General features: G+C 53.7%; 108 protein-coding genes (2 of these 108 running past the window's edge). 54 read left to right on the top strand and 54 right to left on the bottom strand.

What is annotated here, in order from left to right; translation table 11 throughout:
* From BN8_RS08915 to BN8_RS08865, 11 genes are all read right to left on the bottom strand, one after another.
* Positions 1-350: the 5' portion of a mandelate racemase/muconate lactonizing enzyme family protein gene (locus tag BN8_RS08915; RefSeq protein WP_009281511.1), read on the bottom strand. 880 nt of this gene lie to the left of the window's left edge; only the first 350 of its 1,230 coding nucleotides appear in the window; its start codon is at positions 348-350; its stop codon lies beyond the left edge, outside the window.
* Positions 351-742: 392 nt separating this feature from the next.
* Positions 743-1,258, bottom strand: a complete 516-nt coding sequence (locus BN8_RS08910) for a putative immunity protein (RefSeq protein ID WP_009281510.1) — start codon at positions 1,256-1,258, stop codon at positions 743-745.
* 125 nt (positions 1,259-1,383) lie between these two features.
* Positions 1,384-1,749 (bottom strand): TfoX/Sxy family protein, encoded by a 366-nt coding sequence (locus BN8_RS08905; protein WP_009281509.1) that lies wholly within the window; start codon positions 1,747-1,749, stop codon positions 1,384-1,386.
* A gap of 8 nt (positions 1,750-1,757) precedes the next feature.
* Positions 1,758-2,159 (bottom strand): VOC family protein, encoded by a 402-nt coding sequence (locus tag BN8_RS08900; protein ID WP_202806387.1) that lies wholly within the window; start codon positions 2,157-2,159, stop codon positions 1,758-1,760.
* 58 nt (positions 2,160-2,217) lie between these two features.
* Positions 2,218-3,033 carry a helix-turn-helix transcriptional regulator gene (locus BN8_RS08895; protein ID WP_009281508.1) on the bottom strand — a complete coding sequence of 272 codons (816 nt, stop codon included), beginning with the start codon at positions 3,031-3,033 and terminating at the stop codon, positions 2,218-2,220.
* 165 nt (positions 3,034-3,198) lie between these two features.
* Positions 3,199-3,639 carry a DUF5990 family protein gene (locus BN8_RS08890; RefSeq protein WP_009281507.1) on the bottom strand — a complete coding sequence of 147 codons (441 nt, stop codon included), beginning with the start codon at positions 3,637-3,639 and terminating at the stop codon, positions 3,199-3,201.
* Positions 3,640-3,660: 21 nt separating this feature from the next.
* Complete coding sequence (locus BN8_RS08885) at positions 3,661-4,071, bottom strand: DUF6559 family protein (RefSeq protein ID WP_040005661.1); 411 nt, start codon at positions 4,069-4,071, stop codon at positions 3,661-3,663.
* A gap of 401 nt (positions 4,072-4,472) precedes the next feature.
* Positions 4,473-4,688, bottom strand: coding sequence for a DUF5990 family protein (locus BN8_RS08880; RefSeq protein ID WP_009281506.1), 216 nt, complete (start codon positions 4,686-4,688; stop codon positions 4,473-4,475).
* Between the two features lie 258 nt (positions 4,689-4,946).
* Positions 4,947-5,933, bottom strand: a complete 987-nt coding sequence (locus BN8_RS08875) for a hypothetical protein (RefSeq protein ID WP_040005660.1) — start codon at positions 5,931-5,933, stop codon at positions 4,947-4,949.
* Positions 5,934-6,145: 212 nt separating this feature from the next.
* Entirely contained in the window at positions 6,146-9,979 is a 3,834-nt protein-coding gene (locus BN8_RS08870) for a PVC-type heme-binding CxxCH protein (RefSeq protein ID WP_009281504.1), read from the bottom strand.
* A gap of 187 nt (positions 9,980-10,166) precedes the next feature.
* Positions 10,167-11,720 carry a DUF5597 domain-containing protein gene (locus tag BN8_RS08865; protein ID WP_009281503.1) on the bottom strand — a complete coding sequence of 518 codons (1,554 nt, stop codon included), beginning with the start codon at positions 11,718-11,720 and terminating at the stop codon, positions 10,167-10,169.
* Positions 11,721-11,816: 96 nt separating this feature from the next.
* On the opposite strand from BN8_RS08865, the gene BN8_RS08860 reads away from it, so the two are divergent.
* Genes BN8_RS08860 through BN8_RS08850 form a run of 3 tightly spaced genes read left to right on the top strand, consistent with a single transcriptional unit; the run spans position 11,817 to position 14,456 of the window.
* Entirely contained in the window at positions 11,817-13,769 is a 1,953-nt protein-coding gene (locus tag BN8_RS08860; RefSeq protein ID WP_009281502.1) for a glycoside hydrolase family 127 protein, read from the top strand.
* A gap of 55 nt (positions 13,770-13,824) precedes the next feature.
* A complete protein-coding gene (locus tag BN8_RS08855) occupies positions 13,825-14,034 on the top strand; it encodes a DUF8507 family protein (RefSeq protein ID WP_009281501.1) in 210 nt (69 codons plus the stop codon).
* 5 nt (positions 14,035-14,039) lie between these two features.
* Positions 14,040-14,456: a putative toxin-antitoxin system toxin component, PIN family gene (locus BN8_RS08850; RefSeq protein ID WP_040005908.1), complete on the top strand. Its 417-nt coding sequence runs from the start codon at positions 14,040-14,042 to the stop codon at positions 14,454-14,456.
* 111 nt (positions 14,457-14,567) lie between these two features.
* Here BN8_RS08850 and BN8_RS08845 read toward each other — a convergent pair whose 3' ends face one another.
* Positions 14,568-14,990 carry a hypothetical protein gene (locus BN8_RS08845; protein ID WP_009281500.1) on the bottom strand — a complete coding sequence of 141 codons (423 nt, stop codon included), beginning with the start codon at positions 14,988-14,990 and terminating at the stop codon, positions 14,568-14,570.
* Positions 14,991-15,355: 365 nt separating this feature from the next.
* Positions 15,356-15,919: a DUF4136 domain-containing protein gene (locus BN8_RS08840; protein ID WP_009281499.1), complete on the bottom strand. Its 564-nt coding sequence runs from the start codon at positions 15,917-15,919 to the stop codon at positions 15,356-15,358.
* A gap of 148 nt (positions 15,920-16,067) precedes the next feature.
* Here BN8_RS08840 and BN8_RS08835 point away from each other — a divergent pair, with 148 nt between their 5' ends.
* The gene (locus tag BN8_RS08835; RefSeq protein ID WP_009281498.1) at positions 16,068-16,940 is read left to right on the top strand and encodes a helix-turn-helix domain-containing protein; all 873 of its coding nucleotides are present in this window, start codon (positions 16,068-16,070) and stop codon (positions 16,938-16,940) included.
* A 44-nt stretch (positions 16,941-16,984) separates the two neighbouring features.
* Positions 16,985-17,509, top strand: coding sequence for a dihydrofolate reductase family protein (locus BN8_RS08830; RefSeq protein ID WP_009281497.1), 525 nt, complete (start codon positions 16,985-16,987; stop codon positions 17,507-17,509).
* A gap of 102 nt (positions 17,510-17,611) precedes the next feature.
* Here the strand turns inward: BN8_RS08830 and BN8_RS08825 are convergent, their stop codons facing one another.
* The 3 genes from BN8_RS08825 to BN8_RS08815 are packed head-to-tail and all read right to left on the bottom strand — an operon-like array spanning position 17,612 to position 20,018.
* A complete protein-coding gene (locus tag BN8_RS08825) occupies positions 17,612-18,115 on the bottom strand; it encodes a hypothetical protein (protein WP_009281495.1) in 504 nt (167 codons plus the stop codon).
* Positions 18,116-18,172: 57 nt separating this feature from the next.
* Positions 18,173-19,210 carry a vWA domain-containing protein gene (locus BN8_RS08820; RefSeq protein ID WP_009281494.1) on the bottom strand — a complete coding sequence of 346 codons (1,038 nt, stop codon included), beginning with the start codon at positions 19,208-19,210 and terminating at the stop codon, positions 18,173-18,175.
* A 13-nt stretch (positions 19,211-19,223) separates the two neighbouring features.
* Positions 19,224-20,018: an outer membrane beta-barrel protein gene (locus BN8_RS08815; RefSeq protein WP_009281493.1), complete on the bottom strand. Its 795-nt coding sequence runs from the start codon at positions 20,016-20,018 to the stop codon at positions 19,224-19,226.
* Positions 20,019-20,714: 696 nt separating this feature from the next.
* Between BN8_RS08815 and BN8_RS08810 the strand changes: the two genes are divergently transcribed.
* On the top strand, positions 20,715-22,373 hold the full coding sequence (locus BN8_RS08810) for a sensor histidine kinase (RefSeq protein ID WP_040005658.1): 1,659 nt from the start codon (positions 20,715-20,717) through the stop codon (positions 22,371-22,373).
* 9 nt (positions 22,374-22,382) lie between these two features.
* Positions 22,383-23,117 (top strand): response regulator, encoded by a 735-nt coding sequence (locus BN8_RS08805; protein ID WP_009281491.1) that lies wholly within the window; start codon positions 22,383-22,385, stop codon positions 23,115-23,117.
* A 3-nt stretch (positions 23,118-23,120) separates the two neighbouring features.
* On the opposite strand, the gene BN8_RS08800 is transcribed toward BN8_RS08805, so the two are convergent.
* A complete protein-coding gene (locus BN8_RS08800) occupies positions 23,121-23,351 on the bottom strand; it encodes a heavy-metal-associated domain-containing protein (RefSeq protein ID WP_009281490.1) in 231 nt (76 codons plus the stop codon).
* A 33-nt stretch (positions 23,352-23,384) separates the two neighbouring features.
* On the bottom strand, positions 23,385-25,151 hold the full coding sequence (locus tag BN8_RS08795; RefSeq protein WP_009281489.1) for an alpha-amylase family protein: 1,767 nt from the start codon (positions 25,149-25,151) through the stop codon (positions 23,385-23,387).
* 147 nt (positions 25,152-25,298) lie between these two features.
* Between BN8_RS08795 and BN8_RS08790 the strand changes: the two genes are divergently transcribed.
* Complete coding sequence (locus tag BN8_RS08790; RefSeq protein WP_009281488.1) at positions 25,299-26,549, top strand: Gfo/Idh/MocA family protein; 1,251 nt, start codon at positions 25,299-25,301, stop codon at positions 26,547-26,549.
* A 63-nt stretch (positions 26,550-26,612) separates the two neighbouring features.
* On the opposite strand, the gene BN8_RS08785 is transcribed toward BN8_RS08790, so the two are convergent.
* Genes BN8_RS08785 through BN8_RS08775 form a run of 3 tightly spaced genes read right to left on the bottom strand, consistent with a single transcriptional unit; the run spans position 26,613 to position 28,300 of the window.
* The gene (locus tag BN8_RS08785; RefSeq protein ID WP_009281487.1) at positions 26,613-26,861 is read right to left on the bottom strand and encodes a hypothetical protein; all 249 of its coding nucleotides are present in this window, start codon (positions 26,859-26,861) and stop codon (positions 26,613-26,615) included.
* 42 nt (positions 26,862-26,903) lie between these two features.
* Positions 26,904-27,593 carry a DUF421 domain-containing protein gene (locus tag BN8_RS08780; protein WP_009281486.1) on the bottom strand — a complete coding sequence of 230 codons (690 nt, stop codon included), beginning with the start codon at positions 27,591-27,593 and terminating at the stop codon, positions 26,904-26,906.
* Entirely contained in the window at positions 27,590-28,300 is a 711-nt protein-coding gene (locus BN8_RS08775; protein ID WP_009281485.1) for a DUF421 domain-containing protein, read from the bottom strand. The genes BN8_RS08780 and BN8_RS08775 overlap by 4 nt, the downstream gene beginning before the upstream one ends.
* A 253-nt stretch (positions 28,301-28,553) precedes the next feature.
* On the opposite strand from BN8_RS08775, the gene BN8_RS08770 reads away from it, so the two are divergent.
* Positions 28,554-29,648: a lactonase family protein gene (locus BN8_RS08770; RefSeq protein WP_009281484.1), complete on the top strand. Its 1,095-nt coding sequence runs from the start codon at positions 28,554-28,556 to the stop codon at positions 29,646-29,648.
* Between the two features lie 187 nt (positions 29,649-29,835).
* On the opposite strand, the gene BN8_RS08765 is transcribed toward BN8_RS08770, so the two are convergent.
* A complete protein-coding gene (locus tag BN8_RS08765) occupies positions 29,836-30,204 on the bottom strand; it encodes a winged helix-turn-helix transcriptional regulator (RefSeq protein WP_009281483.1) in 369 nt (122 codons plus the stop codon).
* A gap of 112 nt (positions 30,205-30,316) precedes the next feature.
* Between BN8_RS08765 and BN8_RS08760 the strand changes: the two genes are divergently transcribed.
* The gene (locus BN8_RS08760) at positions 30,317-30,931 is read left to right on the top strand and encodes an FMN-dependent NADH-azoreductase (RefSeq protein ID WP_009281482.1); all 615 of its coding nucleotides are present in this window, start codon (positions 30,317-30,319) and stop codon (positions 30,929-30,931) included.
* Positions 30,932-31,105: 174 nt separating this feature from the next.
* On the opposite strand, the gene BN8_RS08755 is transcribed toward BN8_RS08760, so the two are convergent.
* Entirely contained in the window at positions 31,106-31,903 is a 798-nt protein-coding gene (locus BN8_RS08755) for an SDR family oxidoreductase (protein WP_009281481.1), read from the bottom strand.
* Positions 31,904-32,164: 261 nt separating this feature from the next.
* Between BN8_RS08755 and BN8_RS08750 the strand changes: the two genes are divergently transcribed.
* Both BN8_RS08750 and BN8_RS08745 read left to right on the top strand, forming a co-directional pair.
* Complete coding sequence (locus BN8_RS08750; RefSeq protein WP_009281480.1) at positions 32,165-32,761, top strand: 3-keto-disaccharide hydrolase; 597 nt, start codon at positions 32,165-32,167, stop codon at positions 32,759-32,761.
* Positions 32,762-32,999: 238 nt separating this feature from the next.
* Positions 33,000-33,515 (top strand): DinB family protein, encoded by a 516-nt coding sequence (locus tag BN8_RS08745; RefSeq protein ID WP_009281479.1) that lies wholly within the window; start codon positions 33,000-33,002, stop codon positions 33,513-33,515.
* Between the two features lie 60 nt (positions 33,516-33,575).
* Here BN8_RS08745 and BN8_RS08740 read toward each other — a convergent pair whose 3' ends face one another.
* On the bottom strand, positions 33,576-33,974 hold the full coding sequence (locus tag BN8_RS08740; RefSeq protein WP_009281478.1) for a hypothetical protein: 399 nt from the start codon (positions 33,972-33,974) through the stop codon (positions 33,576-33,578).
* A 236-nt stretch (positions 33,975-34,210) separates the two neighbouring features.
* Entirely contained in the window at positions 34,211-34,714 is a 504-nt protein-coding gene (locus tag BN8_RS08735) for a hypothetical protein (RefSeq protein WP_009281477.1), read from the bottom strand.
* A gap of 253 nt (positions 34,715-34,967) precedes the next feature.
* Here BN8_RS08735 and pdxR point away from each other — a divergent pair, with 253 nt between their 5' ends.
* On the top strand, positions 34,968-36,473 hold the full coding sequence (gene pdxR / locus BN8_RS08730) for a MocR-like pyridoxine biosynthesis transcription factor PdxR (protein WP_040005656.1): 1,506 nt from the start codon (positions 34,968-34,970) through the stop codon (positions 36,471-36,473).
* Between the two features lie 76 nt (positions 36,474-36,549).
* Positions 36,550-37,275, top strand: coding sequence for a DUF72 domain-containing protein (locus tag BN8_RS08725; protein WP_009281475.1), 726 nt, complete (start codon positions 36,550-36,552; stop codon positions 37,273-37,275).
* A 60-nt stretch (positions 37,276-37,335) separates the two neighbouring features.
* On the opposite strand, the gene BN8_RS08720 is transcribed toward BN8_RS08725, so the two are convergent.
* A complete protein-coding gene (locus BN8_RS08720) occupies positions 37,336-37,725 on the bottom strand; it encodes an SPW repeat domain-containing protein (RefSeq protein ID WP_009281474.1) in 390 nt (129 codons plus the stop codon).
* Positions 37,726-37,836: 111 nt separating this feature from the next.
* Positions 37,837-38,514: an alpha/beta hydrolase gene (locus BN8_RS08715; RefSeq protein ID WP_009281473.1), complete on the bottom strand. Its 678-nt coding sequence runs from the start codon at positions 38,512-38,514 to the stop codon at positions 37,837-37,839.
* Positions 38,515-38,672: 158 nt separating this feature from the next.
* Between BN8_RS08715 and BN8_RS08710 the strand changes: the two genes are divergently transcribed.
* Positions 38,673-39,857 carry an Nramp family divalent metal transporter gene (locus BN8_RS08710; RefSeq protein WP_040005654.1) on the top strand — a complete coding sequence of 395 codons (1,185 nt, stop codon included), beginning with the start codon at positions 38,673-38,675 and terminating at the stop codon, positions 39,855-39,857.
* On the opposite strand, the gene BN8_RS08705 is transcribed toward BN8_RS08710, so the two are convergent.
* The gene (locus BN8_RS08705; RefSeq protein ID WP_229367847.1) at positions 39,849-40,772 is read right to left on the bottom strand and encodes an N-acetylmuramoyl-L-alanine amidase family protein; all 924 of its coding nucleotides are present in this window, start codon (positions 40,770-40,772) and stop codon (positions 39,849-39,851) included. The genes BN8_RS08710 and BN8_RS08705 overlap by 9 nt on opposite strands.
* A gap of 318 nt (positions 40,773-41,090) precedes the next feature.
* Positions 41,091-41,507: an OsmC family protein gene (locus tag BN8_RS08700; RefSeq protein WP_009281468.1), complete on the bottom strand. Its 417-nt coding sequence runs from the start codon at positions 41,505-41,507 to the stop codon at positions 41,091-41,093.
* 153 nt (positions 41,508-41,660) lie between these two features.
* On the opposite strand from BN8_RS08700, the gene BN8_RS08695 reads away from it, so the two are divergent.
* The gene (locus BN8_RS08695) at positions 41,661-42,257 is read left to right on the top strand and encodes a Crp/Fnr family transcriptional regulator (protein ID WP_009281467.1); all 597 of its coding nucleotides are present in this window, start codon (positions 41,661-41,663) and stop codon (positions 42,255-42,257) included.
* 8 nt (positions 42,258-42,265) lie between these two features.
* Here the strand turns inward: BN8_RS08695 and BN8_RS08690 are convergent, their stop codons facing one another.
* Both BN8_RS08690 and BN8_RS08685 read right to left on the bottom strand, forming a co-directional pair.
* Entirely contained in the window at positions 42,266-42,586 is a 321-nt protein-coding gene (locus BN8_RS08690) for a hypothetical protein (protein ID WP_009281466.1), read from the bottom strand.
* A gap of 60 nt (positions 42,587-42,646) precedes the next feature.
* The gene (locus BN8_RS08685; protein WP_009281465.1) at positions 42,647-43,096 is read right to left on the bottom strand and encodes a GNAT family N-acetyltransferase; all 450 of its coding nucleotides are present in this window, start codon (positions 43,094-43,096) and stop codon (positions 42,647-42,649) included.
* A 142-nt stretch (positions 43,097-43,238) separates the two neighbouring features.
* Between BN8_RS08685 and BN8_RS08680 the strand changes: the two genes are divergently transcribed.
* Entirely contained in the window at positions 43,239-44,048 is an 810-nt protein-coding gene (locus BN8_RS08680; RefSeq protein WP_009281464.1) for a hypothetical protein, read from the top strand.
* Here the strand turns inward: BN8_RS08680 and BN8_RS08675 are convergent, their stop codons facing one another.
* The gene (locus BN8_RS08675; RefSeq protein WP_009281463.1) at positions 44,049-44,378 is read right to left on the bottom strand and encodes a tetratricopeptide repeat protein; all 330 of its coding nucleotides are present in this window, start codon (positions 44,376-44,378) and stop codon (positions 44,049-44,051) included.
* 189 nt (positions 44,379-44,567) lie between these two features.
* On the opposite strand from BN8_RS08675, the gene BN8_RS08670 reads away from it, so the two are divergent.
* The 4 genes from BN8_RS08670 (at position 44,568) to BN8_RS08655 (ending at position 48,175) form a co-directional block, all read left to right on the top strand.
* Positions 44,568-45,305 carry an electron transfer flavoprotein subunit beta/FixA family protein gene (locus BN8_RS08670; protein WP_040005906.1) on the top strand — a complete coding sequence of 246 codons (738 nt, stop codon included), beginning with the start codon at positions 44,568-44,570 and terminating at the stop codon, positions 45,303-45,305.
* 84 nt (positions 45,306-45,389) lie between these two features.
* Positions 45,390-46,352: an electron transfer flavoprotein subunit alpha/FixB family protein gene (locus BN8_RS08665; RefSeq protein WP_009281461.1), complete on the top strand. Its 963-nt coding sequence runs from the start codon at positions 45,390-45,392 to the stop codon at positions 46,350-46,352.
* Between the two features lie 106 nt (positions 46,353-46,458).
* On the top strand, positions 46,459-47,055 hold the full coding sequence (locus tag BN8_RS08660; RefSeq protein ID WP_009281460.1) for a bifunctional nuclease family protein: 597 nt from the start codon (positions 46,459-46,461) through the stop codon (positions 47,053-47,055).
* Positions 47,056-47,200: 145 nt separating this feature from the next.
* Entirely contained in the window at positions 47,201-48,175 is a 975-nt protein-coding gene (locus BN8_RS08655; RefSeq protein ID WP_009281459.1) for a threonine ammonia-lyase, read from the top strand.
* 65 nt (positions 48,176-48,240) lie between these two features.
* On the opposite strand, the gene BN8_RS08650 is transcribed toward BN8_RS08655, so the two are convergent.
* The 3 genes from BN8_RS08650 to BN8_RS33210 all read right to left on the bottom strand — a co-directional run bounded on the left by BN8_RS08650 (position 48,241) and on the right by BN8_RS33210 (position 49,418).
* A complete protein-coding gene (locus tag BN8_RS08650; RefSeq protein WP_009281458.1) occupies positions 48,241-48,651 on the bottom strand; it encodes a response regulator in 411 nt (136 codons plus the stop codon).
* Between the two features lie 60 nt (positions 48,652-48,711).
* Positions 48,712-49,074, bottom strand: a complete 363-nt coding sequence (locus tag BN8_RS08645; protein ID WP_040005653.1) for a hypothetical protein — start codon at positions 49,072-49,074, stop codon at positions 48,712-48,714.
* A 173-nt stretch (positions 49,075-49,247) separates the two neighbouring features.
* Positions 49,248-49,418: a hypothetical protein gene (locus tag BN8_RS33210; RefSeq protein WP_192579036.1), complete on the bottom strand. Its 171-nt coding sequence runs from the start codon at positions 49,416-49,418 to the stop codon at positions 49,248-49,250.
* Positions 49,419-49,909: 491 nt separating this feature from the next.
* Here BN8_RS33210 and BN8_RS08640 point away from each other — a divergent pair, with 491 nt between their 5' ends.
* The 7 genes from BN8_RS08640 to BN8_RS08610 all read left to right on the top strand — a co-directional run bounded on the left by BN8_RS08640 (position 49,910) and on the right by BN8_RS08610 (position 55,781).
* A complete protein-coding gene (locus BN8_RS08640; protein ID WP_009281456.1) occupies positions 49,910-50,479 on the top strand; it encodes a dihydrofolate reductase family protein in 570 nt (189 codons plus the stop codon).
* Positions 50,480-50,734: 255 nt separating this feature from the next.
* Entirely contained in the window at positions 50,735-51,523 is a 789-nt protein-coding gene (locus tag BN8_RS08635) for an alpha/beta fold hydrolase (protein WP_009281455.1), read from the top strand.
* 77 nt (positions 51,524-51,600) lie between these two features.
* On the top strand, positions 51,601-52,410 hold the full coding sequence (locus BN8_RS08630) for an AraC family transcriptional regulator (protein ID WP_009281454.1): 810 nt from the start codon (positions 51,601-51,603) through the stop codon (positions 52,408-52,410).
* A 146-nt stretch (positions 52,411-52,556) separates the two neighbouring features.
* Positions 52,557-53,408 carry an NAD(P)H-binding protein gene (locus tag BN8_RS08625; protein ID WP_009281453.1) on the top strand — a complete coding sequence of 284 codons (852 nt, stop codon included), beginning with the start codon at positions 52,557-52,559 and terminating at the stop codon, positions 53,406-53,408.
* Positions 53,409-53,545: 137 nt separating this feature from the next.
* A complete protein-coding gene (locus BN8_RS08620) occupies positions 53,546-54,079 on the top strand; it encodes an anthrone oxygenase family protein (RefSeq protein WP_009281452.1) in 534 nt (177 codons plus the stop codon).
* 64 nt (positions 54,080-54,143) lie between these two features.
* The gene (locus BN8_RS08615) at positions 54,144-54,839 is read left to right on the top strand and encodes a helix-turn-helix transcriptional regulator (protein ID WP_040005904.1); all 696 of its coding nucleotides are present in this window, start codon (positions 54,144-54,146) and stop codon (positions 54,837-54,839) included.
* 72 nt (positions 54,840-54,911) lie between these two features.
* A complete protein-coding gene (locus tag BN8_RS08610; protein WP_009281450.1) occupies positions 54,912-55,781 on the top strand; it encodes an NmrA family NAD(P)-binding protein in 870 nt (289 codons plus the stop codon).
* A gap of 103 nt (positions 55,782-55,884) precedes the next feature.
* Here BN8_RS08610 and BN8_RS08605 read toward each other — a convergent pair whose 3' ends face one another.
* From BN8_RS08605 to BN8_RS31600, 3 genes are all read right to left on the bottom strand, one after another.
* Positions 55,885-57,030: an epoxide hydrolase family protein gene (locus tag BN8_RS08605; protein ID WP_009281449.1), complete on the bottom strand. Its 1,146-nt coding sequence runs from the start codon at positions 57,028-57,030 to the stop codon at positions 55,885-55,887.
* 105 nt (positions 57,031-57,135) lie between these two features.
* On the bottom strand, positions 57,136-58,344 hold the full coding sequence (locus tag BN8_RS08600; protein WP_009281448.1) for an epoxide hydrolase family protein: 1,209 nt from the start codon (positions 58,342-58,344) through the stop codon (positions 57,136-57,138).
* Positions 58,345-58,484: 140 nt separating this feature from the next.
* Positions 58,485-59,351 carry a helix-turn-helix domain-containing protein gene (locus BN8_RS31600; RefSeq protein ID WP_009281447.1) on the bottom strand — a complete coding sequence of 289 codons (867 nt, stop codon included), beginning with the start codon at positions 59,349-59,351 and terminating at the stop codon, positions 58,485-58,487.
* 359 nt (positions 59,352-59,710) lie between these two features.
* On the opposite strand from BN8_RS31600, the gene BN8_RS08590 reads away from it, so the two are divergent.
* Positions 59,711-60,289 (top strand): hypothetical protein, encoded by a 579-nt coding sequence (locus BN8_RS08590; protein ID WP_009281446.1) that lies wholly within the window; start codon positions 59,711-59,713, stop codon positions 60,287-60,289.
* Between the two features lie 27 nt (positions 60,290-60,316).
* Here BN8_RS08590 and BN8_RS08585 read toward each other — a convergent pair whose 3' ends face one another.
* The 3 genes from BN8_RS08585 to BN8_RS08575 form a co-directional block, all read right to left on the bottom strand.
* Positions 60,317-61,699 carry an efflux transporter outer membrane subunit gene (locus BN8_RS08585; protein WP_009281445.1) on the bottom strand — a complete coding sequence of 461 codons (1,383 nt, stop codon included), beginning with the start codon at positions 61,697-61,699 and terminating at the stop codon, positions 60,317-60,319.
* Between the two features lie 188 nt (positions 61,700-61,887).
* Positions 61,888-65,061: an efflux RND transporter permease subunit gene (locus BN8_RS08580; protein ID WP_009281444.1), complete on the bottom strand. Its 3,174-nt coding sequence runs from the start codon at positions 65,059-65,061 to the stop codon at positions 61,888-61,890.
* Between the two features lie 63 nt (positions 65,062-65,124).
* Entirely contained in the window at positions 65,125-66,309 is a 1,185-nt protein-coding gene (locus tag BN8_RS08575) for an efflux RND transporter periplasmic adaptor subunit (protein WP_040005651.1), read from the bottom strand.
* A gap of 334 nt (positions 66,310-66,643) precedes the next feature.
* Between BN8_RS08575 and BN8_RS08570 the strand changes: the two genes are divergently transcribed.
* Positions 66,644-67,477 (top strand): SDR family NAD(P)-dependent oxidoreductase, encoded by an 834-nt coding sequence (locus BN8_RS08570; protein ID WP_009281442.1) that lies wholly within the window; start codon positions 66,644-66,646, stop codon positions 67,475-67,477.
* Positions 67,478-67,532: 55 nt separating this feature from the next.
* A complete protein-coding gene (locus BN8_RS08565; protein ID WP_009281441.1) occupies positions 67,533-68,459 on the top strand; it encodes a helix-turn-helix domain-containing protein in 927 nt (308 codons plus the stop codon).
* Positions 68,460-68,506: 47 nt separating this feature from the next.
* On the opposite strand, the gene BN8_RS08560 is transcribed toward BN8_RS08565, so the two are convergent.
* From BN8_RS08560 to BN8_RS31595, 6 genes are all read right to left on the bottom strand, one after another.
* Positions 68,507-72,142, bottom strand: a complete 3,636-nt coding sequence (locus tag BN8_RS08560; RefSeq protein WP_009281440.1) for an ABC transporter permease/M1 family aminopeptidase — start codon at positions 72,140-72,142, stop codon at positions 68,507-68,509.
* Positions 72,143-72,208: 66 nt separating this feature from the next.
* Positions 72,209-72,565 (bottom strand): diacylglycerol kinase family protein, encoded by a 357-nt coding sequence (locus BN8_RS08555; RefSeq protein ID WP_040005650.1) that lies wholly within the window; start codon positions 72,563-72,565, stop codon positions 72,209-72,211.
* Positions 72,566-73,082: 517 nt separating this feature from the next.
* Positions 73,083-73,589 (bottom strand): class I SAM-dependent methyltransferase, encoded by a 507-nt coding sequence (locus tag BN8_RS08545; protein ID WP_202806386.1) that lies wholly within the window; start codon positions 73,587-73,589, stop codon positions 73,083-73,085.
* 106 nt (positions 73,590-73,695) lie between these two features.
* Positions 73,696-77,286 (bottom strand): ABC transporter permease/M1 family aminopeptidase, encoded by a 3,591-nt coding sequence (locus BN8_RS08540; protein WP_009281437.1) that lies wholly within the window; start codon positions 77,284-77,286, stop codon positions 73,696-73,698.
* Positions 77,283-78,185, bottom strand: coding sequence for an ABC transporter ATP-binding protein (locus BN8_RS08535; protein ID WP_009281436.1), 903 nt, complete (start codon positions 78,183-78,185; stop codon positions 77,283-77,285). Before BN8_RS08535 ends, BN8_RS08540 begins: the two co-directional genes overlap by 4 nt.
* 492 nt (positions 78,186-78,677) lie before the next feature.
* Entirely contained in the window at positions 78,678-79,712 is a 1,035-nt protein-coding gene (locus tag BN8_RS31595) for an OmpA family protein (RefSeq protein WP_192579035.1), read from the bottom strand.
* A gap of 638 nt (positions 79,713-80,350) precedes the next feature.
* Between BN8_RS31595 and BN8_RS08525 the strand changes: the two genes are divergently transcribed.
* The 5 genes from BN8_RS08525 (at position 80,351) to BN8_RS08505 (ending at position 84,070) form a co-directional block, all read left to right on the top strand.
* Complete coding sequence (locus BN8_RS08525) at positions 80,351-81,421, top strand: sensor histidine kinase (RefSeq protein WP_009281434.1); 1,071 nt, start codon at positions 80,351-80,353, stop codon at positions 81,419-81,421.
* A gap of 128 nt (positions 81,422-81,549) precedes the next feature.
* On the top strand, positions 81,550-82,269 hold the full coding sequence (locus tag BN8_RS08520) for a LytR/AlgR family response regulator transcription factor (protein WP_009281433.1): 720 nt from the start codon (positions 81,550-81,552) through the stop codon (positions 82,267-82,269).
* The gene (locus BN8_RS08515) at positions 82,266-83,126 is read left to right on the top strand and encodes a helix-turn-helix domain-containing protein (protein ID WP_229367844.1); all 861 of its coding nucleotides are present in this window, start codon (positions 82,266-82,268) and stop codon (positions 83,124-83,126) included. The genes BN8_RS08520 and BN8_RS08515 overlap by 4 nt, the downstream gene beginning before the upstream one ends.
* A 190-nt stretch (positions 83,127-83,316) precedes the next feature.
* On the top strand, positions 83,317-83,700 hold the full coding sequence (locus BN8_RS08510) for a VOC family protein (RefSeq protein ID WP_040005649.1): 384 nt from the start codon (positions 83,317-83,319) through the stop codon (positions 83,698-83,700).
* 55 nt (positions 83,701-83,755) lie between these two features.
* Positions 83,756-84,070, top strand: coding sequence for a hypothetical protein (locus tag BN8_RS08505; protein ID WP_009281431.1), 315 nt, complete (start codon positions 83,756-83,758; stop codon positions 84,068-84,070).
* Positions 84,071-84,096: 26 nt separating this feature from the next.
* Here BN8_RS08505 and BN8_RS08500 read toward each other — a convergent pair whose 3' ends face one another.
* Entirely contained in the window at positions 84,097-85,032 is a 936-nt protein-coding gene (locus tag BN8_RS08500; protein ID WP_009281430.1) for an SDR family oxidoreductase, read from the bottom strand.
* Positions 85,033-85,043: 11 nt separating this feature from the next.
* On the bottom strand, positions 85,044-86,129 hold the full coding sequence (locus tag BN8_RS08495) for a winged helix DNA-binding domain-containing protein (RefSeq protein WP_051041015.1): 1,086 nt from the start codon (positions 86,127-86,129) through the stop codon (positions 85,044-85,046).
* Positions 86,130-86,289: 160 nt separating this feature from the next.
* Here BN8_RS08495 and BN8_RS08490 point away from each other — a divergent pair, with 160 nt between their 5' ends.
* Complete coding sequence (locus BN8_RS08490) at positions 86,290-86,679, top strand: GNAT family N-acetyltransferase (protein ID WP_229368046.1); 390 nt, start codon at positions 86,290-86,292, stop codon at positions 86,677-86,679.
* Between the two features lie 6 nt (positions 86,680-86,685).
* Here BN8_RS08490 and BN8_RS33565 read toward each other — a convergent pair whose 3' ends face one another.
* The 4 genes from BN8_RS33565 to BN8_RS08470 are packed head-to-tail and all read right to left on the bottom strand — an operon-like array spanning position 86,686 to position 92,823.
* Positions 86,686-87,792, bottom strand: coding sequence for an efflux RND transporter periplasmic adaptor subunit (locus BN8_RS33565; protein WP_040005898.1), 1,107 nt, complete (start codon positions 87,790-87,792; stop codon positions 86,686-86,688).
* Positions 87,793-87,826: 34 nt separating this feature from the next.
* Complete coding sequence (locus BN8_RS08480; protein WP_009281425.1) at positions 87,827-91,009, bottom strand: efflux RND transporter permease subunit; 3,183 nt, start codon at positions 91,007-91,009, stop codon at positions 87,827-87,829.
* Positions 91,010-91,036: 27 nt separating this feature from the next.
* A complete protein-coding gene (locus BN8_RS08475; protein WP_009281424.1) occupies positions 91,037-92,410 on the bottom strand; it encodes a TolC family protein in 1,374 nt (457 codons plus the stop codon).
* Positions 92,407-92,823 (bottom strand): response regulator, encoded by a 417-nt coding sequence (locus BN8_RS08470; protein ID WP_040005648.1) that lies wholly within the window; start codon positions 92,821-92,823, stop codon positions 92,407-92,409. Before BN8_RS08470 ends, BN8_RS08475 begins: the two co-directional genes overlap by 4 nt.
* Before the next feature lie 153 nt (positions 92,824-92,976).
* Here BN8_RS08470 and BN8_RS08465 point away from each other — a divergent pair, with 153 nt between their 5' ends.
* Positions 92,977-93,654, top strand: a complete 678-nt coding sequence (locus tag BN8_RS08465; protein WP_009281422.1) for a response regulator transcription factor — start codon at positions 92,977-92,979, stop codon at positions 93,652-93,654.
* On the top strand, positions 93,651-95,018 hold the full coding sequence (locus BN8_RS08460; RefSeq protein ID WP_009281421.1) for a sensor histidine kinase: 1,368 nt from the start codon (positions 93,651-93,653) through the stop codon (positions 95,016-95,018). The genes BN8_RS08465 and BN8_RS08460 overlap by 4 nt, the downstream gene beginning before the upstream one ends.
* A gap of 43 nt (positions 95,019-95,061) precedes the next feature.
* Here BN8_RS08460 and BN8_RS08455 read toward each other — a convergent pair whose 3' ends face one another.
* Positions 95,062-95,508 (bottom strand): RrF2 family transcriptional regulator, encoded by a 447-nt coding sequence (locus tag BN8_RS08455; protein ID WP_009281420.1) that lies wholly within the window; start codon positions 95,506-95,508, stop codon positions 95,062-95,064.
* A 226-nt stretch (positions 95,509-95,734) separates the two neighbouring features.
* Here BN8_RS08455 and BN8_RS33890 point away from each other — a divergent pair, with 226 nt between their 5' ends.
* The 15 genes from BN8_RS33890 to BN8_RS08380 all read left to right on the top strand — a co-directional run.
* Positions 95,735-96,010, top strand: a complete 276-nt coding sequence (locus BN8_RS33890; RefSeq protein WP_144051627.1) for an ACT domain-containing protein — start codon at positions 95,735-95,737, stop codon at positions 96,008-96,010.
* Positions 96,011-96,015: 5 nt separating this feature from the next.
* Complete coding sequence (locus BN8_RS08445) at positions 96,016-96,951, top strand: DUF1684 domain-containing protein (RefSeq protein WP_009281418.1); 936 nt, start codon at positions 96,016-96,018, stop codon at positions 96,949-96,951.
* Positions 96,952-97,184: 233 nt separating this feature from the next.
* Positions 97,185-97,631 carry a DUF4395 domain-containing protein gene (locus tag BN8_RS08440; RefSeq protein WP_009281417.1) on the top strand — a complete coding sequence of 149 codons (447 nt, stop codon included), beginning with the start codon at positions 97,185-97,187 and terminating at the stop codon, positions 97,629-97,631.
* 137 nt (positions 97,632-97,768) lie between these two features.
* The gene (locus BN8_RS08435; protein ID WP_009281416.1) at positions 97,769-100,783 is read left to right on the top strand and encodes a SusC/RagA family TonB-linked outer membrane protein; all 3,015 of its coding nucleotides are present in this window, start codon (positions 97,769-97,771) and stop codon (positions 100,781-100,783) included.
* Positions 100,784-100,858: 75 nt separating this feature from the next.
* Entirely contained in the window at positions 100,859-102,220 is a 1,362-nt protein-coding gene (locus BN8_RS08430; RefSeq protein WP_009281415.1) for a RagB/SusD family nutrient uptake outer membrane protein, read from the top strand.
* Positions 102,221-102,242: 22 nt separating this feature from the next.
* Positions 102,243-103,139, top strand: coding sequence for a cyanophycinase (locus BN8_RS08425; RefSeq protein WP_009281414.1), 897 nt, complete (start codon positions 102,243-102,245; stop codon positions 103,137-103,139).
* 42 nt (positions 103,140-103,181) lie between these two features.
* The gene (locus BN8_RS08420) at positions 103,182-104,603 is read left to right on the top strand and encodes a hypothetical protein (protein WP_009281413.1); all 1,422 of its coding nucleotides are present in this window, start codon (positions 103,182-103,184) and stop codon (positions 104,601-104,603) included.
* 7 nt (positions 104,604-104,610) lie between these two features.
* Positions 104,611-106,371 carry a hypothetical protein gene (locus tag BN8_RS08415; protein ID WP_009281412.1) on the top strand — a complete coding sequence of 587 codons (1,761 nt, stop codon included), beginning with the start codon at positions 104,611-104,613 and terminating at the stop codon, positions 106,369-106,371.
* A gap of 86 nt (positions 106,372-106,457) precedes the next feature.
* On the top strand, positions 106,458-107,804 hold the full coding sequence (locus BN8_RS08410; protein WP_040005647.1) for an APC family permease: 1,347 nt from the start codon (positions 106,458-106,460) through the stop codon (positions 107,802-107,804).
* Positions 107,805-107,906: 102 nt separating this feature from the next.
* Positions 107,907-109,364 (top strand): phytoene desaturase family protein, encoded by a 1,458-nt coding sequence (locus tag BN8_RS08405; RefSeq protein WP_040005646.1) that lies wholly within the window; start codon positions 107,907-107,909, stop codon positions 109,362-109,364.
* 102 nt (positions 109,365-109,466) lie between these two features.
* Entirely contained in the window at positions 109,467-110,756 is a 1,290-nt protein-coding gene (locus BN8_RS08400; protein WP_009281409.1) for a YeiH family protein, read from the top strand.
* A gap of 129 nt (positions 110,757-110,885) precedes the next feature.
* On the top strand, positions 110,886-111,956 hold the full coding sequence (locus BN8_RS08395; protein WP_009281408.1) for a hypothetical protein: 1,071 nt from the start codon (positions 110,886-110,888) through the stop codon (positions 111,954-111,956).
* Positions 111,957-112,029: 73 nt separating this feature from the next.
* Complete coding sequence (locus BN8_RS08390) at positions 112,030-112,758, top strand: LemA family protein (RefSeq protein ID WP_009281407.1); 729 nt, start codon at positions 112,030-112,032, stop codon at positions 112,756-112,758.
* Between the two features lie 267 nt (positions 112,759-113,025).
* A complete protein-coding gene (locus BN8_RS08385) occupies positions 113,026-114,201 on the top strand; it encodes a baeRF3 domain-containing protein (RefSeq protein ID WP_009281406.1) in 1,176 nt (391 codons plus the stop codon).
* A 168-nt stretch (positions 114,202-114,369) separates the two neighbouring features.
* Positions 114,370-115,343, top strand: the 5' portion of a protein-coding gene (locus BN8_RS08380; protein WP_040005892.1) for an alkaline phosphatase D family protein. It continues 49 nt past the right edge of the window; only the first 974 of its 1,023 coding nucleotides appear in the window; it begins with the start codon at positions 114,370-114,372; the stop codon falls past the right edge of the window.

Below are 115,343 nucleotides of genomic sequence, written 5' to 3'. Positions count from 1 at the left end.
CTGATAGCCCGCGTTTCGGCCCCGCCCGCTATTTCGTAGTCAGCACGCTGATAGAGTTGCCGCCAAATACTCTCAATATCGCGTGGGTCGCGACCAAGCAGCATCGGGGCAATGTAGCTGTGAATAGCCTCGGCTTCAATGGCGTTGCGGGGATAGGTTTCGCCAAGGCCTACCAGCCCGGTATCGGTATGAACCCGTACCCAGGTCCAGTGTGGCCACCAGGGGGCATCGGTGCGGCTTTTCCAGTAGAACGTCTCTACTTTGGTGACTTTCATGGCGGGAGCCGCCGACAGCAGCGAACCCGGGAAGGCGAAGGCAGGTAACAGGCTTAGGAAATGTCGTCGGTTCATGGGTGAACGTTTGGTTTATAGGCACAAAAGCCGCCAATAACAGAAATGCGAATCAGCTACAATGGGCTTCAGCTGCCTTGCTTTTATCAGCAACGTTTACCCACCACTAAGACTTATTTGCACCCTGACACCCTACCTGACTTACCCACATTTTTATAAAGCCCGAATGCAAGCCACTGCTAATTTGTCGATAAAATAAATACCAACGGTTGTAGCCTTTCCGTTCAGACAAATCACGAACACAGCGCTTCTATCTGCTGACCGGGTTTAATGCGAGTAGGACGTTCTACGTCCGCACCGTAACGGCAGACGGAATCGGCCCCGTTGACCCAAAACTCCTGTTAGCTGCCATTGTCTTTTATCAGTCACGGACATCATCGCGTAGCGGCATGTCAGCAGTCGAATACAAACCAGCAGAGGTGATTTCGTAGTCGCTGGTCATCCAGAACCAGGTCCCGAATGGCATCCGGAAGCTGCTCCCGCTGCCATTGGCACTCGTTTCGTCCAATGGTATCCTTCTCGGTTTCGGGGACCGACGCCCTTACCGCCCGGATGGCATAGGCAGCCGCGCCGAGTTCATGGGCCGCTACGTGAGCCACCGCCACGGCCTGCCCGGCTGCCAGGGCGGCAAACTTGGCCGCTTCGGGCATTCCCTTGGCCGCAGCATTGGCCGCAAAAGCCGCCTGGTGCGCCTGTTTCATGGGTATCTCCCCGTTTACCCACGCTCGTGTCAATTCGATGGCCTGTCGGGGTCGTTTGTCGTCGGCATTGGCCTGCTCAAACAGGTGCAGTACGTGTTCGGCGCACGTAGCAGCCCACAAGGCCAGCAACTGGTGATTGGCATCGGTTAATGTACCACCACGCCGTATGGTTATGAATCGCGGGTCTCTTTCCTTTGGTAAGATCATGGATGTTTTTTAAGGAGCAGCGAACGGTTCGGAGCGTTGTGATGGCAGGCCCTTTAAGCAAAAAAAGCTTACTCGAACCAAAAGTTCAAGTAAGCCCTATTACTCCATCGATGGAAAATCGTCTGTCAACGGTTTGTTGCTTTCTTTTTCGCTTTAGTTGATGCTTTAGATTCGTTGTTATAGGCAAGGCATACGTTCATGAAGTATTCAAAGTCGCTTCTTCTCCTAAACCCTTCTGGTTTTATGTAGCAGTACCCTTTATACGCCTTGCCTTTCATCAGCATCGTTTCATACCCTTCTTTTTCTGCAAGTTCTTCCTGCAAGGCTGGGTCAAATCGTAGCATTAAATCTTCGCCACGTACACAAATGCACGTTTTACCGTTTACCATAAAATTCAGCACAGCAAACATTTCTTTTTCCTCAATTTCTATCCCGGGAATTTCGGCAAGATATGCTCTAACTTTGTTAGCAAGGTTGATATCGTAAGACATACGTAAACCTACTTTTGCGAGTGGAGCCCAATCGTATTCCCTTCCGTATCAGTAAGTAATGAAATAAATCCAAACTCTCCGATTGCCGTTTTAGGCTTAATAATTTTCCCGCCTGCTTTTTCCACTCTGGATTCTTCCGTGATACAATCGTCGGAAGCAAAATAAACTATTGTATTGTTGCCATCTGCGAGCTTATTTTCATTTTCAACCAATGCACCTGAAATATTCACGCTTTCATGGTTGAATGGAAAAAATGATTGCTTCCCCCATTCATTTGGCAAGTCAACAAGCTGTGTGTTGAATACAGCTTCATAAAATGCTTTTGCCCGTTCTAAGTCAGCTACATAAATATCAAACCAACCAACTGGATTTACGCTGTTCATTTTTTGGCTATTTTGAACCTGTTGCACTATTGCAATGCAAAGATGCAACAGGTTCAAAGCCTAAAATTGTAAAAATGGGACAAGGCTACTCATCTGTCTCAAAGATCAAAGACATTTTCAGGTGTTCTCCGTAAAATTCTTTGGGCGTTATTCCAGTAAATTCTTTGAAGTCTTTTATGAAATGCGCCTGGTCAAAGTAGTCGTTTTCGTAAGCCAGATCGGTAAGGCTCGTGGTATTTTTAGTAAGCAACGTTTTAAGTGCAGCCTGTAACCGTATCGTTTTTGACAGTTGTTTCGGGCTTAGGCCAATGGCGGACGAAAATTTACGGACTAATTGTCTTCGGTTGATCTTATGTTGACTGGAAAGTTCATGAACCGATAGCTGTCCGTTAGCGGTTAAAATAGTTTCAACAGTTGATGTTACAATGTAGTCAACGGCTTCTGTCTTCGTTAATCGATTAACTAAAAAGGTTTCGATATGATGTATCCTCTCCGCAGTAGAACCGGCGTTTAAAATGCTCTGTTCGATTTCCTGTGCATCTTTCCCAAATAGTTTTTCTAATGCCACGGCCGTATTTTCCATTTCTTTTATAGGAATGGTTGTAAAGGGTAAAAAACCGTTTGGGTGAAAGCAAACAAAAAATGTCCCTGTTTCACCTGTCGGCTCTACTTCGTATGGTCGTGTCAATTGTCCAATTAAGAAACATCTCGGCAAGTTTACAGAATTTCCATCCTCAGGGTGATACTTATATAAATCGCCGTAGTGAAAAATCAATTTCATACAACCGTCTGGTACGATGGTGTTTCTCGACGGTGTTTTTTCCCGCGGGCTTTCTAAGGTCCAATAACATTTGACGAATGGCGACAAGCTGCTATCTGGCTTAAAAATTTCAGGTATCATCCGGATGTTATTTGTGTAGGGTAACCGTTGTCAATGACCGTTACCGTTTTTCAACTAGGCGAAGGTGGGGCAGTTGAAGACTGTCCTGTAATTGATGTAGATAGCCGAAGATTTGCACAACAAACCGCTCGGTACAAAACCCATGTCAGGCGCTCTGCGGTACGTTCACGCCTTCATCAGTGACCATCCGCCGAATGGCTTCACGGTTCCCGTAGTGGGACTTCCGTCCTTGTCTTTCGTACCGGCGATGGTAGTCAACAGCACGCTCCCGTCGCGAACGGTTTGCGCTACCTGGTCCGTAATTTCCGGAAGCGGGATTTTCAGCCGACCGCTGGCCGGTGCGTTGGTCTGTCCGGCATAGCTGCCCATATCCAGGTAAAGAAACCGGTCCGTTGACGATCCCTGAACGATTGGTCCATGCAACACCAGTCGGCCGTCTTTGTTCGCTTTGACGGAAAGCGACAGGTCGAACACCAGATCACCTGAATCAGCTAGTTGCTTGTGCAGGGTTTCATAGCTGTTGCCACTTCCTTTCTGCACACCGTACAGCAGACCAACGGCTGGCTTTTCGAGAATGATTCTGATGGTAAGGGTGTATTCTGACATTGGGGTTTAATTCTTCATCCATTAATCCACATCACATATGCCACTAATTAATCCGCATATCCCTTCAACTATACTCCCAAATACGTCCCCGAAGTCCAACCAGGAAGCATCAATATCAAAGTCGGCGGAATCAAATATGTCGGAACCTGTCGACAACGATAGTCCGTGCAACATTTCGGCTTTCATGTCAACATAATCGCATAGCTCACCTGTTCGTTGGTGATACTGGTCAAAATCTGCATGTGAAGAAAAGGTACTCATACCCCAACACGAAAAATCCAGCCCATCATACCACTTACTTTTATTGTGGGCGTCCTTTACTTCTTCAGGCTGGTAGTACTCTTTCTTACCATACTCCTTGACCAGTATCCTCCCGATGTCGGTGATATACTCCTTTTTGTTCTCTGGCGCAGGTGTGCAACTTGTACTCATATCGTATCATCAACCGTACAATGTGCGGGAAAACTTACCGCTAACGTCGAACGTGTCGCTGTCGGTGGTGGCATTCATCGCACTCCAGCTTCACGCGTGCACTAATGTAATGTAGAATTGCCTGCTGATGTTCAAAACTTGTTCGTCTGCCACCATTGCTGCAAAACGCGGTTGTGTACTGTAGATCATTTCCGGCAAGCTATCGCTTCTAAATTCCAGTAGTAAGCCAGTTTGCGAAATCCGTAATTGTGTAAACCAGTTCGTCCGGTTAACGTTCGTTCAGCTTTTCGGCTATTACGTTAAGCCACCGCCACGACCTGCCGAGCTCTCAACTCACTTCCCCTTCGGCTTGCTTCTCCGGCCCGGCAGTACGTTGGTACGCGACCAGATCAGTGATTTTGCTATTGGTCAGGGTATCGAATAGGCGAAACGATAGCATCGATACCGTTCGGTTGACGATCCTGAACGAGTGGCCCATGCAAGACCAGTCGACCATCTTTGTTCGCTTTGACGGGAAGTGACAGGTCGAACACCAGATCACCCGAATCAGCCAGTTGTTTGTGCAGGGTTTCGTAGCTGCTACCACTTCCTTTCTGCACACCGTACAGCAGACCCACGGCTGGCTTTTTGAGAATGAGTCTGATGGCAAGGGTGTGCTAGTGTTTTTGGTGTACAACGTTGGACTGCTTAACGTTATGGCAATAATCTGTCGTTACGTCTACTAATAACTGAAGCCGAATGATTTAATTAGTGTACAAGTTTTATTCTACTGCACAATAGCGTTCCGTCACGTTGAAACTGCTGACGAATAGTGAACCAAAACTGATGTGCATTGGGTCAGTCACCATAAGCTAAACCGCATTTTATGTGCAGCTTTATTTATGTTTAACAAGTTTAAATTCTTTGTTGTTAATAATCAAAATAGTGTCTCCACCAGTATGGGTAAGTCCGCCCCGTATTTCACCCTCCTCGTAAACTAATACAATTGGATCAATGAATGTGTACGAGATGGCATCATAGTTATCATTATAAAGGCCATCCCTACTAATAGGGTAACTATTGAATAACTCCTTGTTGTAAGACGGACGTATGGCTTTAATTAAAGCCTTCTCTGCATCAATAAATATTTTTTCTTGGTCTGGGTAATTATCTCCAAGTAACGAAGCGACCATATCTTTTGTATCTGCTTCCTCTCCAAATGATTGAATTTGCAAATTATCTTGAAACTCGAATGGAAGAATCACAATTTCGTTTGCTGGCAATTGTTTTTCAGTTACTGGAGCTTCCAAAGACAGAATATCTTGAAATGTTGAATGTCCAGTTAAGCGTTTCAATATGCTTTGCTTAGTTGCTTTACCAACATAATGCACCTTATACTTTATATATGATTTCCAATCACCCTGAATTTCACAATCAATAAATCCTTTCCACCAATTCTGAAGAAGCTTTTCTGGAGAAAACCAAATGATAAACTCCTTTCCATTTTCTGTATGCCTAACTAATGAAAAACCATGAATATTTTGAAATGGGCACTTTTCTTGCTTAATAGGTCTGTCGAGATAATTAAACGCCACGTCAACAACATTGTCCTGCATTAAACCAAATATTTCTTGGTCGAACGGAAGTTTGCACTTTAATATATTCGGATTGCCTCTTTGATGAATTTCAAAGTTCAATTGATATACGGTCGTATCTGGAATTACATTTTCGAAGGTGCTAACCGGTCTTTGACCAATTAAATAAAGACTTGCTTTCTCAAGTGCTCTTTCAATCAATTTGTCGTCCTTGACTATTGCAAATTCGTACGCTGTTAATGGCGCATAAGCTAATTCAAGTTGATTTAACAGGCTTTTTCGATTCATAAAATTGCTCACAACTCCTAAATATAGGCATATTTTGCGCCTTTTATTCAACAAATCCAATGTGTCAAATAACTTACCCTACCACCTACTAAGTGGCTATCTAATAAATAGTTATTTACCAAAAGCTCCTCAGCCTCCAACATAAATCATACAAAATCCGCCGTTTACTAAAAACGGCGCATCTCGCAAACTGACAACCCCAACCCTTTAACTCACTTCCCTTTCCTCGCCTGCTTCTCCGGCTCGGCGGTACGTAGGTAGGCAACCAGATCGGTGATTTCGCTGTCGGTCAGGGCGTCGAACAGGCCGGAGGGCATCATCGACACCGGCGTCACTTCCCGCGACTGGATGTTCGATTTGTTGAGCACAACGGCGTCCTGTCCAACCACCCGCAAGGTCAACTGCCGGTCGTTCTCGCCCGTTAGGTTGCCGGAGTACGTTCGGCCGTCGCGGGTCGTCACGACCACCATCTTGTAATCATCCTGGATTTCGCCACTCGGGTTCAGGACGTTGAACAGCAGGTAATCCAGGTTGGCGCGGTTGGAGCCGGTGAGGTCCGGGCCAATGATGCCGCCCTCGCCGAACATCTTGTGGCAGGGGCCGCAGGTACGCTGGAAAACAATACGTCCCTTGCCGGGGCTGGCTTCGGCCACGGCTTTGTCGGTCAGCAGGCGCTGGTATTTCTTGTACGCTTTTTCGTCCATGCCGCTTTGCTCAATCGGTCCCCACACCTCCACGAACCCGCTACCCACTACCCGCAACAGTTGCCGGGCTGCGTAGGTCGGTACGTCCCGCTTCGGAATGCGGTCGTCCTTCAGCGCCTGGGTCAGCAGCCAGCCGTATTTTGGCCGGGAGGCCATCGTCTGCACGGCCAGCAGCTTTTCGGCGGAGGTAAAGGTTGGGTACCGCGTAATGAGCAGTTTACCCAGCGCGTCGCTGTCGTAGCCCGCAATGGCCCGAATGGCGTCGCTGCGCAGATTTGGTTCATTGACCAGATTAAGGAGTTCCGTAGCCAGTTCGGGCCGCTTCCGGTTGGCGATCGTTTGCAGGGCCTGCCGACGCTGCTCAACCGGCGCGTTTCTATTTTTCAACGTAGCGAGCAGCTTCTGACTGACCTCCGTATCACCAAATTGCTGGGCGATGTCGGTGCTGATTTTCGCTACGTCTGGGCCTCCCTGCTTCAACTTGGCGTAAACGGCCGGCCAGTTCGCTGGGGCGGTCAGGTCATAGCGGCCTTCCAGCCCGTCGCGCAGGCCTTCGAGCATAGCAACCGAGGGCCGGGCCGTCTTCCCGATGGCCGTTACCAGCAGCTTCACCTGGTCAGCATCCACCGTCCGACGGGCGATGAATTTCGCCACCATCGGAATCTTGCTGTTCGTGGCCAGCGCCAACGCCCGATCCGGGTTTTCCTTCACCAGCGGCTCCACCCCGAACCAGATCATTTTAGGCAGGTTATGGTCCTCCGTGTCTTCGCCGTGGGCCAGCAGTCCTTCGGCAATTTTCCAGCGCGTTTCGCTCTGAATCCGTTGCAGGGCCGACGCCAGGTACAACCGCACGACCGGCGAACTATCTTCGCGGGCCATCCGGCCAAATGCCGCCAGCGCGTCGGCCGAGGGCGACCGATCTTCGCACAAGAGCTGAACGGCCCACGCCCGAACGTACGGGTCGGCATCGGCCAGGGATTGCTGCAGCGCGGCCGGTTCCAGCCCGTTCGTTACGTGCAAGGCCCACATCGCCCGCAGCCGCCAGTCGGGGTTGGTGGCCGTCTGGAACAATGTACGTAGCTGTTCATGCGTCTGTTTGTCCAGTTTCCCCTTAGCCGCGCGGGCTTGCAGAATCACACGGGCGCGTCGGGCGTGCCAGTCGCTTTTACTCGTTTGCAGATCGACCAGTTGGCGGTCCGTCATTTTAGTAAGGTCAGCGTACCGACCTTCCCAGTTTTGCGCCAGCGACTGCGTCGGCATGATCCGGAAAATCCGACCGGTCTCGCCGTTCAGCACTTCCTTCCCGCAAATGTCAGCGTCGTGCCAGTCCAGTACGTACAAACCGCCGTCCGGCCCGATTTCCATGCTGAAACCGACCCACTGCGCGTTGTTGGCCTGCAAAAAATCGTCGCCGTGATGCCCCACGTAGCCCGAGCCTTTGGGTTCCAGAATGTCCGACAGCACGGCGTGTTCGTGGATATTGGCCATGAACACACGGCCGTGGTGTTCGGCCGGAAACGCGTCTGACTGGTACACCCGCGCCCCGCCGTGGGCCGACCGGTGACTATGATCGGCAATGGTCTTAATGTCGCTGTACACGTACGGGTTGAAATGCTGACCGCCCTGCCGGTGATAAATACCGCCCGGAATCACGTGCCAGAGATGCGGAATCACGCAGGCGCTGATCACGAGCTGGCCTTTGGCGTTGTAGTCGATGCCCCAGGGATTGCTGAAGCCGTGCGCCACCACCTCAAACCGGTCCTTGATCGGATGATACCGCCAGACTCCGCCGTTGATATCGACGCCTTCGCCCTGTAAAATATCCTCGGGGAAAGGCTCTTTGTGTTTGTAGAGTTTGCCCTTACCCTCGGGCTTCCGGACTTTCGACGGTGTGGCAAAGCCCTGGAGCCCGTAGAGCCAGCCGTCGGGTCCCCAATGAAAACTGTTCAGGGTTTCGTGGCGGTCGCGAATGCCCCAGCCGGTCAGCCGTACTTCAATGTCGTTCTTATCCGCTACGTCGTCGCCGTTCCGGTCGGGCACAAAGAGCAGGTTGGGTGGTGCCCCCAGGAACAGGCCGTCGAAGCCGACAGCCAGAGCCGCCGGAAACGGTATGCTGTCCAGAAACACCTTTTTGCTGTCGGCCACGCCATCGTGGTTCGTATCTTCCAGAATGAGGATGCGGCTGTTACCGGCGTTGGAGAAGCCATGCCCCCGCGATTCGTAATCGCGGTTTTCGGCCACCCAGAGTCGCCCGCGATCATCCCAGCAGAAGGCCATCGGTTGCGTCATCATCGGCTCCGACGCCCAGACGTTTGCTTTGAACCCGCTCGGCAGGGTCATGCTGGCCACGGCGTCTTCCGGCGTCAGGAATTTGGCCTGCAACGCTTCCTGCTGGGCGATTCCCCACAGAACGGCGGTTGAATAAGTCGAATTGTTACCGGTAAACTCACCCCAGGTTTTGGTAAGCTCTACGTCATTGAGGGTGCCGGTGTACACCACAAGCTGGTGGCGAATCACTTCCGTCTCACCGGCCTTGATGGTCCAGTTCTCCTTGCGGGCGCGGGCGGGTCCAATGCCTAACTGACTGTCGACCCGCCAGTAGTTCGGGTACCCTTTGTTTTCGGGATGATCAAAAATGGCGATATGCGCGAGGTCGTTACGTCCGTCCACCTGCATACCCACATCGACCCACATGGCCCGCTGCCCCTCCGCCTTTTCGTTACGTTGGCGGGCGGCATTGATCACCTCGCCCTTGATGCCTTCGCGCCAGGGCATCCGCAGAAACAGCCCGCCGTAGTCGTATTTGCCAATTGTTACGTCGGTTTTGGCTTCGCCGTTCCATTCCAGATCGAGCAGGTATTTCCCCTGCTGCTCGCGCATCGACCAGGTCTGGGTTTCGGTCAGTACCGCCTTACCGGTAGAGTCTAGCAGGTCGTAGACGGTCTGCCACTTCACCTCCGGCCCGCTGCCTTTGATGATCTTCGCCGACACCCGACGCCAGTAATCACCCTGTGGATGGTGGAAATAATCACGGCCGTTGACCCGGGTGAATCCCCAGTACAGCCCGGTCTGGTGCTTGTGGTGGCCGGGACTGTATTCGGTCAGCAGCCCTTTGCCGTCGGGCGCTACGATGGGATGCAGATACGGCCGAAAGTCAGCCTTGGCGTTCTGGGTGACGATGGGTGCCTTTCCGCCTGCGCGGAATACCGAAATGGTACCCGCTTTTTCGTCCTGAACCAGCCGTAAGGCAGGCTTGGGACCGGGTTTGGGCGCCGTTGTTTGTTGAGAGATCCACCCGAGGCTGACAATCACCACGGACAGAACGAACAGAATGGGTTTCATACGTAAGGCGGTTCAGGTAAGGTTTTAGGGATGGACGTGGTGGTACGCCCGTGGTGTCAGGTGCTGCATCTGACACCACGGGCGTACCACCACGTCCATCCCCACCATGTTCCTTGTGAGGAACGAAATGTCTACCACACTAAAGCCGCACTACGTTCTTTTCTAACCCTGTTCGCGCCGTGGCTGCCTACTTCCGCTGCAACCGCACGCGAAGCACGGAGCCGGTGGCAGGCAGCTCGAAAAAGTAGATTTCGTCGCCGTTGTACAGCCGTGTCCGCCGGAACGTCCCCGCGTCGTCAAATGTCCCTTCTTCCACGGTCAGGATAAATTCGTACTTGCTCATCCGGGCCGACGGCGGCAGCGATCGAGGCCGTACCTGAAAGCGGGCGTTGAAACCAATCAGGTAAAATTCGTCGGGGTTCATCTCGCCCAGCAGCACCCTTCCCTGCGGTCCCTCGGCCCCCGGTGGCGACACAAACTGCACCAGAAAATCGTAGCCGTCGAACCGCACCAGCTTTTCGTTCATGCCGTGCTCCTGCACCGCGGCCTGGAGCTTACCGGTCTGCTGCATCTGCGTCAGCACCGGAATGGCCGGCCGGAGCAGGGTATAGTTTGGCGTTACGGCCGCGTACTCCTTAGCCAGCGTACCGGTCGCGTTATCGAAGCCAAAAGGCGCAAACCCAATCGCTCCGTAGTCAGCGAGGGCGTAGAACAACGTTCGGGGCATGGCCGCGCCCCCCGACTCCGGAATCAGCAGCGGATTGTCGGGCCGGGTGTACGCCCGCATGACGCCCTGAATTTCGGGGTAGCTGCCCAGGTAAATATCGGGCGCCAGGATGTCGATAGCCGGGGCCGCTGCTTTCCAGACATCCAGTACGTTGGACGTTGGTCCGCCCGTTGGGTACCCACCCGGCTGCTGAAACCCATTTTCCTTAAGCCAGGCGTTGGCCGTCAGCGGCAGGGCGTACTCCCGCCGACCCGCTTCGGCCACCCGGTTGATGTAACTCGCTACGGTCCAGGCCGAAAATAACTCCGGCGCATCCGACCCAAATACCTGCTCCCACGTACCGGCCGACTTGTTGAGCCGTTTGAGGAGTGCATCGGGTACGGGGCTGTTGAACACCTTGTTGGCTTCCGGCGAGTAGTCGCGGTCGGCGGAGTGCAGGCCGGCTTCGTTCTCCACCTGCACCATAATCACGGTCCGGTCGCGCTCGTCGGTTTGCTTCAGGTGCCGCATCAGGGCCGCAAACGCCCGGGCGTCGGCCTGCCAGTTCGTAGCGGCCACTGGCGACAGGTGGAACATCCGTTCGCCGTGGGCGTTGATCACCCGTGGGTACATTTGCGGAGCCGTTTTTATCCACTCCGGTGTGTAGCTCATTTCGCCGTTTTTCCAACTGGCAAACCATAGTAATGCCAGCCGCAGGTTCCGCTTCCGGGCTTCGGTCACGAGGTAATCGACGGTGCTGAAATCAAATTTGCCGGGCTGCGGCTCCACGGCCTCCCAGTAAATCGGCACTTCGAGCGTATTGACACCAAGCTGCTCAGCCTGCGCCCAGACCGACGGCATGGCAGCGGGCCAGGCACTGGAGTTATGAACCTGCCCGCCCAGTATCAGAAATGGCTTTCCATCCACGAGGAAGGCGTAGCGTCCGTTCTGGTTTTTTAGCTGCGGTATGGGCCTGGTTTGGGCAAAAACGGATAAGGTGTGAACAAGTAGGAAAAGCGAAAAAAGTCGTTTCATACGGGAACAGGTCGTTGCTGTTATAAAGCCGGATGGCTAGCTTTATACTGTTTAGCCACCGTCCGGCGACCCAATGACCCTCGACGCAAAACCACGATGACGCTACGTACCCTGCTTTTCAGCCTAAGTTGCCTGGCGGTTCCTTTATCCGCCACCGCCCAGGATTACCCCATTGTTCCGGTTGCGTTCACCAACGTAAAAATCAACGGCGGTTTCTGGCAGCCGCGCCTGGAAACGAACCGGACCGTCACGATTCCATTCGACTTCAAAAAATGTGAGGAAACCGGCCGCATCGACAACTTTGCCGTAGCCGGTGGTAAAAAACCGGGAACATTCCGCGGCATTCGCTACGACGACTCCGACGTGTTCAAGGTAGTCGAAGGGGCCGCCTATTCCCTGCAAACCCACTACGATCCGAAGCTTGATAAGTACCTTGATACGCTGATTTCGTACTTCGCGGCTGCGCAGGAGCCCGATGGCTACCTCTATACCATACGAACCATCCTGAAAGACAGCACGGCCAAAAAAGACCGTGACGCCGGAGCGACGCGCTTTTCGTTCATGGCTGGCAGTCATGAACTCTACAACGTCGGCCACATGTACGAAGCGGCCGTCGCGCATTTTCAGGCCACCGGCAAACGAACGTTCCTGAACGTAGCGCTGAAGAACGCGGATTACCTGATGCGAACCATCGGCCCTGATAAACTGATTGTGGTGCCGGGCCATCAGGAGATTGAGATTGGTCTGGTGAAGCTGTACCGCGTCACAAACGACAAACGCTACCTGGACTTTGCCCGCTTTCTGCTCGACATGCGTGGCCGATCCGACAAACGTGAACTCTTCCCCGACCCCTCGCGTACGGGCAACGGCTCGCAGTATTTACAGGATCATCAGCCCGTTACGCAGCAGCGCGAGGCCGTGGGCCATGCAGTGCGGGCGGGCTATATGTACGCGGCCATGACCGACATTGCGGCCATTCAGCAGGACAAAGCGTATCTCGATGCGCTGATGGCCATCTGGAACGACGTCGTGGAGCGCAAACAATACCTCACTGGTGGGCTCGGTGCCCGCGAACACGGTGAAGCCTTCGGCAACGCCTACGAACTGCCCAACGACGTAGCCTACGCCGAAACCTGCGCGGCCGTGGCGAACCTGCTCTGGAACCATCGCATGTTTCTGCTGACCGGTCAGTCGAAGTACATGGACGTGTTTGAGCGGGTGCTGTACAACGGGTTTCTGGCGGGCGTATCACTGGAAGGCGACAAGTTTTTCTACGTCAACCCGCTGGCGTCGGACGGCAAGCGCAAGTTCAATGTGGGCGTCGCGGCTGAGCGGGCACCGTGGTTTGGTACGTCCTGTTGCCCGACCAACGTCGTGCGGTTTCTGCCCTCGCTGCCGGGCTACGTTTATGCGGTGAAGAACAACGACGTATTTGTTAACCTGTTTCTGACGAACTCATCTGAACTGACCGTCGGCAAAACGCCCGTGCAGGTTCAACAGCAAACCAATTACCCCTGGGACGGTGCCGTAACGATGACCGTTTCGCCCCGGAACGCCCAGGCGTTTGACCTGCTGGTCCGTATTCCGGGCTGGACACTCGGCAAACCCATGCCGGGTAATCTGTATAGCTACAGACGGAACATCGGCGCTACTCCCTCGTTAAAGGTCAACGGCAAGGCAGTACCAGTCAAAATGGACAACGGCTATGCCCGCATAAGCCGCACCTGGAAACCCGGCGACCGCGTTGAACTACGGATGGAGATGCCGGTGCGCGAGGTCATCGCGAATCAGCAGGTAAAAGACGATGCCGGGCGGGTAGCGATTGAGCGCGGCCCCATCGTGTACTGCGCCGAAGCCGCTGACAACGGCGGCAACGCCCTCAACCTGACCGTTGCGCCCGAGCAGACGTTTTCGCCCGTCGTGGAAAAAGATAAACTCGGTGGCATTACGGCCCTTAAGTCCGGCAACCTGACGCTTATCCCCTACTATGCCTGGGCGCACCGGGGCCCGAACGAAATGGCCGTCTGGTTCGGGCAGACGAAGCGGTGAAGCGTTTATGACAAAAAACGCTAAATTTGAGTAGCGAGTAAACAGATAGTGCGCAATGACAGCCACAGGGAAATTGACCAATTTGCAGCAAGAGTTGCTGAAGTTATACGCTCAGCAGGTAAGTGACACAGACCTTGAAAATATTCGTATTCTCATTGGACAGTATTTTGCTGATCGGCTTTCGACGCTGGCAGATAAAGCCTGGGATGAAAAGGGTTGGTCTGCACAAACCATGCAGGACTGGCTCAACGAGGAAGATCAGTGACTGGCATGACCGTAGTACTGGACACTAACGTGTTGCTGGTTTCATTACCCAGCCGCTCACCTTTTCATGTAATCTATCGGGCAATCATTGATAGACGCCTTAGCATATGTGTTACCAATGAAACGCTAAGTGAATACGAAGAACAGATAAGTAGCCGCATAGGCATCCACCGATCGGAGGTTCAACTTCGCGAGCTATTAAATCTTCCAAACGTATTATTGATTGACGTTTACTACAACTGGCAACTCATTGAGGCTGATAAAGATGATAACAAATTTGTTGATTGTGCTATTGCAGGTGGTGCTGACTATTTAGTGACAAACGATCGGCATTACGACATACTGAAAACTATTGACTTTCCTAAAATAGCCGTCATTAAAGCAGAAGAATTTGTCAGGTTGTTATCAGAGAATAGTGAATAGATGACCTTCCATTTCTTGACGCATTACGTACCGCAACCCGAACGAAATGGCCGTCTGGTTCGGGCAAGCGAAGCGGTAAGGCGTTTGATAGGTAAAAACTAACAGTAAGGTTTAGTCAGTCGATCGCCAGACAAATTTCCGATCAACGTCGGGTCGCCAGTTGGTCAGCTTGATGCCAAGGCGGTTCACGGCGGCTGCTTCGCATACCAGCGTAAACGTAGAGCGATAACTTCGGACATCGTCGTCTTTCACCTGAGCCGCGACGTTGATGGCTACCTGCCCGTTCGGGTCGAAGCAAAACACCTGTACGTTCAGATAACCTGACCAGTCGCCTTTGTCCTGTCCTTCCTGAAAAACAACTACGTCCTTGACGCTACGGGGGAAGTCGATCAGGCGATGCCCGAATGTCTTCAGATTATCGATGGAGAACAGGGGGACCATTACTTCGTAGATGCCGTTCGTTAGTGACACTTCAAAGAAATCCAGATCCTCTTTGTTCCAGCTAAGGTTGGTAATGATCAGTTCCGATTTCACAACGCTACAAGCTACGCTTTACCTGGTCGCGGCACCCAGAAGAAATATACCCCGGTATCTAACCTCTGCAACGAGTTTACTTTTCACCATAATCCAGTACCTCCGCCAGCCTGTAGCCTGCTGTCTGGCTGGTGCATACCTGATCCGGTCGCGTATGTTGTGTTGCCGAGAGTCGGCTGAGTTGTTGTGTACTCTTTTTTTCATAGGTGCAACTGTCCAAAATCACTGTATTTCCCCTAGTAACAAACAAAATTCAACAATGGCCTGCCACATACGGTAATAAATTGCTAAAGCCCGACATAAACCAAAAGCCGGAGCCCACTTTGCAGCAGACTCCGGCTTTCTATTTCACTCGTATTAACTAATTACCGTTTACTGATTCCATCAGCGCGGGTGTTGTATTTGTCAAAAATCAGGGTGACAGCCTCCCGGATCTTGTCCTCGTTGCGGTTGAAAACATTACCATCCATCAGGCCGGATGCAAACCCCTGCCAGACAACCTGCCCGGTCTTCATATCCAGTAAGCTCAGCAGCAACGTACCCGCTTTCACGTCGTACGTAGTAGCGCTCTCCGGATCACGATATTCCTCATTTGACCAGTACCGCTGTCCATAACCCGTAAAGCCTTTGATGGTTGCCGGTTTATCAAACACCCGGAAATTAACCAGCAGGTCGGGCTTGGTTCGGGTATATTTGTAGCCGCGGCCATCCATCGCGAACGTAACGGCATCCCGAATCCGTTTCTTCAGCACCAGGTCGTTCAGAAAGTAAAAACCTTCGTCCAGCTTACTGTCTACTTGCGAAGCATACGCGTACGTTTTGTACTTCGTAAAATCGGTGTTCAGTTTCTTGTCTGCGTTGACAGTAATATTCTGCGCCATCGCAAACTGTACCGGTAGTAAAGCCAGGACCCACATTAACTTTTTCATAACGTTAGTTGGTTTTGATTAAAACTGGTTTGTTTTTACAAAGCCCCGGATAACTGAGTAGTTGCTCAGATCCGCGACTGACCTTATTATCTTTAAAACCAGCCGGTTGCTTAGAGAAACCTTAGAAACCATTTAGAATTTTCTTAAAATGAAGCCGCCCAAGGAAGAGTCGGTCCAGATGTTGAGTCGCCAACCGACAGGAGCGCTTTCCCTATTTGTCGATAAAATCTGGTCTGTTCAGGCCGACAGTCTGTCGCTGAGTGGTACGAATCTACCGATGCTGCACAGTGAACTGATGTTTAACTTTTCCGAGTTTTTCTCCATTCAGTCCGCAGGGGCACAACCGGCCAATACGGGCCACGGCTGTTGGTTAAGTACGTTACAAACGGCCCCGAGCCAGTCACGAACGATTGGATACCATGAAACCCTGGGCGTCCTGCTCAAACCCTGGGGACTGTATCCGCTGACCAACGTACCAGCTCATGAATTTGGCCGGCTGTTCGTGTCGGGCGAGGCTGTATTTAGCGCAGCCATCACTCCGCTGACCGATGCGATGCAGCAGGCTCAGTCTGCGGCCGAGAAGCTGATCGTGCTGGAAAAATTCCTGAACGCCCGTTACGCTCATAAAGACGTGCCGGCGTATCTGTACTACGCCGACGCCTACCTCCGCCGACAACCGTTCCGCGACGGCATCGTGACCGAGCTTTGCCGTCACCTGCGCATCAGCCGGAAGTCGCTGACCGAAACGTTCCGGAAATACCTTGGCCTGTCGCCGGGGCAATACGTACGGCTGCTACGTTTCCGGGCCGCAGCCGATGCCATTGCAACTCAGCCGGATCTAAGCCTCACCGACCTTACTTACCGGCACGATTTCTTTGATCAATCTCATTTTATCCATCTGTTCAGGGCGTTTGCCGACATGACCCCGGGTGCCTACCGATCCTACTTTCGTACCCAACGCCGGGCGTCATTTGGCCTCCCGGAAACGACTTCACCTGCCTTCATTCCCAGCGGAGGGTAACATCTGTACAATTTTTTGGGGCGGCTATTCCGGAGTTTTGCAGCATGAAAACAATTAAACTGCTCATTGCTACCAGCCTCGACGGCTACATTGCCGGTCCCGACGGCGACATCAGCTGGCTAACTCCGTTTGAAGAAGTTGACTACGGCTACACTGACTTCATCGCGACCATCGACACGACGCTGATGGGTAATACGACCTACCAACACGTGCTGACATTCGGTGATTTTCCGTACAAGGACAAAACCAACTACGTGTTCACCCGGCAGGCCACTACACCCGAACCCGGCGCGCCCTACGTTCAGTTTGTATCGACCGACGTAGCGGAATTTGTAAGTAGGTTAAAGCAACAGAACGGCCTTGGCATCTGGCTGGTTGGGGGCAGTCAACTGAACGCAGCCCTGCTTGAAGCCAGTCTGATCGACGAGATTCTCCTCTTCCTGATTCCGGTGACTATTGGTCGGGGCATTCCGCTCTTTGCACCGTCTGCCAACCAACAGAACTGGCAATTAACCGGCTGCCAGTCGCTGGATAAAGGCATGGTTCAGCTCAATTACCGTCGAAGCTGACCTGTCCGTTCGTAAACGCACCGACCCGGCCAAATCGGCCGGGTCGGTGCATGAATAAAGCGTAAAGTATTGTCAATAAGAAAGCTTGAGAGTAAGGGAGCGTTAACGTAAATCTATTTTGAACTTACCATCCGTTACTTGTAATCGCTGCCCCGTGTCGCTCACCCCAGTGAATGAGAATGTCCCTTCAGCAAACCCTTTGGTATCGTGCTGACTCAGCGTAATGCTACCGCTTCCGTTCGTGGGCAATTCATATTCCTGAATCTTTGGGTTAGCAATCGTTCCCTTCAGGCTGGCAATTGATACCCGCAGGTAATTTTTAGCCGGGGTAAAAGTCCCTACTTTTGGCTCGTCTAATTCGATCTGTAGCGAGTACCCATCGTTATCATTGATAGAAGCCACACACCAGATGTAGAAGTAGTCAGCATCCCCAAGGGATGTTGCTCCCCCCGAATACGTTTTTCCATTGACTTTAAATGAAACCACCCCATCGCTGTCCGTCGGCGTTACCTCTTCCTCTTCTGCTGAGCAGCCCGCTAAGCCCGTCCAGACACCAATGAATAGAATAGCAATTATTGACCTATAAATCAAACGGTTAATTTTCATAATTTGAAGCAAGTAGGATTGTTTTTTGATCGTAAAAGCGGTTCATAGTCAAGCCACTTAGGGAACCCTGACATAAAAAGGCACGTCGATAACCTCCCCATTGGGAATCGTGACTTTGATCGTTTCGGCAATCTCATTGCCCGACGCCCAGCGCCCTGTCCGACGGGTGGCCATCCAGGTGGTACGATACAACTGGGCTGTTCCCCGTAACAGATTCCCCAAGGTCCCGAACGAAGTGACGAGCTGCTCAGCGTCTTTGGCGTAGAAGAACGCCCCCCCAGTTTCGTTAGCCATCTGCGAGAGCACCTGCACGTTCACGCCCGTGCTTAGACCAACCGTGAACAACGGAATGCTGCGTTGCTTGGCGATAGTAATGGTATTACTGAGCGTACCGCTTTGGTTATTCTGCCCATCGGTGAAAACGATGACCGCTTTGTTGTTCGTTTTAGCGTTTCGAGACGTATAATTAACCGCTTCGACGGTAGCGTAATACAATGGTGTCCCTCCCGTTTCAGTGGTCGACAGCGAATCTAGCGACGCTTTCATACCGGTAACGTTATTCGTAAAATTGCTGTGGTAAAGGATAAAATTTCGATAACCGGCCGAAAAGCTTGACAGCGCGGCATAGTCTTCTTTACCTAAATAATCGAGGAAAATTTTCCCAGCCGCAATCCGCAGATCGTTTGGGTCGGTGGGCGGTTCGTTAACCTGCTGGTAGGCAATGCTAGCCGACTGGTCCATCAGCATCATAGCGGAATAGCCGCCTGCTTTCGCCGTCTGGCCAACTACGTCCAGCTTCGTCAGCGCGTATGTAAAACTCGATGGGTTAGTGGCCGTGATCGCAAAGTTCCCTTGTTTCAGCCCTTGCACATAGCGTCCACTCCGGTCCACGACGTACAGATCAACCCGGAACTCAACCTTATCGGTACCCGCCTGGCCTGTAACAGTTCCGCCTAGCGAGGCTGCCGACGGTTTACCCTGAATTTTTGGTACGGCTGGCAGCGGCACTTCTACCTCCCGGCGGCAGCTCCAGATCATCAGGAACGTACCAATCAGTACCAGCAATGGCAATCGTAACGATGTATATGTCTTCATGGTAAGGATAGATTTACTTTTTGAGGGTGTTCAGACCGATGCCAATCCGGAATCCGGCAACATTCACGGATTCATTCAGCCGCTGCCCAAACGCTGAATAGTTAAAATTGCTGACGTTCAGTATCTGATAGCGAATGCTTAAATCGATCAGTAGGGCGTTTGACCGGATTTCATAGCCCAAACTGGCACCGTACGTAACCGGCGTAGCGCTGACTGATTCATCGGCCGGGGTTGGATGGGTATCGGTTGTTTTGACGGAGCCTGACAGCAAGTTCACCCCGCCTTCAGGCATGATGTAGAAGCTACCCACCGGATAGATCTTGATCCCCAGCTGCAGCGGAATCTGGGTAAGGCGCTTAGTTTCATTATATTCTGACACGCCATCGCGGGTGTATTTGCGGACGAGTTCCCAGCCAAAATAGCCGGCCGTGGCCGAAACCCCAATCCAGGAAAGAAATTGATAATCGAATCGAAGGCTGGCCCCGATATTCTGCTTCATGCCGAACCCAGTCGAATCATCGAGCCAGTCCCGATCTTTATTTAGACCACCAGGATAATACGAAAACTCCGGTCCAACGGTCAGGTGGATACGGCCGAACGAGGATTTTTCACCCGGCGTTGTTGTGGCAGCTATCGGTGCACTACTCTCAGCTACCAGCACCTGGTTCTGCTGGTCAAATGCATCAGCTAACTCAATAAAGTGCCCAATTGGTTGCAGATTGGGAAGACTCCCGTCTTGGGCTAGGGGCAAGGAGGCCAGGGCTGCACTGCCAATGAGCATGAGCCCCGCAATCAACGCGATTTTCATAAAGAAGATATGGGAAAGTATGGATAGATAATGCGTAATCAGGGATCGTTCCGGATGAAACGAACTAAAACGAGCGAGCCGACAATGAAAAAGGAGTTAGCGGAATGAATTTTCGTCAGCCAATCACTGCTCTACGGAAAAAGAAACAGGTAGCGAGTTCGTCATAAATGTTTGAGTAATGATGTGGATAGAGAAGCGGAAAGCCAGACAAATAGAATTGATAGCTTTATGAGTTAATGCCGCCGATCGCAAGAAAGTAACAGAAGTTTTCTGTTTTTGTAAGCCTAGGGTGATTCGAACCAGGCTTCGCTTGCTGGTTTTTGCTGTATAGAATAAACCGCATTAAACATTAAAATGATGTGGATAGAAGCGGAAACGCCTGGTTAAAGGAAAAACACGCATTATCATACGTCGTTTTTATCTAACTTAATTCAAACCTGCTCAATTCTATTGGCTTTACAAATGATGGCTTTACCAATCAGCCGGTTTTTCTTCTAAAACATTACTTTTTACTTGCGAAATCTGAACAATTCCGATAAAGACTAGTTGCTTTCCTTACATTTGATTCAGGACATTCTTTCCTGCCCATTGAACACACCATTTCACGTTTACTACAGGCTGGCAATTAGCACGTTACTAACCTTTTGGTTAGGCCAGTTATCCCTAAGTTCAGCCTATGGCCGCAACCCGCTGAACGTGCATCCAGAACGGCTGCAAAAGGCCCGTGACCTGGAACAACAGGCCCTTGCCTCGAAGAACACCAAACAACTGGCTGAAGCGTATTATCAGTACGGCCGTACGTATGTGTTCGCCGGGAACTATCTTGCCTCGCAGGGTTATTTCCTGAAATCCCTTCGACTGCTCGAACCCTTTGGTGATTCTTTTGAACTCAGTCGAATTTACGTTCGGCTCGGCGAAAACGAAAGCCGGTCGGGCCGGCTTCCGGATGCGTTTCGCTACGCCCGTCGGTCGGTTGCCGTGGCGCACAGGGCTCGTTCGCTGCGCGGGCTAGGGCTTGGTTATGGGTTGCTGTCCAGTCTCCATCAAAGCAAATCGGATAGCTGGATGCACGGCGACCGCGTGGCTTACGACAGCATAATGTACTATCAGCGAAAAAAAGGGGCTATTTATCGATCGCTCAATGATACGCTGGGCATTGCGGAATGTAGTCTCGAACTCGGCACCCTCTACACCAAAGTCAAAGACGATCGGGCCATTCCGCTCATCCGGGAAGCCTATGACCTGATGATCCTCGTGCACCGGGACCGGCTGCTGGCCAATGTGCTCCTGCGCCTGGCAGAAGCGTACCTGGCGTTCGACAGGTTTCAACTGGCCCACCAGGCTCTTCTTGAAGCCGAGCAACGCTATCTGGCTAATGAAATGGACGATTACGACGTTGTTATGGGGCTGGAGCAGGCCTTCGTTCTATACTACCAGGCAACCGGTCAGTGGGAAGACGCCTTTGTACACCAGCAGAAAGCCAACAAACTGGCAATAGATCAATTGCTTTCGGATCGCAACGGCACCATCGCCCGACTCAATGTCGAATACGAAACAAGGAAGAAGGAAGCGCTGCTTGATGCACAGAAGCGGGAATTGGCGCTGCGTACGCAAACTCTCGAAACGCAGCGGTGGCTGACCATCGCGATCACGGTGCTGCTTGTGCTGGCAGTCGGTGCCGGCTTTACGTTTTTCAGGCTGAACCGCCGAAACCAGCGCATCAGCCGGCGCAACGAGCAGTTGGTAAAAGAACAGAACCATCGGGTCAAGAACAACTTACAGGTGATTTCGAGCCTGCTTAACTTACAGGCCAAACGGTTGGCTGACGAGGCAGCCCGGACAGCGGTTGAAGAAAGCCAGCTACGTGTGCAGTCGATGGCGATTCTGCACCGAAGGCTCTACGACGGTGACCGCCTGGCCGAAGCGAATCTGGACGAGTTCATCCGCGAACTGGTAGAGGGTGTGCTGCGTACCTACGGCTCTCCACCTGTGCAACCTGACTACAACATCGATCCGATCTACCTGTCCGCCGATCAGGCCGTTCCGGTTGGGCTGATTCTGAATGAGCTGACAACCAATGCCTGTAAATACGCATTTCCCGGAAACGACCATCCCACTTTTCAGGTCGACTGTTACCTCCGCAGCAACAGAATTCATATACGGGTGACCGACAACGGCCCGGGTTTTGACCAGGGGTCTGAAGTTGGCCGGACTAGACCTGGGTCGGTGGTGCTGAAAAAAGAATCGTTCGGCATGACGCTGATCAAAGCTCAGGTCAATCAGCTACGTGGCACGTACCAATTCGATCCGAACCAGCCAACAGGGACGCTGTTCACGATGGAGTTTAAAATTTAACGAGGCCTAATGGACCGGTTGAAAATTTTACTTGTTGAAGATAACACACTCACGGCCCTTGATCTGCAGGAAATCCTGGAAGAAGCCGGCCACACCGTTACGGCAGTTGCCCGTACGTTCAACGAAGCGCTGAAAGCCGTTAAGACACAGCCACCGGACATGGCGCTGGTTGATATAACGCTGGATGGTTCGACCGAAAACGGTATCGAAACCGCCCGCGAGATGCTGCTGGTACACCGAATGCCGATAATCTACCTGACCGCCGACTCCGACCACGGTACGTTCCAGGCCGCTAAGGAAACCATGCCAGCCGCCTACCTGCTGAAACCGTTCCGGGCCGACGAACTGAAACTTCAGATTGAACTGGCGTACCACTATTTTCAACTAAATCAGTTGGTCGATACGCCCTCAGCCGCACACCTGTTTTTGCCGGTTGATAAAGGGTACGAGAAAATCGCGCTCAGAGATGTCCTGTACCTTAAAGCCGACGGTGCCTACGTCAAGATTTTCCTGACCACCCGCGAACAGCCGTATCATATCAGCATGAACCTGCGCCACCTGGCTCAGTATTTTTCAGCGTCGAACTTTTTTCGGCTCTCCCGGTCGCTGCTCCTTAACCTCGACTATCTGGAGCGGCTGGAACGCAACTACCTGTACATCGTCGGGCATAAGACTGCCATCCCGATTCCGGCCGCGAGCCGCAAGGAACTGATGAAACGGCTCACGGTCGTCCGTACGAAATAAGCGTCAGTCTTCCGATCCTTCGAAAACAAATTCGGCCTGATAACCGGCCCGCGCAACAGCCTGTTCAACCTGATCCGCAATGCGGTTGTCGATGGTTTGTACCGTCAGCAGATTGTCGGGGGCTTCGGTATCAATAACCCAACCGTCAATAGGCTCAATGGCGTTCAGATTTTTCGTTACGGCCGCAATGGCCTCGCTGTCTGTCAGGTTGGTTTTAAAATGAAGCGTTTTCATACCATTCTGGGGTTAGCTTTATATAAGGCTGTATCAGTTAATTTTCACAATTGGGGTGGTTCCATTCATACCGTACCACGCGTAGCCATAGCCAGCGAGCCGAATCTTACCCTGGTCGCCCGATGCCTTTGCTGAGGTTTCCAGCAGATTAACCATCGGCTTCCGGGCCAGGTCGGGCGGCAGTTGCATCTCCTGCGCGTCGTTACTGAAATTATGCACCATCATCAGCGAACGGCCCTTCCAGTCGTAGCGAATCACCAGCAGATTTGGAGAATCCGTTTCCATCAGCGACCAGCTTCCCCACCCGATCTCCGGATGCGCTTTCCGAACCCGAATGAACCGCGTAATCTGATTCAGGAGGGACGTCGAATCCCGTTGCTGATCCGCTACGTTCACCTGCTTGTAGGCATAGGGCCCTTTGTCAATGACCGGTCGCACGGTTTTGTCGGCGGTTGAAAAACCGGCGTTCGGCTCCGCCGACCATTGCATGGGTGTCCGGATAGCCAGTCGTTCTTTTAGCCGCAGGTCATCGCCCATACCAATTTCCTCCCCGTAGCGAATGACCGGCGCTCCCGGCAGCGAGTACAACAGGCTGTAGGCCATCGACAGCATCGCCGGGTTGTTGAGCATAGGGGCCAGCCGCCGACGAATCCCCCGGTCGTACAACTGCATATTGTTCGCCGGTCCGAACTTTTCGTACACCAGCGACCGGTCTTTGTCACTAAGCCGCCCCAAATCAATCTCGTCGTGGTTGCGCAGAAAATGCGCCCACTGGGCCGTTGCCGGAATATCTTTGGTCGACGTGAGCGCTTCCCGTAACGGCTTTACCTCGCCACTGGCCAGTGCGTAGAACAGATACTGGTTTGCGTAGAAGTTAAACATCATGTGAATGCCCCCGCCCTCTTTCCCAAAATACTGCTTGTTTTCTTCAGGCTCTACGTTGATTTCGCCCAACAGTGTCACGTCCCGCTTGTGCCATTGCGTAAACTGACGGAGCTGCGGGATCATTTCGTACTGATGTTCCGGACTGGTCATGCCCGTTTCGGGCAGTTCAATGTAAAACGGCACGCCATCGAGCCGAAACCCGGCAATGCCCTGATTGAGCCAATGTCGGATTACATTCCGGATTTCGGTCTGCACGGCCGGGTTCTGCGCATTCAGGTCTGGCTGGAAGCGGTAGAAACGGTGCAGAAAATATTCGCCCGCTACGGAATCATAACTCCAGGTTTCTGTCTGCACACCCGGAAACACCATGCCTTTGTCCCAATCCTTCGGCTGCTGCTTCGACCAGACGTACCACGACCGATACGGTGAATTTTTATCCTGCCGGGCAGCTTTGAACCACGGATGCTGATCGGAGGTATGGTTGATCACCAGGTCCATGATGACTCGTATGTCCCGCTGGCTGGCCTGCTGCATAAAGTCGCTGAAGTCGTCCTGGGTTCCGAGCCGTTTGTCGATGGCATAATAATCGGCTACGTCGTAGCCATCGTCCTGGTTGGGTGTGGGCTGAAACGGAGCCAGCCAGATGGCATCGACGCCCAGGTTTTTAAGGTAATCCAGTTGCTGAGTTAGCCCCTTGAAATCGCCTACCCCGTTGCCATCAGAATCCTTGAACACTTCTACATCAAGGTTATAGATAATCCGATTCTTATACCAAAGCTCTTCTATAAAATCCGTTGGCACCGGAATGGGTTTGGCGGCATCGTCTTTCTGCGTACTGGGTTTTGTGATTACATACGTAGCGACTGAACCAAGTACCAACGCAAGCAGGCCAACAAGAAAAATTGTTCTGTTCATTCGTATATGGAAGGGCTATGTTCTAATAAACCCATCTTACCCGATAAGGTTAGGGTATATTATTTTGTAACAAGCGGACCGCAGCTAAACATTTTAATACCCATCAAGTTGGTTGACAATATAGTTTAGTCAAAAACTGCTATTGTTATGAATCGACCTTCGTTGTGGATACCCAATAACCATCTCATCCGTCGCGACTTTATCCGTCACCTCGGAGCCGCTGCCTTTGCCGTTCCGGGTCTGGCTTCTTTGATGAGCCTTCAGGCCTGCGGCAGTAAGAACGAGTCGCCGGGCGAAACGGCAGGAACCGATGCTGCAGGCTCTGGCCGCACCGAATCCGGCCGAAAACTGGGCGTTGCGCTGGTTGGCCTGGGTAATTATAGCGAAGGGCAGCTAGGACCGGCCCTGAAAGAAACAAAGAACTGCCGGCTGGCGGGCATCGTGACAGGTACGCCCGATAAGATCGACAAGTGGAAACGGGAGTATGATATCCCGGACAAAAACGTCTACAATTACGATACGTTCGACCAGATCGCCGACAATCCGGATATTGACATTGTGTATGTCGTGCTACCCGATGCCATGCATGCCGACTACACGGTCCGGGCCGCTCAGGCTGGCAAGCACGTTATCTGCGAGAAACCAATGGCGCTCAACTCAACCGACTGCCAGCGGATGATCGATGCCTGTAACAAAGCAGGGAAGAAACTCTCCATCGGCTACCGGCTGCACTTTGAGCCCCACAACCAGGAGATGATGCGGCTCGGACAAAAAGAAGTGTTTGGAAACGTCAATCAGATCATTGCCGAGAACGGTCAGGATCAAAGCGAAAAAGATTCACCCTGGCGGTTGGGAAAAGGTACGCTGAACGGTAAACCGATGCCCGGAGGTGGTCCGCTGCACGACGTCGGTGTGTACTGCATACAGGGGGTTGTTTATACAAAAGGAGAAATCCCGGTTTCGGTTACGGCTAAATATCATCCGATAACGGATAAGGATAAGTTTTCGGAAGTGGAGCAGGGCGTCGACTTTCAGATGCAGTTTGCCGATGGTTCCGTAGCGAACTGCCGCACCAGCTTCAACGAAAAATACAATAAGCTCCGGGCCGAAGCGGCCAACGGCTGGTTTGAACTCCAACCGGCCTATGCCTACGATGGGCTGAAGGGCCAAACCAGCAACGGGAGCATGGACATCGAAAACGTGAACCAGCAGGCCCGGCAGATGGATGCCTTTGCCGACTGCATCCTGAACGACAAGCCAAGCAGCGTGCCGGGCGAGATGGGTATGCGCGACGTGCAGCTCATCGAAGCGATTGAACGCGCGGCTAAAACCGGTAATAAAGTGTCGACACAGGAGGTTCGAAAGGTGCTGGATTCAACGGCCGTGGCCCGCGCGTAAAGGCATCGGGATGGTGGTGTCAGGGGCTACACCTGACACCACCAATCAGCCTGGAACCCCGCGTTATACTTTTCCCTTGTAATCCCAGTGATCCTTGATGACGACCCCGTTGCCATCTTTGACCAGCCGACGCGAAAAGTGATCTCCCTTGATCATCCCCTCGTCGCCGGCCTGCCCGATAAACAGCAGGATTGGGTTACCCTCTTCGTCGGTTTTAAACGCTACGTCGTAACGACCAAATGTAGCATTAACCATCGTCGACGGCTCGTATTTCCGGTTTAGCTGCTTCAGCAATTTTTCTCCTATTTTCATACCGTTGTGCGTCTACGTGGCCGTAACGACCTGTTTTATAGATTATTCAATGGCGTAGGTCCAGGTACGGTTGAGGCAGTTGGGGCATTCTTCCTCCTCGTCGGGCGGGTTCACTTTCCGGTTGCCGCACCGCGTACAGACACACGTATCGACCGATCTTTTCTGCTGTTCGCAAAATTCCTTATCCCAGGGCGGGAGTACGGACAGGCCCGGCTGTGACTTCTGCTGCGGAATCAGCGTAAACGCTCCGTTGGCCTCCAGGTATAGTCGTTTCACCGTACCGAGATGGTATTGGCCCAGCGCCCGAAGCTGAGCAAACAGCCGCTCCGATGTAACACGCGTCTGCTGCATATCATCGAGCTGCATCACCGAATCCTCTATCAAAATGGTAAAATCGTCATTAATCGACGTTTCAACTCGACTATTGTGAGCGGCCCATTTGGATATAATCCACTGGCCACATACAATTACGACGGCCGTGATGATGGCGGGTAGAATACCCCGGTCCGGTGCGATGATCGGAATACCGATGGCAGCCGCCAGCGACACCATCGAAACCATTTCGGTCCGACTCAGTTGCGACGACATTCGCTTACCCATCAGCCGCATGGATACCATCAGGATCAGGTAGATGACGGAAACTCGAATTACGATTTCGATGTAAAATTCGGCGGTTACCTGACCAAACAGTATGCGTTGCCACTCGCTCAGGTGGATTTCTTCTGATTTCATGCCTGTATATTACTGCCCCGGTTCACAACGGCTTTTTCCCACACCTTCTGTCCGCACACGGTGCAGACCTCATCCTTTTTAGCAGCCGGGACGGCGTTTCCGCAGTTGTTGCACACAATCTCCTCGTCGACCGATTCGAGAATCGACGTAACTGCCCTGTCGCTTTTAGGCAGCGTAGACAGTCCGGGCTCATCTTGCTCTTTTTGATAAATAGTGAAAAGGCCATACGCTTCCAGGTAGAGCCGCTTTACCTGGCCGACGTTGTATATGCCATTGCTGCGTAAAACAGCATCCACTTGCTGGCGGGAGATTCGGGCGGCTGCCATTTGATCCAGTTGCAGTATGCCATCTTTGACCAGGGCTGCTTCCTTACCGAATATAGTCTGTTCTACCTTGCGGTACTTGAAACCTAACAGGCCAAGCCCCCGCTGAAACAGAAGCGTACAGAACAGCGCGAGAATACTTTGCAAAATGCCCCGCTCAGGCAACTGCATGGCCGGCGAAATAATAGCCCCAAGCGTCAGCATCACAGCCAGTTCGGTAATGGTCAGTTGTCCATTCATCCGCTTGCCAAGGTAGCGGGCCGTCACCACGAACGCCATGTAGATGACGACCGACCTAATGAACACTTCAAGCATAAATTCCGGGGGAGCCTCCCCGAACAGAATCCGCTGCCAGTCGACCAAATGAATGTTTTCCTTTTTCATAGGTGATGAGTACCACAAGTTGCGCCAGTGGCTACCAATACGGTTGGGTCTAACGCTCCATTACTATATTTAATTTATATATCTGATTCACTATTTCTTGGTTTAGGATAAAGACTGAATTCGGTTTTAAGTTTTTTGATCTTATGCTGTGGTCCGTCTGCTTATAATACATCTTTGTTTAATCGTATCCTGAAACCGCCTGCCCCGGAAACCAGTTGGCATAGCATTGTGTGTCATCCTCTTACTCAATGTAATGAACCAGCAGACAGCTTTAACCGATATTCTCTACGTCGGTACGTACTCGGTGCGGGGCAGCCGGGGCCTTTATGTATACGCATTTGACCGGGCAACCGGAACCGTCGAACTTGTGCAGGCCGTCGATAATCCGAACAGTCCGTCGTTTCTTGCCCTGCACCCCAGCGGCCATTTTCTCTACGCGGTCAACGAACGCGACGAGCAGGGCGATGAGCATTTCGGTACGGTCTACGCCTACGCCATCGACCCGCAGTCCGGCCACCTGACGTTCATTAATCAGCAGGTATCGTTGGGAAAGGCCCCCTGCCACATCAGCATTCACCAAAGCGGCAAACTGGCGTTCGTATCTAACTACGGGAGTGGTAGCCTGGCAGTCCTGCCCATTCGGGAAGACGGATCGCTTGCTGAGGCTACCCAGTTATTGACCCATACCGGTAGTAGTGTAGATGAAGAGCGGCAGGACGCTCCGCATGTTCATTCGGCCACGCTATCGCCGGACGGTCGGTGGCTATACGCATCGGACCTCGGCACAGACAAGGTTCACGCGTACCGGGTTGATGCCGACCAGCATACGCTTAGCCCCCACGAAACGCCCTACGTAGCTGTCTCGCCAGGTTCCGGACCGCGCATCACGGCCGTTCATCCGGATGGTCGGCACGTCTATGGCATCAAAGAGATGAGTTCGACCGTAGCTGTTTTCACCCGCCACCCCGAAACCGACGCGTTTGCGTTGTTGCAGGATGACGTACCGTTTTTACCGGAACAGTACGAGGGCGAACGCTCCGGCGGGGATATTCACGTCGATGCCGCAGGGCGTTATCTGTATACGACCAACCGGGGGAACAATACCCTGGCTATCTTCCGGATCGGCGACAATGGGGCGCTGTCGCCGGTTGGACTACATTATACCGGTGGGGATCAGCCGCGCAATTTCTGGATCGACCCCAACGGTGACTACGTACTGGTGGCCCATGAGGAAACCGACAACATCACCGTGTTCAAACGCGACAAGCAAACCGGCGACGTAGCAGCGACGGGCTACGAAATCAGTGTACCTTCGCCGGTCTGCCTGGTAATGCTGGCGCGGCCGTAGTGGCGGTTTTCAGCGATAGGGCCACGGAATCCCTATCGCTATGCTTTACATGTTTTTCTGAGAGCCGCCCGGTTAGCTCTGCACCGGCGTAGAGAATTCGTTGGCCGTAGTTTTTCGCTGATGAAACGGCTTTCATAACCGTTTCAACATACGGTCGAAACCAGCGCAAGACTACGTTCCAACGAAATTAGAGAGACCGTACGCGGGCCTGGTGCTGTATGCCCCAATCCCGCAGCGCAGCAAAAATTCCCTGGAGGGAGGTGGCATATTCCGTCAGTTCATACTCAATCAGGACCGGCGTTGTCGGCTGCACCCGACGCGTAACAAAGCCATTCATCTCCAGCTCCTTAAGCTCTTTCGATAAAAGCTTGGGGGTAATGCCTTCAATCTGTCGCTGTACTTCGGTGAAGCGCTGAGGACCATATTCCAGCACCACAAGAATGGGCAACTTCCATTTACCACCCAGCACGTAGAGGGCGTCACGCACGGCGTTCACGCTACGTCGGCATTCCGTTTTGTTGTGTTCCGGCGACAATCGTTCGCTCAACTTTTCCATAGCTGCATTACAAGACTACTATCCTTGACGATAGCGCTATCCTTAAGGAAACTGCTATCTTTTCAATAGCGAACATAGGTAGTTTTGTCGAAACAAACAACCTGACCAGTTTATGAATATTCTTCATGTAGTTTCCAGCCCCCGTGGCGATGCATCGTACAGCATCAAGCTAGGCAATGGCCTGATCGAAAAAATACAGGCTGCTTATCCGGACAGCATCGTGCGGGTGCGTGATTTAGCCAACCAGCCGCTTCCACATATGGGAGAGAACCTTCTAGAGGCTTTTTTTACACCGTCGGAAGTGCATTCGCCCGCTCAGCAGGCAGCCGTACGACATTCCGATGAAGCAATCCGGGAATTACTGGAAGCCGACGTTCTTATCATTGGCGTCCCAATGTACAACTTCAATATCCCGTCTACGCTCAAAGCCTGGATTGACCACATCACCCGTGCGCGAGTTACCTTTCGTTACACCCCGAGCGGCCCGGAGGGTCTTGTGCAAGGGAAAAAAGTGTACTTAGCTATTGCCAGTGGGGGAGTTTATTCGGAAGGACCGGGAGTTGCTAATGATTTTGCGGCTCCCTACCTGAAAACAGTACTGAGCTTTCTGGGCATGACGGATGTGACCCTCGTGCGGGCCGAGGGCATCAAAATACCTGATTTGCAGGAGAGCGCCCTGGAAAAGGCCCTGAATAGCGTGCAGCTTGAGTTATTACAGCCCGTTTGAGATTATCCATTACGGACAACCTATACGCTTACAAAGGCTGTCCTGGCTTTCTACGAGCCCCAGTAACAAACAAAGTGATTCGCGCGAATCGCCCTGTCTGTTGCTGGGGATTTTTAATGATCACACACGGGTTCTCAACGCAGGGCGAAGTACCGTTTGTCGCTTCGCGGCAGGCTATCCCATCAGCAAAGACTCGGCTCCATCGATCCACACCGGCGTTCCGGTGATATGGCTCGACCGATCCGACGCCAGAAACAGGGCCAGATCGGCTACCTGATCGCTTTTGCCGGGTTTGCCGTCGGTGAGTGGAATCTTGCCTTCCGGAAATTCCACGGGTTCTTTTGCCTGCTCGATGTCACGCTTTTCGGTGCTTTCTTCGATGGCCGTTTCGATGGCGCCGGGGCAGATTACGTTTACCCGAATGCGATGCTTGGCCAATTCCAGAGCAGCCATTTTAGTAAAAGCGACCTGAGCTGCTTTGGTGCTCGAATAGGCCGTAGCGCCGGTGTTGCTGAAGATCCGTGTTCCGTTCACAGACGATGTAACGATGACCGAACCACCCTGCCGTTTCAGCAGCGGAATGGCGTATTTCACCGTCAGGAACGTGCCGCGCAGGTTGACATTGATCGTCTTGTCCCACTCGTCGGGTTCAAGTTCTTCGATGGGTGCCCAGACCCCGTTGATCCCGGCATTGGCAAAAACGATGTCCAGGCGTCCCCATTGGCTTTCGATGCGCTGAAAGGCCTGCTGCATATCCGCTACCTGCGATACATCGGCCACCAGGGCTATAGCTTCGCCCCCGCTCTGCTGAATCTGACTAACGGTTTCCTGCACCTCGTCTTCAGTACGGCTTAATGCCGCTACTTTAGCGCCTTCCTGCCCGAACAAAAGGGCGGCCGCCTTGCCAATTCCCGAACCAGCGCCGGTAATCAGCGCTACTTTGCCGGCTAATTCCTGTGCCTGCTGTGCCATTGTTGAGTGAATGTTGTGTTTTAAACGCAGAGGTAGCCGAGGCTGCGCAGAGATCGCAGATGAATTGCGGAAATAAGTCTCGAATGTCTTCGCCTTTGCGTTTTCTGCGTTCCTTTTTAGCTACCTCTGCGTTTAAGCACATTTACCGCTTTTTTGTTGGCTGCTCAGCCAATTACATAGCCTGTGGTTAGATCAGGTTTAGGATTTTTGCCTTTCTCCTACCAATTTAGCTCCCTCATTCTTGATTAATTTCCCGACCTTATGAAACGCTTTATTGCGCTAGCCTCCGTCGTTGCGACCCTGGCCTTCACGGCCCCGACCAAAACGGTTAAATTGTTCAACGGCAAAGACCTGACCGGCTGGAAGATTTACGGCACCGAAAAATGGTACGTCGATAACGGTGAACTTATCTGCGAAAGCGGCCCCGACAAAGGCTACGGCTACCTGGCTACCGATAAGCCCTACAAAAATTTCGATCTGTCGCTGCAATTCAAGCAGGAAGCCAACGGCAACAGCGGGGTCTTTTTCCGGTCGAGCATCGAAGGTACCAAAATCAGTGGCTGGCAGGTGGAAGTGGCCCCGCCCAACCACGACACCGGCGGCATTTACGAATCGTACGGTCGCGGCTGGCTGGTGCAAATTCCCGACGAGAAAGAAAACATCCTGAAACCAAGCGAGTGGAACACCCTCCGCATCCGCGTAGAAGGCGACCATGTGCAGACGTACCTGAACGGCCAGCAGATGGTCGACATGCACGATGAAAAAATCGGCCAGGCCAACGGTTCGGTTGCCCTCCAGATTCACGACGGGGGCGGTATCAAAGTACGCTGGCGGAAACTGATGCTGAAAGAGCTGTAAGTAGTGGTTCAGACATCCGAATGGCGTCGGTCGGGTTAATAGCCTGTCGACGCCATTCGCTTTTTCAACGTAGCTCCGGTGCCGTAGTGAGCCTACAATATTCCTCCCATTAAATTTTTACAAATCCGGCCTTCGACTTCACTATTCGGGTTCCAAACGTGTTACGCTTGTGTAGATACCAGCATTCGGGAACCCGTTACGAAACCGATTCGGCTTCCGACGCTGTTGTTGAGTAACTATGGAACAGACCACTTTGCCGGAAGTCTGGCTGCGCGGGGCGCTTCCCGATATTCCGCCCGTATTACAGCCGGTTGCACACGCCCTGCTACAGGCCCGCGAGGAAGTGAACGCCCTCATGAGCGACTTCCCCGACGTTTTGTTATGGAACCGCCCGGCCGGTGTGGCTTCGGTTGGTTTTCATCTGCAACACCTCACCGGCGTTCTTGACCGGCTCTTCACCTATGCCCGGGGCAAATCACTGACCACCGATCAGTTGGCCCGGCTGTCGGAAGAAGGGCACCCCAAAGGCAACACATTAACCGTCGACGTACTGGTCAATCGATTCAACCGGCAGATTGATACGGCGCTCAACCAGTTGCGCACCACCGACGAGTCGACTCTGACCGAACCACGGGGTGTCGGCCGGGCACAATTACCGTCGACCGTACTGGGCTTGCTGTTCCATGCCGCCGAACATACGCAGCGGCACGTTGGCCAACTGTTGGTAACGGCCCGAGTCCTGCGAGGGTATTAGCTTTTTTGACGAGACCAACCATGAGCCAGCTACGCATGACTTGTGGCTATGGTCTCGTTATCAGTCACTAACAGGCTGGCGTTCGCGGGTTGCTTCGACCAGTTCAACCCTGGCCGATTCAGTGCCGGGTTTGACATTCCCTCCGCTCAGGCCTTTTACCCGGTAGGCTCCATGAGGCCTGACCGGATGGGTTATTTTCGACAGTTGCTCATGTAACAGCCGGTGCTGCTTGTCAAAGTAACTGAGTCTGACTATAATTCGATTGTACGTAAAGGTATCCGAAGCGTTCCTGATGGTAAAATCGTGTTCACTGACTTCAATTTCATCGTATATGTGTTGAGGATCTGACCTGGTCCATACGGGATTAACAATGGTCAGATCCGCTGGGAGACGGTGGGTAGCATCGGTAGAAGGCTGACAGGCGGCTACAAGCAGGAGGGCAAAAAGGCTATTGTTCATGATCAGTTAGAACCCGCTTTCGTTAATGGTGTAGTGAGATGAGTCGTAAATAAGAGTTTATTCAGAGGATTGAATAAACAGACGGCGTTTCATGATTTCGCAAGGTGACAGCTTCTTAAGCCAGGGCAATAAAGCAGAAATTATAACAGTGATAAATAACGACTTACGAAACGGCTCTTTTATCGCCTTTTCCGCCACTCATTAAAAAAGCCGAGATGTATGTCTCGGCTTTTTGATTAAAACAGAATCTTCGGTCCCAGCGGTGGCCCCACCGGTCGGGGTGTACCAATCACAAACTCCCGAATGACCCGGTGTGGTCCGGCCTGTACCTTCAACGTATAGCGACCTTCGGGCATATCTTCCATGTTGAGCAGTCGCCAGGCCCAGTCAGCCCCCAGCTTTTCGAAGTAGAGCGATTCGTGCTGATTCGTTTCCAGCCTCATTGTCAACTTGTAACCCGTCCGGTTACCAATCAGGAGTTTAAGCCGGAGCGGGTTTTTGTCGGGATACAAACTGATGTGCAGATCGGACTGATCGAGCAGCACGAGCGGCACAGCAGCCTTTGGGGCGTAGTCTGGATTCGTACGGGCGGGGAGTTCAGTATTTACCGCCACGAACCCCTCCGTATCGGCCGCCTGGGCATGCACAGATGCTACTGGTTTAGCCAGCAGGAGCAGCCACCCCAGCACAAGCGACAGGTAATGCAAACCGGTTGTAAAACATGTAGAAAATTGGTTCATACGTATTGTTGTTTAGTGAAACTGGTTGGTTGAATCAGGACTGTAAATCAATACAAAAGTACCGCAGCCGGACTGGGTCCCCGACCCGATTGTTGCGGAGTTTAGCGGGTACAATCATCTTCTCTTCGCCATGATTTCTGAACAAATGTACCCGAACATTGGCCACCCTGAAAGAGCCATTATTTCACAAGTTGACAGGGCCATTTTGTCTGAAATTTGTACCTTGTCCTGCCTTAACAGCAAACTGTCAGCCATGAGTAAGAGTACCCCACAAATCGACCTGCCCGGCTTGCAACTGGACCGCAGCAGCCCCACACCTTTGCACCAGCAGATCTACACATTCATCCGCGAAGCCATCGGCGACGGTCGGCTCAAAGCGAACTACCGGCTACCGGCCACGCGCGTGCTGGCGGGCGACTGGGGTATCTCGCGAAACGTAGTGCTGCTGGCCTTTGAGCAGTTGATTCTGGAGGGGTATCTGTGCTCAAAAACCGGCGCAGGCACCTACGTAGCCGCCTGCCGGTCGGACGATTTGCCGATTCGCCCGGCCGCGAAAGCCAGCCGCCCGCAATCAAAACGAGCCGAACTGACAACCTACAGTTTGCTCCGGCGGGCCTCGGATGAGCTGATTTCAGGGTGTAGTGTTGATCGGGAAGCCATCCAGCCCTTTCAGGTATCGGTACCGTCGTACCGCGATTTTCCGTTTTCGATCTGGAGTAACCTCGCCATGCAGGTTTACCGCGGGCTGCACATCCAGCACCTGGGCTACGACGATGCCGGTGGTTACTGGCCCCTGCGCGAAGCCATTGCCGAACACGTGCAGGTGAACCGGGCCGTGCGGTGTACGGCCGAACAGGTGGTGATTGTGCAGGGTACCCAACAGGCGCTCTACCTGGCCGGGTCGCTGCTGCTGCAACCGGGCGATCCGTTCTGGATGGAAGACCCGGGCTACCAGGGTGCTGTAGCCTGCCTGCGGGCGGCAGGTGGGATACCCTGCCCCGTACCGACGGGTCCGGCCGGCTTCGATCTCGATTACGCCCTCCAACATCACCCTAATGCCCGGGTCGTTTACCTGACGCCCTCGCATCAGTATCCGTTGGGAGGCACCCTACCCTACCCCACCCGTAAACGACTGCTCGACTGGGCTGCTCAGCACGAAGGCTGGATCATTGAGGATGATTACGACAGCGAGCTGCGGTATTCGGGCCGACCGCTGCCGTCGCTGCAGGGGCTGGATCAGGCCGGTCGGGTAGTATACATCGGTACGTTCAGCAAAACGCTGTTCCCGGCTCTTCGGATTGGCTACATTATTCTGCCCGATGCGTCGACGGCCCGGCTGTTTATCCGCGCCAAAGCGCTGCTGGATCGGCAAAACCCAGTCGTCGAACAGATGATCCTGGCGAGATTTATTCAGGAAGGTCATTTTCAACGCCATATCCGGCGTATGCGGCAACTGTACAAAACCAAACAGACGTGGCTGCTGGAAGCTTTGCAGACCGTACCGGATCAGTGCCACACGTCGGCGTCCGATGCGGGTATGCACCTAGTAGCCTGGCTCCCAACCCACCTCGACGATCGTACCGTATCCAGCGAGCTGGCAACGCGGGGCGTAACGGCTCCGCCCTTAGCCAACTACACCCTTGCCCACCGGCAACCACCTGCTTTGCTACTTGGCTACTCGGCGTTCACAAAAGACCAGTTGGAAACAGCCGTGGCAACGCTGACCGCCGTACTTCGGACACAGGATTCGATCAGATGACGTAGCCGTTCAGAAGGCGCTACAACCGAATGCCGGCCGAGGTAGTTAACCTCAACGAAGCTAACGACGTATTCCGATGAGCGTTCATATCGGCACCTCCGGCTGGAGCTACGACCACTGGCAGGGGGTTCTGTATCCCGCACCAACCCCTGTTTCCCGGCGGCTGGACTATTACCTGCACCAGTTCCGAACGGTCGAACTAAACTACAGCTACTACCGCTGGCCTAACTCAACGGTTTTTGCCGGTTGGCAGGCCCGGCTACCCGAAGGGTTTCTCATGTGCGCCAAAGCGCCCCGGTGGCTGACGCACTACGGTAACCTGAGCAAACCGGAGCGGTGGATCGAACGCATCAAGGATGGCTGGCACGCCCTGAGCGATAAGCGGGCCGTTCTGCTGGTGCAGTTGTCGCCCCGCTTTACGATCAACTACGATCGGCTGGCGTATTTTCTGCAACAGATGCCGCCCTGGATTCAAACCGCCGTCGAGTTCCGGCATCCGAGTTGGCACGACGATGCTATTTTTTCCTTGCTCGAACAGCACCAGGTCGCCTATTGCGTCATGAGTGGAGCCAATCTGCCCTGCGTGCTACGGGCCACCGCTTCTTTCGTGTACGTCCGGATGCATGGACCCGACACTCACTATCTGTACGGCGGCTCCTACTCCGACAACGATCTTCGCTGGTGGGCCGACCGCATCCGGGAGTGGCAGGCAAGCGGCAAAGACGTGTACGTCTATTTCAACAACGACGGTGGCGGCAATGCCGTCCGGAATGCACTCACGCTACGGTCGTTTCTGGCATAAAAAAGGCCGGGACGCAGACGCTAGTCCTGATCCCGGCCACGATTACCCATTAGTTATGCGTTAGTGAGCTCCGCGTATTTCGCCCCGCTGATGCTCACCCCGTTGGTACGGCACCCGCTCGGTAAACAGGCCGGCTCCAATTTCCAGTATTCCAAAGATTACATGAGGTAGGTAAACCAGCTCGTCAAAATCAAAAATCCAGGGCGAAGCCGCCAGCACAACACCAGCCAGTACGTCCATCGTCAAGTGCGCTGGCATCGGAATAGCTTTAACCATCCCGGCTTCGTAGTTGGTCATGATTGACATCAGCAGTATCATGGCCCCCACAATGACAGGTACCCACTGCGCCGGGCCACCCGTTGCAAAACCAAAAATCCAGGGCGAACCCAGAATGAGCAGCCCGCTCAGATAGTCGAGGACACCGTGTGCCCGGGTTGAAATGAATCTCATTACGTTGCGTTGTTTACTATTCGTCGTGTCTTTACTCGTACCGGCAGTCCGGTAAACTTATGAATAATTAAGGGGCCTGTTTTACCCCAATTAAGCAGCCTGAGCCTCAGGCTACCCTTCCGAAGCGCCTAAACGATCAATCAGCCAGTGCGACAGATCGGCATCGACCTGCTGCCGGCACTCGTCCAGCCCATGCCGGCAACCCGGATATAATCGGATCTCTTTCGGCTCCTTTGCCCAGGCATAAATCTGTTGCGAGCACCGATCCGACAGAATTTCGTCGGCCGTACCGTGTTGCAGCAACAGGGCTTTTGGGCTCAACTCCCCGGCGAGTCCGGCACCATAGGTCTGGCTGCTCAGTGCGGCTACGGCCACTACGTACTCCGCCAGCGTCCCGGCCCTGATCACAACCGCACCGCCAAAGGAATGCCCCACCAGCGCCATCCGCTGATGCCCCCGTTCGTGGACCAAATAGTGTACGCCCATCATGGTATCCACTATGCAATTCTCCAGGTCGTTCGGAAAGCGATAATGCAACCGGAGCGATACAATCTGGTTCGCCACCAGTTGCCGGGCGAGTCTGGGGTACATACCCGCGGCCGGTCCGTCGAGTCCTCCGCCTGCACCACCTACCCACACGACTGCGGCCTCGGCTCCATCGGCTTCGTGGTAGCGCGCCAGGATATTCCCCACATTCGTCTCAAGAAGTAACTCCTCTTCGCCCGGCTGTGTGGTTTGTCGACGAACCGACTCCAGCACCATAGTTAGCTCTTTCCTGCTTGACAACATGCTGTCTACCTGCTGTTCACTACGTTTAGTACAATGGGACCGGCTTTCAATCACGAATTCCCCCTGAAAAATTGGGCAACGGTCCCTGGCTATTCCGTTTCATGGTATCTGTCCATTCAGTAGCTTGCGGCCACAGACTACCCATCGTCCTTACGTACATGCCCAAAAGTCTTTCGCTCCGCTCCGGCATTAGCAGCGTTCTGTTCTGGTCCGTTATTTCAGCGGCCTTTATTGGTCCGGGTACCGTTACGACCTGCGCCATGGCCGGCTCCCGCTTCGGTCTCCAGTTGCTCTGGGCGTTGACGTTCTCCACCCTGGGCACCATGCTGTTGCAGGAAGCAGCCGCCCGTATTACGCTGGCGTCGGGTCTTAGCCTGGGCGACGTCATTGCCCGATCGTACGGCGAAAAAGCACGCTGGATTTCGGGGCTGCTGTTCGGTGCCGTGGCCCTGGGCTGTGCTGCCTATGAGGCCGGCAATATTCTGGGGGCGGTGTCGGGGCTGGCCCTGCTGACTGGTGCCCCCGTATCAATCCTGACGGCTATCGTCGGGGCGGTGTGTATGGTGTTGCTGTGGCAGGGGTCAACCCGGTTGATTGCCAATTTTCTCGGTCTGGTGGTCTTCGTCATGGGCGTAGCGTTCACCTATGTAGCGCTCAACAGCGGGCAATCGGCAGGCGCTTTTGGGAAAGCCCTGGTCAGTCCCTCGCTACCGCCCGACTCGATGGTGCTGATCATCGGGCTTATCGGCACCACGATCGTTCCTTACAATCTCTTTCTGGGCTCCGGCATCGGTCGCAACCAATCCTTGAGCGAGATGCGGTGGGGCATTGGGCTCGCCGTGCTGATCGGCGGATTGATCTCCATGACCATTCTCGTAGCAGGTACGCTGATCAGGGGCGATTTTTCATTTCAGAACGTCGCGCAGACCCTTTCGGCCCGACTGGGAAGCTGGGCCGGAGCCCTGTTTGCCTTTGGCCTCTTTGCGGCCGGGTTCACCTCCGCCCTCACCGCTCCGCTGGCGGCTGCCGTAACGGCCCAGAGCTTGCTGGGCTGGTCACCGACGTCGCGGCCATACCGACTGGTCTGGTTAATTGTTATGGGGATCGGGCTGACGTTCGGGCTGTTGGGCGTCCGGCCGGTTCCGGTGATTGTGGCGGCTCAGGCGGCCAACGGTATCCTGCTGCCGGTCGTAACGATATTTCTGCTCCAGGCCGTCAACAATAAGCAGTTATTGCCCGAGCGCTACCGAAACTCCCTGTGGCAGAACATTGCCTTTCTGGTGGTTGTCGGTGTCACCGCATTCCTCGGTCTGCGAAACGTATGGCTGGCCTTCTCATCGTGACCGGAAGTCGTCCAGAATTCCCTGCGCCATCCAGTTGGCCAGCGCCTGCCGGTTGCTGGCAATCACAAAGCGTCGTTGATCCTGGCGATTCTGAATGTTTCCCAACTCGATGAACACAGTGGGCGGATGGCTGTTTTTGACCACGTAAAGCGTATTACGGGTCGAAACCGTACCTGAATACGGTCGATTCGGCTGGTAGCGCCGGTAATTGGTCTGAAACCGCCGGTGGATATGAGTAGCCAGTCGCCGACCAACGGCACTGCTGCTGTGGTGGTAAAAAAACACGTCGATGTTCTCCCCTCTACTCCGGCTATCAACATGGATGGTGATCAGGCGCTGGTACGCTCCTTTATGCCGGGCGTAAAGCCGGTTCACGGCGGTTGTGGTCTGCCGGAGCCGGGCGGTCTGGTTCAACGGAATCGGTTGATTCGGGTAAGCCCGTTCGTCCTTATCCAGCTTCAGTACGGCCTCGTTCCGGATACCGTCGTTGGGGTCTCTCACCATCATGTAGACAGTCGCTCCCTGCTGCTTCAGCAATTCGGACAGTCGGATGGTTACGTCGTAGGCGTATTCGTCTTCGGGCAGGAGAAACCGACCGTAGCGCCCAATGGCCCCGGGGTCCGGTCCGCCGTGCCCCGACGCCAGATAGAATACTGCACCGCTAAGGGGTCGGCGACCGGTTTTTGCTGTTTTTTTGGCCGGTACGTTCCTGCGGGATGCAGCACCCGACCGTTTCTTGGGTTTTGGTTGCTTCCGGACTTGCCGTTCACCTGACCGGTCCGTCCCCAGGCCCGGCAAAACCGTTCGTTCACCGGCGGTTGGTATCCCGGCGAATCGGCCGTCGATGGAACCACAACCCGCGTCAGGGCTTCTGGAAAGAGAAAGAAGAAGGAGTAAAAAGACAAATCGTTGCAATACGCTGGTTTCGTTAATGGGCGGGGCAAACTGGCGGGTAACTCACTACGTTCCGAATGCTACATACCCCGCAAACGCTCTGAACAAGAATTGGACAAAAGTAAGGGCAGGTCAGTAAGCGGCCAAACCGGTGCCTAAAAAGCGGTTGGTGTCGGGTGGGTTCGTGTGGTGTCAGGTTCGGAACCTGACACCACACGAACCCACCCGACACCGCGACGTTACACTACCCTCAAACAAAAAAGTGAACGAATGATGCAGGTAGTGGAGGTGGTGTCCACTACCTGCATCATTCGTTCTCTTCGTAGATAATGCTCTTATTTAGGCCAGTGTAGCATCAACGCTGATACTGGTGTTCAGCAGTTTGGATATGGGGCAGTTTTTCTCAGCATCCTCTACCAGCTCATCGAATTTTGCCTGGTCCAGGCCCGGTACGCTGGCTTTGAGCGTCAGTTTTGAGCTGGTGATACCACTGTCTTCCAGCGTGATGTCGCAGCGAACGTCCAGCGAATCGGCGGCAAAACCGGCCCCCTGAATGTTGAACGCCAGCTTCATGGCAAAGCAACCGGCGTGAGCGGCTGCTACCAGTTCTTCGGGATTTGTACCGACGCCATCGGCAAAGCGCGTGTTGAACGAGTATTGGGTTTCATTCAGAACTGTGCTGCCGGTCGTCAGATGGCCTTTGCCCTCTTTACCTGTTCCGGCCCAATGGGCTGATGCATTGCGCGTAATTTTCATAAGGTATGATTCAAATTTGTTTGCGATTTACTTTTGACTGAACAAAGGTAGACTGGTGGTTGATTTTAATTTTTCACCTATGTTAAAAACGAACGTACGCGCTTCAGCTACTCATCAGTCAGGTCGGCCCAAACGAGTACATCAAACACGATCATGACATCAACGCAATACACTGCCCTGCAGCACCATTTACAGCAGTTTGCTCAGCTTTCTGAGGCCGATATTCGAATGACCCGCGACCTATGGCAGGTCAGAAACATGGCCCGCCACGAGTTGTTCACCTTTAGTAACTCGGTTTGCCGCCAGGTGGGTTTTGTCCTGAAAGGAATCTTTCGGGTGTATTACGTCCATCCGGCCACCGAACAGGAACACAACCTGTATTTCATCGCCGAACATACGTTTCTGACGTCCCTGAAAAGTTTGCTGACCCAGACAACCTGTCCGTACCTGATCGAAGCCCTGGAAGATGCCGAACTCCTGGTCATTGATCACGACGCCCTGAAGCAGTTCTATCCACAATCACACGGCTGGGAACGATTCGGGCGGCTGCTGGCCGAGCAGTATTTTCTGGCTAACCAGACCCGCTCCGAAAGCCTGCTGATGCAGTCGGCCGAGGAGCGCTACGTCGATTTGATGACGAATCAGCCGGATCTGCTGAACCGGGTATCGTTGGGTCACATTGCCTCCTACCTGGGCATAAAAGGGCCGTCGCTGAGCCGCATTCGGGCGCAGGTGGCGCAGCAGCGATAAAGGAATGATCAATACCCTTCGTCGGTAACCAGGTAATACTGCCGGCGCTGGATCGCGGCCTCCGCGTCCCGGACCGTAACCGTCAGCGATTCAATGTGTGTGTACTGGCTGAAGGGCGTAATCCGGCTGTCGAGAATCACCTGCTGCTCAGCCGCCAGCAGATTCTTTAAGAAAACGAGCGCTTCCTCACGCGCATCGAACGTACCGAGCAGATCATCTGTATTGAGCGCTGGTTCTTCGTCGGGCAGTTTACCCGGCAGGTTCGAAACGGGCGAGTCAACAGGTTCGGAAGCCTCCTGGGCGGAAGCTGCATAAAGTTCGATTGTCATGGGCAGAACGATTGGTAGTAGTCTGTAAACGCTGTTGGGGTCGTTTTTATCCCAGCGAGCTTATTTATTGGCCCCTGCGTACTGCCACTCCCACACCCCGCCATCGTCTTCGTCCCAGACCGTTCCGAGGCAGACAAAGCCGTTTCGCTGTAACAGACGGGACGAATAGTTCATTTCCGGCAGGGTTCGGGCTGTTACGATGATGGCCGGATCAGTCTCCTGAGCCAGCCGGACCAGCGACCGGCATAGTTCCCCACCGATCCCCTTATTCTGGTAGCGCGGAAACACCCCGTAGGCAATCTCGACCTCCCCTCCGTTCGGTTTTCCCTTGAAAGCCGCACTGCCGACCAGTTCATCCCCAAGCCGGACAAAATAACCGATCCAGGGTGGCACATACCCCACTTTTTCGAAGAACTCAATGGTCATCGAAAGACCCGGCTCACAATCGGGATGCTGGGCAAACAGGAGATTCTCGGCAGCGGTCCGCTGAATGGGTATAAGTTCCAGCATGGCAGGGGTTTGGTTAGGGATTGGTTGCCATTCATCCTTATGAACGAACGTCGATGTAGGATTGAAACAGAATCTGAAACTTCCTGTTTATCTTTACAATTATACAGAAACCCAACGTTTATTCACGTAATCTGTGTTTGGTATGCGGCCTCTTTACTTCCTGAAACCGGTTCTATCGATGCTGCTGCTGAGCATTGTGTTCAGCGGCTGCGCACCGACTATGTTGACAACGTATAAACTGGAGCCCGCTTCCGGCGACATCGTCCAGCTTGATGGTCGGCCGGTAACGAAGGCCGACCGTAATGGCGTTACGGTAGTCGCGTCGTTCGAGCGGGAAGAAATGGATTACGTAGCGCTCGACGTTGAAGTTAAAAACAATACTGATCGGCTCATTGAAGTCAATCCGGCTGATTTTCATTTCTACGCCCTCGACGCCCAACAGGACACCCTGGCCGACCCTGCCTCCCCCGACCAGCCGCTGTACCGTGGAGCAGCCGACCCTTCGTACGAAGCCAGCCGCATGGGGTTGAAGCGCAAGCAGGAGGAAAAGCGCCTGAAACAGGCCAAAGTCATTAACACCATCCTGCTGGTAGCCGCCATCGCCAGCGACGTATCCTCGTCCAGCCGGAGCCGCACCCGGAGCGAGTGGGTCAGCACCCGCGTCAGCCACGACGTAGCGTACCAGGCCATTGCCGCCAAACGCGCCATCGACCACGGTACATTTGCCAACCGGATGCAACGCTACGATTACGAGGAATACCGGTGGCGCGAACTGGCCCTGCGTGCCAACACCGTGAAGCCGGGCGAATCGGTACGGGGGTTTGTCTATCTGCCCAAGCAGAAAGATGCCCGCTACCTGGCCATTACGTACTCCATTCCGGAAACCACCGACGTACCGCTCCTCTTCAAACAACAGACCGTGGAAGAGCGACAGCGTAAAAAGCGCCGGTAGCTACCAGTCTTCAGCATCGTCGTCAAACGCCTGCCGGGCCCGTTGCAGTTCGCGGTAGGTTTTGTCGTTTCCCTGCGTTTTTGCGAGGGCCAGGCCCGCTTCGTACAACCCGGCCGCTTTATCCCGTTCTCCCCTTTCAGCATACAGGGCCGCTGCGTGGTAATACGTCGGCAGGTAGTCCGGGTATTCGGTCAGAAGCTGATCAAAATACACGCGGGCCTGTTCAGGATTACCGTTCATGTATTCCATTGCGAGGGCGTAAACATTGAACGGCTCTCCGGGTTCTTCCTGTACGAATCGAATTAATTGTTGGATGCGATCGTTATTCATTCAAGCAGAAAATTAGTATGCGTGCATACTTTTTTTAGGACTGTTTGTAATTTAGCCGCGCCATGTTGACTGCCTATGGTAATCAGGCGGTGCGAACCGGGCCAGACGTTCCGTACACCCGGTTCGCACCGCCTGATTACCATCGACCACGCACGGCCAACGCTACAACAACCACAAATCGACAATACCATGAAAATTTTAGTGTGTGTAACGAGTGTCCCCGACACCACCACCAAAATTACCTTCACCGATAACAACACCAAATTTAACAAGGCAGGGGTGCAGTTTATCACCGGCCCCTACGATGACTACGCCCTGGCGCGGGCCATCGAGTTAAAAGAGAAACTGGGCGGAACCGTAACGGTGCTGAACGTAGGGGAAGCTGATACCGAGCCGGTCATTCGCAAGTGTCTGGCTATCGGTGCCGACGATGCAATTCGGGTTAACGCTGACCCCACCGATGCGTTCTTCGTGGCGGAGCAGATTGCGGCCATTGCGAAAGAGAACAGCTACGACCTGATTCTGATGGGGCGCGAATCCATCGATTACAACGGCGGTCAGGTACACGGCATTGTCGGCGAACTGCTGGGCATGCCGTCAATCTCACCGGTAATGCAATTGGATATCAACGGCGACACCGCGCAGATTACACGCGAAATCGAGGGTGGTAAAGAGTCGCTGGAAGCCAGACTGCCGCTGGTGCTGGGTTGCCAGGAGCCGATTGCCGAATGGAAAATTCCGAACATGCGCGGTATCATGACCGCCCGGACCAAGCCGCTGAAAGTTATTGAGCCAACCAGCAAGGATACGCTCACGAACGTAGCCAGCTACGAACTACCGGCTCCGCGCGGCAACGTCAAAATGATTCCGGCCGATCAGGCAGAAACCCTCATTCAATTGCTCCGCACCGAAGCAAAAGTCATTTAACGAGTTTGCCGTTTGTGGTTCGTAGTTGCTGATGCCAGACTAACTACGAATCACTAACGACAAACCACAAACCACAACCGAATTATGTCAGTCCTCATTTTTGCAGAATTAGACGAAGGTAAACTCAGAAAGTCCTCACAGGAGGCTATATACTACGGCGCTAAAGTGGCCGAACAGTTGGGTACGTCGGCTACGGCCATTGTGATTGGTCAGGCCGACGACAGCGAACTGGCTACGGCTGGTCGCTTTGGTGCCACTAAAGTACTGCATGCCGCTGACTCCAAATTGAACGAGCCGAACGGCATGGCCTACGCAACAGTCGTAGCGGCCGCTGCGCAGCAGGAAGGTACCAAGGTGATCGTGCTGGCCAAATCCTCGCTGGCCGATGCCATGGCAGCCCGACTGGTCGGTAAACTGCGGGCGGGTCTGGCGGCCAATGTGGTCGAACTACCCGATTTATCAAACGGTTTCCGGGTAAAACGCAGCATCTACACGGGGAAAGCGTTTGCCTACACAGACCTGACGGCCGACGTAAAAATCCTGGCTATCAAGAAAAACACGCTTGCCGTTGAGGAGAAAGACGCCACAGCTTCGGTCGAAACGTTCTCGCCCGCGCTGAACGACGGCGACTTCGGCATTGCCGTGAAAAGCACGGATAAAGCCACCGGCGACGTACTGTTACCCGAGGCAGACCTGGTCGTTTCGGCCGGGCGTGGCCTGAAAGGGCCCGAAAACTGGGGCATTGTGGAAGACCTGGCGAAGGCCCTGCACGCGGCTACGGCCTGCTCCAAACCGGTGTCCGACCTCGATTGGCGGCCTCACTCAGAACACGTTGGGCAAACAGGTTTGAAGATCAGCCCGAACCTGTACATTGCCTGCGGTATCTCCGGTGCCATACAACATCTGGCGGGCGTAAACTCCTCGAAGGTAATTGTTGTTATCAACAAAGACCCTGAGGCCCCCTTCTTCAAATCGGCTGATTACGGCATCGTCGGCGACGTGTTCGACGTACTGCCGCGGCTGACGAAGGCGGTACAGGCGTTATAAGCGATACCGGGTGAGTTATGAGCGTATAGTAGAAAAAACAGACAGCTTACACATTCCTCATGGTTTATCGCTCATAACTCATCACTTAAATTGCTAAATTCGCGCCGTGGATAAGATTAAACTGGAGATATTAGGACTTTCGCCCAGCCAGTCGCAGTCAGGTTCGTTTGCACTGGTGCTGGGTGAAGAATATGGTAACCGTCGGTTGCCCATAATCATTGGTATGTTTGAAGCGCAGGCCATTGCCATCGAAATCGAAAAGATTGTGCCGAACCGGCCGATGACGCATGACCTTTTCAAGCAGTTTGCCGAAAAATTTAAGTTTACCGTACGCGAAATCGTTATTTCCGAGCTTCGGGAAGGCATTTTCTTTGCCAAGATTGTTTGCTCAGACGGCGTGCGGGAAACCGTGATCGACGCTCGCCCATCCGACGCCATCGCGATCGGCATCCGGTTTAACGTACCGATCTATACAAACGAATCGATCCTGTCGGAAGCCGGAATTACCGCCAGCGTCAACGAGGATGACGAAGAACAGGAGGAACTGGTACGCTCCTCGAACCGGTCACCGAACCGCTCGTTTGGCGATCAGTTGAAGAATGCGTCGGCCGAAGAGTTGCAGCGAATGCTCGACGAAGCCCTCGGTAACGAGGAGTATGAGCGGGCCGCCAAGATTCGCGATGAAATGAGCAAGCGGAACTAGTGTTTCAGCTATTGGATACTGGCTATTGAGGCCGGACAAAAGCCGTGGGGTGACGAACCCCGCGGCTTTTTTGTTTCTTTGCATTGCGTTTATGCCAACTTTGAGCATGTAGCCAGCCGTCTAATAGCCAACGCCCAGCAATACAATGTCCAACGTCCAGTATACCACTACCGGCATCACCCTCGATACCATCCGCGACGCGCACGACCGCATTCGTCCGCATATCCACCGCACGCCCGTGCTGACAAACCACACGATCAATGAACGCGCCGGCGCTGAGCTGTTTTTCAAGTGCGAAAACTTCCAGAAGATTGGTGCGTTTAAAGCCCGGGGCGGGCTGAACGCCGTACTGCAACTGACCCCGGACGACCGTCGCTTTGGGGTGACGACGCATTCGTCGGGCAACCACGCCCAGGCCATTGCCTACGCAGCCCGGCAAGTTGGGATCCCGGCCTACATCGTCATGCCGCGTACGGCTCCGCAGGTCAAGAAAGATGCGGTTCGGGGGTATGGTGCCGAGGTAATTGAATGTGAACCGACGCTCGATGCCCGCGAAGAAGGCGTACGGGTTGTTATGGAGCGGACGGGGGCGGCCATGGTCCATCCCTTCGACGACGACCGGGTGATTGCCGGTCAGGCAACGGCGGCAAAAGAGCTGATTGAAGACTACGGCCAGGACAATCCGTTCGATGTCATTCTGGCTCCGGTTGGTGGTGGCGGCCTGCTGAGCGGTACGGCGCTGTCAACGCATTTTCTCTCCCCCACTACAACCGTAATTGCGGCTGAACCGGAAGGTGCTGCCGATGCCGTTCTCTCGTTTCAGAGCGGACAGGTAGAAAAAGCACCCTACATAAAAACCATTGCCGATGGCTTGCTGACGACCCTCAGCGACCGCACACTGGCCATCATCCGCGAACACGTATCAGACATCCTGACTGTTTCGGACGAGGAAATTGTAGCGGCCATGCGTTTGGTCTGGGAACGCATGAAAATCATCATTGAGCCCTCCTGCGCAGTTCCCCTGGCTGCTGTTTTGAAGCACAACGATCGATTTGCCGGGCAAAAACTCGGTATCATCCTGACCGGTGGAAATGTTGACCTGGGAAAGCTACCGTTTTGATATGTTTTCGACCCACACTTACTGATCCCTATCGATCTTAAAGCCCGGCACTGACCTGGTAAGCTTCAGTGAGCAGTTCCTGACAACTGCCACTTGTCGGCTATTTCTTTCATAATCAACAGAATCTGATCATAGTCGCCCGGCTTTGAATAAAACGCGTTGGCTCCCAGAAGTATGGATCGGTCTCTATCCTGCTGGTGGGTTGAGGTAGTAAAAATGATTACGGGCAGTTGATGCGTTGCGGGCATATTACGGATCTCATTCAATGTTTCAAAACCGTTTTTGCCAGGCATGTTCAGATCGAGAATAATCAACCTAGGATAAAGAGGCCGTTGGCTCAGATGAGTCAGCACGTCCAGGCCGTCTTTAAAATAGTTGACGCGAACGGCAGGTGCTATCTGACTAATGGCCATTGCCATAATGAGTTGGTCATCAGGGTCATCATCCACTACCCAGACCAGCGGTACAGACGTCATGAAGAAAGGATGGTTGTATGTGACAATCTGGCTTCAGCCATCGCTCGCCAAACGGTATTATCAAGAAGGAGGAAGCTTCGTTAACGCAAGCTTTATCTGGGCTTGACGGGTTAAGTCATTCAGAAGCTGAATGTGCTCTGCCAGCAGCTCCATTCCCTTTTCCGACGATTCTCCCTGTACGCTATCTACCAGTTGTTGTATTCCACTTGACATGGCTTCGAGACAGCCACGAAGCTCATCAGTCGAACACTGACCTATGTAGAACGTACCGGCACTGAACGTAGTTTGTGGGGGATTTTCCAGGCACTCCATAAGTTGCCTGTGCAATTCATAAAATTCGCTTACGGCCGTCACCCAGGCGTTGATTAAAATCTGATCGCCAGTCGGTTCGCCATAAGTCGACTGATCATGACCATTTTGCATAGACGTAGCCAGTCCAGCAACCGACTCCGACGCATTAATTTCCAGGAAATGGTACTTAACCGTACTGGAGTCTGTTGCCGAACATTCTGTGAGTTTAAAAACAGCACGACAATGGTATTGGATAGAACTCCAACACCATCCGGTGAAAAGAGGAAGGTGCAAAAAGCCGATGGTCAGTTCGATTCGCCGATCAGCTTGACGCGTGTTTGCTGTTCTACAACCCGGATGATTCTTGTCCTGGTGCTAAGAGAAAAAAAGGGTAAGTCCAGGGTTTTTCTGATGTAAGCAATAAATGCCCGATCAAACGCATCATTGCTTGGCTTTGCGGTGAGTTCTATTTTCATGATAATAAAGTGAGTGTTAAAGTACTGAAGTGTGATGCAATTAAATAAAACTAAGTATTAGTACTCACAATATTTTAAAAAAATTTACTAATGTATCAAATTAATACGTCTTTATTTACATATTTTTAAACGATTTCGATCACCAGGATTACATCTTCACATTTTATACCATTAGTGTTTATACTCAAATAATTGGCATCACTACTTAGTTTGATAGTAATGCACTTATCTACGATTATATAGCTAACAGATTGCTCATTGCATAATGATTCAAACGTGGCTTCTCTGTGTCGGTTTTGTTCTATGGACCCACAATTACCCTTTCTAGTTTTGGGCTTGCTTACACACTAACTCTATGTCTGTCGCAGTTGCCCCCGCAATTTGTCGGACTGGCCACCCGTGCGCTCAAAAGGGTCAGTGTATCTTTGTCATAGAAGAGTACAGGCAGAGAAGCAGTACAGATTAACCAACCAACTATCGAATACCAAACAATGAGAAAGCTGAAATTACAAGTGCAGGTATCCATCGACGGATTTATCGCGGGCCCGAATAATGAAATGGATTGGATGGCGTTCGACTGGGATGATGAACTAAAGCGATTCGTTACCACCCTGACCGAACCGGTCGACTGCATTGTTCTTGGCCGAAACCTGGCCGAGGGATTCATTCCTCACTGGGCATCGGTAGCTGCCGATCCGGCTAATCCAGACGTTATGGCCGGCAAAAAGTTTACCGACACCCATAAGGTTGTGTTTACCAAAACACTCGACGAGTCCCCCTGGGCCAATACGGTTCTGGCCACAGGCGGGCTGGTTGATGAGATCACTACGTTGAAGAAACAGGCGGGTCAGGACATCATCGTGTACGGGGGCGCGCAGTTTGTAACCTCCCTGATTCAGCATAACCTGATCGACGATTACTACCTGTTCGTCAATCCGGCGGCATTAGGAAACGGCAAATCCATTTTCACCGATCGAACGAAGCTTACCCTGACAAACGCCAAAGCCTACGACTGCGGCATTGTTGTGCAGCATTATCAGCCCACAACCAGCGACGTTTAAGCATACTATTCGATTGACAGTAAACAACAAATGAGTGGACAAGGCACGTACTATGCCAACGCCAAAACCACAGCTACCCAAAACCTTTTCGGCGTCTTGTTTTTCAGGATGATCATGTTGTTACCGGCTCTGATCCGAACGATTGGCCACTACTCGTCCAGGAAAGCCCGGGAAAGCTTCCTGAATTTGTCGGCCGGTCGCAGAAAGCTGTCCAGACCAGGGAGACGAACGCGTAATTAACCAACTATCAACGATATGCAAAGCGGCTATGCGGAGGTCAACGGCCTCAGGATGTATTATGAGGTGCAGGGCGAGGGCGCGCCTATTGTGTTGATACACGGCTCATTTGGCACGTCCAATGACCTGGGCAAACTGGCCTCCCTGCTGGCTAAAAGCAGGAAAGTTATCATGCCCGAGATGCAGGGCCACGCCCGTACGGCAGACATCCCGCGCGAGCTGAGCTATGAAGCAATGGCCGACGACGTAGCTGGCCTTCTGAAACAGCTAAACGTAGAGAAAGCCGATGTGTTGGGGTACAGTATGGGTGGGGGTGTTGCGTTTCAGATGGGCATCCGCCATCCGGAGCAGGTAGGTAAACTCGTCGTTCTGTCGGGTGTCTACAAGCACGATGGTTGGTGGCCGGAAGCCGAAGCGGCTTTTCCAACCTTATCAGCCGACCTTTTAAAAGACACCCCCATCAAAACCCAATACGACTCGCTGTCTCCACACCCCGATAAATTTGATGCGTTTATCCGAAAAACCATCAGTATTGATCTGACACCCTACGACTGGACGACCGATGTAGAGCAGATAGCCAATCCTATTTATATGGTCATCGGCGATGCGGATGGGGTACGTTACGAACACGCTCTGGAGCTCATCTGCATGAAGGGAGGAGGTAAAATGGGTGATTCAGGCGATATGCCGGAATCCCGAATGGCTATCCTACCTGGCACTACCCACACAGGAATGCCGGAACGAGCCGAGTGGCTTGCCCCGATGATCAATGAATTTCTGGATGCAAAGACCGCTACCGGGCGCTAACAGCAGCCTATTTAACACGGTGAAACATAACGTATTAAAGGACTGATACGTTGATACTATAAATTGCTAAAACCGTCATGCAGTACGAACTCATTCCACCACCCCGTTCGCTCGACAACTACATCCGGTACTGCTGGCGATTAGAAAACGAAACGGGCAGTGCGCAGCCGAACACCCTCAACGTAGTAGCCGATGGCTGTCCCGGCATCCTTTTCGCCCAAAGCGGAGAGGTGCATCAAGACGGCAAGAAGCTGCCCAGGGTTCTTCTGTACGGTCAATCCACCGAACCTGCGCAGCTAAACCTGTCCGATACGTTCACGATGCTGGGCGTCTGTTTTTATCCCGATGCGCTGAAGGCATTGTTCGGGCTCAACGCATTTGAACTGACCGACACCTGTATGGATGTGGGTGAACTCCCCCGGGTGCGTGACACGCACCTGCTCGAACGACTGTGGCAGGCCACCTCAGCCAACCCATTTGATGTTCTGTTTGCGTATTTATCGGCCCATCTCCATCGCAACGACCCGGCCACTGACCCGGTAGTGGCCCAGGCTCTGGATCAGCTTATTAAAGAGGGCGGCAATGTATCGCTGAAGCAGTTGCAGAACAGCCTGCGGCTTTCGGAACGGAGCCTGGAGCGCCGGTTTAAGCAAAGCGTAGGTATTTCGCCCAAGCTGTTTGCCCGGATCTGTCGCTTTCAGGCATCGTTGCACCAATTGAAGAGCCGGGACTACGATAAACTGTCCGACATCGCCTTCGACAGTGGCTATGCCGACCAGTCGCACTTCACCCGGACGTTTAAAGAATTTACGGGAATCCTGCCGGAACAGTATCAACAAAAAGCCAATGTCCTGACCGAAAACTTCCCCGGCCTGGTGGCTGAGTAGCTGTCGGTTTTGTTCTATTGCGCCCGTTTCGACCACAGTAGTTTTGCTCAGCATTCAAGTTGGACGACCGATTCTACGGCCGATCAGCAGCTTGAATTCGCTAACAACCATAAAACTACTGATCGTTGCGATCAGGCATACAACAAATGAACAACAGACAACCGAAAGACAAGCAGCCAGTGTTCGTGCTGGGCGGTACAGGTAAAACAGGGCAACGGATCGTGCAGCGACTTCAGGAACGCAGGTGGCCCGTACGGATTGGCTCACGCACCAACAACCCGAAATTCGACTGGCTCGACCAGACTACCTGGAAACCGGCGCTGGAAGGTATCAAGGCGGTGTACATCTCATTTCAACCTGATTTGGCCGTTCCCGGATCGGATGATGCCATCCGGGCTTTCACTCAGACGGCCGTTCAGTGTGGCGTTAAGCAGTTGGTACTGTTGTCGGGCCGGGGTGAGCCAGAAGCACAGGTTTGTGAGCAGATTGTCATGAACGCCGGTGCAGACTGGACGATTCTACGGGCGAGCTGGTTTAACCAGAATTTCAGCGAGGGCTACCTAATTGAACCGATCCTGGAAGGCTTTGTAGCGTTACCAGCCGAAAACATTCCGGAGCCGTTTATTGACACCGACGACATTGCCGACGTAGCGGTGGCCGCGCTGACGGAAAACGGACACGACGGCCAGCTCTACGAACTGACGGGTCCGCGTCTGCTCACGTTTAAAAACATAGTTGAGGAGATCAGCCGAGCCACAGGCCGAAAAATCCACTACGAACCGATTTCGATTGACGCCTACAAATCGGCAATGGTTGAGCACGGTGTCCCGCAGGAGTACGTTGATCTGCTGACCTACCTGTTTACCGTAGTCCTCGACGGCAGAAACGCCAGCGTAGCCGATGGAGTCGAGCGAGCGTTAGGCCGCCAACCAATTGACTTTTCTGAGTATGCCCGTAAAACAGCCGCTACTGGCGTTTGGAATCAGGTAGTTGCTTGAATTGATTCGCATAAATAAAACACCCTTAATCCCTGGAGGGGGGTTAGCTCCCCCAAAAGCTAACACTCTGATATGTATAGCTAAATCCCCCTCCAGGGGGTTGGGGCATACTCATACACATCTTAAAACTAACAGTCATGATCCCCCTCCGCGACTCTGAACGCCTGTTCGACCCAACCCTGCCTAACGTAGTTCTGATGAGCGCGGCCGTGACCACAGCACTCATGGCCGGATTGTTTTATGCGTATTCCTATTCAGTAAGCCCCGGTCTGGCCCGGGTATCTGATACGGCCTACCTATCGACGATGCAGTCCATCAACCGGGCCATCCTGAATCCGGTGTTTTTCGTTGGATTCATGGGCACGCTTTTTCTGTTACCCCTGAGTACATGGCTTCAGTATAACCACCCGCCTTCGGCTCGTTTCTGTTTACTGTTGGGTGCTACACTGATGTATACCATCGGAGTTTTCGGCGTAACGACCCTGGGTAATGTCCCCCTGAACAATGCACTGGATGCTTTTAACATCGACTCGGCCACGCAGGAGGAAATTGCTGCCATGCGCGTACGATTCGAACAGCCCTGGAATCGGCTGAACAACATACGCACCCTGGCGGCCATTCTGACCGAAGTGCTGATTACGGCGGCCCTGATGAGCTCACGGACTCCCTGAGCAACAGAAGCAGTGAGTATTTTATAGAGCCGGTACGTTTCATTATCTGATCCATGATATGCTCATGAACAATAACGAAACGAAGCGACTTTCGCGACTCATTGCCATTCTGACGCAGTTACAAACCAAACGTCGGCTAACGGCTGTCGAGCTCGCAAACCGATTTTCCGTCAGCGTCCGGACGATCTACCGCGATATGAAGTCGCTGGAGCAGGCCGGCGTACCCATCGCGACGGAGGAAGGCAAAGGCTACAATTTACTCGAAGGGTACCGACTGCCCCCCATCATGTTTACGGAGGATGAGGCCAACGCCATCGTAACGGCCGGGCAACTCATTGCGCAAAATAAGGACGCTTCGTTTGTTCGGGACTATGCAGAAGCCGTCAACAAGATAAAGGCCGTACTCCGCTACAACACGAGGGAAAAAGCCAACCTATTAGCCGATCGGATGAAGTTTTACCAGAATCCCCAGCTCGAACGGTCAAGCGATTATCTGTCAATCTTGCAGAAAGCGTTGACTAACTTCAACCCCGTCAAAATAGCCTATCTCTCCCTCGGCAACGAACGTAGTGTTCGGGTAGTTGAGCCGTTTGCCCTGCTGAACACGCAGGAGAACTGGCTGCTAGTGGGTTGGTGTCACCTCCGAAATGCCTACCGAATCTTCCGGCTCGACCGGATTGAAACCATGACGGTGCTACCGGAGACGTTTGAGCCTCATAAACTCACGCTGGCCGATTATTTCAGTTCACTGGAAAAATAACGCCCAACCCCTGACATACGGCTGTCGCACGCCGTGTCGACGTTTGTGCCCAGTACAAAACTGTTAATTGTTATGCACATTCTGTTAGGAGGTACGGGGCGTGTGGGTTCCGTGGTAGCCCAGACGCTCCTTGAACGCGGGGAGTCGGTTACAATTATTACCAGCAAGCCAGACAAAATCGATGAATGGCAACGACGGGAAGCCAACGTAGCGGTGGTGAATGTCCTGCATACCCAGGCGTTACACGAGGTTCTCAAGACCGGCAACCGCCTGTTTTTGCTAAACCCACCGGCCGCACCGTCTACCGATACGGCCGCCGAAGAACGGAAAACGCTAACATCAATCCTGAGGGCATTGGACGGGTCGGGTATCGAGAAAGTGGTGGCCCAGTCAACCTACGGCGCTCAGCCCGGCGACCGCGTCGGCGACCTGGGCGTATTGTACGAGATGGAGCAGGCGTTACAAAACATGCAAGTGCCGGTCAGCATCTTACGGGCCGCTTATTTCATGAGCAACTGGGACATGGCGCTGCAAACGGCCCGGCAGGACGGCGTTGTCCATACGTTTTTTCCGACCGATTTAAAACTACCGATGGTAAGTCCGCTGGATATTGGCCAGGTAGCCGCCGACCTGATGATGGAACCGCTCAGCCAGACCGGGTTGCACTACGTGGAAGGGCCGGAACTGTATTCGTCAACCGACGTAGCCAATGCGTTTGCTAACGTACTAGAAAAACCGGTAACGGCCATCGAGACGCCCCCGGCACATTGGATAACCGCGTTAACATCCGTTGGTTTTTCGCAGCCAGCGGCCGAGTCGATGGCGGCCATGACCGAGATAGTTCGCAATCAAGCGTATGAATTACCAACCTCCCCGATACGCGGCAGCATAACCCTTAAGGAATACATTAACGAGTTGATAAGTAAGGGGTTGTCCAATTAATAAAATAAAGCCCTGCAACATGGTGAATTAATCATGTTGCAGGGCCTTCATCAAACGCCAGATGTGTCCACTTCTTTTCGCGAACGGAACGGACCAATCCTGGCTAAACCTCGTAAAAGAACGTACTGACGTCGTTTACCCACAAGGCCGGTACTTCCAGAGCGGCAAAGTGTCCCCCTTTCGGCATTTTCGTGAAGCGCTTTACGTTCACCATCCGTTTGGCCCAGTCTTCGGGAGTCGGAGCATCTGCCGGGAAGATGGCTACGCCGGTCGGCACGTCTACGTACTGAGCCGATTTAAGCCCCCCTTCGGTTGAATAAGCAGCCAACATCCCCTCCCGGTACGTTCGGATGGATGTATTGATCGTCTGGGTGACCCAGTAAATCATGATGTTGGTCAGCAGTTCGTCCTTCGTGAAGCTGTTTTCCAGATTACCCTGAGTATCGCTCCAACCGTAGAATTTCTCGACAATCCACGATGCCAGCCCCACCGGCGAGTCATTCAGCGCGTAGCCTAGCGTCTGCGGCTTGGTCGACTGGATCATGTTGTAAGCCCCTTCGGCATACCACCACTGCTGAATAAACTGACCAAATTCCTGCTCAGCGTGCGACATCGTCGACCAGTCTTCGGTACCCGTTGGATAGCCCACGTCCGTGAGGTGAATGGCCTGTACGCGGTCTGGGTACTGATTAGCCAACGATTTCGTAATACCCATGCCAAGATCGCCACCGGCCGCGACGAACGTGTCATACCCCAATACATCCGTCATCAACTTCGCCCACAGATTCGCCGTCACATCATCGTTGAGCGCGACGCGATCGGAAAACCCGAAACCCGGAATCGACGGCACGACCACATCGAAAGAATGCGCCGGGTTTCCCCCGTAACTCGCCGGGTCGGTTAGCATCGGAATGACTTTGTAGAAGCGATAGAAGCTATCCGGCCATCCGTGATTCAAGATCAACGGTTTGGGATTATCACCTTTGCCCTTCACGTAGACGAAATGGATGTTGATGCCATCAATGGTTGTTGTAAACTGCGGCAGTTCATTCAGGGCCGCTTCCTGTTTGCGCCAGTCATAGTTGTTTTGCCAATACTCCACCAACTCACGCAGGCACTGAGGATTGGTGCCGTAGTTCCAGTCCGCATGTTGGGGTTCGTCGGTCCACCGGGTACGTGTCAACCGCTGCTGAAGATCGTCCAGTACGTCCTGGGGAACCTGGATGGTAAACGGATTAAGTTGGGTCATGCTTTGGGGGATTGTTATAGATTAAAGATACGGGCCGACTGTGACAGCCCTATGTCAGCAGGAACTCGCTGGGAAGCAGAAGATAAGCGCTAATGGTATGTAGCGCTAATGGTTAAGCTGACCGAAGAACACCCGCACATCCGACACGTACTCGTTCGGGGCTTCCATCGCAGCAAAGTGACCGCCCTTGTCAAACTCAGACCAGTGGGGCATGCTTCCATCCCGGTCGACCAACCGGCGAATGGTGTTGTCAGCAGCAAACACGGCTACTCCCATCGGGATCACCTGCCGCTCCGATTCAGCGGCCGTCCACGAACTGCTCCCATCGTCACCGGCTGACCAATCCTGGTTAGCAGCAGCAGGGGCCGGATACATGTTTTCATAGATGAAATTAGCCGCTCCCGCTCCGTTGCCCATGAACCAGTACAGGCTGACATTCGTCAGCATCTGGTCAATATCAATGGCGTCTTCGGGAAGCACTTTTTGAGGATCAGTCCATTCTTTATATTTCTCCACAATCCAGGCTAACTGCATCACCGGCGAGTCATGCAAACCGTACCCGATGGTATACGGCCGCGTGGATTGGATCGCCTGGTAGCCGGTTCCTTCGCGAGTAAACGTATTCATCCGCTCCAGTCGGGTCTGGTCTGTCGTCGAGAGGTCGTTGGCGCGGGCCAGGATATCGAGTTCCTCGGCAGTCGGTTCGGGAAAAGGTTCGGGACCATTCAGATGAATACCGATGATGCGATCCGGATACATAACGCCCAGCAACGAGGCAATACCGGCCCCGGCATCACCCGCCTGCACGCCATACCGTTCGTAACCAAGCTGACTCATCAAAGCCCTAAACGCGTGGGTCGTGCGCATCAGATTCCAGCCAACCTCCGTCACAGCGGGTGACAACCCCAATCCCGGTAGCGAAATGGCGACAACGTGAAAGGCCGGTTCTGAGGCTGCCGGATTGGTCAACGGCTCGATGACCTTGATAAAATCAACCACCGAGCCGGGGTAGCCGTGGCATAACAAAAGGGGTTGAGCATCAAGGGTCGTCGACCGAACGTGAATAAAGTGGATATCCTGCCCGTCTATCTGAGTAATAAACTGCGGAAAGCGATTCAGGTCGGCTTCCTGTTTGCGCCAATCGAACGAATGCCGCCAATAAGCAGACAGCTTCTTCAGGTAACCGGCCGGAACACCCCGGCTCCAGTCATCATCGGGAAGTTGGTGCGGCCAGCGGGTGTTGTCAAGGCGTTGGTGCAGATCATCGAGGGCGGTTTGAGGGACTTGGAGGGTGAATGGATGTACGTTTTGCACAGGTGATAAGGGTATGGGGTAAGAATTGCTATCGAGTGCAAATTACACAACCCTCAGGCGGCCAGAACTGGCGTAATGTCGGTTAAAATGGTAGTTTTCGTCCCCAGACCTATAAGGTTTCAAAACCTTATAGGTCTTCTTTACTGCCTCCGATACGCTAACGGCGTCATCCCAACCCGATTTCGAAACGCTTTTGTGAAGTACGAGGTGTCGGCGTAACCCAGGTAATAGCAGATTTCCTGAACGTTCATACTGGTCTGGCGAAGCAGGCTTTTAGCTTCCAGAAAAACCGTATCCTCAATGATGGTCTTAGCTGATCGGCCGGTTTGGGCCAACAACACTTCGCTGAGGTATTTAGGAGTGATATGCAGCCGGGACGCATAGTAGGCAACCTCCTTTTTGACCAGAAACTCCTGCGCAACCAGCCGGTGAAACTCCTGCACCAATTGGTCCGCAGCCGACAAAGCCAGGTTCTGCCTCCCCTCTTTTCCCTCGTGAATCTTACGCACCAACAGCAACAAAGAGTAAGTAAGACTGGCCACGATATCAGGCTCATCGCCAAACTGTTTTAACACCTGAAAAAGCCCTTTTACTTTATTAATGTTGTCGTCGTCTAAGACAGTGACGTGGTTACCACCGGGCAGGAAAAAAGGAAGCGAAGCCCAAAATGAAGTATTGACTAACGGGGTTAACAACTCAGGCCGGAACAGAATTGTATCGGCCGGTACGTCGGGCGAGTCGTATTTCCACTGCGAAACAATGCCCGGTCCAATGGTGATCAACGCCCCTTCCTGCATTGGATACTGTCGGCTACCCACCTCGAACGAACTGCCCGATGCGTAGGTGAGGCCAATACCATAAAAGAAAGTGCGGAACGGAAACCGGATGGCCGCGTCGTGGTAGGTCAGGTGGTCGACCAGGATGTAGCCTTTGTCGGCATCGGTTGTATGATTTGTTGTGATGTAGGCGTAGACATCAAACGTATCAAGGTCCATTTTTTTATTCATACACGACTCAGTAAGCGACCCGGTTTCGGCTCAACAAATAGTCTACGAGCTACCTCATATACCGATCGGGATATCGAGCAGTAAAGAAGTGAATGGACAATGAATTTATCTTGAAAATCTTGCATTCTTATCAACTAGTCCGAGCTACCGATTATACTCAAAACCGCTTGACAGACAGCGGCCGTTTTCTCGTTCGCGTTAACGTCTGCTCACTAGGGCTAACTTCAGCGGCACACTCCCTTATCAGTTCAGAACCGAAATCCATTCATCCAGAGATTATACCACTTACGTAGTATGCTTTGCCTAGAACTTTGCTATACAATAGGTTAGCTTTAGTCAAAACAGCTTCCTTCTCCGCTATGAACACCGCTACAAAAATATTCCGATTCTTAGGCTGCACGGTCTACGCTTTCCACTTTATCAAAGTTAATTTCCTGCCCATTTTCGGCTTAGGGCTTGTTGCAGCCTTTGGGCGGGCTATTCAGTTGCGGGCATTCGGGCCAATCAGCCCCCTGGCTCATACATCGCTGGAGGTCGTGATTGAAAGCGCCCGCTTCCTGCTCTTTTTCTACGCGCTTGGGTTGACAAATGTAAGAACGGGCCTATCCAAACTTGTTCAGCTCGTCAGAAACAAAGCTGGACGAAGTTCAGGTTGGCGCCTGGCGATCAAAAATTTACGCCAGAACTGGCTTACCATGCTGGTCAACTTCGTTGCTTTTCTGCTTATTGCGTGGCTGTTCAATGCACTGATTAACCACATTGCCTACGAAACCTGTCTGTACATCACCCTGAAGGGTCGTCAGTTGATTTCGGAGCAAAGTTCAGAGTGGGCTTTGATTCTGTTCTTCAAGAACATTTCCGTCATTCCCTTTGCGTTGATTTTCCAAGCCATACTCATTCTTTGGCTTACCAACCGGTTGCCCAAGTCCTTAGCCTAATGAAACCTTCCATTCCAAACAACTTACTCACTGCCAGCCCCCACCTAAGGCCCGGTACACGCTGACCATGGCTCTCAGGCGCTGTTGTTTGACTTCGGCCAGCGTCAATTCGGCCTGTAACACATTGCTTTGGGCGGTAATCACTTCCAGGTAGTTAGCCAGACCACTTGTAAATAACAGCTTGGCGTTGGTGATCGCCCCCTTCAGGGTAACCACGCGGGCTGCGGCCACCTGTTCCTGCTGTTTCAGCTTTTCTACCTGAACGAGCGCGTCCGATACGTCCCGAACCCCGTTGGTAATGGCCTGCCGGAATTGAATAACGGCCTGTTCCTGCTGAATCTTAGCCACTTCCAATTGCGTTTTCAGCTGCCGACGCTGGAAGATGGGCTGCGTTAGGCCGCCCGCTACAGTGTAGAACAGCGAAGACGGCAGCACAAACCAGTTGCTGGCCCGGAAGGCATTCAATCCGCCACCGGCTGTAATGACCAGCGCGGGGTACATGTTTGCCTGCGCTACGCCAATCCGGGCATTGGCCGCGACCAAGCCCAACTCACTGACCCGAACGTCGGGGCGGTTCGCCAGTAGTTGCGCCGGGACGCCCGATAGCAACGTATCGGCCACCGGAAAAGCATCCAGGCGCGTCGAGCGGGGGACGCTGCCCGGCATGTCGCCCAGCAACTGCCGCAGGCCGTTCTCTTCAATGACAATGGCCTGTTCCAACTGTGTCTGGAGCAATGCCGCCGTTTGCCGTTGCGCCTGCGCCTGCTCGACGGCCAGTTCGGTTACTTCGCCCCCATCCTTCTGGAGCTGAATGACCCGCACAATCGTGTCGCTAAGAGCCAGGTTTCGCTTGGCTATGTCCAACTGCGCATCGAGCAACAACAGGTTGAAATACCCGTTGGCAACGTTCGCCACCAGGTTGGTTCGTACGGCTTTCGCGGCTTCTTCGGTTTGCAGGTAAGTGGCCCGCGTCGCTTCGTTCTGCCGCCGAATCTTACCCCAAATATCAGCTTCCCACGACAGGGCGATGTTGGCCGAATAGTCTTCCAGGTGCTTCGCCCCGAGAAAGTTTTCCAGACTTAGCCCATTCAGACTATTCTTGGACGGAGTGATGGTCGAAGCGGCAATCTGCCCATTGACCGCCGGTAGCAGGGCGTAGCGAGTCTGACGGACGTACGCCCGACTTTCCTCGATACGCTTCATCGCGATCTGCAAATCAAAGTTGCCCTCCAGCGACGTGCTGATCAATTGCTGCAATTCAGGGTTGCCAAAGAAATCGCGCCAGGGCACCCGAGCTACTGTCCCCGAATCAGTCGTAGCGGCCGACCGGAACCGCGTAGGTACCGCAACGTCGGGACGCTGGTAGTTTTGCCCGACTTTACAGCCTGCTAATAGGAGTACCAAGAGCATGAAGCTGATCACATGGTTGCCCCTAAGAATATGGATAGGTTTCATTGTATTATTCTCAAATTACTTTTGATTATCACCCCCAAGTCGTGCGCGACCCCGGCCCTGAAGGGGGCTAAGCCATCCGGGTCCAGAAGCCCCCTTCAGGGCCGGGGTCGCGCACGACTTGGGGGTGAGGTGTTTCATTAATTCTATGCATGTGTAGCGGCCAGTTCCTCTTCCAACTCGGGTTGAGGCCGTTGTTTGCGTCCGCTGATTCTCTCCTGTATCTTCTGGAAGATGACATACATCACCGGGACGATGAAGACACCCAGCACTACGCCCGTCAGCATACCCCCGGCCGTACCGATACTGATCGAGTGGTTCCCCTTGGCCGATGACCCCGTAGCGCTCATCAGCGGGATAAGTCCCACGATGAAGGCAAAGGACGTCATCAGAATCGGCCGTAGTCGCAACTGAGCGGCTTCCAGTGCTGATGCTATCAGAGCCATACCTGCCCGGCGTCGCTGAACAGCGTACTCGACAATCAGAATGGCGTTTTTAGCCAGCAAGCCGATGAGCATGATCAAACCGACCTGCACGTAGATGTTGTTATCAATTCCCGCCAGGTTGATCGCCCAGAACACGCCCAGCACACCCGTCGGCACCGACAGAATCACGGCCAGGGGCAGTAAATAGCTCTCGTACTGAGCCGCCAGCAGGAAGTAGATGAACACCAGACTAAGCAGGAAGATCAGGCCCGACTGGTTACCGGCCGAAATCTCTTCGCGGGTGATGCCGGTCCACTCGTAGGTGTAGCCGTTGGGCAGGTGTTTGGCGGCCACTTCCTCCACCGCCCGGATCGCATCCCCCGAACTGTAGCCGGGCTTCGGTATACCATTGATGACGACGGCATTGAACAGGTTATTGCGCGTAACCACTTCGGGGCCGTACACGCGTTTTAGAGAGGCCACCGTAGCCATCGGCACCATTTGCCCCGTCGAATTCTTGACGTAAATGCCGTTCAACGACGACGGATCGGTGCGGTACGGGCTGTCGGCCTGGGCAATGACCCGGTAGAACTTCCCGAACCGGTTGAAGTCCGAAGCAAACGTACTACCGTAATACACCTGCATCGTTTGCAGAACCTCCCCCGTCGATACGCCCAACTGCTTGGCTTTCTTGGCGTCAATCTCCAGCGAATACTGCGGTGTTCCCGTGTCAAAGGTGGTGAAAGCCGCGGCAATTTCTGGACGTTTGCCCAACTCGGTGAGGAATTGAGTAGCGGTACTGTTTAGCTTGTCGAGCTTGCCGGCCGTCCGATCCTGCAACACCATTTCGAAGCCGTCGACGCTACCAAAACCCGGCACCGTCGGGAAGGTAAATACGTCCACGTGGCCTTCGCTGACCTTCGCCAGTTCCCCGTTAATGGTCCCGATCACCGCATCCAGATTCTGAATCGGTCCGCGTTCGGCGTAGGGTTTCAGGTTGATAAAGCCAACGGCATACGACGGGCTAATGGAATTGGCAATGACGTTGAAGCCGCTGATCCCGTAATGACTGTGAACGGCGGGCATACTGCGCACAATCTGTTCCATCCGGTTCATGACTTTCTGCGTGCGCTGCAATGAAGCCCCCGCTGGTAATTTCAGCGAATAGACAATGAACCCCTGGTCCTCGGACGGGATGAACCCGGTCGGGGTTTTCCGCATCAGCCAGAACGTAGTAACCATGACCAGCACCAGACCGCTCAGACCAACCCATTTATGCCGGATCAACAGCCGGGTAATGCCCACATACCGCTTCGTTGTGGCCGCAAAGCCCGCATTAAACGCGGTAAAGAACCGACCGGCCAGGCCCTTTTTACCGTTCTCGTGCTCTCCCTCCGTGTGCTTGTTCGTCAGGAGCAGTGCGCACAGAGCCGGACTGAGCGTCAGGGCGTTGACTGCCGAAATGAAGATCGCAATGGCCAGCGTAAAGGCGAATTGCTGGTAGAACACCCCGGCCGGACCTTTCATGAAGCCAACCGGCACGAACACAGCCGCCATAATGAGCGTGATCGACACGATAGCGCCCGAAATCTCCTGCATCGAGCGTAACGTAGCCGACTTAGCCGACTGCTTGCCCTGTTCCATGCGCGTGTGTACGGCTTCCACCACCAAGATGGCATCGTCCACCACAATACCAATCGCCAGCACCAGGGCGAAAAGGGTCAGCAGGTTGATCGTGAAGCCGAATAACTGCATGAAAAAGAACGTACCGATAATCGCGACCGGCACAGCGATGGCCGGAATCAGCGTCGAGCGGAAGTCCTGCAGGAACAGGAACACGACGATAAAGACCAGTACGAAAGCCTCAATCAGCGTGTGCGAAACCTGGTCGATGGCTTCGTCAAGGAACGTTTTGGTGCTGTATTCAACCGCGTAGTGAATGCCTTTCGGAAACGATTTGGTGGCTTTATCCATAATCTCCAGCATCGCCACCTGAATGTCGTTGGCGTTGGAGCCAGCCGTCTGGTAGATCGCAATGCCGGTAGCGGCCTTCCCGTTCACTTTCGTGTTGCCGCTGTACGTGAACGAGCCAAATTCGAGCCGGGCCACGTCTTTCAGCAGAATCGTTGAGCCGTCGGTATTGGCTTTCAGCACAATCTGATCAAACTCTTCGGGCTTGGTGAATTTACCTTTGTATTTGATTACGTACTCAAACGACTCCGTGCTGCTTTCCCCAATTCGGCCAGGAGCGGCTTCGAGGTTCTGGTCCCGGATAGCCGCCAGCACTTCCTGGGGTGACAGCCCGTAAGCCACTAACCGATCCGGTTTCAGCCATACGCGCATGGCGTAATCCTTCACCCCAAACACGACCGCCTGACCGACGCCCTTAACCCGCTGTAACTCGGGAATGATGTTGATTTTGGCGTAGTTCTGTAAAAACGTTTCGTCGTAAACGGCCTCGGTGCTGATCAGGTCCAGGAACATGATCATGCTGTTCTGCTGCTTCTGGGTGGAGATACCAGCCTGTACCACTTCGGCGGGCAACAGGCTGGTGGCCTTCGCCACGCGGTTCTGTACGTTCACGGCTGCCAGGTCGGGATTGGTACCCAACTCAAAAAACACGTTGATCGCCACCGACCCATCGTTACCGGCCGACGAGGTCATGTATGTCATGTTTTCAACCCCGTTGATGGCTTCTTCCAACGGCGTCGCCACCGAACGAGCTACGACTTCGGAGTTCGCACCGGGGTACGATGCCAACACCTGAACACTCGGCGGGGCAATGTCGGGAAACTGCGCAACTGGCATGGTCACTAAGGAAATAACCCCCAGAATGACCAATAGAATAGAGATGACCGTCGCCAGAACCGGTCGTTCAATGAATATTTTAAGCATAGCGGATACTGGTTGCCGGGGTAGCTGATGAGAACCCGAAAACCTTTCGTTATATGAGATGGATTACAAAGCTGAGGTTAGCTGATTGGTGTCTTTAGCCACGAGTTTGGGCGTAATAACATCGCCGTCGTGCAGTCGGTCCAGGCCATCGCGCACAATCCGGTCGCCGGGTTTAACGCCTTGACTGATCAGGTAGTAGTTGCCGCTTTTTCCCGCAATCTGAAGCGGTCGGCTCTCTACCTTGTTGCTGTCGGCCACGGCAAAGACAAAGACGCGATCCTGGCGTTCAAAGGTGGCTTCCTGCGGCACGACAACGGTTTCGCCGTGCGGCTGCGGAATCCGAACGCGACCTGTAATGCCCGACCGTAGCAGGCCCTGTCCGTTGGGAAACACCGCCCGGAAGCTGATCGCGCCCATCGTCTTGTCGAACTGGCCGGACACCATTTCGATCCGACCTTTCTGGCTATAGGCACTGTTATCGGCCAGCAACAGATCCACCGGCGGAAAGCGCTTGATCTTCTCGGCCATGCTGCGACCCGGTGCCTGTTGCGTGAATTGCAGGAAGTCAACCTCGCTCATCGAGAAGTACGCGTACAGTTCGCGAACGTCCGAGATGGTTGTCAACGCCTGCGGCTCCGCGCGGCCCACCAGACTGCCCGGTTTGTACGGCAACCGACCAATGTAACCATTGACGGGGGCAGTAATCAGTGTGCGGCTCAGGTTCGTCTGGGCCGTGCTGACGGTTGCCCTGGCCTGCTCAACACTCGCTTTGGCTGCGTCATAGGCCGACTGAGCGGCTTTGAGCTGCACGTCCGAGATGACCTTGTTCTGAACCAACGGGCTCAGCCGGGCCACTTCGATAGCCGCCTTGTCCATGTTCGCTTTGGCGGCCAGCAGGCTAGCGTTGGCGTTGCTGAGTTGCTCGCGGTAGCTGCGTTCGTCGATGCGGAACAGCGGTTGCCCCTTTCGAACAGTCGCACCTTCGTCGACGTAAATCTTTTCCAAATACCCCTCGACCTGCGGCCGAATGTCGACGTTTACCTTACCTTCCAGCGTAGCCGGGAACTCCTGGTACGTGGTCATGGAAGCGGTTTGTACCTGAACGACGGGCAACGTTGGTGCTTCGGCAGCGGCCGTCTGGCTTTGCTCTGCCGCCGAGCTGCAACCAAACAGAACTAAAACGGGAAGGATGAACAGTGTGGTTTGTAGAAGAAAAGCCTGTCGGAGAAGGTGGTTGACCTGTTTCATAGTGATTTGTTGTTTTGGCTGGGTAAAGTGGCTGGAACGTTGGAGACCATACCCGGTAGTAAAGATTTGCATAGCGTAGACAACCGGCGATTGATGGCCGTTGACAATGCAAAAGAGACGGCTACGCAGGGGGTGGGCAAGTATAGATGACGTACGCAGGGAAAGGCAGGACGAATGCAATTGGTCCTGTTTTTTTGGATTAGCTTTTGGTAAGAAGCCGCGTTAGTGGGCGGGCTTATTTACCCCGTTTCGGCTACAACAAACGACAGGTTGGCTACTTTTTACGGCTCCGGTCTGTTGACCTTTGTCGGGTATTTATAGCGACGACAAAACGATGAATCAGCAAAAAACGTGGTTTGTCACCGGCACCTCGAAAGGCCTGGGACTGACCTTAGTAAAACGCTTATTGGCAGCCGGCCATCAGGTTGCCGCAACGACCCGCAATACGGCTGCCTTACTGGAGGCTTTAGGTGAACAGCCCGAACATCTATTGGCTCTGGCGGTTGACCTTACGGACGATACCAGCGTAAAACAAGCCGTTGCGCAAACCATCCAACGGTTCGGTCGCCTGGACGTAGTGGTCAACAACGCAGGCTACTCGTTGGTCGGGAGCCTCGAAGAAATGACCGACCGGGAGTTTCGACAAACCATCGATGTGAATCTGTTCGGAGCGGTTAATGTTATTCGGGCGGCTATGCCTCACCTGCGCGCCCAGGGTTCAGGGCACGTTATCAACATCTCCTCCAACGCCGGCTACGTAGGATTTGCTAATGCAGCCAGTTACAATGCCGCCAAATTTGCCATCGTTGGCCTTTCGGAAGCACTGGCCCTGGAAGCACAACCGTTTGGCATCAAGGTTACCGTAGTGGCACCGGGGCAGTTCAGAACCAACTTCATGGACGAAGGTTCCATGCAGTTTGCCAGGAATAGAATTCCGGCGTATGGACTGGACAAAGCCGAGGAGTTGTGGCGGAGCTTCAGTGGTAGGCAGGCGGGCGACCCGGAAAAGCTGGCTGGTATCCTGATGGATCTGGTTACTTATCCGGAACCTCCGCTGCACCTACTGCTGGGAGCGGATACGTACCAGTTGATCACCGAGCATCGCGAACGCGAAAAGCAGGAGATTGACGCCTGGAAACACGTAACGTTATCGACTGATTTTGACTAACAGCACCGGCAGGTATCAAGCATAGCTGCCTGCCGGTACCAACGCTTCTTAAGCTATGAAACCATCACTGGCAAAACCATACATCATCCACTCCATATCCGAACTGCACCGCTTACTGACGATCGGCAAACCGGATAATCCGCTGGTGAGTGTGATTGACTTTTCGGAAATAACCTGTTTTTCGGATGAACAGCTTCGCAGCGTCGTTTATAACTTCTATTGCATTGCCCTGAAAAAGAATTTTGAGGGTAAGATGCGCTACGGTCAGAACTCCTACGATTTTGACGAGGGGGTGATGACGTTCTTCTCACCGGGTCAGGTAATTACAACGGACATTGTCGACAATCTGAGATTATCGGGCTGGTGGCTGGTGGTTCATCCTGATTTCATTCAGGGTTCGCGGCTGGCCGGAAAGATCAAGTCGTACGACTACTTTTCGTATGCGGTCCACGAAGCCCTACACCTGTCCGACAAGGAAGAGACCATCCTCGATTTCATCGTCAGCACGATCAAACAGGAATTGCGTTCGGCTATCGATGCGTACAGTCACGACATCATCACGTCCCAGATTCAGTTGCTGCTCGACTACTGCGACCGTTTCTACAGCCGGCAATTTATGACCCGTAAGGTCGTGAACCGAACGTTGCTGATACGCTTCGAGGCATTGCTGTCGACGTACCTGAACAGCGACCTGTTGCCGGAACTGGGACCACCCACCGTGCAGTATCTGGCGGAACAATTGGCTGTGTCACCCCATTATTTGAGCAGCCTGCTACGGTCGCTTACGGGACAGAACGCGCAACAACATATCCACAATCACCTCATTGACAAGGCCAAAGAGCTGTTGACGACCACAGAGTTGACGGTGAGTGAAGTTGCGTATCTACTCGGCTTTGCCCACGCCCAATCCTTTAACAAATTATTCAAAAACAAAACCAGGCTATCCCCGCTTGGCTTCCGCAGCACCCATCGGTTCAACTAAATGATTGATAAGCCTGCCGTACGCTTACTACAAGCGTCGAGCCGAGATCAGTTCTGAACTTTCACCCCCTCTGTGTTATCATCCATCTCCAGATCGATCAGCAGGTGATTGGGGTCGATGCCGGCACGGGTCGGCTGGCGCGGCACCGTCACTGAGATTGTCTGCCTGCCGGAGCGGATACGGTGTTTCTTTAGGTAGAGGGGCTGGTTGGACTGGTTGTCTTTTTCCGTGGGGCTAAAGACCCCGATCTCTATCCAGTCATTCATCGGCACCGGTTTCTCAACCCCCATTTCGTCCACTATCACTTTACGTGCCTGCACGGTTAGGGCTACCTGCCAATCACCTTTCTTAGTCTGCGTCGCCGTTGCTTGCTCGGTCTTCAGTTCCCAGAAGGTATTGGTCGCGAAGAGATCGTTCAGCAGGTAGTGCAGTGAGTCCGGCGTCACAGCGTTCAGTTCTCCGTAAAAATCAAGCGTCGTTGGCAATGGCGGGCTTGCCGTGTAACTACGAAGCAGCCGCCTGAGTGCATCATTGACACGGTCTTTTCCGATATAGCTTCTGAGCGCGTAGAGGGCGAAAGGCCCTTTACGGTAATTCATGAACCTGTTGCTGGCCCGGAGCAAAGACGGAGCTGCCCGGGACCGAGGCACTTCGTACTCCTGTCGCATCTGGGACAAATACTTAAGCAGATGCTCGTAGCCCAGCGTTGCCTCCACTACCTGCATCGCCGAGTACGTAGCCAGGCTTTCAACAAGAAACCCGACTCCCTCGACCGCTGCGGGGACGAAAGTAATGCCCCACCATTGGTGGGCCACTTCATGCGCCAAGATGTGATAGGGCAGATCGAGACCACCCGCCTTTGGATTCATCAGTGAATACCCTTCCTGGTAATCAATCGTCATCGGCTCGGCGTGCATACCACGGCCGGGGCCCGGCCGCTCCAGCACCCGGAAATGACTGTAGGGGTAAACGCCAAACTCCTGGCCGTAATACGCCAGCGAAGCTTGTGCGCTTTTCACCATGCGCTCTACATTGGCGTCGTGTGCCGGATGATAAAAGACCTGGATAGTAACTGGTTTCGCTGTATTTTTTGACTCCTGAACCGAGTTCCGGGCAACCGGCGAAGGAGGCACCCACTGTGCTTCCCGCACGCCGTATCTCGCCGAGAAAAAGGCATACTCATTGAGGATTGGGGCGTTGGTCACGTAGTGGAAGTACCGACGGTCACCTTTCGTCCACGTACGCGTCAGACTGCCGGGTGCTACCGCGATCTGGTCCCCGACAGTTCCCACCACCGCTTCAAAATCAATCAGTCTGGCATGATCCGCTTCATATCGGGCTGCTACATTGTAGAGCGATGACCTCTCCGCATGAGGAGGAAGTCCATACTTCTGCCGGTCCTGGGCATTGCGGAGACGGCGGTCGTTGTCATACCCAATGACCGGCATCCAGTCATTACTGTCAATATGCGACCCATTGGCGACAACCGAGGCATCCACGCCATCATTACTGAAACCAGTAGGCTTTATATGCACCTCAACGTTCATTTGCACGGAGTCGCCGGGCTGAAGCGGATTCTTCAATGAATAAATGTGATAACCAAGTTCGGCGTCAGCCACAACCGCGGAAGCCGCGCGGTCGAATGAAACGGCTTCGATCCCATCGTACAGAACAGTAGACAGGTGAATGGAGTCAATAGGGACCTTGCTGCGATTCACCAGATGATACGTGCCCCGTATGTCAGCCGTTTGTTCGTCGGGGTAAATCTCGACGTGTAACTTCGCACGCGTCAGTACGGGTCTTGCAACATGCATGTACTTACCATAACGGCGTTCATAGTCCGCCCGCATCGCCATCCGATCCGCGTTATTCAAATACACATTCAGTACGTTGGTATTATAGAAGATGAAACCACCGGAAACTACCACTAGAACCACGGCTATCAGCAAAGCGGGTCTATGTTGACTGAACCGATGTTGCGCCAGGTGAAACCGCGCGTTAAGACCACCTTCTTTGCTTCGTGTCCAGAACAGCGTCGCTAACATAGCCAGGAGAAACGCCCAGGATGCCCAGTACATTTTGAACCACAGCCACGGTTTCATGAACGGCCCGAAGCCGCGCATGTCACTGTATGACCAACCCGTATCGGATGCGTAAATCAGCAGCTTGTGTTCAACCCCGAGCATCGACGCGAAAAGTATGAAACCGTATGCACCCATTGCTACCATGTGCCCGATGTATTTTTGATTCACCAGTACATGAATCACGAAAACGAGCAGCGCGAAGAGGAGGTAGTTGGTAAGCTGTATGCCGAACAGGGCCCTGAGGTATACATCCATCTCGAAATGATAATACCCCATTATGAGCTGGTTGATGATTCCCGCTACCATCAGAAACGCCACCCAGGTGACGATGAGTAGAGCAAGCCCCATGAATTTGCCCAGAAACAGGACCGACTCAGGAACGGGCGTCGTGTCGGAAAGTTCGTTGATTCCTGCCTCACGTTCGCTCCAGACGAGTTCACCGGCGTAGAAGATGGTGAGTAAGGGAATGACGATCCAGTGTGTCTGGTAGCTGCTCAGCGATGGCGTTAGTATCCGTAGCACCTCCTCCGTTCGGGCAAATAACGGCACGCCAAACCACTCCATGTATTCGGTCGCGAACAGACCCGTACCGATTGCTAAAACGGCTACGATTGTGAGGCCGCCCCAGCTTTTGGCAATTGACCTGAACGATGCTCCCGCGATCGCGAAGGTCTGGCGTATATGCGTCCGGAATACAAAATAGCGAGAGACATCCGGTACGTTAATCAGGCTAAAGTCATTGCCATGTGCCTGATTGGCAGGATGCGTGGATGCAGGTCGGCTCCCAAACAGACGCCACTTCCTGACGTCGGTAACGTGGCTCAACTGAAACCGGAAGTACGTGAACGCAAGCGCCCCTATCGCTAAGCCAAACCACGTAACACGGCTCCCAAGCCAGGTTCCTTCCAGGCCGATCAGCCGTATGTTTTTGTCGATTGGCGTCCAGCCTTCCATGTCCTGGATGATGGTGATGCCGAGCAGGTCCAGCAGGCTCCCGAAAACCTTCCAATCCAGCTTAAATCGAAGCGTCGTGCCAATAAGATGGGAGACGATAATGATTACAAGGCTCCCCATGTAGCTGGTGATGGCCCGACCACTCAAAGCTGCGAAGGCAAACTGAATGGCCGTAGCGGCAATGGCCATAGGCAAGGCAATATATGCGTAATTGGTTACGTAAGAGGCAAGTCGAAATTGATCGATCAACTGCGTTCTTGCACCAGGGCCATAAAAGGAGAAAACGAACCCGGTATAGAGGATCAACATAATCGAAACGTTCAGTGCCAGTGCAGCCAGAAATCGCGCCCCCAGATAATTAAACTTGCTTACGGGCGTCGTATACGTAAGCGGATGCATTCGCGTATGTCTATCGCGGGTCGCGGCATCTCCGGCAACGACCCCACCAATCACAAGCCATAGCGCACTTCCGAAAATGGTAAAGAAGGCAATGGTGCTGGGCGAATTCAGATAGGTTCCATCGGTGGGCGTGCCTAGTCTGGGGAGGGTAAAACCAAACAGAAACAACACAGCGAACAGCAGCCAGGTCGATACATACCGAAGCTGATACGTAACCTCAAAACGAAAGATTTCCCCGAATTTCATGGTTATAGGTTATGGCAAAGTGGTAGAGAGGATGGCAGGGAGGGCCGATTGGCGTCGTTTCCGATGTCAGACTAAATAGGGCAGGTAAATAATCAGGGCACACACTATTGCGAAGAGGCATATGATGGTCACGGCTCCCGAAGCCAGGTCTTTTGCCTGACCGATCAACGGATCATGGTCCTGAGTAACCCGATCCGCTAATTTTTCAAGGGCCGTATTGAAGACTTCTGCCATCCAGGCCAACCCTATCAATAGCAACGTAATGAGCCATTCCGTGCGGCTGACATGAAGCCAATAGTTTACCACGACAACCCCAGTAGCCGCGGCCAGATGAACGTACATGTTAGGCTCATAGCGAAAAGCGAACCATACGCCACGTAGTCCGTATTTATAGCTGGCGATGTGTTTTCCAATACTGTTCATCTTCCGGTAGTTTACTGTTATTCCAGGACGTGTGATAAGTAGACAATTCCATAAGTTATGAAGCAAACGATCCTTCTTCCGTTTAGCGGTGTCAGTATATTCTGCTTATCCAGTTTATCCTCGAAAGAGAAAACGGCAATGAGCCAAAAGATGACCGAGACCAAAATGTCCATGAAATCAAACCGCCCCCTGGTGAAATGCAATAATTGACACAGCTCCAGACCAATACAGAATACGAGCGGAATGACTACGCAGTTGATTTGCCGGGTTTTCTGCCGGATGTAAAATGGCGTTGACGTAAGCGTTATACAGAACACCCATAAGCCTTCTGGTAATGAGTAGATTACGAGATCGTGCAGTGGTAAAGAACCCGTAATCGCTTTCTTTAACGTAGCGTAACTATCGAATGAAATCGTACGAATGAGAAGCTCATTAACAACCGTCTTTTCTGTTCGATAGAATAAATAAATGAACAGGCTGACGAGCAATGATGCGCTGATAAGGCAATACCGCGTTCTCACTTTTTCTGGTAAACTAAAAGTTTGAAATAGGATACCGCGCCCAAACGAACGTCTTTCAAAAGCGTGAACCGGCTGATCATCGCTAATTCATGGAGGTGAAAAACCGATTTGAAGTGAAGCGTTTTTGCCATAATCCCGAAAGCGTGGTCTACATACTTAAGCCAGTTGTCCGGCGTAAAATGATTGAGAATGAAAATTCTTCCTTCGGGCTTTAACACTCTGAAGACTTCTTCGAGTAGTCGGTCAGGGTTGTCAACGACGGCAATCACATGGGACAGTACAACGTAATCAAACTGCTCATTCTGAAACCGTAGTGCTTCTCCATCCATTTGCAAAAGCTGCACACCTTTATGCTTTCGTTTGCCGGCAATCCTGAGCATCGCTGAAGAGGTGTCGATACCGGTGATGGTATGTTTTTCATAGAGGTGCAGATGAGCGCCATTGCCGACCCCAATTTCAAGCAGGTTACCCCTGGGCAACGTATTGATTTCATCAATGAGCACACGTTTCTGAGGCTTCAGAAAAACATCGACCAACGGGTAAACGAAGGCGAATTTGTTGTAGAACGAGTCAGTCGATATACTCACCATTGTTGACGTTATGTAAGGCTCATTTCTCAATAGTCACCTCCTCGATATTGTCACCCTCTTCCCAGTCGAGCAGGTTATACGGGTCGATGCCGCCCCGCGCTGGTTTTTGTGGTACGGTCACCGTGATGGTTTGCCGGCCGGAGCGGATGAAGTGCTTCTGGACGTACAGCGGTTTGCCCAGCATTTCACCGGATTGGGCGGGGGCGAAAACGCCAATTTCCACCCACTGATTCACCGGCACTTCAGTATCAACACCGGCGCTATCGGCAACGACCTTGTGCGACTCCACCTGGAACGTCACCTGCCAGGTACCAGCCGCCGTTTGTTTTCCCGTGGCTTGCCTGGTGTCGAACGTCCAGCTTGTATTTCGCTCGAACAGATCAGCCAGCAGGGGTTTGAGTGAGTCCGGCGTGACGGCCTGGAGTTCCCGGTACATGTCGATCGTCGTGGCCAGAGATGACGCTTTTTTTGCAATAAGCGTACGGAGCGCCCCATTCACACAGTCCTCGCCCACATATTCGCTGAGGGCGTTCATCGCGTAAGGACCTTTCCGGTAGTTTGCCCAGGGATCCATGGCCCGAAGCAACGGCAATCCCGTGCGCATTGGTGGCCACGGGTCCGGCTCACGCATGATGCTCATGAACCGTCGCAGCGCTTCCCTGTCTTTTTCCTTCTTTACGAGTTGCATAGCCGAGTACCAGGCAAGACTTTCGGATAGAACCCCTCCCCCCTCGGCAAAAGCGGGCTTGAGCTGCATACCCCACCATTGGTGTCCCATCTCGTGCGCTACGATCTCGAAGATGGCGTCGAAACCGTTATCCTGCGGATCGAGTAGAAAAAAGCCTTCCCCGCCGGTGATCACACCACTCCCATCGACACCCATACCCATGAAGTTTCCGGGCTGTTCAACAAGTTGAAGGAAGCGAAACGGATACGTTCCAAACTGCGCTGAGTAGTAGTTCAGGGCCGCTCGTACACTGCGGAGCAGGCGCTCCAGGTGCTCCCGATGTCCGGGGTGCACATAAACCTGGAGGTCAACATGTTTCCAGCGTTCGCGATGCACCGCGTAGTTGGCGGAGAAGAAAACGTCGCGGCCGTTGATCGGAGTGACGCTGGCATAGTGGAAGTAGCGTCGCCCGGCTTCGCGCCACGAGCGACGCAGTACGCCTGGTGCCACCGCTACCTGATCGGCATCAGTACCGATGGTCGCTTCGAAAGTTGCCGGTGCGTTTGCCGTTACGCTCGGATCGACGTCACCAGGGTCGGGCAGCGTGATCTGCCGGGGCAGACCATACTTACGTCGGTCGTCGGCACTCCAGAGCTCGCGCATGGGCTGGTAGCCGATGATCGGCAGGGCATCGCCCGTGATGTAAGTGCCGTTCTCGAGAATTGCCTGGCCTGCTGCGTTCGTACGGAGACCACTGTTGCGAAAGCCCCGGGGCTCAAACTCGACGTCGAAATGTAAGGTCAACGAGTCGCCGGGCTGAAGAGGCTTATCCAGCGCATAGATGAAGTGACCCAGCTTATCATCAGCTACCACTACGTTGGCCGAACGATCGAAGGACATACGCGTCCTGACGTAGAAAGCCGGTTCCAGGTGTACAGCGCCGATGGGGACTGCACTACGGTTCACCAGCCGGTATCGTCCGCGAATGGTTGCCCTGTTCTGATCGGGATATATCTCGATCTGAAGAGTCGTCGCTACCCGGGTCGGCTGCGGAATCCCCTCATACTTCCCGTAGAGCCGCTCGTAGTCGGCCCGGCGCTGTACTACGTCGTCGTCGGTGACGTACTCGTTAAGCCCGTTTGTGTTGTAGAAGATATAGCCCCCCAGGATGAGAACGAGCCCCACTCCAATCACGGCGAAACCGGCTGTTGCCCCCCTGAAACGAAGCCGCGCGATTTGCAACCGTCGGCTAAAACCAGACTCCCTTCCCCGTACCCACAGTAGCCTCGCTACGACAGCCAGCAACAGAGCCCACGCAGCCCAGTACAGTCTGAACCAAAGCCACGGCTCAATTGAACTGAAGCCGCGCATGTCGGAGAAAGACCATTCCGGACCGGATGCATACACCAGCAGGTGGTGCTTAATACCGAGGTACGACGAGAAGACCATCAGCAGATACGTAACAAGCGCAACCATCTGCCCCACGTATTTCTGGTTCACCACCGCCTGCACCGTCATGGCGAGGGTGGCAAATAATAGATAGTCGGTAAGTTTGAACCCAAGCAGCACCTGCACGTAGCGCTCAATCTCGAACTGGTGGTAGCCCTTTATTACCTGAACCGTAATGCCAACAACGGCGACGATTGCCATCAACGCGGCCAGGATTAACCCAAGACCGATGAGCTTACCCAGAAAAAGCACCCACTCCGGCACCGGCGTCGCATCGACCTTCTCGCTCAGTCCGGCGTCTCGTTCCTGCCAAACCAGTTCGCCCGCATAGTAAATGGTGAAGAGCGGGACCATTATCCAGTAGTTTGTTGGCGATGTCAGAACACCGGTGAGGTGCTTGGTCAACAGATACGATGTTCGCGGCAGCAGGGGGATGCCCCAGTGCTGCGACTCCACCAGCACCACGAACGTCAGCAGCATCGGAAACACGATCAACAGGAAGAGCCCCCCAGGACTCGCTGCAATCATACGGAATGAGCTTTGGGCAACCGCGATTGTCTGACGCAGGTGCGTTGCGTATCCGAATGACCGGGGAGCGTACGGAACTGAGATGGCCGCCGACCTGGTAGCTACGGACGACGCAGCTTTTGTAGAGAACCGTCGCGTAAGCCAGGCCCACGGGTCGGTGACAGTACGATGCGTAAATCGAAAGCGCCAGTAGAGGAAGCTAAGCGTTCCGAGGGCGATGCCGAGCCAGAGCAGGCGATTCAGGAGCATGGCACCTTCGAGGGTGAACAGACGAACGTTCTTCTCAACGATGGTCCAGTTCGACATCATCTCATTCATGATGGCCATGACGCCGATGGGGTCGGCCAGCAGCGCCCGTCCGTGCAACCCGGCCATATACAGCGTGAGTGTGACGGGGTAGGAAAGAAAGAACAGAAGCAAACTACCGAAGTAGCTCGCCATTGGTCGGGCGGTAAACAACGCTACGGCGAACTGGAACGTCGTTGCAATGAGCGCGTTCGAAAGCGCAATGTATCCGTACGCTGCGAGATAGGCCGCCGGACGAAACGGTCCAATGATCTCGGGATTGGCTCCCGGGCCATACACCGCGAGCAGGCTACCCACCTGCACCGCAAGCAGAATAAGCGCATGTAGCCCAAAGGCAGCCAGAAACCGGCCACCGAGATAGTCGGTTTTACGGATCGGGCTCGTGAACATAAGCGGGTGCATCCGGGTTTGCAAATCCCGGGCAGCAGCCTCACCGGATATGGCCGGTGTGAGCAGCAACCAGATCTGACAGCCGAACATCGAGACGACTGTGATGATGAACGGCGAATTGAGAATGAAATTCTGGGGCAGCGTAACGGGCAGAACGGCCTCTCTCGTAAAGAAAAAAGCAAATACCATCAGCACCGCCATGGATAGCCACGGCCAGGGCCGACGTATCTGGTACGCAAACTCGAATCGAAAAATCGCCCAGAACTTCATACAGCAGCATCCGGTTTACGGGTTCCAACATGGCCGGCCATTGTTGCAAAGTAGACATCCTCGAGGTCAGGCTGCACGGGTTCAAAATCCGCCGGGGTTTCCTCGCTGTAAACATGAACGACCGTGCGTCCGCCCAGCAGTTTGGTTGAAATGACCGTATGCTCGCGCGCCAGTTCATTCTTCTGGATGATCTTTCGCCAGATTCGTCCCTGTAAGGCTTCCATCGCCTTCAGCGGTTCGGCCTCGTGCAGGATCTCGCCTTTGTTAATGATTGCCATACGGGTGCACAGCTCGCTGACATCGTCAACAATGTGGGTCGAAAGAATGACCACACTGTTCTCGCCAAGTTCACTCAAGAGGTTGAGGAAGCGCACCCGCTCGGCCGGATCGAGACCCGCCGTCGGTTCGTCAACGATCAGTAGTTTGGGGTTTCCCAACAGGGCCACCGCCACCCCGAAACGCTGCCGCATACCACCCGAATACCCTCCCAGCTTTTGTTTACGGACATCCCAGAGGTTTACCTTCCGGAGCAAGGCCTCAACTACTTCCTTACGCGATCGACGTTCAGCGAAGCCCTTCAGAATGGCAAAGTAATCGAGCAGTTCTTCCCCCCTTGCTTTCGGATAAACCCCAAACTCCTGGGGCAGATAACCGAGCGTCTGGCGCACTTCGTCGGGCTGATTCACTACGTCGATGTCACCGAGCCGGATACTGCCCGCATCCGGCTCCTGCAACGTAGCCAGGATGCGCATGAGCGTCGATTTGCCCGCCCCATTAGGACCAAGCAACCCGTACATACCCGTTGGAATCGTGAGTGTTACGTTTTTGAGTGCCTGAACCGCCCCGGCGGAACGGCCATTGGAATAGGTTTTCGAGATGTTACGTATTTGTAATTCCATTGCTTCACTGGTTACTATTAGATTGTGTTCGCCGTACCAGGCAACTGTGAATCTCTTCTGTAGCTCAGCCCGACTAATCGTATATTCTCCCCTTTTTCGCCCTAACGGCGAGATGCTCAGTCATCTATGCTTCTAAAAGTACTTTGTGAAACAAAGTACACAAGAATATTTTTTGATCATAAATTGAATGCTAGTGGTTTCAACACCTCTAACCACCAAAAGTACTTTGTAAAGCAAAGTAAACAATTTGACTCTCAAAAAACCAAACTAACGCTGATTTTTAATTTATCAGAGCGGATATGTGCAGACCGCCAAAGGTTGCCGATCAGGCGTTAAATCTTGCTATATCGCTTTGTAATCAACACGTTAACACAGGAAGGATTCGCCTTTTGTGGCGTAGTTCATTCGGCAAACAGTTGGTGTCAGTTTCGCTTAAGCGTAAGAATTCGAAGTGAGCAAAGACGTTAGTCAGTTATTGTAAAATAATCGTCCCTATTTTGTGAAAAACCGGATGACAACTCGCCGGTTCTTCGCTTTGTTTTCCTCCGTGTCGTTGGGAGCGGCCGGTGCATCGGGACCTTTCCACGACGACGAAAGCTGATTTGCGCCAACCCCTTTTTGTCGCAGATATTGTGCGACTACCCGCGTTCGGTATTCTGACAGCGTCATGTTCAGACCCCGCTTACCAACGTTGTCCGTGTAGCCGGTAATCCGACCCAGCATATTATGCCGGTTAATCATTCGCCAGGCAACGGAATCTAATTTACCCTTTACTTCGCTGCGCAACGAGTAGTCACTTTGGTTAAAATACAAAACGGTACTGTCGAAGTACGTTGCCTGTTCGATTTGGTTGCCAACCAGTTCTGATTGCTCTGGGTGACGTATCCAAAATGCTTTGACATTAAGACCAGGTTTTATTCGGAAGGTTTCATCAGCCACAACACGTCCATCTATAGTTGTAGCCAGCAATTTATAGTCTTGCCCTGGTTTAAATCCAAGCCATTCAAAGTATCGAATTGGTCTGTCATGTCGGGAGATAAAATTCGCATTAGTAGCATATCGAAATTCATAATAAAGTTTTTGCTTAATCGGTACGTCGTATGAAGCCGCCAGTACATTGTAAAGTGGTAGTAGCTTGATCTGGTACAAGATATCGACCGCTTCTGATTGACCGACGAGTAATTCTCCACGGTAAGTTTGAAACCCGTCGGCGCGGACTTCGAATGCGATCGTATCCCCCGGAGTCAGCCGGGCAAAAGAAGGCACTTTTGCTGAATCAACCTCAATGCATTTCGTGCGCCCCTGCCGCGGATAGGTGAAGCAGATCATCGCTGGAATTCGTTTGAACGTTCGGGCATGTTGTACCTGAAAATACACGTTTCGAGTTTTACTCAAGCCAGATGGTTGAGCAGTTGGTCTACCAATGGGTGGTTGGTAGACCTTGGCTACCTGCTGCGAATCACGGTTGATTACAGGTACCGAAATCACGAACTGGGCATGCTTATCGGTCTTCCCGATTATATTCACAGGTACAGTTGTCGTAGGATACCCCTCGGCCGCAAACGACAACGACTCGGTTGAATCCGAGACCTTGAACGTAAAATGGCCGGCAGCATTACTCTCGCCAACCTTCTTTAGTTTACCACCAACCAAAGCAGATATTCTAACTTTCAGATCTACTCCGGTAGTAACGTCCCAGCATGTTCCACTGATCGTTATTGTATCCGCCGGTACCAACATTTTATTGGGCAACATCCCAAAAGTAGTGAGGTCAACAAGCCAAGAAAGTATAGCCGAAAGCATAATCATAATTCAGGCTCAGGAATGAGAGTTAGCTTATTAACTGGTTGATATAAAGTAGTAGATATAAAGTATCCAAAACAATTCTTTGAACAGACCATGGCAAAGGCAGATTACGACTGACAAACAAGTCGTATTTCGACTGTCAGGGAATAATTAATGCTTGCGGTTGGTTGCAATAGATACTCAGCCACGTCAGCGTAGTATAATGAATCATAAGCAAAGTAATATCGAGACCGTACTAATATGGAATACATGTCATATACAGTCAAACGCCGGACGAATGCAATTGATCATTTAAACTTGGGCGTTCCAAATACTCGTCTTTACTTTGTTCATTCACTGGCTTTTAACCGGCCGTGCGTATGCTACAGTCCCTTCAATCCTGCCCCAAACAGCGCTGGCTTCAGGAAATTCTGCTGTTTCTGGGCTTCTTCACGCTTAACTCCCTGACCTCCTGGGAGCTAATCAACTCCCGGTCGTTGCTGGGTCAGGAGCTTGCTTATTTCTGCCTGCTCTACAGCCACGCGCAGGTCCAGCGTTTTTTCGTACTGCCCAAGCTTCTCGATGGGCAGCGAATGCGTCGATATGCCGCGCTGTCGGTAGCGATTTTGCTGGGGTTTTCGGTCATTTTGATGCAGGTCAACGAATGGTTGTGTACCGAGGAAATCAAGAAGGAATTCGCACCGGGGCTTATTTATCTCTACACGTTGGCTACGGCAACGGTCAGCTTTCTCCTGTTCAACGTCCCGTTACTGGTCAATCGTTTTTTCCAGCAACGTCAGCAGCAGGAGCAGTTTAAGATGTGTATGCAGGAGATGGAACTGAGCGTGCTGCGTTCGCAACTAAATCCCCATTTTCTGTTCAACACGCTGAATAACCTCTACGGGGTGAGTCTGCACGAACCGGCCCGCGCCCCGGACTTAATCATGCAGCTTTCGCAGCTTCTGCGCTACCAGCTCGACAGCACCCGCCGGATGTGGGTACCGCTATCCAATGAACTGGAGTTCCTGGAGAGCTACGTCGCGCTGGAAACGGAGCGGGTCGGTAGCCGCTGCCATGTTCATGTTACGGGCCTGACGAATCAGGAACCGGATAGCTACGTCGTGGCCCCGATGCTGCTGATGCCCTTCGTCGAAAACGCGTTTAAACACGGCACAGCCGGAATCAATAACTGCGAGGTTGCCATTGAGGTGCGAATTGACAACGAAAAGTTACACCTGCACGTAGTCAATTCGGTGCCGACCCGGGCCAAGGCACCCGTTTCAACCGGCGTGGGCCTGGACAACACCCAACAGCGGCTGGATATGCTGTATCCCGGCACGTATCAGCTTGACATCCAGTCCTCACCGGATCGTTACATAGTCGATCTGACGCTGCCGCTCCAGCGTTTGTCGACCAGGAAAAGCATCGGTACGGAGTTGGTCGAAGCGTAACTACTAAAGCCCAGCCTGGAGCGGTATTTTCGACAGCCCTGGTCGGTCTTTTATGTTGCTCCCAACGATACAGGACCCGGGTCGGCAAGCTACGGCCGTATACTAACCATCTTTAACGCATTACCCTCATGATTGAGCCCCTCCGCTGCCTGATCGTAGATGACGAAATAGCCGCCCACTACGTGCTGGAAAACTACATCGGCCGTATGGACCGGCTCGTACTGGCCGGGCAGTGTTACAACGCCCTGGACGCGCTTAACTTCCTGCATCGCCAGCCGATCGACCTGCTGTTTCTGGACATCAACATGCCGGAGCTGACCGGCCTGGAACTGCTGAGTAGTTTAAGCTACGCCCCCCGCACGATCCTGACGACGGCCTATACCGAATTTGCGTTGCAGGGGTATGACTTCGGCGTCACCGATTATCTGGTCAAGCCGATTCCTTTCCCGCGCTTCCTCAAAGCAGTCGACCGCGTACTGGCTCAGCAACCGGCCCTGGTTGGATCACCGACCGTATCGGCCCCCGCGTCGGTTATTCCAACCGACTCCATCATGGTCAAAGTCGATGCCGACTGGATTCGGGTGAAACTGGACGAATTACTCTACGCCCAGAGCTGGGGCAATTATGTCAAGCTGTTTCTGCCCGGCCGGATGCTGCTGACGCCCCTGACCACCACGGAGCTGGAAAGCCGACTCCCGACGGATCAGTTCATCCGCATTCATAAATCCTACATCGTAGCGCTTAACAAGATCGAGCGGTTGAGCGGAAATACCCTGCACATCGGCGATACAGACCTGCCGGTTGGCATCACGTTCCGGCGGGAACTAACCGACCGGCTGCATAAATGAGTGCGACCGCTATGGCCTTACTATCAACACCAGCCTTCAAGGCTATTCACCAGCTCTTTAAGCCAGTCCAGCCGACCGTAAGTGGTGAGGCAGGGGTGGTACGCTACGTTGAACGGCCACCCACTCCTACCCTGGCCCCGTTAATTCACTGCTACTGGCAGTTGGCTACCCAGCAGCCGCTGAGCCAGCCCTTCGTGTACCGGGTAGTCGCCGACGGCTGCATCGACCTTTTTTTCGATCTACTGGCGCCCGACGACCTCTTCGTCATGGGGCTGTCAACTACCTACACCGAGTTTCCCCTGACCGGGGTCTTCAACTATGCCGGTGTACGCTTCCTGCCTACGGCGCTCCCGCTACTGTACCGGGTCGATGCTTCCGAACTGACCAATCGGATCGAAGCATTTCGGGATGTAGTGCCGACGGCAGCCGGTGCGTTGACCGAGCTGATCGCCGGCCACACCACGCTGGAAACCCTCAAGCCGTTGCTGGATGGCTACTTTACGCGGCAGTTTACGACGACCAACGTTACGCCCGACCATCGACTTATTCAGGCCATTGCCGCGATCCTGACGAGTGGCGGTACGCTGAACGTACTGAGCGAACTGGATGCAGCCATCAGTCACCGGCAGTTAAGTCGCCTGTTTCAGCGTTATGTAGGTGATACGCCCAAGGTATTCAGCCGGATTGTGCGTTTTCAGCAACTCCTGAACGCCAGGCCCTCGATCCAGACGCTGCAGGAGGACAAGGTGTTCTACGACCTGGGCTATTATGATCAGGCCCATTTCATCAAGGAGTTCAAAACACTCTACGGCCAAACGCCCCGCAACGCTGCGAAAGACGTATCAGGGCCTTTGTAAGTCTTTCCTTACGGCACACGAATGTCCAGTTTTTACAATACCGGCTCAGTGGCGGGGGATACTTTTGCGGCATCGGTTCACGAATTACTTCGTCTCAACCATGAAAAAGCCCCTTGTCTTATTATTTCTATCACTGATGGTGCCGGACGTTTCGGCCCAGGTAAGAGCCTCCCCTAAACAATCAACAACGATGAAACTGAACGCTGGCATTATCACCCCCAAACTGAAAGAAACCAAAGCCTTTTACACCAACGTATTGGGTTTTGGCACGACCTTCGAGAATGACTTTTATCTGCTGATGCACACGCCGGATCGGCAGGCTGAGCTGAGTTTTCTACTGCCCAATCACCCCAGCCAGCAGCCGCTGTTTCATAAGCCGTTTGCCGGTCAGGGTATGTACCTGACCATTGAAGTAGACGACGTCGATACATTATTTCAGGCGCTGAAACAGAAAGGCGTTCCCATCAAGATTGACCTACGTACCGAACCCTGGGGCGACCGTCATTTCGCCATCGAAGACCCCAACGGCATCGGTATTGATCTGGTTACCTACTCCCCTCCGCAGCAGAAGTAGTGTATTTTTGCCGTAGCCCGGAATATAGTCCAGGCTACGGTAAAACTTCGAGCTCATGAAGCGATTCTATTGGGTAGGCTACTGTGAGGAAGATCGGCTTAAGGCAACTCCTCAGATTGCCCGCGTCATTAATAAACACGGAGCTTTGATCAACACCAACTTCTTTTCGGACTTAGCAACCAGTTTTGTGATTGAAGTTCCGGCCGATCAAATTCAGGCGTTGTATGCAGGTTTACAGGAATATATGCAATTAGAAAACATTGGCCCGCTGCCGGCAAGCGGGCCCTACGAATGCACGGTGCTCCTGAACCTTAGCTTTGCGAAAGGTAGTGGAAACTTAAAAGTGGAAGTCCCCTCCGTCCCTGGTTAGACTGAGGCAATGCCGTCAAACATACCTCATCGATACCCGGTTGCATCGGCGGGTTTGCCCACATCCTGGACTTCGACCAGGTACCGCCAGGCGTCGGGTCGAGAACCGTCCAGGTCTGTAAACCCGTACACGTTGGCCAACTCCCCGCTGGAGGTCGAGCGACCGTTCCAGCGATGTACATCCGGGTCGCTGGCCAGGGCCACCACAGCACGACCTACAAACCGCGGGGTTTCGGATATGACAAAATGGGGCACCTCAACCAGCGCATCCCGCCAGTTGGCTTCCTCCACGCCAAAGGTGGCCAGCATCATCTCGGACCGTAACCAGCCGGGCGTCAGCGATACGGCCGTTGCGCCTACCGCCTTCAGTTCCTGTGCCAATGCCCAGGCCATGCGCACCACCGAGGTTTTGGCTAAATCGTAAAAAACCGAAAGCCGATAGTTCCGCTGATTGTAATCGGCAGTACCATCGGTCATTTCAACCAGCAAGCCGCCTTTATTTTTGATCAGTAAGGGTAGCGCATAATGACTCGTGATGAGGTGCGTATCGACGGCGGTTCGCAGCATTTTCAGGCCAGTCTCCAGCGTGTGCTCCCAGATCGGCTTGTTCCATTCGATCAGGTTCTCACCGCCCCAGACATCATTGACCAGTATATCCAGTCGGCCCTGTTCGGTTTCAATTCGCTCGACCAGCTGCCTCACCTGCTCCGGCACCAGATGGTCTACCTGAACATAAATACCCTGTCCACCGGCTTTGGTAACGAGTTCAGCCGTTTCTTCAATCGTTTCGGGTCGGTCGTATTCCGAGCGTTGCGCCCGCGTTGTGCGGCCTGTTACGTAGACGGTGGCACCGGCGGCACCCAGTTCAATCGCTATTCCCCGACCGGCCCCACGCGTTGCCCCGGCAACCAGCGCGATCTTACCCGCCAGGGGTTTACTTACTGTCGTTTCGTTTAGGGTCATAGTTGCGTCCGCTAGCCTGTGACAGGCTCATCAACTGGCAGTTCATAAAAAGCCAGATACCGTTCAACGGTCTCTGCAATCTGAGTTTCCTCACAGTCGGTTAAAGCACGTAACGGCTGCCGTTCTACCCGGCATCTGGCCTTTTCTTTAACCAGCTTCCACGTACCCACAATCTGCCCGGTAAGCACGATGGTTTTGTAGAACAGGATAGTTCCCTGCCCACTCAGTTCTCCTGCGTATGTCGGCTCCAGCAGCCTGGTCCTGTCTGCATACCCAACCACATATTCGTCAAAATTGGGCAACAGCAGCGCCCTGGTCGGCAACCGGTCGGGTATAGACGCCGGTACGAACCAGTAGGTGCTGCCCTGGATAGTCTCGCTCGCCAGTTCAGATTTTATCGACTCGATGCTTAATCGGGCATCGGTCAGGGTAAGCCCCGACCACCAACTGAAATCGTGTACCGTAGCGGGTCCGTGACTGGCAAAATAACGGGTTGCCAGTTTGGCCAGAGCTTCTTCGCGCGGGAGTTGATGGGCCTCGGGTACCCGCTCATCCAGCAGCGCAAACGTCTGGTGTTTGCCCTGCATGGCTCCGCTACAAATGATGCCCTCCAATTCGGCGCGGGTCAGTATGTGCGCCAGCGCATTGGCTTCCAGACGAATACCAGCCTGTTTGAGCACCCCGGCCAGTTCCATTCGGGTCAGGTACCGACCGGCTTTACCCAGCGTCTGCTCAATCAGGGTATTTGTCCGGGAAAACACAGCTTCATCCAGGCCAAGCTTCCGGTCGTTGGTTCGCATAAACGCTTTGATGCGCGGAGCCGTCAGGGTAAGCATCCACCGGATGTCGGCCGGTGCCACAAAGTGCCAGGTGGGCCGTAGTACGTGCGTCCGCAGGATCATTCCCTCGTTGAAAGCCTGCATGAACGCATCGTGCGTCAGTCCGTCTGTTCGCTGAGCCACCGACCATTTGGCGTCATGAAACTCCTGGGATTGCACCGCTCCCAGCCAGCTTACGATTTCCGGAACCGAATGTTGGGGCGGGTTAACCAGTTGCTGATTCGCTAACCGCTGGCGAAGGAGATGATCTGTAGCCATTACTTCTAGACGATGAATACCCATGATTGATTGGGTAAAGATAGGCCCGATCAGTGACAGCCCTATGTCAGCAGATACGTCTGCGCCTGTCAGGATCTTACCGGATTCACTACATTAGCCGTTCTGAATACAGTCGCGTTCCATGCTTACTATTTAACTCATTTCGCCCGAACAAACGTATCCACTGCGCCACGCGGTTCTCTGGCCCGACAAACCCCTGGATTACGTCAAGGTTGATAACGATGCCGAGGGCCATCACTACGGTGCCTTCCTGAATGACGAGCTGGTAGCGGTCATTTCGCTGTTTGTGACCGGCCCTGAAGCGCGTTTTCGCAAATTCGCGACGCAGCCCACCCTGCAATGCCAGGGCATCGGCACCCGGTTGCTCAACTACGTGATTGCCGAAGCAAAACGACTGGGAGCTACCACCCTCTGGTGCGACGCCCGGCTCGACGCGGCTGATTTTTACCGGCGTTTCGGTATGAAACCGGAAGGGGATTTATTCTACAAAGGGGTTATTCCATATAACCGGATGGCGATGGCGCTTTAACGCCGGCTACAACACCGCTACGCCTTCCCGGATATCCTCGCGGGCATTAACAATGATTTTGTCGTCGGGCCGCAGGTTACCGAATACCTCGGTCATATCGCCGGATTTTTGTCCCTGCTTCACCTCCACGTACTGAGCCCGGCCGTCCTGCACTTTGATGACGTATTGCCGTTCGGTGGACGTAATAACGGCTGTGTTGGGTACCGCCAGAGCGCCGGGTGTCCCCTCGGCCGACAGCATGATTTCAGCAAACATGCCGGGCCGCAACCGGCGGGACGTATTATCGACGTCAATTTCGACCGTTTCGGAGCGAAACTGCTGATTCATGCTGCCCGACCGGCGGCTAATCTTCCCTTTGAACTCCTTGCCCGGTATAGCGCTTACCGTGAAGGCGATCGTTTCGCCCTCCCGCATACCAACGCTGTAGGCTTCGGGAATATCGGCTACCAGGCGAAGGCGGTTCTGTTGTTGCAGCACCAGCATCGGCCGATCCATTTTGGCCCCCGACCCCACCAACGCACCCGGGTGTACGTTACGTTCGGTTATGAAGCCGTCGAACGGAGCCCGTACGGTCAGGTACGATTTAAGTCTGGCCAGCGCCCGGTAGTTGGCCTGCTCGCCCAGCACCGATGCGCTGTCGGCTTTCATGCGGGCATAGGCCGTTTCCAGGTCCAGTGCCGATACCGAACCCGGTATTTTGCTACTCGCTTTCAGTCGGCGGTAATGCTCGCGGCTGGCCACCAGCAAGGCTTCGGCTTTCAGCGTATTGGAGCGAGCCGCCACGAGTCGCTCTTCAACTTCCGGTGCGTCAAGCACCATCAGGACCTGGCCCTTACGGACCGCCGATCCCCGGTCAACCAGCACCTTATCGACAAATCCATCCGCTTTGGGATAAATGCTGACTTCCTGATACGGCCGGAATTCGCCCGGCAACTGGATCGTTTGCCCGACCCGTTGCTGCGATACCGTAGCGATGCGATAGCTCGGCTTGGTGGCCTGCTTACTGTTCCCGGTCTTCTTTCGGTTGGTATCCGCCTGCTCCGACGAGGAGCAACTGCTTAATGCGCCAACACTTAACGCAATGACGATATAACTGAAGGCGATAACTTTCATACGGTTATGAATAAATAGCGATTCGTCGGTCTGATTAATGTGCATACTCGGTTGACTCGACCGAGGAACGCGCTGGTTTTTCATCGCCGGGCATCAGCGATGGTTCGTTGAACTTCGTCCGTCGCTGCAACCAGACATAAACCTGCGGAACAATGTACAGAGCCGCCAGCGTAGACGCTATCAGGCCACCGATCACCGCCCGCCCCAGCGTAGCGACCTGCTCCCCGGCCTCGCCCGTTCCCAGCGCCATGGGAACCATCCCCGCAATCATGGCGAAGCTGGTCATCAGGACCGGCCGCAGACGTAGCCCCACGCTGTCAATGGCTGCCCGTCGAACGTCGCGGTACTCCCAGCGCAGCCGCTCCGCGTTCGTAACGATCAGGATGGCATTGGCCACCGAAATACCCGTCGACATAATGATACCCATGTACGATTGCAGGTTCAGCGTACTGCCCGTCAGCAGCAGCAGCGCGATGGACCCAACGATAACGGCCGGCACCGTCGACAGCACGACAAACGACAGCTTGAACGATTGGTAATTAGCGGCCAGGAGCAGGAAAATGACCAGAATGGCAATACCCAGCCCCTGTTGCAGGCTGTCGAGCGTTTCGGTCAGCAGCGACGACATCCCTTTTACCTCCGTGACGAGCCCCTTGGGGGTTTCTCCCAGCTTAGCAATGGCAGACTCAACAGCCTGCGTGGCCGTACCCAGATCCCGATGGTGAATGTTGGCCGAAACCGTCACGAACCGGCGCGGACCGGTCCGGGAATATTCACCAGGCAACGTATCAACCGAAAACGTAGCTACGTCTCCCAGCACGGGCCGCATCCGCCCCGCCACCAGCGGAATCTCCTGCAACTGCGTCAGGTTACGCATGGCGTACTGCGGAATCTGCACCTGCACCTGATACGTATAGGCCGCTTTCTGATCAAGCCATTGGTTCTTTTCGGTATACCGGCTCGACGACGTAGAGGCCGTGATAGAGCGGGCGGCCTGTTGCAAACTCAGGCCCATCATCGCCAGCTTCTGGCGGTCCAGTTTGATGTTGATTACCGGAAAATTCAGGGGCTGGATGATACGTACATCGCGCAGATAAGGTACCGTAGACAAGCTGTCGACCAGCCGGTGGGCGTAGGCCGCAATCTGCTTCATATCCCGGCCGGCTACCTGCACCTCAATGGGCGTATAGGCCCCCTGGCTCATGAGTTTCTCGGTCAGGTCGGCGGGTTCGAACGACAGCGTAATGTCCGGCATCTGCTCACGGACGGCCTCGCGGATGGACTCCTTCAGATCCTGCATGTTGGTATGGAAGTCCTTGTTCAAGGCCACCTTGATGACCGCGTCGTTGGTTCCGCTGGTGCTGACGTAGAGGTTCGACGTCGCGTAGTTGGTCGGTACAACACCCACGTAGGCTGACGATACCGCCAGATTCCCACCCGATACGTCGTCTACCAGCGTCAGCAGTTCACCAACGCGCTCTTCGGTGCGTTCGAGCCGGGTACCGTCGGGAGTTTTCATCCGGATCACCATCTGCCCGGAGTTGATCTGGGGCAGCATATCCTTACCAATCAGCATAAAACCACCCCCAGCCAGCGCCAGTACACCGACGAAATAGAAACCAATAATGAGTTTGTTGCGGGTTAACAGCCGACGGGTCTGCCCTACAAAGCCGTTGCGTACCCGGTCGAAAAACGCCGGTTTCGTCTCTTCATCAGCTTCGTTATGATCCGTTGCCTGGACATGGTCTTTCATGATCCAGTTAGACAGGACAGGCACCAGACTCTGCGCCAGAAAGTACGACACCGTCATGGCGAAACCGATGGACAGCGACAGCGGCAGGAACATGGCCCTGGGCACCCCCGTCATGATGAACGACGGTGCAAACACGGCCAGAATACACAGAAGAATCAGGAGCAGCGGCAGAGCCACTTCCTTACAGGCGTCGAAGATGGCCTGCTTCTTTTCTTTGCCCATCTCCAGGTGCTGGTGAATGTTCTCAATGGTCACCGTCGCCTGGTCAACCAGAATACCGATCGACAGCGCCAGCCCGGACAGGGTCATGATGTTGATGGTTTGCCCGGCCAGATTAAGCAGCAGCACAGCCACAATGACCGATATCGGGATCGTGATGATAACGATTAACGATGATCGCCAGTCGCCGAGGAACAACAGCACCATCAGACCTGTCAGGATGGCACCGAGGCCGCCCTCAAACAGCAGACTATGCACGGCGTTAATCACGAACACCGACTGATCGAATTCATAATCCACCTCAATATCGTCGGGCAGCAGGCTCTTCATTTCCGGCAGCTTCGCTTTCAGCCGCGTCACGACATCCCAGGTCGACGCATCGGCGGTTTTAACGACCGGGATATACGACGACCGGCTTCCGTTCACCAGGGCGTAGCCGGTCGTTACGTCCGAAGCGTCCTGAACCGTGGCTACGTCACTCAGAAAGATGGTACGATGGCCTTCCGTCACGACCGGAATGCGGCCAAAGTCAGCAACCTGATCTTCCAGCGAGTTGAGCGTAGTAATGTACGTCGTATTGTCTACCCGAATGTTGCCCGATGGGGTCATGGCGTTGTTAGCAGCCAGCGCTTCGACCACCTCGTCGGGCGAAACGTTCATGCTCCGGATTTTGCCGGGGTCCAGGTTGATGACGATGGTACGGGAGTTGGTACCGATTGGGGGCGGAGCCGTTAAGCCCGGTACGGTCGAGAACAACGGCCGGATGCGCGTCACCGCCAGTTCGTGAATCTCCTTCAGCTCGCGGGTTTTACTCGAAAAGACCAGATCGCCAATCGGCACCGACGACGCATCGTAGCGCACCACCTGCGGAGGCAGCGCCCCCGGCGGGAAAAACTTCATGGCGCGATTAACCTGAATAGCCACCTCGGCCGCTGCCTGAGCCATATCGGCGCCTTCGTAGAAGACCAGTTTGACCACCGTCAGCCCCTGCACGCTTTTGCTGGAAATTTCCTTGATGCCCCCGACGTACAGGAACTGGTCCTGCATCCGGGTAGCGAAAAACCCTTCCATCTGGGCGGGCGACATCCCGCCATACGGCTCAATGACGTAGATGGTCGGTGAGTTTAGTTTCGGGAAAATATCAATGGGTATCCGTAGCGCCGACAGCACCGAGAACACCACGATACCGGCCACCAGCACCAGCACCGAAATTGGGCGTTTTAAAGACGTTGATAAGAGTGACATAGCCAGGTCGGTTAACGTTGAGTCGGGTTATCGGCGGAACATCGAATAGAATTCCTCAAAATTGTTGGTCGCAAAGGCTTTCTGAAGCCGTAATTTCACCGCCCGACTTTGCGTTTCTACGTATTCTTTCTCGACGGAGGAAAGCAGTTGCAGCGCGTCGGTCAGGCTCAGAATGGTTTCCAGACCGTTGTTGTACAGCGCCAGACGCTGCTGATACGCGTCGTTGGCCGACCGGATGGCGTTCGGCAGTTCGCCCAGTTCCAGCCTCAGTATGATCAGCAGCGAGTCGGCGGTTGTCAGCGCATTCTGCAACTGCACGCGTTCAACGGCCAACTGATTGGTTGCTTCCTGTACCCGTAGCTGCTGTAGCTGCGTGCGGTGCAGGGCCCGGCGCAGGTCGGTCAGGTTCATGGTAGCAGCCACCCCAACCAGAAAATTTGATCGGCTATAGGCCAGCCCGGACCCCAGTGGACCAAATTCATTCTCGACCGTCAGACTCGACCCGCGCGCCCAGGCGGCCGTCAGCAGCGACACGCGCGGCCGGGCGGCTTTTCGAATCAGGTCAATCTCGGCCGTCTGCCGGTTGATGAAGCGCTCGCGGAAACGAAGCAGCGGATGATTCAGCCCGGGCACGTCGCCGGCTACGGGTGCCAGCAATGGCTCCGACCGAAACAGAGTATCCACGCTCAGTTCATTGGCCGACCGCCCGGTGAGCGTTGCCAGTTGAACGGCCGTTCTCCGGTAGTTTTCCAACGCCTTCCAGTAGGTCATTTTGGCTTTCGACCATTCCACGGCGGCCAGTGAGGAATCCAGCCCCGGTTTGATGCCATTGCGGACCAGGTTCGTAATGATCCGGCGCACCGTATCGACCCGGGCGAAGTTGCGCTGCTCAATGTCGAGGTAACGGGCCTGCCAGAGCATGTCCAGGTACGTATTGATCACGACCTGCCGCAGCGCAAACTGCTCGCGTTCCAGCCCGGCCTCGCTCACGGCGATGTCGGCAACGGCGAGTTTATCTTCAGCCTGAAAACGCCCGAAGTTATAGACCTCCCAATCCATCGATGCCAGAGCAATATTTCCGGTTGCCAGATCCGGGCGATTTTCAGCCCGTCGCGCCCCCGACGTCGGTACGATCAGCCCCATTGAAAAGTACGAGCCGGACATACCGTTGGCCGTCCCGATCGTAACCTGATCGTGAAGCCGCACGTTGGGCAGCCGATTGTCGCGCACGACGCGGGCATTGGCCCGGATTGCTTCCAGGGCAGCCCGTTGTGCGGCCAGCGTGGGGTATTGCGCAAACGTAGCATTGACGGCACCTTCCAGCGTCAACGCCTGTGCGACTACGGCGGGTTGCCAACAGGCAATCAGCAAAACGCTGAGCAACCAATATCTTTTTTTCATGGTTGAGTAAACTGGTTCATTCCAAAGCGGATAGCGGGTTGTATAAGCTGGGTCAGCTCGGTCAGGGTTGCGGGTTTAATCAGATACGCATTCGCCCCCAGTCGGTACGCCCGCCGGATATCCTGTTCAGCCTCTGAAACGGATAGTATGAACACCGGCAGCTCAGCCAGCGAATCTGTTTGCCTGATCTGTTCCAGTGTCCAGAAACCATCAAGCCGGGGCATGACCAGATCCAGAAATACGACGCCCTGATCCTGTCCGGCTACCTGTAGATGTACGACTAAGTCGTTACCATTTTCAAACCGCGTTACCTGACAACCGGGGTACGTTCGATCCACTGCTTTCGCAAAGAAGTAGGCATCTTCTTCGTCATCATCCGCCAGAAACACGTTCAGATATGCGTATGGAGCCATTCGGTTACGATCAGAGGGCATCATCAAAATAACTACGGAGGTCATTAGAGCCCTCTGAGAGAGTTATTAGAATCTGGTTAGAGCCAATTGATCCGGTATACGTTTGCGGCTTTGTTGGTACTTTTATCGTGACAAACAGTTGGTTTGCGACGCATGCATGTGTTAATCATTGAAGATGATGTTGAACTGGCCCAGTTCATTCAGAAAGGACTGCAATCCGAAGGCATCAGTGTATCGGTGGCCTTCGATGGGGTGATCGGCCGGAGTATGGTCAACGAACGCCAGTACGATGTGGTCGTGCTGGATGTGAATCTGCCGGGCATGAACGGCTACGACCTGTGCCGGTACATCAAACAGAACTGGCCGGCCATCCCCGTTATTCTCCTGACCGCGCTGGGCAGCCTGGATAACAAAGTACTTGGCTTTGAGTCCGGCGCTGACGACTACCTGACCAAGCCGTTTGCTTTCAAAGAATTGCTGTTTCGGCTCAAGGCCCTGGCCCGTCGGCATCCGTCCCGTGCGCCATTGCCCAAACGCCTGGAGTTGCTCGATCTGGCGGTCGATACCGAGTCGCATCAGGTATGGCGTGGTAGTCAGCGTATCAACCTGACCGCCCGCGAATATGCGTTGCTGGAATATCTGATGGCTCATCAGGGCCGGGTGGTCAACCGGGTGGATCTGCTGGAAAACGTCTGGGATGTGCATTTCAATACGAACACGAATGTGGTCGATGTGTACATTAACTACCTGCGTCGGAAAATCGACAACACCGAGCCGAAACTGCTGCACACGGTGTTTGGCGTAGGCTATATGCTACGGGCCGAACCATGAGTATCAAGCAACGTATCACCATTGGGTTTGGGCTGCTGGTTGCTACGTTGCTGCTGCTGTTTTCGTTTTTTATTTACCAGACGTACGAGTCGTACCGGCGGTCGCTCATGCAGACCCGGCTGCAACGTCGGGCGCTCGCGGCCCAGGCGTTTTTTCTCAACCGGAATGAGTTTTTCCAGTCCAGCTACCTAACGCTGCCCGAACAGCACGAAGTCCTGTACGACGCCGAAAACCATCGAATCTATTCATCGTCCGGGCCCGACGACTACACACCTACCCCGGCCCAGTTAGACGAGGCTCATCAGCAGGAGGTCTATTTCACGTACACCAGCCCACAGTGGGAATCGCCCAAGGAAGGCGTTGCCCTGTCTTTTACGGTTCAGGGGAAACAATACGTAGCGGTGGTAACGGCCTACGACCTGAGTGGCCGTCAGACCAGCCGGAACCTGCTGTTCATTCTTGGCATCGGGAATGTGTTTTCCCTGGTGGTAATTGCGCTTGCGGGGTTTCTGTTTGCCCGGCGGGCCATGCGCCCCTTCGACCAGTTGATCAGCCAGATCAACTCGGCAACGGTCAATGATTTTTCGTTTCGGCTGACCCATGCTTCCACCCGCGATGAGGCCAGCTACCTGGCCGGCTCATTCAATGATCTACTGAGCCAATTGCAGAAGCTCGCCCAGAGCCAGGAGAATTTTGTTGCGTACGCATCGCACGAGATCCGCACCCCGCTGACCGTCGTGAAGGGTATGCTGGAAACGTCGCTGGCCTATGATCCTACGCTCCCGGCCGCCCAGCAAAGCATGGAAAAAGCCTTACATCGGCTGGAAGAAGCCATCGAACTGGCCAACGCTTTACTGCGACTAGCGGAGGTGGAGGGGCTCAAGCCCTCGCGGCTGCTGGATGACCTCAACGTAGTGGATACCATACTCGACACAGTGACGTATTTCGGGGAGAAATACCCTCAACAGCAGATCGACCTACAACTCACCGATGAATTCACAGAGCATAGTTCGAGCCTTCGCGTAGTGGGCAATGCCAATCTGCTACGTACGGCATTAATCAACATCATCGATAACGCCTGCAAATATTCTGATTTTCAACCAGTCGATGTCCAGGTGCAGTACGAGCCGTCGTGGGTTATTATCAGCGTGAGTGACCGTGGCATCGGCATCCCGACAGCCCAGCTAACCGATGTCTTCGTGCCGATGATGCGGGCCGGCAACGTCGGTACCATTCACGGTTTTGGTCTCGGCCTGACGCTGGCTAAAAAAATTGTGGACATTCATCAGGGCACGCTTCAGCTTAGCTCCGAACCGGGGAACGGTACGTCCGTTCGACTAAGCTTACCGGCGCTTCCGCTGTAAACAGGTCGTTCGCTAACTGCGTGCTTTCCCTACAGAACAGCATTCATAAGACGCGTTCAGCTTCCCTCCTGTCCTGATACGACGTTCTGATAGAGGCCAATGTAGTCGTTTCATAAATGGCCAGGTTCGCATCCCGAACGCGTTCCATGATGGGTCGGATATGGCAGGTTTCTTCATCGGCGCAGTCGTCGCAGCGGACGTAGAAGTTTTTAGACACACAGGGCGTTGGCGCAATTGGCCCATCGATGATCCGAAGAATCTGGGCCAGCGTAATCTTATCCGGCTCAATCCGCAACTGATAACCCCCATCTTTTCCTTTCCGGCTTTGCAGCAAGCCATGATTGCGCAGATCGAATAAAATTGACTCCAAAAACCGCTTGGGTATCCCTCCCTGCCCGGCGAGCTGATGTGTCATAACGGGCCCCCGACCGTACTGCTCCGCTAAGTGGATCATGGCTTTAAGCGCGTATTTTGCTTTTTTCGAAATCATATCGTTATCTGCTTCTGGTTGAGCTACCGCAATTAATTATCTGGTTTTGAGCAACTGTTAACCGCTTCCACTACGACTGGCGTTACCGATAATTTTTCTCTAAAATTTGGAAGCTACTGCAAATATGCACTTTATTTGCAAAACCTACTAAATCAATAGATTATAAGTACTAATAGTCTATCTAATAGCAGGATTATTGGGATTTATAGTAAATCTTGATTTAATCATGTACGACCGTAAGCAACCAGCCATACAGAACCAGCCCCGTTGGCAGACTGTCTTTCAGATCACCGGTTTTGACCGGTTGAACTTCGTAGGCGATGTCACGAACGCCATACCGCAGGACGAGCACTGTCGCATCCTGAATCTGTCGTTTGAGGCCGATGGCGTCCGGGCGTTCGGCCACCTGACCGTACAAGCCAACGACCAACATCATTTCTTATTGATTACAAATCGCTTACGATCCGTCAAAGGCTTAGTGAGTATCACACAGATCAATTAATAACCATGAACACGTTGCATCAGAAGTCCGAGCCACTAAACCGGTATGCCCTCGCTTTTTTCTGTTTTTGGGGACTGGCTCTGGTAGTCGTTGTGGGGTTCCGGGCCGAAAATCCGGCGTACCGCGAGCAACTGGAACGGTGGCATCAAAAACGAATTGAGTCGCTTAAAAACGAGAACGGCTGGCTTAACCTCGCGGGCCTGTTCTGGCTGCAACCCGGCGCAAACCCCGTCGGCAGCGATCCGAACAACCTGCTCATGTTTCCAACGGGAAAAGCCCCCGATCAACTCGGTACGTTCCGGCTTACCGGCGATACGGTCACGTTCACGGCTGCCCCGGGCGTTGTGGTACTGGATGCCGATAAGCAGCCGGTATTAGGAGAAAAACCGGTATTTATTCCCAACCAGAAAGCCAGCCCTGTACTATCGCATGGGTCGCTCCGATGGTTTATTATCAAGCGAGGAAGCCGGTATGCTGTTCGGCTGCGGGATCTCGAAAGTCCTTTTCTGAGCGAATTTAAGGGCATTGACCGGTTTCCGGTGGATGAAGCCTTCCAGGTAAAGGCGCGACTCGAACGTCCCAAACAACCCAGAACCATCCCGATTCTGGACGTAACAGGGCAAGTGTCGCAGCAACCCCTGGTTGGCACCCTGGTATTCGAACTGGGTGGCAAAACGCACCGGCTCGATGCCGTTGGCGAAGGCAGCGATAAACTGTTCATCCTGTTTGGCGACCAGACCAATCGGCATGAAACCTACGGGTCCGGCCGGTTCCTCTACGCCGACGTTCCCGGCCCCAACGGCACAACCACGCTGGATTTTAACCAGAGCATCAACCCGCCCTGCGCCTTCACGCCCTACGCAACCTGTCCGCTACCACCGAAACAAAACCAGTTGGCCCTGGCCGTCCGGGCAGGCGAAAAACGCTACGGCGATCATTGATTGGATGGTGGACGTTGGATACTGGTGTAAAACCGGTCAGACCGGGCCGCGTTCAGTCGAGTCGCGGTACTGATTCACCCGTAGGTCTGACGGTACGTCTGACCGAGTCACGTCTGACCGAGTCACGCCAGACCGAGTCACGCCGGGCCGACCGGTTGCTTCATCTAACATCCAGTGTCCACCATCCAAAAATCATATACCAATAACTAGATACTAACCAACAACTCCGCTTTATGAATAAAAACCTGATTTGCCCAACTGATCACGAACAACTGAACGAGTCCAACGTTCGGGTGGTGGCGTTTCTGGTCTTACTGACCAGTCTGGCTTACCTCCTGACCGGCTGGTTCGTATTACCGCTACTTCTGACGGTTGATTTTGCGCTCAGGGGGTTCAACCGCCCCCGGTATAGTCCTTTTGGACGTCTGGCCGATGGCCTGGTGCGTATCCTGCACCTACCTTCCCGGGCAACCAATGCCGCGCCCAAACGGTTTGCGGCAGGCATTGGCCTTGGTTTCGCCATCGGCATTTCGACGCTCCAGTTGCTGGGCTACACGACGGTGATACCGACGCTGATCCTGGCCGTATTTGCCGCCCTTGAATCCCTGGCCGGATTCTGCGCCGGCTGCTACGTGTACACATTCTACGTCCGGCTCAGCTCCAGGCTGGCTATTCGGTGAAAATTTTAAACTGGCGGCAACCAGTTTAAAAACAAAAAGACGGGACGGCGGCAACCGTCCCGTTTAACCGCCGAAGCGGCTGGCTACAAAAAAATGCTCTGGCAAGCTTATTTTTTTAACGTAACCAATACAAAGTAATGCAAAATCTTCTATCTGTGTGGATAGTTTGGCTATTCACCGGAGGCTGGCTGCTGGCACAGTCAGTTCCAACCCGTTTATCGGGGTTTATTCGCGCTGAAAATGGGGAAGCCCTACCCGGTGCCAACGTTGTTGTAAAAGGTCAGAACAAAGGCACCTCGTCGGACGCCAACGGTCGGTTTTCGCTCGACGCCCGTCCAGGGCAAACACTGGTCATTTCGGCCATCGGATATCAGACGACCGAACTTACCGTTGATAACAGAACAGACGTAACGATTGCCCTGCGGGAGTCTTCATCGCAACTCAACGAGGTTGTGGTGGTAGGCTACGGCACACAGGACCGCAAAAATCTGGTTGGAGCCGTTACGCAGGTCAACGCCGACCAGATCAAAAACCGGCCAGTGGCCAGCTTTGAGCAGCAGCTCCAGGGACAGGTGGCCGGCGTGCAGGTGTCGGCTAATACGGGCGTTCCCGGTGATGGTATCTACTTCCGTATTCGTGGTAATACGTCCATCAACGCCAGCAACGACCCACTGTACGTCGTCGATGGAGTTTTCATCAACAATCAATCCTTACAGAAAATCACGACGCAGGGGCAGGCCAACAACCCGTTAGCCGATATTAACCCCGCCGATATTGAGTCCATCTCGATTCTGAAAGATGCCGAAGCAACGGCCATCTACGGGGCGCGGGCGGCCAACGGCGTAGTAGTGATCACAACCAAGCGAGGAGCCTACAACTCGAAAACGAAGGTGTCGCTGAACGCCAGCGCCGGTCAGGCGTGGGCACCCAAACTGTGGGACTTGGTCACCGGCCCTGAACACGCAACCATCATCAACGAAGCCTGGATAAACGACGGCAAGCCCTTCGAAACCCGTCCCTTTCGCCCGAAAGATCAGTTAGTGAATGGCGTAGCGGGGCGCGGTCTACCCGAAGAACAACCCACCTACGACCGGCTGGGCGATATTTTCCGGACGGGCGCTTTGCAGAACTACGATCTGGCGGTGTCGGGCGGAAATCAGCAGACGCGGTTTTACCTCGGTGGCGGCTACACAAGCCAGCAGGCGACCCTCCGCACCAACGATTTCCAGCGGGCGAGCTTCAAGCTCAACCTGGACCATGAGCTGACGAACAAGATTCGCATCGGGACCAGCAACATCTTTTCGCAGTCGAACCGCACGAACGCGCGGGTCGGCGACGGTCCTCAGGGTGGGATTCTGCAGGCGGCTCTGCACACACCAACGTACCTGCCCAAGTTTAATGCCGACGGTACCTACGCCAAATGGGCGGGCTTCGACAACCTGGACGTACTGATCAACAACACCGATATGCAGTCGATCAGCACCCGCTACATCGGCAACCTGTACGGCGAAATCGATATCATCGACGGCCTGAAATTCCGCAGTAGCTGGAGTTTGGATTATAACATTTATGACGAATACGAATACTGGAACACCCTGACCAACCGGGGCAGCGCTAGCCGCGGCCTGGCTACGTCGAGCATCAGCAAGAATACCGTCTGGATTAACGAGCAGACCCTGACGTACCGGCGCGTTTTCGGTGGCCAACATTCGGTTGGAGCCTTGTTGGGAAATTCAGTGCAAGGCAACCTCTCGACGCAGACACAGGCTCAGGGAACCAACTTCCCGTCCGACGCTTTCAAGCAGATTTCATCCGCTTCGGTTACGACGTCCACATCAAGCCGGACCCGCAACAACCTGGCTTCGTTCTTCGGGCGGGTAGATTACAACTTTGCCAAGAAGTACTTCATCGAAGCCAGTCTGCGGGCCGATGCGTCGTCGCGGTTCGGTACGAACAACAAGTGGGGTTATTTCCCGTCGGCGGGCCTGGCGTGGCAGGTGAAGCAGGAGAACTTTTTGCAGAATGCGACCTTCCTGAGCGACCTGAAACTGCGGGCCAGCATCGGCTGGACGGGTAACCAGAACGGCATCAACGATTTTGCCTCCCGTGGCCTGTGGGGTGGCGGCTACAACTACCAGGACAATCCCGGTACGTTCCCGGTGCAGTTGGCTAACCCGGATCTGAAGTGGGAAACGACCCGCCAGGTAAACGTCGGCCTGAACGTAGGGCTGTTCAACAACCGGATCGGTCTGGAAGTCAACGCCTACTCGAAATACACGTATGATCTGCTGTTGCAGGTGCCGCTGGCGCAGAGTTCGGGCTTTGCGTCGATTTATCGAAACGACGGTGAAATCAGCAACCGGGGGCTTGAATTCAGCCTGAACACGGTCAATCTTGAAAGTCGCGGTCTGACCTGGAACACGACCTTCAACATTGCGGCTAACGTCAACCGGATTGAAAAACTGTCGCTCCCGGTCGATGCCAACTACGCCACACAGCGGTTACTGGAAGGCTATCCGTACCATGCCTTCTTCGTATACAAACAACTGAACGTCAGCCCTGAAAACGGCGACGCCGTGTACGATGATTACAACAAGGACGGCATCCTGACGGCCGCCGACCGGCAGTACGTCGGCACGGCCCTACCCAAGTTCGTCGGTGGCCTGAACAACACGCTGTCCTACAAAGGGTTCGACGTATCGCTGTTTTTCAATTTCAGCTACGGCAATAAGGTTAACAACAACAACCGTTTCTTCCATGAATCGGGCGGCACGCGCGACGACCGCCGGGCGATCAACAAAAACCAGTTGAACCGCTGGCAGAAACCGGGCGACATTACGGACGTACCGCGCGTCACGACGCAGGGAAACAACTACAACCTCAACCCCAGCAGCCGATTCATCGAGGATGGCTCGTTTGTTCGGCTGAACAGTCTTGTTATCGGCTACACGATTCCGAAGACCCTGCTGCGGAAAGTCGGCATTTCATCGGCGCGGGTGTACTACAACGGCTCGAACCTATGGCTGCTGAGCAACTACCAGGGCCCTGACCCGGAAGTGAACGTAACGGCGAACCCCACCACGCAGGCGCACGACCTCGGCACGCCCCCGCTCCCCCGCACCGCTCAACTTGGTTTAAATCTGACGTTGTAAACAGCCATTCCGTGGTCAGGATAGTGTCTATCAATGACCACCAATTGACGGCTCAATAACAAGACATTAGCTACTATGCATACGACAAACCGTTTATTTTCAACCCTCTCGTTGCTGGTTCTGCTCGCGGGTTGCCAGTCTTTTCTGGAGGTGCAACCTGAATTGCAGGTCGACGAATCGCAGGCCATCACAAACGCCAGTTCGGCCGAGGTGGCGCTGAACGGCCTCTACAACCGCCTGGGCAACGACGGCTACTACGGGTCCAACTACCAGGCCCTGGCGTATCTGTCGGGTGGCGATATCCAATGGACCGGCTCGCAGGGGGCTCCGCAGGAGATTACAGCTCGCAAACTGACCGCCGACAACGGCTACGTCGGCAACGCCTGGGCGGCCATCTACCGCACCATTCTGGCGGCCAATTACCTCATCGAGACCGTTCCAACCCTAGCCGATCCGCAACTGACGGCCGCCCGCAAAGATCAACTCGTTGGGGAAGCTCTGGCGATTCGGGCGCTGTCGTATTTCGACCTGGTACGTGGCTGGGGCGGAGTTCAACTGGTCCTGACGCCAACCCGCAAACCGTCGGATAATACGGGCATCACACGTAGCAGCGTAGACGAAACCTACGCTCAGGTGCTGAAAGACCTGACCGCGGCCGAACCCTTACTGACCAATACGACCAACCGCAACCGGGTGACCCGCAAAACGGTCTGGGCGCTGCGGGCCCGGTATCACCTGTACCGCGGGGAGTGGACGCAGGCCGAGGAGTACGCGGGCAAGCTCATCAGCGACGCTGCTAACTACCGGCTTGCTAAACCGTACAGCGCGTTCTTCGCGAACAATGCGGTGGCGACACCTGAGTCCGTGTTTGAACTGGCGTTCAGCAATTCGTTCCGGAACGGACACGCCAACTGGTGGTTGCCACCGGCCCTCGGCGGTCGGCGCGAATGGGCTCCCAACGCGCAGCTCGTTACGTTGCTCAACGACCCGAATGTGGGGGGCAATCGTAAGGATCTGATTGCGCAGACGGCCCCTCCGGGCAACCTGTGGTACGGCAGGCTGTACTACCGCAACCCAATCGGAACCGACCCGCAGTACATCATCCGCATTGCCGAGTTGTATATGATCCGGGCCGAAGCCCGTGCGAGGGTGGGTAAGCTAACCGACGCTCTTGCCGACCTGAACACCGTCCGCGACCGGGCTGGCCTGTCCGCCCTTACGGCCGCAACAACACCAGATCTGGCGGCTACCTTGCTGGCCATTGAGCAGGAACGGCGCGTCGAGTTTCCCTTCGAAGCCGACCGCTGGTTTGACCTCATCCGAACGGGCCGCGTAGCCACGGTGTTGGGCATCACCGACACGAAAAAGTACGTCTTCCCCATTCCGACCAGCGAAATTCTGGCGGATAAAGCGCTGACACAAAACGAAGGCTATTAACCACTAACGACAGACAATTCTCATGAAAACCATAAAGCTTTTTGCATTCATTCTTGCTGCGCTTAGCCTGTCATCGGTTCAGGCGCAAACCCAATCGGCCGCTAAAACCGTGGGGCCGGAAAAAGGTGCTTTAGTCATTGTTGGCGGTGGCGCGATGGGCCCCGAAATCTGGGGGCGGTTCATTGAGCTGGCCGGTGGCCAAAATGCCAACATTGTCGTCATTCCGACGGCCGGGGAAGATTCATCCATTGTCAGCAGTGGTGACCGTGATAAAAATCGGCTGCTCGATTTCGGTGTCAAGCAGGTAACGGTGCTGCACACCCGCGACCCCAAGGAAGCCAACCAGGAGTCGTTCGTGGCCCCCCTGAAGCGGGCCACGGGCGTCTGGTTCATCGGCGGACGGCACTGGCGGCTGGCCGACTCGTACCTCAATACGTTGGCGCACAAAGAACTTAATGCACTACTGGCGCGGGGTGGCGTCATCGGTGGTACATCGGCGGGGGCTACGATTCTGGGGTCTTTCATGGTTCGGGGTGACACCAAAGGCAACTCGATCATGATCGGCGACCATACGCAGGGGCTGGACTTCATTCATAACGTAACGATCGATCAGCACGTGCTGCGCCGGAACCGGCAGTTTGACCTGATAAACGTCATTAAAGAGCGTCCTGAGCTGCTCGGGGTCGGCATCGACGAGAGCACGGCCATCGTGGTGCAGAAGAACACGTTTGAGGTGATCGGCAATTCGTTCGTGGGCATCTACACGGCGGAGCAGATCGCCAGCAACGCCCAATATCCATCCGGCCAGAACAGCACCGGCGGCCCGTTCTATTTCCTGGGTCGGGGACAGAAGTTCGATCTGCAAACGAGAAAGGTGATCAATGCCCAGCGCCTGCGGCCGAACGAACCGGCGAAATAAGCACGTAGTCACCTTTAGCCAATCGTAAAACCAACGCAGGTTATGACAAAAACAGCCATCACGGGTGTGCCTTCGGAATGGAAGGCGGAGCTGTCTGAGTTTGATTCCCAGCTTGATTTTGACACTCAACCAACAACGTCGCCGTCTGAATGGCGCGGCTACGAAACGCTGTTGTTCCGGTTCTTCTTCATCTACTTATTTATCCAGGCTGTGCCGCTGGACTGGACGTACTACCGCGATCTGTTTGCCATCGACTGGACGAACCTCCAGTACCGCGACATCTTTTACCTGGCCCGCTACCAGCCAAAGTTCTTCGACGGACCCGATTCGTTCGCCAACTGGGCCGTTGTCGCCTTGATTGCGGTGGTTGGTACGGCGATCTGGACGTATCGCGATGGGAGCCGCAGAGACTACACCACATTGTATTACTGGCTGCGGGTGATTGTGCGCTATCGATTGGCGGTTGGGATACTGGCTTACGGTTTCATCAAGTTTTTTCCAATGCAGGCTCCGTATCCATCAATCAGCAACCTGAATACGAACTACGGCGATTTCACCGCCTGGAAGCTGTTTTCGCTCAGTTTGGGTATCGTGCCGTCCTACGAATCGTTCCTCGGTCTGGTCGAAATCGTCGGGGCGTTGTTGCTGCTGAACCGCAAAACCGCCAGCATTGGTACGTTGATTATCCTGCCGTTCACGGGCAATGTGTTCGTCTCAAACCTGGCGTATGAAGGTGGCGAGTACGTCTACAGTTTGTATCTCATCGTGCTGGCTTTGTTCGTTTTCGCCTACGATGCCGTACGGCTGTTCAGGCTGGTTTCCCTCGAACAACCAACCGCACCGAATCGCTTCCGGCTGGTCCTCACTGAACCCTGGCAGCGAACGGTCCGCCTGGCGTTAAAGACGGCCTTCATCCTGTTCTTCGTTGTTCTGTATGGCTACAAAACCTACGCGGGTTACCGCCAGGGCTCGTATCATTTTCCGCAGAAACCGGGTCTGGCCGATGCCAGCGGGATCTACAACGTCAGCGAGTTCCGCATTAACAACCAGGTGCTGCCCTATTCCAGGACCGATTCGACACGCTGGCAAGATGTAGTCTTCGAGAAATGGGCAACGATCAGTATCAAGTCCAACCGTCCTGCAACACTCGACCTGTCGAACACCGAAGAGATTTACGCCAGCGACCAGGATCGGAACTACGAACTGGCCGGCTCGCAGGGACGCCATTACTACAACTACGACATAGACCATGCCAAGCAGACGCTTCGGCTTCGCAACCGCAATAAGGCCCATGCGGATGAAACGCTGACGCTCCGCTACAGCCGACCGAACCCGTCGCGGATTGTCCTTTCCGGCGTCAACGAGACCAAGGACTCGATTTACGTCGTGCTGGACAAGGTTAACAAAAAGTATCTGCTTGAAGAAGCCGCCAAAGCCGGCCGTCGTGGAACCTTAAAACTGTAATGTAGTCATGTCAACCATCAAAACGACCTCCGACGAACTAGATACAAACGCATTGCAGCCAACTTCAAGGTCTAGCGAGACCCGATCAGACGGCACGTCTGACCGCACTAATAAACCACTCCGATCAGACGTACCGTCAGACCGAGTCACGTCAGACCGGGTCACGTCAGACCGGGTCACGTCAGACCGAGTCACGCCAGACCGAGATACGACCCGAAGACCGTGGACGTCAGGGCAGAAGATTCTGTTCCGGATTGCGTTCGTGTACTTCGTCATCATGGCGCTGCCCAACAACGGAAATTGGTACAAAAACGCCGTTTCGTTAGACTGGCTGCATCTGCATTACCGGGATCTCTACGACCTGTCCCGTTTTAATTCGGGTGTCACGCTGTTTGGCAACAAACTCTTCGGCAGTACGTTGCTGGGTTACGCCCCCTGGATTATCACGCTCTTGGTCGCCATTGCGGCTGGCTTGATCTGGACGGCAGTTGCCCGTTTACGCAAAGCAGAGCCGTTACATTACAACTGGGACGCCGGACCGCTCCTGTACTACTGGCTACGGGTGATCGTACGCTACCGGGCGGGCATCGGTATCATCGGTTTCGGCTTCACGAAGTTGATGCCGACGCAGTTACCCTACCCATCGCTGGGGTTACTGAACACCAACTTCGGCGACCTCACGGCCCAGAAGATCTATTGGCTTTCCATCGGCATTGTCCCCTGGTACGAAGTATTTACGGACGTGGTTGAAGTAGCCGCGGGAGCCCTGTTGTTTTTTCGGGCAACTACGTTCTGGGGAGCCATCTTGCTGTTCGGGGCACTGGCTGATATTGTCTACGTCAATTTTGCCTACGACGGGGGCGTTCATGGCTACAGCTCGTACTTTGTGCTGCTGTCGGCTTTCCTGCTGATCAACTACATTCCGAGTCTGTACAACCTGCTCATCAAAGAGCGCTTTACCGTACCGTCCCACTATTACCCGACCTTCACGGGTTGGCAGCGTTACGTTCGGATTGGTCTGAAAACCGCCACGATTGGTGTCTTCCTGGTGCTGCTGTTCTGGGTGCAGTACGTCAATTTTCGCTATGATCCGTACAAACAGCCCGCTCAGAAAGGCGTCCCCGAATTGCGTGGCAACTATAATGTAACGGAGTTCCGGCTCAATGGCAAGGTACTCCCCTACTCGCCATTAGACTCCGTTCGCTGGCAGGAAGCTACGTTTGAGAATTGGTCGACGCTGACGTTCAAAACCAACCGCGCCGTACCGCTCGATCTCTCCAACGGCGGGGGCGCGCCCATGCGCGACCTCAACCGCACGTTTGAGCTGACCGGCGTAGCGGGTGGTCAGCGGGTTTTCTACTACGACGCCGACCCCAAAAATCAGGTGTTGTATCTGCAAGACAAGTACCGGCCGGGTGGCCCGCGTGGCGATGGCGGTGAGGAGCCTGATGACGCTAAAACAAAGAAGCCAAAACCAAAAGCCGCCGTGGCTCAATGGGTACCGAAGGAAGCGTTGGTCAACATCGGTGACGAAGACAGTAAAATTGCCCCCATTGCCCGCTCTACCCGCCGGACAAAAGGAATCAAAGCCGAACTCCGTCGGGACGTAGCGCGCAACCGGATGATCCTGACTTACCGAACCACGGACGGCTCACGAGTCATTCTGAGCGGTATTAGTGAAAGCAAGGACTCTATCTACGTCGTGCTTGACCGCGTCAACCGAAAGTATGCGCTATCGAAAAGTACGCTGCAGGCCGGGACATATTGATTGAATTAACTGCCATGTTTTGTGTCCCGCTCAGATTGATCGATATTCGTACAAAAGACCATCTGCCTGATTCATATAGTACGACAATGGCAACAACTACGCATAAAATTGGCTGGTTAACGGCCTGTTTCCTTGTAATTGCCAACATGGTCGGGACGGGTGTGTTCACCAGTCTGGGTTTTCAACTGGCCGATATACAAAACACCTGGTCGATTGTTCTGCTCTGGGTTCTGGGCGGCATCCTGGCCCTGATCGGCGCTTTTTCACTGGCCGAACTGGGCACGCATTACCCCGACGAAAAAGGGGGCGACTATATTTTCATTTCACGGGGATTACACCCGTTCCTGGGCTATCTGTCGGCCTGGGTGTCGCTGGTGGGCGGGTTTGCGGCCCCGGTTGCCATTGCCGGAAAAGCGATGGAGTCATACCTCCTACCTTTTGGCCAGGCGTGGCCCGGTTTAACCGACACGCGCTGGCTTACCGTAACGCTCATCCTTGGCATTGGCCTGATTCACTCGTTCAGCCTGCGCCACAGCAGCGTGTTTCAGAACGTAACGACCCTGGCCAAAATCGGTTTCGTGCTTGTGCTGCTGGCTATCGGCTTCTACGTAGCCCCTTCGACGACCAGCGCGTATCGGTTCGATGGCAGCTACCAGTCCGAAATTCTGACGACGCCCTTTGCCGTCTCGCTGTTGTACGTGACTTATGCCTACACCGGCTGGAATGCAGCGGCTTATATCGTTTCGGAGATTCGCCATCCCGGCAAAAACCTACCCAGAGCCCTGTTGCTTGGCACATTGGTGGTAACGATCCTGTACGTCTGCCTACAGATCGTTTTTCTAAAACTGACATCGGTAAGTTCGTTATCTGGTCAAGCTAACGTCGCGGAGATAGCGTTTGGCGGCTATTTCGGGGCAAGCGCGGGTCGGTGGGTCAGCGCGGGGATTGCCCTCCAACTCATTGCGACCATGAGTTCGTACGTTTGGGTGGGCGCTCGGGTTACGAGCCGCATGGCCCGTGATTTTCCGCTGTGGCACTATTTTCAACACGAGAATAAACACCAGATTCCCGTTCGGACAATCTGGCTTCAAACCGGTATTACGCTGGTGTTGCTTTTCTCCGGAACACTGGAGCAGGTATTGCTGTGTACGTCGTTCGTGTTGCAACTCATGGGGACGCTCGCCGTAGCCAGTCTACTCCGCACGAAACGCCTACCAACCGATTTTCACAGTCCGCTACGGCCGTGGTTACAGTGGGCCTATATCGTGTTCAGTGTATGTGTGCTTGCCTTCATTATCACCGACAAGCCGACGGAAAGCCTGATTGGTCTGGGCATCGTGCTGGTGGGCGGTCTGACGTACTGGATCAAGCCCCCGAGGGGAGCTGTTTCTTCCCCTAAACAATCGGCCCATGTTGAACCTCGAAGCACTTGAACCACGGCACTGTCTCCGTGCTGTCGGTAGATACCCCCGAGAGGATGCATCAGATAGCAACCAACAGCAAACCGTAAATAGAAACTCATAAACCAAACGCTAGTGACCAATCAGCAATACGATGCCATAATAGTAGGTTCAGGGCCAAACGGTTTGAGTGCGGCCATTGTGCTGGCTCGTGCTGGTTTGTCGGTGCTGGTGCTGGAAGCCCGATCTACGTTTGGTGGCGGGGCTCGTTCGGCTGAGTTAACCCTACCCGGCTTCGTACACGACATTGGTTCGGCGGTTCATCCACTGGCAGCCGGTTCCCCTTTTTTCCAGAGCCTGCCTCTGGCCGAACACGGTCTGGAGTTCATCTACCCACCCGTAGCAGCCGCTCATCCATTCGACCGGGACGGAAAAGCGGCCGCCTTGTTCGGTTCGGTGGATGATACGGCCCGGACCCTTGGTGCCGATGAGCAAACGTATCGGCGACTGCTCGAGCCAGTGGTTAAGCACTGGCCAACGTTAGCCGTTGATGTGCTGGGGCCGCTGCGCTTTCCGAATCACCCGCTGGACATGGCACGATTCGGCCTGGACGCAGTGCTACCGGCTACATTCCTGGCCAGGCGATTTAACACAACCGAAGCCCGGGGACTCTTAGCCGGTATGGCTGCCCATTCCATTCAGCCATTGACCAACGTAACTACTGCAGCGATCGCACTCGTGCTTATGGCCGCAGGACACCACCGGGGCTGGCCAATCCCCCGGGGCGGTGCTCAGCAGATTACCAACGCGCTGGTGTCATATTTCCAGTCGTTGGGCGGGCACCTTGAAGCCAATCGGCCGGTGCGGGCCATGACCGACTTACCCAAATCGCGGGTGGTCGTGTTTGATCTGACACCGAAACAACTACTCTCCATCGTGGGGGATCGTTTCCCGACACTGTACCGCAAGCAGTTGGAGCAATATCGCTACGGCCCCGGTATCTTCAAGATCGACTGGGCGCTCGACGGCCCCATTCCGTTTACGGCCCCGGCATGTCGGCAGGCGGGTACCATCCACCTTGGCGGGACCCTCGAAGAAATTACCGAAGCCGAGCAGCAGACCTACGACGGCAAACATCCTGAAAAGCCCTACGTGTTGCTGGCTCAGCAAAGCCTGTTCGATCCGGCGCGAGCCCCTGCCGGCCAACAAGTAGCCTGGGCTTACTGCCACGTACCGAACGGCTCAACAGTCGATATGACTGAGGCCATTGAACGACAGGTAGAACGGTTTGCGCCAGGTTTTCGCGACCGGATTCTGGCCCGTGCCACCATGAATACGGCTCAGGTCGAATCCTGGAATCCGAACTACGTTGGGGGCGACATCAACGGTGGTATCATCGACGTCCGGCAGTTATTTACCCGTCCAACGCTGAGCCTGACGCCTTACCGTACGGGTGCCACCGGTATCTTTATCTGTTCTTCGGCTACGCCACCCGGCGGTGGCGTTCACGGATTATGCGGCTACCACGCAGCCCGGGTTGTTCTGCGCGACAGTTTTGGCAAGAATACACCGGTAGAATTAACGGGAGAATAGTTTTTTAAATAGGTCAACGTCCTAGTTTCGAAGTAAACGTTGACCTCAAAACCTGGAACCACCCGATTGAAACATTGAACCTGAAACTTGAAAACATACATTATGAACGTATCAACCCCAACGGCTTCGACCGAAAAAAATAAACTCAACCTTACTGAAGATTGGACCGTGGTTGTCCTCGGTCTGCTGATCATTGCGCTTTCGCTGGCGGGGTTAGTCATTCCAACGCCGAGTTTTGGGTGGGGCAACGCCGGTGATCTAACCAGTAAAGTTTTTACCGGCAGCAACATAGCCGCCATTGCTGGTCAGTTTGCTTTTACCTACGTCATCGCCCTGGCCGGGACCTACCTGACCGGTAAATCTGTCCGGGCAACGCTCCTGGGATTCCCGGTTGTTTTTGGCCTGACGGTGCTGGCGCTGCTGCTGGCGGGCAACAAAACCCTCAAAGACCTCAACCTCGAAGCGGTTATCTTCAGCTTGAGTATCGGCTTGATCGTGGGCAATCTGGTCAAAATTCCCGACTGGCTGCGGGCGTCGCTCTCGACTGAACTGTTCGTCAAAATCGGTCTGGTTCTTCTGGGTACCACGGTTATCTTCGGCGACATCCTCAAAGCGGGCTCCTTGGGGCTGGTGCAAGCCCTACTGGTCGTGCTGTCCGTCTGGTATTTTGCCTATTGGATCAGCAAGCAGTTGAAAGTAGACGACGAACTGACAATGATGCTGGCCAGTGCCGTTTCGATCTGTGGTGTATCGGCCGCCATCGCTACGTCGGGGGCTATTCAGGGTGACAGCAAAAAACTCTCGTACGTCATTTCGCTGGTACTCATTACCGCCATTCCGATGATGCTGGTCATGCCCTATGCAGCGCAGGCCATGGGCCTGTCGCCCGCAGTAACCGGTGCATGGCTCGGCGGCACCATCGACACCACGGGCGCGGTAGTAGCATCGGGCAGTCTCGCGGGTGAAGAAGCGCTCAAAATTAGCACCATCGTCAAGTTTTCACAGAACGTCTTGCTGGGCCTGGCGGCTTTTGCGATCAGCGTTTACTGGACCTACTCGCACAAGACGGTTACGGGCGTCGGTGGCGAACGCATTGAAAAACCGACCTTAGGGGTGATCTGGGAGCGTTTCCCAAAATTCGTCCTGGGGTTCATCGGCGCGTCGCTGTTGTTTTCCTTTGTGCTCAGCCCATCGACTATTGAGCCGGTGAAAGGTAGCCTGAAGAGTCTGCAGGGTCTATGGTTTGCGCTGGCCTTCACCAGCATCGGCCTGGAAACCAACTTTGCCGACCTGATCAACCAGAACAGCCGCAAGCCGCTCTACGCGTTCCTGATCGCGCAGGCGTTCAACATCGGCGTGACGCTGGTGATTGCGTACTTTTTGTTTGGTTAGACGAGAGTACGCAAAATTTTCAAGTACCTTTTGTTACTTCTCTTACCTGGACTCGCATTAATCGATGGATTGGTGCGAGTCTTTTTTTGGCCCACCGAGACCCGGCCTATATACTTCTATCCTACCATTATGTTCAGATCATTTACCCTTCTTGTTTGCCTGACCCTTGTTACGTTTCAAGCTTTAGCTCAGGAGGTTATTAATAACCAGAGCATCATCACGCTCGTTCGGGCCAAGGTAGCCCGCGATCTGATTCTGGATAAAATCAAAGCCAGTGCTTCCCGGTTCAACATGTCGACCAATGGGCTGATTGAACTGAAACAGGCTGCCGTCCCCGACCAGATCGTGGACGCAATGATGCTCGCTTCATCGCCCCTGCCCACGCTCCGGAACCAGGACATCATTGACCTGTACGCTGGTGGGGTTTCCCGCGACATCATTACGAAGAAGATTCAGTATAGTGAAACCAGCTTCAACTTGTCGACCGATGACATTATTGCCCTGAAAACGGCCAAGGTGCCCGACCAGCTGGTGAAGGTTATGATGGTGCCGAAGCGGGCGCAACAGCAAAGCATGAACCCCAACCTGATAGCCGGTGCGCTCCCTCCGCACCCAGAAACACTACCCGTTCCGGCCCGGATCCGATTCGGCGAGCCCGGCATCTATTACGAAGAATACAAAACGCCCAAACCCCAGTACGTTCAGTTTGAGCCCACAACCACAAACCAGACCAAAACCGGCAGCGTGGGCGAGTCCGTGGCTAATCAGTACACCGGAGGCATCACCGGTACGACGTCACGCGTGGGTCTGGCCAACAAGTCGGCAAACATGGTTATTGAGGATAACCGGCCGGTTTTTTATCTGGTATTCAGCGGAGTTAACCGGAAAGACATGAACAACGTAGCCGAATCGGTATTCGACGGGGTGGCCAGTCCCAATGATTTTGTGCTGATCCGGGCCAAGGTGAGCGGGCGCGGCCGCGAGGTGGTAATCGGGCGGGAGTCGGCCTACACGAGCGAATCCGGCTTCAGTGCGGGTGCCGTCCCGTTCCGGTTCAAAAAGATCAGCAATACACTCTACAAAGTTTATTTCGAGCAGGATGTAGCGGCCGGCGAGTACGCGTTTCTATACAACAAAGGCAGCGAATTCACCTCGTCGCTGAAGATCTACGACTTCTCGCTACGGAACAATACGAAGTAACGACATATGTGCATAATTCACACCATACAATAACGGCTATACCGTTCTTTTTCACTCTTTAACTATTCTTTATATGATCTGGTTAATACTTATCATTATCGCAGCCATCAGTTATCTGGCTGTTCAATACAACAAGGCACAGAGCTTAGCTCAATCAGTTAAAGAAGCCCATTCAAATATCACCGTTACGCTCAAGAAACGGCTTGATTTGGTCAATAAGCTAATTGATATCGCCCGAAGCTACGGCGAACATGAAAAACTAACGTACATAGCGGTTGTTGAAGGCGAGTCGTTAGGAGCTTTGGCTCAAGCCAGTTTGCGAGCCGACAACACCATCACCCAACTGAATAATCTCTCCCGCAACTACCCTGAGCTTAAAGCGAACCAGACGTACATGCGCCTAATGGACGATCTGCATAAGATCGAATCATTAGTGCAGGATCGGCGAGAGAAGTACAATGCGGGTGTTCGAATTTATAACACCTTCTGTAACAGCATTCCGTTTGTATTTATCGCCCCATCGTTAGGCTTTCCGCAAGCCCCTTATTTTGATGTATCAAATGCCGACGAGCTTGAAAACCTTAAAGACTTTGTCACCGACGACGGAGCATTACTTCGGCAAAAGTTAGCCGGAGCCGGTGCACAGGTGGCTCAGACGACGCGAGTCATGGGTAATAAACTCGAAGCCAACAGCCGCGTACTGCTTGAAAAAGGCAAGGAAGAGATACAGCGACGGCGGCAGGGAGCCGTGGGCAGCAACCATTCAGAACCAACCCAACCTGATGAACCGGTTGGTGAGTAAACACTACTCGAACTGTCGAAACCCGACCTGATTGCAATCAGGTCGGGTTTCTTTTTAACGTGAATTCTGTCCAGCAACTACCCTTATTCCTTAAAAGAAAATAAGACAAACCTTAGAATTTAATTATTCTTCGCCCCGTAACCCACTGATAAACAACCATTAGAGAGTTTTAATAAATACGACAGCAGCTTATGAGCAGTTCAGTTAGTAGGTAGTTGCCGTACGGACGGCCACCAGAACTCTTACCGAAATCACTAACAGAACATCATGAACACGCTGGAATTAAACAAAGACGTACTTATTGACCTCACAGAACGCCGGGCTGATCACTGCCTGTCTATCTACCTGCCTACCCATGAGTATGGTCTGGAAGTCAATGAACGTATGGACAAGCTATTGCTCAAGAACCATGTTCAGGACATCCGCTTGAAACTTCAGACAGAAGGACTACGGAGTAATGATATTGATGATTTATTACGTCCTGTAGACGCCCTGCTCAACGACTGGATTTTTTGGCGCTATCAGACACAAGGGCTGGCTATTTTCCGAAGCCATGACTATTTCACGTATTTTCATAGTCCTATTCCGTTCCGCAATTTCCATGAGATCGGTATGGGGTTCTGTATCAACCCCCTGTTGCCCTTCACGCAGCCCCCTCGCCATTATTACCTGCTATTGATCACAAAAAACGGCGTTACGCTGCATAAAGCTGATCAGTATTCAATAATTCACATGGGTATGAATCTGGAGTTCCCGTCTGGCCTGGAAGCGGTGACCAGCTACTACGATTTTGAAGCAGAGCTTCAGGGACGCACACGAGCCAGGGGGAATAGCCGTCATGCCGCAGCGATATACCGTAGTGATGATGAAGATAATAAAGAAAAGGACCATTTGCTCGCTGATTTCTTCCGGCTCATCAACGAAGCCGTCGTTCAGCAATTGGGAACGGAAAATGTCCCCCTTGTACTGGCGGGTGTCAACTACTACCATCCTATCTACCGGCAGGTTAATACGTATTCTCGCTTATGCCAGGATGGACTGACTGGCAATTTTGAACACATGCATCCAACCAACCTGCACCCGATGGCCAACAAGCTGCTAACTGGCTACTTCAGCGAGATAAGGGATCGTCGTCTGGCTGAGTTTGCGAACGCCAGTGGCTCAAACTTGGCCTCTAAAGATTTACGTTCCCTGCTTGAAGCGGCCGTTATGGGGCGCATTGAGGTCCTGTTCCTCCAAAGGCACGTTCAGGCCTGGGGTCGTTTTGATGAATATACCCTGGCAACTACCCTGCACGACCGCCGACAACCCGGCGATGAAGCCCTGTTCGATAAAGTTGCCTTACTAACCCTTCGGCACGGGGGAGAGGTTCATATCCTCGACGATGTCGATATGGTCAAAAATGGGGAGCCAATCCGTTTAGCTGGCCTGTATCGGTTTTAACCGAATCGTGGGTACACCGGGCGCTGGTTATTTCGGGTCGTTTCTGACAACGGTGCTACTTTTCTACCGGTTATTTCATCAATGCCCTGTTTATTACCAAATCATGAAGCCGACCCGTTTGCGGGTCGGCTTTTTTACTTTTGCCGGATGAATACTCCTTTCGTACCGATGAAAAACATAGTAACACTCAGTCTGCTGAGCTGCGTCCTGCTGGCCGGTTGCCAGTCGTCGAAGCCCAAAACGACCGCTTCCCAATCACAAAAGCCCATCACCACCATCGCTTTCGGCTCATGCAGCGACCAGAAACGCCCTCAACCGCTGTGGGATGATATTGTCGCGCAGAAACCGGATGTCTGGATCTGGCTCGGCGATAACATCTACGGCGATTCAGAAAGTATGGATACCCTAAAGGCCAAGTATGACCGCCAGAAAGCCAACCCGGTTTACCAGCAGCTACGGCAATCGGCCTCAATCATCGGTGTGTGGGACGACCACGACTACGGCGTCAACGACGGTGGCAAAGAATACCCCCGTCGCAAGGAAAGCCAGCAGTTGATGCTCGACTTTCTGGACGTTCCAGCCGGTAGCCCGCTCCGCACGCAGGAGGGCGGCTACTCATCGCACGTTTACGGGCCTAAAGGCCAGCGCGTAAAGGTGATTCTGCTGGATGGCCGCTACTTCCGTGATCCGCTCAAAAAAGACGGCAAGGTCAACGTACCAGACCCGTCCGGCGATATCCTGGGCGAATCCCAGTGGAACTGGCTGGAGCAGCAATTGACCAATTCCGATGCCGACGTTCACATTATCGGCTGTGGCATTCAGATCATTCCGGAAGAACACCCCTACGAGAAGTGGGGCAACTTCCCGACTGCCCGCCAACGATTGATGGACCTGCTCGCCAAAACAAAACCCAGGGGGGCGATGCTGATCAGCGGTGACCGGCACATGGCCGAAATTTCAAAGGAAACTGTACCCGGCCTGGGCTATGACCTCTACGACATCACCAGCAGCGGTCTGACGCACGTATCCAAGCCGCACGAAGAACCCAATCGCCACCGTGTAGGCGACATGGTGACCCAGCTAAACTACGGCCTGATTACACTTGACTGGAACAAGAAACCGCTGACGGCAACCATCCGTAT

The organism is Fibrisoma limi BUZ 3 (genome assembly GCF_000296815.2).
Classification (GTDB): Bacteria; Bacteroidota; Bacteroidia; order Cytophagales; family Spirosomataceae; genus Fibrisoma; species Fibrisoma limi.
Note: the sequence above shows the minus strand (reverse complement) of the source record. Positions and strands in the feature narration are given on the sequence as shown.

Bases quoted from the DNA above. Each gene is read 5' to 3' on its own strand.
- BN8_RS08720 (WP_009281474.1), bottom strand. From the start codon at position 37,725: ATGAGATTCATTTCAACCCGGGCACACGGTGTCCTCGACTATCTGAGC.
- BN8_RS08830 (WP_009281497.1), top strand. From the start codon at position 16,985: ATGAAAACAATTAAACTGCTCATTGCTACCAGCCTCGACGGCTACATT.
- BN8_RS08740 (WP_009281478.1), bottom strand. From the start codon at position 33,974: ATGAACAATAGCCTTTTTGCCCTCCTGCTTGTAGCCGCCTGTCAGCCT.
- BN8_RS08855 (WP_009281501.1), top strand. From the start codon at position 13,825: ATGACAGCCACAGGGAAATTGACCAATTTGCAGCAAGAGTTGCTGAAG.
- BN8_RS08710 (WP_040005654.1), top strand. From the start codon at position 38,673: ATGCCCAAAAGTCTTTCGCTCCGCTCCGGCATTAGCAGCGTTCTGTTC.
- BN8_RS08480 (WP_009281425.1), bottom strand. From the start codon at position 91,009: ATGTCACTCTTATCAACGTCTTTAAAACGCCCAATTTCGGTGCTGGTG.
- BN8_RS08685 (WP_009281465.1), bottom strand. From the start codon at position 43,096: ATGCTGGAACTTATACCCATTCAGCGGACCGCTGCCGAGAATCTCCTG.
- BN8_RS08910 (WP_009281510.1), bottom strand. From the start codon at position 1,258: ATGATCTTACCAAAGGAAAGAGACCCGCGATTCATAACCATACGGCGT.
- BN8_RS08695 (WP_009281467.1), top strand. From the start codon at position 41,661: ATGACATCAACGCAATACACTGCCCTGCAGCACCATTTACAGCAGTTT.
- BN8_RS33210 (WP_192579036.1), bottom strand. From the start codon at position 49,418: ATGAAAATAGAACTCACCGCAAAGCCAAGCAATGATGCGTTTGATCGG.
- BN8_RS08795 (WP_009281489.1), bottom strand. From the start codon at position 25,151: ATGAACAGAACAATTTTTCTTGTTGGCCTGCTTGCGTTGGTACTTGGT.
- BN8_RS08640 (WP_009281456.1), top strand. From the start codon at position 49,910: ATGAGAAAGCTGAAATTACAAGTGCAGGTATCCATCGACGGATTTATC.
- BN8_RS08415 (WP_009281412.1), top strand. From the start codon at position 104,611: ATGTCAACCATCAAAACGACCTCCGACGAACTAGATACAAACGCATTG.
- BN8_RS08835 (WP_009281498.1), top strand. From the start codon at position 16,068: ATGAAGCCGCCCAAGGAAGAGTCGGTCCAGATGTTGAGTCGCCAACCG.
- BN8_RS08700 (WP_009281468.1), bottom strand. From the start codon at position 41,507: ATGAAAATTACGCGCAATGCATCAGCCCATTGGGCCGGAACAGGTAAA.
- BN8_RS08400 (WP_009281409.1), top strand. From the start codon at position 109,467: ATGAACGTATCAACCCCAACGGCTTCGACCGAAAAAAATAAACTCAAC.
- BN8_RS08680 (WP_009281464.1), top strand. From the start codon at position 43,239: ATGCGGCCTCTTTACTTCCTGAAACCGGTTCTATCGATGCTGCTGCTG.
- BN8_RS08475 (WP_009281424.1), bottom strand. From the start codon at position 92,410: ATGAAAAAAAGATATTGGTTGCTCAGCGTTTTGCTGATTGCCTGTTGG.
- BN8_RS08885 (WP_040005661.1), bottom strand. From the start codon at position 4,071: ATGAGTACAAGTTGCACACCTGCGCCAGAGAACAAAAAGGAGTATATC.
- BN8_RS08555 (WP_040005650.1), bottom strand. From the start codon at position 72,565: ATGAACAGTATTGGAAAACACATCGCCAGCTATAAATACGGACTACGT.
- BN8_RS08465 (WP_009281422.1), top strand. From the start codon at position 92,977: ATGCATGTGTTAATCATTGAAGATGATGTTGAACTGGCCCAGTTCATT.
- BN8_RS08605 (WP_009281449.1), bottom strand. From the start codon at position 57,030: ATGACCCAACTTAATCCGTTTACCATCCAGGTTCCCCAGGACGTACTG.
- BN8_RS08860 (WP_009281502.1), top strand. From the start codon at position 11,817: ATGACGCTACGTACCCTGCTTTTCAGCCTAAGTTGCCTGGCGGTTCCT.
- BN8_RS08820 (WP_009281494.1), bottom strand. From the start codon at position 19,210: ATGAAGACATATACATCGTTACGATTGCCATTGCTGGTACTGATTGGT.
- BN8_RS08505 (WP_009281431.1), top strand. From the start codon at position 83,756: ATGAAGCGATTCTATTGGGTAGGCTACTGTGAGGAAGATCGGCTTAAG.
- BN8_RS08850 (WP_040005908.1), top strand. From the start codon at position 14,040: ATGACCGTAGTACTGGACACTAACGTGTTGCTGGTTTCATTACCCAGC.
- BN8_RS08895 (WP_009281508.1), bottom strand. From the start codon at position 3,033: ATGATACCTGAAATTTTTAAGCCAGATAGCAGCTTGTCGCCATTCGTC.
- BN8_RS08635 (WP_009281455.1), top strand. From the start codon at position 50,735: ATGCAAAGCGGCTATGCGGAGGTCAACGGCCTCAGGATGTATTATGAG.
- BN8_RS08390 (WP_009281407.1), top strand. From the start codon at position 112,030: ATGATCTGGTTAATACTTATCATTATCGCAGCCATCAGTTATCTGGCT.
- BN8_RS08815 (WP_009281493.1), bottom strand. From the start codon at position 20,018: ATGAAAATCGCGTTGATTGCGGGGCTCATGCTCATTGGCAGTGCAGCC.
- BN8_RS08615 (WP_040005904.1), top strand. From the start codon at position 54,144: ATGAACAATAACGAAACGAAGCGACTTTCGCGACTCATTGCCATTCTG.
- BN8_RS08535 (WP_009281436.1), bottom strand. From the start codon at position 78,185: ATGGAATTACAAATACGTAACATCTCGAAAACCTATTCCAATGGCCGT.
- BN8_RS08755 (WP_009281481.1), bottom strand. From the start codon at position 31,903: ATGGCACAGCAGGCACAGGAATTAGCCGGCAAAGTAGCGCTGATTACC.
- BN8_RS08455 (WP_009281420.1), bottom strand. From the start codon at position 95,508: ATGATTTCGAAAAAAGCAAAATACGCGCTTAAAGCCATGATCCACTTA.
- BN8_RS08590 (WP_009281446.1), top strand. From the start codon at position 59,711: ATGAACACCGCTACAAAAATATTCCGATTCTTAGGCTGCACGGTCTAC.
- BN8_RS08800 (WP_009281490.1), bottom strand. From the start codon at position 23,351: ATGAAAACGCTTCATTTTAAAACCAACCTGACAGACAGCGAGGCCATT.
- BN8_RS08775 (WP_009281485.1), bottom strand. From the start codon at position 28,300: ATGAAAAAGGAAAACATTCATTTGGTCGACTGGCAGCGGATTCTGTTC.
- BN8_RS08645 (WP_040005653.1), bottom strand. From the start codon at position 49,074: ATGCAAAATGGTCATGATCAGTCGACTTATGGCGAACCGACTGGCGAT.
- BN8_RS08840 (WP_009281499.1), bottom strand. From the start codon at position 15,919: ATGAAAAAGTTAATGTGGGTCCTGGCTTTACTACCGGTACAGTTTGCG.
- BN8_RS08655 (WP_009281459.1), top strand. From the start codon at position 47,201: ATGTCCAACGTCCAGTATACCACTACCGGCATCACCCTCGATACCATC.
- BN8_RS08565 (WP_009281441.1), top strand. From the start codon at position 67,533: ATGAAACCATCACTGGCAAAACCATACATCATCCACTCCATATCCGAA.
- BN8_RS08540 (WP_009281437.1), bottom strand. From the start codon at position 77,286: ATGAAGTTCTGGGCGATTTTTCGATTCGAGTTTGCGTACCAGATACGT.
- BN8_RS08790 (WP_009281488.1), top strand. From the start codon at position 25,299: ATGAATCGACCTTCGTTGTGGATACCCAATAACCATCTCATCCGTCGC.
- BN8_RS08905 (WP_009281509.1), bottom strand. From the start codon at position 1,749: ATGTCTTACGATATCAACCTTGCTAACAAAGTTAGAGCATATCTTGCC.
- BN8_RS08650 (WP_009281458.1), bottom strand. From the start codon at position 48,651: ATGACGTCTGTACCGCTGGTCTGGGTAGTGGATGATGACCCTGATGAC.
- BN8_RS08445 (WP_009281418.1), top strand. From the start codon at position 96,016: ATGAACACGTTGCATCAGAAGTCCGAGCCACTAAACCGGTATGCCCTC.
- BN8_RS08875 (WP_040005660.1), bottom strand. From the start codon at position 5,933: ATGAATCGAAAAAGCCTGTTAAATCAACTTGAATTAGCTTATGCGCCA.
- BN8_RS08440 (WP_009281417.1), top strand. From the start codon at position 97,185: ATGAATAAAAACCTGATTTGCCCAACTGATCACGAACAACTGAACGAG.
- BN8_RS08665 (WP_009281461.1), top strand. From the start codon at position 45,390: ATGTCAGTCCTCATTTTTGCAGAATTAGACGAAGGTAAACTCAGAAAG.
- BN8_RS08770 (WP_009281484.1), top strand. From the start codon at position 28,554: ATGAACCAGCAGACAGCTTTAACCGATATTCTCTACGTCGGTACGTAC.
- BN8_RS08675 (WP_009281463.1), bottom strand. From the start codon at position 44,378: ATGAATAACGATCGCATCCAACAATTAATTCGATTCGTACAGGAAGAA.
- BN8_RS08630 (WP_009281454.1), top strand. From the start codon at position 51,601: ATGCAGTACGAACTCATTCCACCACCCCGTTCGCTCGACAACTACATC.
- BN8_RS08870 (WP_009281504.1), bottom strand. From the start codon at position 9,979: ATGAAACCCATTCTGTTCGTTCTGTCCGTGGTGATTGTCAGCCTCGGG.
- BN8_RS08735 (WP_009281477.1), bottom strand. From the start codon at position 34,714: ATGAACCAATTTTCTACATGTTTTACAACCGGTTTGCATTACCTGTCG.
- BN8_RS08525 (WP_009281434.1), top strand. From the start codon at position 80,351: ATGCTACAGTCCCTTCAATCCTGCCCCAAACAGCGCTGGCTTCAGGAA.
- BN8_RS08395 (WP_009281408.1), top strand. From the start codon at position 110,886: ATGTTCAGATCATTTACCCTTCTTGTTTGCCTGACCCTTGTTACGTTT.
- BN8_RS08620 (WP_009281452.1), top strand. From the start codon at position 53,546: ATGATCCCCCTCCGCGACTCTGAACGCCTGTTCGACCCAACCCTGCCT.
- BN8_RS08425 (WP_009281414.1), top strand. From the start codon at position 102,243: ATGAAAACCATAAAGCTTTTTGCATTCATTCTTGCTGCGCTTAGCCTG.
- BN8_RS08625 (WP_009281453.1), top strand. From the start codon at position 52,557: ATGAACAACAGACAACCGAAAGACAAGCAGCCAGTGTTCGTGCTGGGC.
- BN8_RS08585 (WP_009281445.1), bottom strand. From the start codon at position 61,699: ATGCTCTTGGTACTCCTATTAGCAGGCTGTAAAGTCGGGCAAAACTAC.
- BN8_RS08420 (WP_009281413.1), top strand. From the start codon at position 103,182: ATGACAAAAACAGCCATCACGGGTGTGCCTTCGGAATGGAAGGCGGAG.
- BN8_RS08670 (WP_040005906.1), top strand. From the start codon at position 44,568: ATGAAAATTTTAGTGTGTGTAACGAGTGTCCCCGACACCACCACCAAA.
- BN8_RS33565 (WP_040005898.1), bottom strand. From the start codon at position 87,792: ATGAAAGTTATCGCCTTCAGTTATATCGTCATTGCGTTAAGTGTTGGC.
- BN8_RS08575 (WP_040005651.1), bottom strand. From the start codon at position 66,309: ATGAAACAGGTCAACCACCTTCTCCGACAGGCTTTTCTTCTACAAACC.
- BN8_RS08570 (WP_009281442.1), top strand. From the start codon at position 66,644: ATGAATCAGCAAAAAACGTGGTTTGTCACCGGCACCTCGAAAGGCCTG.
- BN8_RS08510 (WP_040005649.1), top strand. From the start codon at position 83,317: ATGAAACTGAACGCTGGCATTATCACCCCCAAACTGAAAGAAACCAAA.
- BN8_RS08805 (WP_009281491.1), top strand. From the start codon at position 22,383: ATGGACCGGTTGAAAATTTTACTTGTTGAAGATAACACACTCACGGCC.
- BN8_RS08495 (WP_051041015.1), bottom strand. From the start codon at position 86,129: ATGGCTACAGATCATCTCCTTCGCCAGCGGTTAGCGAATCAGCAACTG.
- pdxR (WP_040005656.1), top strand. From the start codon at position 34,968: ATGAGTAAGAGTACCCCACAAATCGACCTGCCCGGCTTGCAACTGGAC.
- BN8_RS08745 (WP_009281479.1), top strand. From the start codon at position 33,000: ATGGAACAGACCACTTTGCCGGAAGTCTGGCTGCGCGGGGCGCTTCCC.
- BN8_RS08865 (WP_009281503.1), bottom strand. From the start codon at position 11,720: ATGAAACGACTTTTTTCGCTTTTCCTACTTGTTCACACCTTATCCGTT.
- BN8_RS08785 (WP_009281487.1), bottom strand. From the start codon at position 26,861: ATGAAAATAGGAGAAAAATTGCTGAAGCAGCTAAACCGGAAATACGAG.
- BN8_RS08560 (WP_009281440.1), bottom strand. From the start codon at position 72,142: ATGAAATTCGGGGAAATCTTTCGTTTTGAGGTTACGTATCAGCTTCGG.
- BN8_RS08725 (WP_009281475.1), top strand. From the start codon at position 36,550: ATGAGCGTTCATATCGGCACCTCCGGCTGGAGCTACGACCACTGGCAG.
- BN8_RS08610 (WP_009281450.1), top strand. From the start codon at position 54,912: ATGCACATTCTGTTAGGAGGTACGGGGCGTGTGGGTTCCGTGGTAGCC.
- BN8_RS33890 (WP_144051627.1), top strand. From the start codon at position 95,735: ATGTACGACCGTAAGCAACCAGCCATACAGAACCAGCCCCGTTGGCAG.
- BN8_RS08760 (WP_009281482.1), top strand. From the start codon at position 30,317: ATGAATATTCTTCATGTAGTTTCCAGCCCCCGTGGCGATGCATCGTAC.
- BN8_RS08515 (WP_229367844.1), top strand. From the start codon at position 82,266: ATGAGTGCGACCGCTATGGCCTTACTATCAACACCAGCCTTCAAGGCT.
- BN8_RS31600 (WP_009281447.1), bottom strand. From the start codon at position 59,351: ATGAATAAAAAAATGGACCTTGATACGTTTGATGTCTACGCCTACATC.
- BN8_RS08715 (WP_009281473.1), bottom strand. From the start codon at position 38,514: ATGTTGTCAAGCAGGAAAGAGCTAACTATGGTGCTGGAGTCGGTTCGT.
- BN8_RS08470 (WP_040005648.1), bottom strand. From the start codon at position 92,823: ATGGCTCCATACGCATATCTGAACGTGTTTCTGGCGGATGATGACGAA.
- BN8_RS08520 (WP_009281433.1), top strand. From the start codon at position 81,550: ATGATTGAGCCCCTCCGCTGCCTGATCGTAGATGACGAAATAGCCGCC.
- BN8_RS08580 (WP_009281444.1), bottom strand. From the start codon at position 65,061: ATGCTTAAAATATTCATTGAACGACCGGTTCTGGCGACGGTCATCTCT.
- BN8_RS08690 (WP_009281466.1), bottom strand. From the start codon at position 42,586: ATGACAATCGAACTTTATGCAGCTTCCGCCCAGGAGGCTTCCGAACCT.
- BN8_RS08435 (WP_009281416.1), top strand. From the start codon at position 97,769: ATGCAAAATCTTCTATCTGTGTGGATAGTTTGGCTATTCACCGGAGGC.
- BN8_RS08430 (WP_009281415.1), top strand. From the start codon at position 100,859: ATGCATACGACAAACCGTTTATTTTCAACCCTCTCGTTGCTGGTTCTG.
- BN8_RS08825 (WP_009281495.1), bottom strand. From the start codon at position 18,115: ATGAAAATTAACCGTTTGATTTATAGGTCAATAATTGCTATTCTATTC.
- BN8_RS08765 (WP_009281483.1), bottom strand. From the start codon at position 30,204: ATGGAAAAGTTGAGCGAACGATTGTCGCCGGAACACAACAAAACGGAA.
- BN8_RS08890 (WP_009281507.1), bottom strand. From the start codon at position 3,639: ATGTCAGAATACACCCTTACCATCAGAATCATTCTCGAAAAGCCAGCC.
- BN8_RS08460 (WP_009281421.1), top strand. From the start codon at position 93,651: ATGAGTATCAAGCAACGTATCACCATTGGGTTTGGGCTGCTGGTTGCT.
- BN8_RS08780 (WP_009281486.1), bottom strand. From the start codon at position 27,593: ATGAAATCAGAAGAAATCCACCTGAGCGAGTGGCAACGCATACTGTTT.
- BN8_RS08750 (WP_009281480.1), top strand. From the start codon at position 32,165: ATGAAACGCTTTATTGCGCTAGCCTCCGTCGTTGCGACCCTGGCCTTC.
- BN8_RS08410 (WP_040005647.1), top strand. From the start codon at position 106,458: ATGGCAACAACTACGCATAAAATTGGCTGGTTAACGGCCTGTTTCCTT.
- BN8_RS08385 (WP_009281406.1), top strand. From the start codon at position 113,026: ATGAACACGCTGGAATTAAACAAAGACGTACTTATTGACCTCACAGAA.
- BN8_RS08500 (WP_009281430.1), bottom strand. From the start codon at position 85,032: ATGACCCTAAACGAAACGACAGTAAGTAAACCCCTGGCGGGTAAGATC.